Annotated in this window: 111 protein-coding genes (1 of these 111 running past the window's edge); 45 read left to right on the top strand and 66 right to left on the bottom strand. The window is 51.2% G+C overall.

The features are described from left to right. The 4 genes in view from argH to argC are tightly spaced (at most 55 nt apart) and all read right to left on the bottom strand, a layout consistent with a single transcriptional unit that may run on beyond the window. Positions 1-1,812 carry the 5' portion of an argininosuccinate lyase gene (gene argH, locus BZG76_RS12050; RefSeq protein ID WP_077461544.1) on the bottom strand. Its footprint begins 75 nt before the window's first position, so the window shows 1,812 of its 1,887 coding nt (coding positions 1-1,812); it begins with the start codon at positions 1,810-1,812; its stop codon lies off the left edge, out of view. Positions 1,813-1,847: 35 nt separating this feature from the next. Further along, positions 1,848-3,059 carry an argininosuccinate synthase gene (locus BZG76_RS12045; protein ID WP_077461543.1) on the bottom strand — a complete coding sequence of 404 codons (1,212 nt, stop codon included), beginning with the start codon at positions 3,057-3,059 and terminating at the stop codon, positions 1,848-1,850. 55 nt (positions 3,060-3,114) lie between these two features. After that, the gene (argB, locus tag BZG76_RS12040; RefSeq protein ID WP_077461542.1) at positions 3,115-3,894 is read right to left on the bottom strand and encodes an acetylglutamate kinase; all 780 of its coding nucleotides are present in this window, start codon (positions 3,892-3,894) and stop codon (positions 3,115-3,117) included. A gap of 9 nt (positions 3,895-3,903) precedes the next feature. Then, positions 3,904-4,914, bottom strand: coding sequence for an N-acetyl-gamma-glutamyl-phosphate reductase (gene argC / locus BZG76_RS12035; RefSeq protein WP_077461541.1), 1,011 nt, complete (start codon positions 4,912-4,914; stop codon positions 3,904-3,906). 532 nt (positions 4,915-5,446) lie between these two features. Here argC and ppc point away from each other — a divergent pair. From ppc to BZG76_RS12020, 3 genes are all read left to right on the top strand, one after another. Then, the gene (gene ppc, locus BZG76_RS12030) at positions 5,447-8,080 is read left to right on the top strand and encodes a phosphoenolpyruvate carboxylase (protein WP_077461540.1); all 2,634 of its coding nucleotides are present in this window, start codon (positions 5,447-5,449) and stop codon (positions 8,078-8,080) included. Between the two features lie 187 nt (positions 8,081-8,267). After that, on the top strand, positions 8,268-9,545 hold the full coding sequence (locus tag BZG76_RS12025; RefSeq protein ID WP_077461539.1) for an O-acetylhomoserine aminocarboxypropyltransferase/cysteine synthase family protein: 1,278 nt from the start codon (positions 8,268-8,270) through the stop codon (positions 9,543-9,545). Between the two features lie 58 nt (positions 9,546-9,603). After that, complete coding sequence (locus BZG76_RS12020; protein ID WP_077461538.1) at positions 9,604-10,152, top strand: PadR family transcriptional regulator; 549 nt, start codon at positions 9,604-9,606, stop codon at positions 10,150-10,152. 120 nt (positions 10,153-10,272) lie between these two features. Here BZG76_RS12020 and metF read toward each other — a convergent pair whose 3' ends face one another. The 3 genes from metF to metB all read right to left on the bottom strand — a co-directional run bounded on the left by metF (position 10,273) and on the right by metB (position 15,130). Beyond that, a complete protein-coding gene (gene metF / locus BZG76_RS12015; RefSeq protein WP_025744244.1) occupies positions 10,273-11,172 on the bottom strand; it encodes a methylenetetrahydrofolate reductase in 900 nt (299 codons plus the stop codon). Between the two features lie 280 nt (positions 11,173-11,452). Further along, positions 11,453-13,894: a bifunctional aspartate kinase/homoserine dehydrogenase II gene (locus BZG76_RS12010; RefSeq protein WP_077461537.1), complete on the bottom strand. Its 2,442-nt coding sequence runs from the start codon at positions 13,892-13,894 to the stop codon at positions 11,453-11,455. Between the two features lie 75 nt (positions 13,895-13,969). Then, positions 13,970-15,130, bottom strand: coding sequence for a cystathionine gamma-synthase (gene metB / locus BZG76_RS12005; protein WP_077461536.1), 1,161 nt, complete (start codon positions 15,128-15,130; stop codon positions 13,970-13,972). A 186-nt stretch (positions 15,131-15,316) separates the two neighbouring features. Between metB and metJ the strand changes: the two genes are divergently transcribed. Further along, positions 15,317-15,634: a met regulon transcriptional regulator MetJ gene (gene metJ, locus BZG76_RS12000; protein ID WP_025673335.1), complete on the top strand. Its 318-nt coding sequence runs from the start codon at positions 15,317-15,319 to the stop codon at positions 15,632-15,634. Positions 15,635-15,733: 99 nt separating this feature from the next. Here the strand turns inward: metJ and BZG76_RS11995 are convergent, their stop codons facing one another. Together BZG76_RS11995 and rpmE are read right to left on the bottom strand one after the other, a co-directional pair. Next, positions 15,734-16,978 (bottom strand): malic enzyme-like NAD(P)-binding protein, encoded by a 1,245-nt coding sequence (locus tag BZG76_RS11995; RefSeq protein WP_077461535.1) that lies wholly within the window; start codon positions 16,976-16,978, stop codon positions 15,734-15,736. Positions 16,979-17,233: 255 nt separating this feature from the next. Then, positions 17,234-17,449: a 50S ribosomal protein L31 gene (gene rpmE, locus BZG76_RS11990; RefSeq protein ID WP_077461534.1), complete on the bottom strand. Its 216-nt coding sequence runs from the start codon at positions 17,447-17,449 to the stop codon at positions 17,234-17,236. A gap of 220 nt (positions 17,450-17,669) precedes the next feature. Here rpmE and priA point away from each other — a divergent pair, with 220 nt between their 5' ends. The 7 genes from priA to rraA all read left to right on the top strand — a co-directional run bounded on the left by priA (position 17,670) and on the right by rraA (position 25,364). Continuing rightward, positions 17,670-19,868 (top strand): primosomal protein N', encoded by a 2,199-nt coding sequence (gene priA / locus BZG76_RS11985; protein ID WP_108743678.1) that lies wholly within the window; start codon positions 17,670-17,672, stop codon positions 19,866-19,868. 151 nt (positions 19,869-20,019) lie between these two features. After that, a complete protein-coding gene (gene cytR / locus BZG76_RS11980; RefSeq protein ID WP_269087430.1) occupies positions 20,020-21,048 on the top strand; it encodes a DNA-binding transcriptional regulator CytR in 1,029 nt (342 codons plus the stop codon). A gap of 71 nt (positions 21,049-21,119) precedes the next feature. Continuing rightward, positions 21,120-21,677, top strand: a complete 558-nt coding sequence (locus tag BZG76_RS11975) for an SPOR domain-containing protein (protein ID WP_077461532.1) — start codon at positions 21,120-21,122, stop codon at positions 21,675-21,677. 106 nt (positions 21,678-21,783) lie between these two features. Next, positions 21,784-22,320: an ATP-dependent protease subunit HslV gene (gene hslV, locus BZG76_RS11970; RefSeq protein WP_077461531.1), complete on the top strand. Its 537-nt coding sequence runs from the start codon at positions 21,784-21,786 to the stop codon at positions 22,318-22,320. A gap of 2 nt (positions 22,321-22,322) precedes the next feature. Then, positions 22,323-23,654, top strand: coding sequence for an HslU--HslV peptidase ATPase subunit (gene hslU, locus BZG76_RS11965; RefSeq protein ID WP_025744240.1), 1,332 nt, complete (start codon positions 22,323-22,325; stop codon positions 23,652-23,654). Positions 23,655-23,817: 163 nt separating this feature from the next. Continuing rightward, the gene (locus BZG76_RS11960; protein WP_077461530.1) at positions 23,818-24,723 is read left to right on the top strand and encodes a 1,4-dihydroxy-2-naphthoate polyprenyltransferase; all 906 of its coding nucleotides are present in this window, start codon (positions 23,818-23,820) and stop codon (positions 24,721-24,723) included. Positions 24,724-24,842: 119 nt separating this feature from the next. Then, complete coding sequence (gene rraA, locus BZG76_RS11955; RefSeq protein ID WP_077461529.1) at positions 24,843-25,364, top strand: ribonuclease E activity regulator RraA; 522 nt, start codon at positions 24,843-24,845, stop codon at positions 25,362-25,364. A 50-nt stretch (positions 25,365-25,414) separates the two neighbouring features. Here the strand turns inward: rraA and zapB are convergent, their stop codons facing one another. Continuing rightward, positions 25,415-25,657, bottom strand: a complete 243-nt coding sequence (gene zapB / locus BZG76_RS11950) for a cell division protein ZapB (protein WP_025744238.1) — start codon at positions 25,655-25,657, stop codon at positions 25,415-25,417. Between the two features lie 288 nt (positions 25,658-25,945). On the opposite strand from zapB, the gene glpX reads away from it, so the two are divergent. The 4 genes from glpX to BZG76_RS11930 all read left to right on the top strand — a co-directional run bounded on the left by glpX (position 25,946) and on the right by BZG76_RS11930 (position 29,046). Continuing rightward, entirely contained in the window at positions 25,946-26,953 is a 1,008-nt protein-coding gene (glpX, locus tag BZG76_RS11945) for a class II fructose-bisphosphatase (RefSeq protein ID WP_077461528.1), read from the top strand. Positions 26,954-27,087: 134 nt separating this feature from the next. Beyond that, the gene (locus BZG76_RS11940; RefSeq protein ID WP_077461527.1) at positions 27,088-27,708 is read left to right on the top strand and encodes a helix-turn-helix transcriptional regulator; all 621 of its coding nucleotides are present in this window, start codon (positions 27,088-27,090) and stop codon (positions 27,706-27,708) included. A 9-nt stretch (positions 27,709-27,717) separates the two neighbouring features. After that, positions 27,718-28,461: a ferredoxin--NADP reductase gene (locus BZG76_RS11935; protein ID WP_025744235.1), complete on the top strand. Its 744-nt coding sequence runs from the start codon at positions 27,718-27,720 to the stop codon at positions 28,459-28,461. 237 nt (positions 28,462-28,698) lie between these two features. Beyond that, a complete protein-coding gene (locus BZG76_RS11930) occupies positions 28,699-29,046 on the top strand; it encodes a DUF3135 domain-containing protein (RefSeq protein ID WP_025744234.1) in 348 nt (115 codons plus the stop codon). A 14-nt stretch (positions 29,047-29,060) separates the two neighbouring features. Here BZG76_RS11930 and BZG76_RS11925 read toward each other — a convergent pair whose 3' ends face one another. Beyond that, a complete protein-coding gene (locus BZG76_RS11925; RefSeq protein WP_241824089.1) occupies positions 29,061-29,495 on the bottom strand; it encodes a 5-carboxymethyl-2-hydroxymuconate Delta-isomerase in 435 nt (144 codons plus the stop codon). A gap of 190 nt (positions 29,496-29,685) precedes the next feature. On the opposite strand from BZG76_RS11925, the gene tpiA reads away from it, so the two are divergent. Next, positions 29,686-30,453, top strand: coding sequence for a triose-phosphate isomerase (tpiA, locus tag BZG76_RS11920; RefSeq protein ID WP_077461526.1), 768 nt, complete (start codon positions 29,686-29,688; stop codon positions 30,451-30,453). A 93-nt stretch (positions 30,454-30,546) separates the two neighbouring features. Here tpiA and trmL read toward each other — a convergent pair whose 3' ends face one another. The 3 genes from trmL to BZG76_RS11905 all read right to left on the bottom strand — a co-directional run bounded on the left by trmL (position 30,547) and on the right by BZG76_RS11905 (position 33,148). Further along, on the bottom strand, positions 30,547-31,008 hold the full coding sequence (gene trmL, locus BZG76_RS11915) for a tRNA (uridine(34)/cytosine(34)/5-carboxymethylaminomethyluridine(34)-2'-O)-methyltransferase TrmL (protein WP_077461525.1): 462 nt from the start codon (positions 31,006-31,008) through the stop codon (positions 30,547-30,549). A gap of 62 nt (positions 31,009-31,070) precedes the next feature. Then, complete coding sequence (gene cpxA / locus BZG76_RS11910) at positions 31,071-32,465, bottom strand: envelope stress sensor histidine kinase CpxA (RefSeq protein WP_077461524.1); 1,395 nt, start codon at positions 32,463-32,465, stop codon at positions 31,071-31,073. Then, positions 32,453-33,148 (bottom strand): response regulator, encoded by a 696-nt coding sequence (locus BZG76_RS11905; RefSeq protein WP_077461523.1) that lies wholly within the window; start codon positions 33,146-33,148, stop codon positions 32,453-32,455. The genes cpxA and BZG76_RS11905 overlap by 13 nt, the downstream gene beginning before the upstream one ends. 161 nt (positions 33,149-33,309) lie before the next feature. Between BZG76_RS11905 and BZG76_RS11900 the strand changes: the two genes are divergently transcribed. The 3 genes from BZG76_RS11900 (at position 33,310) to pfkA (ending at position 35,908) form a co-directional block, all read left to right on the top strand. After that, a complete protein-coding gene (locus BZG76_RS11900) occupies positions 33,310-33,774 on the top strand; it encodes a Spy/CpxP family protein refolding chaperone (protein ID WP_077461522.1) in 465 nt (154 codons plus the stop codon). A gap of 75 nt (positions 33,775-33,849) precedes the next feature. Continuing rightward, complete coding sequence (fieF, locus tag BZG76_RS11895) at positions 33,850-34,791, top strand: CDF family cation-efflux transporter FieF (RefSeq protein ID WP_077461521.1); 942 nt, start codon at positions 33,850-33,852, stop codon at positions 34,789-34,791. Between the two features lie 154 nt (positions 34,792-34,945). Continuing rightward, entirely contained in the window at positions 34,946-35,908 is a 963-nt protein-coding gene (gene pfkA / locus BZG76_RS11890) for a 6-phosphofructokinase (protein ID WP_025744227.1), read from the top strand. 91 nt (positions 35,909-35,999) lie between these two features. Here the strand turns inward: pfkA and cysE are convergent, their stop codons facing one another. The 4 genes from cysE to BZG76_RS11870 form a co-directional block, all read right to left on the bottom strand. Next, positions 36,000-36,833 (bottom strand): serine O-acetyltransferase, encoded by an 834-nt coding sequence (gene cysE, locus BZG76_RS11885; protein WP_236719494.1) that lies wholly within the window; start codon positions 36,831-36,833, stop codon positions 36,000-36,002. 119 nt (positions 36,834-36,952) lie between these two features. Beyond that, entirely contained in the window at positions 36,953-37,972 is a 1,020-nt protein-coding gene (gene gpsA / locus BZG76_RS11880) for an NAD(P)H-dependent glycerol-3-phosphate dehydrogenase (protein WP_025744225.1), read from the bottom strand. A 9-nt stretch (positions 37,973-37,981) separates the two neighbouring features. Then, positions 37,982-38,464: a protein-export chaperone SecB gene (secB, locus tag BZG76_RS11875; protein ID WP_077461519.1), complete on the bottom strand. Its 483-nt coding sequence runs from the start codon at positions 38,462-38,464 to the stop codon at positions 37,982-37,984. Positions 38,465-38,560: 96 nt separating this feature from the next. Next, the gene (locus tag BZG76_RS11870; RefSeq protein ID WP_077461518.1) at positions 38,561-39,022 is read right to left on the bottom strand and encodes a rhodanese-like domain-containing protein; all 462 of its coding nucleotides are present in this window, start codon (positions 39,020-39,022) and stop codon (positions 38,561-38,563) included. A gap of 482 nt (positions 39,023-39,504) precedes the next feature. Here BZG76_RS11870 and gpmM point away from each other — a divergent pair, with 482 nt between their 5' ends. Together gpmM and BZG76_RS11860 are read left to right on the top strand one after the other, a co-directional pair. Continuing rightward, on the top strand, positions 39,505-41,043 hold the full coding sequence (gene gpmM / locus BZG76_RS11865; protein ID WP_025744222.1) for a 2,3-bisphosphoglycerate-independent phosphoglycerate mutase: 1,539 nt from the start codon (positions 39,505-39,507) through the stop codon (positions 41,041-41,043). A gap of 121 nt (positions 41,044-41,164) precedes the next feature. Continuing rightward, positions 41,165-42,184, top strand: coding sequence for a murein hydrolase activator EnvC family protein (locus BZG76_RS11860; protein ID WP_241824088.1), 1,020 nt, complete (start codon positions 41,165-41,167; stop codon positions 42,182-42,184). Positions 42,185-42,277: 93 nt separating this feature from the next. Here BZG76_RS11860 and tdh read toward each other — a convergent pair whose 3' ends face one another. The 3 genes from tdh to BZG76_RS11845 form a co-directional block, all read right to left on the bottom strand. Then, the gene (gene tdh, locus BZG76_RS11855) at positions 42,278-43,306 is read right to left on the bottom strand and encodes an L-threonine 3-dehydrogenase (protein WP_077461581.1); all 1,029 of its coding nucleotides are present in this window, start codon (positions 43,304-43,306) and stop codon (positions 42,278-42,280) included. 19 nt (positions 43,307-43,325) lie between these two features. Further along, positions 43,326-44,522: a glycine C-acetyltransferase gene (locus BZG76_RS11850; RefSeq protein WP_077461516.1), complete on the bottom strand. Its 1,197-nt coding sequence runs from the start codon at positions 44,520-44,522 to the stop codon at positions 43,326-43,328. 194 nt (positions 44,523-44,716) lie between these two features. After that, positions 44,717-45,385 (bottom strand): TetR/AcrR family transcriptional regulator, encoded by a 669-nt coding sequence (locus BZG76_RS11845; RefSeq protein WP_077461515.1) that lies wholly within the window; start codon positions 45,383-45,385, stop codon positions 44,717-44,719. 102 nt (positions 45,386-45,487) lie between these two features. Here BZG76_RS11845 and rfaD point away from each other — a divergent pair, with 102 nt between their 5' ends. The 6 genes from rfaD to waaA all read left to right on the top strand — a co-directional run bounded on the left by rfaD (position 45,488) and on the right by waaA (position 51,674). Continuing rightward, the gene (gene rfaD, locus BZG76_RS11840) at positions 45,488-46,432 is read left to right on the top strand and encodes an ADP-glyceromanno-heptose 6-epimerase (RefSeq protein ID WP_077461580.1); all 945 of its coding nucleotides are present in this window, start codon (positions 45,488-45,490) and stop codon (positions 46,430-46,432) included. A 53-nt stretch (positions 46,433-46,485) separates the two neighbouring features. Continuing rightward, positions 46,486-47,466 carry a lauroyl-Kdo(2)-lipid IV(A) myristoyltransferase gene (gene lpxM / locus BZG76_RS11835; RefSeq protein ID WP_077461514.1) on the top strand — a complete coding sequence of 327 codons (981 nt, stop codon included), beginning with the start codon at positions 46,486-46,488 and terminating at the stop codon, positions 47,464-47,466. After that, the gene (gene waaF / locus BZG76_RS11830) at positions 47,463-48,500 is read left to right on the top strand and encodes a lipopolysaccharide heptosyltransferase II (protein WP_077461513.1); all 1,038 of its coding nucleotides are present in this window, start codon (positions 47,463-47,465) and stop codon (positions 48,498-48,500) included. The genes lpxM and waaF overlap by 4 nt, the downstream gene beginning before the upstream one ends. Next, positions 48,497-49,276 carry a glycosyltransferase family 2 protein gene (locus BZG76_RS11825; RefSeq protein ID WP_077461512.1) on the top strand — a complete coding sequence of 260 codons (780 nt, stop codon included), beginning with the start codon at positions 48,497-48,499 and terminating at the stop codon, positions 49,274-49,276. The genes waaF and BZG76_RS11825 overlap by 4 nt, the downstream gene beginning before the upstream one ends. A gap of 1 nt (position 49,277) precedes the next feature. Then, a complete protein-coding gene (locus BZG76_RS11820; protein WP_077461579.1) occupies positions 49,278-50,327 on the top strand; it encodes a glycosyltransferase family 4 protein in 1,050 nt (349 codons plus the stop codon). Between the two features lie 87 nt (positions 50,328-50,414). Beyond that, positions 50,415-51,674, top strand: a complete 1,260-nt coding sequence (gene waaA, locus BZG76_RS11815) for a lipid IV(A) 3-deoxy-D-manno-octulosonic acid transferase (protein WP_077461511.1) — start codon at positions 50,415-50,417, stop codon at positions 51,672-51,674. A 7-nt stretch (positions 51,675-51,681) separates the two neighbouring features. Here the strand turns inward: waaA and BZG76_RS11810 are convergent, their stop codons facing one another. Next, on the bottom strand, positions 51,682-52,392 hold the full coding sequence (locus tag BZG76_RS11810; RefSeq protein WP_077461578.1) for a 3-deoxy-D-manno-octulosonic acid kinase: 711 nt from the start codon (positions 52,390-52,392) through the stop codon (positions 51,682-51,684). 160 nt (positions 52,393-52,552) lie between these two features. Between BZG76_RS11810 and coaD the strand changes: the two genes are divergently transcribed. After that, a complete protein-coding gene (gene coaD, locus BZG76_RS11805; protein ID WP_025744211.1) occupies positions 52,553-53,059 on the top strand; it encodes a pantetheine-phosphate adenylyltransferase in 507 nt (168 codons plus the stop codon). Here the strand turns inward: coaD and mutM are convergent. From mutM to radC, 5 genes are all read right to left on the bottom strand, one after another. Further along, the gene (gene mutM, locus BZG76_RS11800; protein ID WP_077461509.1) at positions 53,051-53,866 is read right to left on the bottom strand and encodes a bifunctional DNA-formamidopyrimidine glycosylase/DNA-(apurinic or apyrimidinic site) lyase; all 816 of its coding nucleotides are present in this window, start codon (positions 53,864-53,866) and stop codon (positions 53,051-53,053) included. The two genes, coaD and mutM, sit on opposite strands and share 9 nt — an antisense overlap. 18 nt (positions 53,867-53,884) lie before the next feature. After that, complete coding sequence (locus tag BZG76_RS11795; protein ID WP_077461508.1) at positions 53,885-54,364, bottom strand: hypothetical protein; 480 nt, start codon at positions 54,362-54,364, stop codon at positions 53,885-53,887. Positions 54,365-54,481: 117 nt separating this feature from the next. Then, positions 54,482-54,652 carry a 50S ribosomal protein L33 gene (rpmG, locus tag BZG76_RS11790; protein WP_025673846.1) on the bottom strand — a complete coding sequence of 57 codons (171 nt, stop codon included), beginning with the start codon at positions 54,650-54,652 and terminating at the stop codon, positions 54,482-54,484. A gap of 13 nt (positions 54,653-54,665) precedes the next feature. Further along, the gene (gene rpmB, locus BZG76_RS11785) at positions 54,666-54,902 is read right to left on the bottom strand and encodes a 50S ribosomal protein L28 (protein WP_025673845.1); all 237 of its coding nucleotides are present in this window, start codon (positions 54,900-54,902) and stop codon (positions 54,666-54,668) included. 185 nt (positions 54,903-55,087) lie between these two features. Beyond that, on the bottom strand, positions 55,088-55,771 hold the full coding sequence (gene radC, locus BZG76_RS11780) for a RadC family protein (RefSeq protein WP_077461507.1): 684 nt from the start codon (positions 55,769-55,771) through the stop codon (positions 55,088-55,090). Between the two features lie 245 nt (positions 55,772-56,016). Between radC and coaBC the strand changes: the two genes are divergently transcribed. Continuing rightward, positions 56,017-57,261, top strand: a complete 1,245-nt coding sequence (coaBC, locus tag BZG76_RS11775) for a bifunctional phosphopantothenoylcysteine decarboxylase/phosphopantothenate--cysteine ligase CoaBC (protein ID WP_077461506.1) — start codon at positions 56,017-56,019, stop codon at positions 57,259-57,261. A 204-nt stretch (positions 57,262-57,465) separates the two neighbouring features. Then, the gene (slmA, locus tag BZG76_RS11770; protein WP_025744387.1) at positions 57,466-58,056 is read left to right on the top strand and encodes a nucleoid occlusion factor SlmA; all 591 of its coding nucleotides are present in this window, start codon (positions 57,466-57,468) and stop codon (positions 58,054-58,056) included. Between the two features lie 119 nt (positions 58,057-58,175). Here the strand turns inward: slmA and pyrE are convergent, their stop codons facing one another. Then, positions 58,176-58,817, bottom strand: coding sequence for an orotate phosphoribosyltransferase (gene pyrE / locus BZG76_RS11765; RefSeq protein WP_077461505.1), 642 nt, complete (start codon positions 58,815-58,817; stop codon positions 58,176-58,178). A gap of 109 nt (positions 58,818-58,926) precedes the next feature. After that, positions 58,927-59,643, bottom strand: a complete 717-nt coding sequence (gene rph, locus BZG76_RS11760) for a ribonuclease PH (RefSeq protein WP_025744385.1) — start codon at positions 59,641-59,643, stop codon at positions 58,927-58,929. A 160-nt stretch (positions 59,644-59,803) separates the two neighbouring features. Between rph and BZG76_RS11755 the strand changes: the two genes are divergently transcribed. After that, a complete protein-coding gene (locus BZG76_RS11755) occupies positions 59,804-60,667 on the top strand; it encodes a YicC/YloC family endoribonuclease (RefSeq protein ID WP_077461504.1) in 864 nt (287 codons plus the stop codon). 151 nt (positions 60,668-60,818) lie between these two features. On the opposite strand, the gene BZG76_RS11750 is transcribed toward BZG76_RS11755, so the two are convergent. The 10 genes from BZG76_RS11750 to BZG76_RS11705 all read right to left on the bottom strand — a co-directional run bounded on the left by BZG76_RS11750 (position 60,819) and on the right by BZG76_RS11705 (position 73,868). Next, complete coding sequence (locus BZG76_RS11750; RefSeq protein WP_077461503.1) at positions 60,819-63,959, bottom strand: DUF3427 domain-containing protein; 3,141 nt, start codon at positions 63,957-63,959, stop codon at positions 60,819-60,821. A 251-nt stretch (positions 63,960-64,210) separates the two neighbouring features. Then, positions 64,211-65,332 carry a hypothetical protein gene (locus BZG76_RS11745; protein ID WP_077461502.1) on the bottom strand — a complete coding sequence of 374 codons (1,122 nt, stop codon included), beginning with the start codon at positions 65,330-65,332 and terminating at the stop codon, positions 64,211-64,213. 9 nt (positions 65,333-65,341) lie between these two features. Continuing rightward, the gene (locus BZG76_RS11740) at positions 65,342-66,346 is read right to left on the bottom strand and encodes a YecA family protein (protein ID WP_077461501.1); all 1,005 of its coding nucleotides are present in this window, start codon (positions 66,344-66,346) and stop codon (positions 65,342-65,344) included. 18 nt (positions 66,347-66,364) lie between these two features. Next, positions 66,365-67,714, bottom strand: a complete 1,350-nt coding sequence (locus BZG76_RS11735) for a type II toxin-antitoxin system HipA family toxin (protein ID WP_077461500.1) — start codon at positions 67,712-67,714, stop codon at positions 66,365-66,367. After that, the gene (locus BZG76_RS11730) at positions 67,704-67,994 is read right to left on the bottom strand and encodes a helix-turn-helix domain-containing protein (RefSeq protein WP_077461499.1); all 291 of its coding nucleotides are present in this window, start codon (positions 67,992-67,994) and stop codon (positions 67,704-67,706) included. The genes BZG76_RS11735 and BZG76_RS11730 overlap by 11 nt, the downstream gene beginning before the upstream one ends. A gap of 182 nt (positions 67,995-68,176) precedes the next feature. Further along, entirely contained in the window at positions 68,177-69,034 is an 858-nt protein-coding gene (locus tag BZG76_RS11725; RefSeq protein WP_077461498.1) for an ABC transporter ATP-binding protein, read from the bottom strand. Between the two features lie 15 nt (positions 69,035-69,049). After that, positions 69,050-69,916, bottom strand: coding sequence for an ABC transporter ATP-binding protein (locus tag BZG76_RS11720; RefSeq protein WP_077461497.1), 867 nt, complete (start codon positions 69,914-69,916; stop codon positions 69,050-69,052). Between the two features lie 8 nt (positions 69,917-69,924). Next, complete coding sequence (locus tag BZG76_RS11715; RefSeq protein WP_077461496.1) at positions 69,925-71,751, bottom strand: extracellular solute-binding protein; 1,827 nt, start codon at positions 71,749-71,751, stop codon at positions 69,925-69,927. A gap of 46 nt (positions 71,752-71,797) precedes the next feature. After that, entirely contained in the window at positions 71,798-72,841 is a 1,044-nt protein-coding gene (locus BZG76_RS11710) for an ABC transporter permease (RefSeq protein ID WP_077461495.1), read from the bottom strand. 1 nt (position 72,842) lies between these two features. After that, positions 72,843-73,868, bottom strand: coding sequence for an ABC transporter permease (locus tag BZG76_RS11705; protein ID WP_077461494.1), 1,026 nt, complete (start codon positions 73,866-73,868; stop codon positions 72,843-72,845). Between the two features lie 680 nt (positions 73,869-74,548). Here BZG76_RS11705 and BZG76_RS11700 point away from each other — a divergent pair. Further along, positions 74,549-75,859, top strand: a complete 1,311-nt coding sequence (locus tag BZG76_RS11700; RefSeq protein WP_077461493.1) for an MATE family efflux transporter — start codon at positions 74,549-74,551, stop codon at positions 75,857-75,859. 210 nt (positions 75,860-76,069) lie between these two features. On the opposite strand, the gene BZG76_RS11695 is transcribed toward BZG76_RS11700, so the two are convergent. Continuing rightward, entirely contained in the window at positions 76,070-77,149 is a 1,080-nt protein-coding gene (locus tag BZG76_RS11695; RefSeq protein ID WP_077461492.1) for a glycerophosphodiester phosphodiesterase, read from the bottom strand. Positions 77,150-77,305: 156 nt separating this feature from the next. Beyond that, on the bottom strand, positions 77,306-78,223 hold the full coding sequence (locus BZG76_RS11690) for a phytanoyl-CoA dioxygenase family protein (protein WP_077461491.1): 918 nt from the start codon (positions 78,221-78,223) through the stop codon (positions 77,306-77,308). Positions 78,224-78,604: 381 nt separating this feature from the next. Here BZG76_RS11690 and gmk point away from each other — a divergent pair, with 381 nt between their 5' ends. The 5 genes from gmk (at position 78,605) to recG (ending at position 84,644) form a co-directional block, all read left to right on the top strand. After that, positions 78,605-79,228 (top strand): guanylate kinase, encoded by a 624-nt coding sequence (gene gmk / locus BZG76_RS11685; protein WP_025744374.1) that lies wholly within the window; start codon positions 78,605-78,607, stop codon positions 79,226-79,228. Positions 79,229-79,342: 114 nt separating this feature from the next. Further along, positions 79,343-79,615: a DNA-directed RNA polymerase subunit omega gene (gene rpoZ, locus BZG76_RS11680; protein ID WP_077461490.1), complete on the top strand. Its 273-nt coding sequence runs from the start codon at positions 79,343-79,345 to the stop codon at positions 79,613-79,615. A gap of 27 nt (positions 79,616-79,642) precedes the next feature. Further along, on the top strand, positions 79,643-81,742 hold the full coding sequence (gene spoT / locus BZG76_RS11675) for a bifunctional GTP diphosphokinase/guanosine-3',5'-bis pyrophosphate 3'-pyrophosphohydrolase (RefSeq protein ID WP_077461489.1): 2,100 nt from the start codon (positions 79,643-79,645) through the stop codon (positions 81,740-81,742). Positions 81,743-81,826: 84 nt separating this feature from the next. Beyond that, positions 81,827-82,528, top strand: a complete 702-nt coding sequence (gene trmH / locus BZG76_RS11670; protein ID WP_025744372.1) for a tRNA (guanosine(18)-2'-O)-methyltransferase TrmH — start codon at positions 81,827-81,829, stop codon at positions 82,526-82,528. Between the two features lie 37 nt (positions 82,529-82,565). After that, positions 82,566-84,644: an ATP-dependent DNA helicase RecG gene (recG, locus tag BZG76_RS11665; protein ID WP_077461488.1), complete on the top strand. Its 2,079-nt coding sequence runs from the start codon at positions 82,566-82,568 to the stop codon at positions 84,642-84,644. A gap of 17 nt (positions 84,645-84,661) precedes the next feature. On the opposite strand, the gene envZ is transcribed toward recG, so the two are convergent. Continuing rightward, positions 84,662-85,981 (bottom strand): two-component system sensor histidine kinase EnvZ, encoded by a 1,320-nt coding sequence (gene envZ / locus BZG76_RS11660; RefSeq protein WP_077461487.1) that lies wholly within the window; start codon positions 85,979-85,981, stop codon positions 84,662-84,664. A gap of 2 nt (positions 85,982-85,983) precedes the next feature. Beyond that, on the bottom strand, positions 85,984-86,700 hold the full coding sequence (ompR, locus tag BZG76_RS11655; RefSeq protein WP_077461486.1) for an osmolarity response regulator transcription factor OmpR: 717 nt from the start codon (positions 86,698-86,700) through the stop codon (positions 85,984-85,986). A gap of 221 nt (positions 86,701-86,921) precedes the next feature. Here ompR and greB point away from each other — a divergent pair, with 221 nt between their 5' ends. Together greB and BZG76_RS11645 are read left to right on the top strand one after the other, a co-directional pair. Beyond that, a complete protein-coding gene (greB, locus tag BZG76_RS11650; protein ID WP_077461485.1) occupies positions 86,922-87,413 on the top strand; it encodes a transcription elongation factor GreB in 492 nt (163 codons plus the stop codon). A gap of 45 nt (positions 87,414-87,458) precedes the next feature. After that, positions 87,459-89,762, top strand: a complete 2,304-nt coding sequence (locus BZG76_RS11645; RefSeq protein ID WP_077461484.1) for a Tex family protein — start codon at positions 87,459-87,461, stop codon at positions 89,760-89,762. A gap of 164 nt (positions 89,763-89,926) precedes the next feature. On the opposite strand, the gene BZG76_RS11640 is transcribed toward BZG76_RS11645, so the two are convergent. From BZG76_RS11640 to bioH, 3 genes are all read right to left on the bottom strand, one after another. Further along, complete coding sequence (locus tag BZG76_RS11640) at positions 89,927-90,400, bottom strand: hypothetical protein (RefSeq protein WP_025744367.1); 474 nt, start codon at positions 90,398-90,400, stop codon at positions 89,927-89,929. Positions 90,401-90,467: 67 nt separating this feature from the next. After that, the gene (locus BZG76_RS11635; protein ID WP_077461483.1) at positions 90,468-90,917 is read right to left on the bottom strand and encodes a hypothetical protein; all 450 of its coding nucleotides are present in this window, start codon (positions 90,915-90,917) and stop codon (positions 90,468-90,470) included. Positions 90,918-91,016: 99 nt separating this feature from the next. Continuing rightward, positions 91,017-91,796 carry a pimeloyl-ACP methyl ester esterase BioH gene (gene bioH / locus BZG76_RS11630; RefSeq protein ID WP_077461482.1) on the bottom strand — a complete coding sequence of 260 codons (780 nt, stop codon included), beginning with the start codon at positions 91,794-91,796 and terminating at the stop codon, positions 91,017-91,019. Between the two features lie 38 nt (positions 91,797-91,834). Here bioH and BZG76_RS11625 point away from each other — a divergent pair, with 38 nt between their 5' ends. The 3 genes from BZG76_RS11625 (at position 91,835) to BZG76_RS11615 (ending at position 93,571) form a co-directional block, all read left to right on the top strand. Next, a complete protein-coding gene (locus BZG76_RS11625; RefSeq protein ID WP_077461481.1) occupies positions 91,835-92,551 on the top strand; it encodes a phosphoribosyltransferase family protein in 717 nt (238 codons plus the stop codon). Between the two features lie 36 nt (positions 92,552-92,587). Further along, complete coding sequence (gene nfuA, locus BZG76_RS11620; protein ID WP_174566351.1) at positions 92,588-93,247, top strand: Fe-S biogenesis protein NfuA; 660 nt, start codon at positions 92,588-92,590, stop codon at positions 93,245-93,247. 75 nt (positions 93,248-93,322) lie between these two features. Further along, complete coding sequence (locus tag BZG76_RS11615) at positions 93,323-93,571, top strand: DUF3862 domain-containing protein (RefSeq protein ID WP_077461480.1); 249 nt, start codon at positions 93,323-93,325, stop codon at positions 93,569-93,571. A gap of 18 nt (positions 93,572-93,589) precedes the next feature. Here BZG76_RS11615 and cyoE read toward each other — a convergent pair whose 3' ends face one another. Genes cyoE through BZG76_RS11595 form a run of 4 tightly spaced genes read right to left on the bottom strand, consistent with a single transcriptional unit; the run spans position 93,590 to position 96,717 of the window. Further along, positions 93,590-94,492 carry a heme o synthase gene (gene cyoE, locus BZG76_RS11610; protein ID WP_077461479.1) on the bottom strand — a complete coding sequence of 301 codons (903 nt, stop codon included), beginning with the start codon at positions 94,490-94,492 and terminating at the stop codon, positions 93,590-93,592. Then, a complete protein-coding gene (locus BZG76_RS11605) occupies positions 94,467-95,489 on the bottom strand; it encodes a COX15/CtaA family protein (protein ID WP_077461478.1) in 1,023 nt (340 codons plus the stop codon). The genes cyoE and BZG76_RS11605 overlap by 26 nt, the downstream gene beginning before the upstream one ends. 2 nt (positions 95,490-95,491) lie before the next feature. Continuing rightward, positions 95,492-96,013 carry a hypothetical protein gene (locus tag BZG76_RS11600; RefSeq protein ID WP_077461477.1) on the bottom strand — a complete coding sequence of 174 codons (522 nt, stop codon included), beginning with the start codon at positions 96,011-96,013 and terminating at the stop codon, positions 95,492-95,494. Further along, positions 96,010-96,717: an SURF1 family protein gene (locus BZG76_RS11595; RefSeq protein ID WP_158011343.1), complete on the bottom strand. Its 708-nt coding sequence runs from the start codon at positions 96,715-96,717 to the stop codon at positions 96,010-96,012. Before BZG76_RS11595 ends, BZG76_RS11600 begins: the two co-directional genes overlap by 4 nt. 45 nt (positions 96,718-96,762) lie before the next feature. On the opposite strand from BZG76_RS11595, the gene BZG76_RS11590 reads away from it, so the two are divergent. Next, on the top strand, positions 96,763-96,969 hold the full coding sequence (locus tag BZG76_RS11590) for a DUF2909 domain-containing protein (RefSeq protein ID WP_077461475.1): 207 nt from the start codon (positions 96,763-96,765) through the stop codon (positions 96,967-96,969). A gap of 1 nt (position 96,970) precedes the next feature. Here BZG76_RS11590 and BZG76_RS11585 read toward each other — a convergent pair whose 3' ends face one another. From BZG76_RS11585 to lexA, 6 genes are all read right to left on the bottom strand, one after another. Then, positions 96,971-97,837 carry a cytochrome c oxidase subunit 3 gene (locus tag BZG76_RS11585; protein WP_236719577.1) on the bottom strand — a complete coding sequence of 289 codons (867 nt, stop codon included), beginning with the start codon at positions 97,835-97,837 and terminating at the stop codon, positions 96,971-96,973. A gap of 10 nt (positions 97,838-97,847) precedes the next feature. Then, positions 97,848-98,375 (bottom strand): cytochrome c oxidase assembly protein, encoded by a 528-nt coding sequence (locus BZG76_RS11580; protein WP_077461473.1) that lies wholly within the window; start codon positions 98,373-98,375, stop codon positions 97,848-97,850. Further along, complete coding sequence (gene ctaD, locus BZG76_RS11575) at positions 98,365-99,966, bottom strand: cytochrome c oxidase subunit I (protein WP_077461472.1); 1,602 nt, start codon at positions 99,964-99,966, stop codon at positions 98,365-98,367. Before ctaD ends, BZG76_RS11580 begins: the two co-directional genes overlap by 11 nt. Positions 99,967-99,975: 9 nt before the next feature. Further along, positions 99,976-101,091 carry a cytochrome c oxidase subunit II gene (coxB, locus tag BZG76_RS11570; RefSeq protein ID WP_077461471.1) on the bottom strand — a complete coding sequence of 372 codons (1,116 nt, stop codon included), beginning with the start codon at positions 101,089-101,091 and terminating at the stop codon, positions 99,976-99,978. 256 nt (positions 101,092-101,347) lie between these two features. Next, positions 101,348-102,142, bottom strand: coding sequence for a class I SAM-dependent methyltransferase (locus tag BZG76_RS11565; protein ID WP_025744362.1), 795 nt, complete (start codon positions 102,140-102,142; stop codon positions 101,348-101,350). Between the two features lie 121 nt (positions 102,143-102,263). Beyond that, positions 102,264-102,890 (bottom strand): transcriptional repressor LexA, encoded by a 627-nt coding sequence (gene lexA, locus BZG76_RS11560; protein ID WP_077461470.1) that lies wholly within the window; start codon positions 102,888-102,890, stop codon positions 102,264-102,266. 213 nt (positions 102,891-103,103) lie between these two features. Here lexA and plsB point away from each other — a divergent pair, with 213 nt between their 5' ends. After that, the gene (gene plsB / locus BZG76_RS11555; RefSeq protein ID WP_077461469.1) at positions 103,104-105,554 is read left to right on the top strand and encodes a glycerol-3-phosphate 1-O-acyltransferase PlsB; all 2,451 of its coding nucleotides are present in this window, start codon (positions 103,104-103,106) and stop codon (positions 105,552-105,554) included. A 175-nt stretch (positions 105,555-105,729) separates the two neighbouring features. Here the strand turns inward: plsB and ubiA are convergent, their stop codons facing one another. After that, complete coding sequence (ubiA, locus tag BZG76_RS11550; protein WP_077461468.1) at positions 105,730-106,584, bottom strand: 4-hydroxybenzoate octaprenyltransferase; 855 nt, start codon at positions 106,582-106,584, stop codon at positions 105,730-105,732. Continuing rightward, positions 106,581-107,123 (bottom strand): chorismate lyase, encoded by a 543-nt coding sequence (locus BZG76_RS11545; protein ID WP_077461467.1) that lies wholly within the window; start codon positions 107,121-107,123, stop codon positions 106,581-106,583. The genes ubiA and BZG76_RS11545 overlap by 4 nt, the downstream gene beginning before the upstream one ends. 157 nt (positions 107,124-107,280) lie before the next feature. Here BZG76_RS11545 and BZG76_RS11540 point away from each other — a divergent pair, with 157 nt between their 5' ends. After that, a complete protein-coding gene (locus BZG76_RS11540) occupies positions 107,281-107,703 on the top strand; it encodes a flagellar basal body-associated protein FliL (RefSeq protein ID WP_077461466.1) in 423 nt (140 codons plus the stop codon). Here the strand turns inward: BZG76_RS11540 and BZG76_RS11535 are convergent, their stop codons facing one another. The 8 genes from BZG76_RS11535 to ftsY form a co-directional block, all read right to left on the bottom strand. Then, positions 107,704-108,498 (bottom strand): DeoR/GlpR family transcriptional regulator, encoded by a 795-nt coding sequence (locus tag BZG76_RS11535; RefSeq protein ID WP_077461465.1) that lies wholly within the window; start codon positions 108,496-108,498, stop codon positions 107,704-107,706. Positions 108,499-108,584: 86 nt separating this feature from the next. Continuing rightward, a complete protein-coding gene (gene glpT, locus BZG76_RS11530) occupies positions 108,585-109,946 on the bottom strand; it encodes a glycerol-3-phosphate transporter (RefSeq protein WP_077461464.1) in 1,362 nt (453 codons plus the stop codon). A gap of 253 nt (positions 109,947-110,199) precedes the next feature. Continuing rightward, positions 110,200-111,030, bottom strand: a complete 831-nt coding sequence (gene glpG / locus BZG76_RS11525; RefSeq protein WP_077461463.1) for a rhomboid family intramembrane serine protease GlpG — start codon at positions 111,028-111,030, stop codon at positions 110,200-110,202. Positions 111,031-111,038: 8 nt separating this feature from the next. Continuing rightward, positions 111,039-111,377, bottom strand: a complete 339-nt coding sequence (glpE, locus tag BZG76_RS11520; RefSeq protein ID WP_077461462.1) for a thiosulfate sulfurtransferase GlpE — start codon at positions 111,375-111,377, stop codon at positions 111,039-111,041. Between the two features lie 333 nt (positions 111,378-111,710). Beyond that, on the bottom strand, positions 111,711-112,562 hold the full coding sequence (gene rpoH, locus BZG76_RS11515) for an RNA polymerase sigma factor RpoH (protein ID WP_394329765.1): 852 nt from the start codon (positions 112,560-112,562) through the stop codon (positions 111,711-111,713). A 132-nt stretch (positions 112,563-112,694) separates the two neighbouring features. Continuing rightward, positions 112,695-113,630, bottom strand: a complete 936-nt coding sequence (gene ftsX / locus BZG76_RS11510) for a permease-like cell division protein FtsX (RefSeq protein ID WP_077461461.1) — start codon at positions 113,628-113,630, stop codon at positions 112,695-112,697. Then, entirely contained in the window at positions 113,623-114,291 is a 669-nt protein-coding gene (ftsE, locus tag BZG76_RS11505; RefSeq protein ID WP_077461460.1) for a cell division ATP-binding protein FtsE, read from the bottom strand. Before ftsE ends, ftsX begins: the two co-directional genes overlap by 8 nt. A 2-nt stretch (positions 114,292-114,293) precedes the next feature. Then, positions 114,294-115,343 (bottom strand): signal recognition particle-docking protein FtsY (gene ftsY, locus BZG76_RS11500; protein WP_077461459.1); only part of this gene is annotated, 1,050 nt, incomplete at its 5' end.

The following is a 115,343-nucleotide window of genomic DNA, read 5'->3' as shown; positions in this document are numbered from 1 at the left end:
ACAGGCGTGGAAGCGCGGACAGATTTCACAATCTTTCATCACTTTCTCTGGCAATTGCGATTTCGACACTGAGGTAAAGCCCAACTGGGTGAAAAACTCGGGCACCCGGGTGAGGACAAAGACTTGCTCAATCGCCATTTGCTTGGCTTTTTTAATCAAGTGCATCATCAACGCCGTGCCGTGTCCTTGGCGCTGCCAGCCCGCTTCAACCCCTAAGGAGCGAATTTCTGCCAGCCCTGAGTCGTAAATATACAGCGATCCGCAGCCGGTCAAATCCCCTTGATGCTCAGATACTGCAAACAGGCCAATATTACGCACTAATTCATGACGGTCGCGCGGTAAGTTCTCCCCCAATTTCGCCCAATACACCACCATGCCTTCAATGGTATCCAAATCGGTGAGCCGCGCCGAGCGCACCGTGACTTTGGGGGTAAAGCGCTTATCCAAGCGCTTTTGCGCTTCTTGAATAGCAAAGCTGACCTGCTCAGGTGCCACCCCTCCCAGTGCCCGACGTTGGGCCAGGCAGGATTCAATCGTGAGCATGGCATACACATCATCTTCAATCACCGGTGAGAATTGCTGCAAGGTTTCTAGCGGCAGCGCTTCCAGCGCACACCCTTGCTCAATGGCTGACACCACCGCCACGCCAACAATATGGTGGGCTTCACGGAACGGGATCCCTTTGCTCACCAAATAATCGGCCAGCTCGGTCGCATTGGCATGACCTTGCTGCGCCGCTTGCAAGGTTTTGTCTTTATGGATGGTGATGCCTTCAAAGCACAGGGCCGCCATGTCTAAGCAGTCATGCCAGGTGTCCATGGCATCGAATAGCCCTTCTTTGTCTTCTTGCATGTCCTTGTTGTAAGCCAGCGGCAAGGCTTTCACCGTCATCATCATTGCCGACAAGGAACCATACACCCGACCCGTTCGACCACGTATCAGTTCTAACGCATCGGGGTTTTTCTTTTGTGGCATCAGCGACGAGCCTGAGGTGACAGTATCCGCCAGCTCGATAAACCCGGACTCGCCCGAGTTATAGAAGATCATGTCTTCGGCCATCCGTGACAGATGCAACATCGACATGGATGCAGCAGACATCATCTCCATCACATGATCGCGGTCCGAGACCGAATCCAAACTATTACGGGTAGCCCGTTTAAATCCCAGGTTTTGTGCCAAGGCATCGCGATCAATCGGGTACGCGGTGCCTGCCAGCGCCCCCGATCCGAGTGGGCAGGTGTCCAAGCGACTAAGCGCATCTTGCAAACGCGTGGTATCACGCTCAAACATCTCCAGATAGGCCAGACACCAATGGGCAAAGGTCACCGGTTGTGCACGCTGCAAGTGGGTGTAGCCAGGCAGCACGGTACCATGGTGCTGACCCGCCACATCCACCAGCTGCTGCTGAAGCTTATCGAGAGACAGCAAGATTTGCTGGCCTTGCTGGCGACACCACAGCTTGAGATCCGTGGCCACCTGATCGTTGCGCGAGCGTCCGGTATGCAGCTTTTTGCCCAAATCCCCGACTTTATCGATCAGTTGCTGCTCAACCCAGCTGTGAATATCTTCGGCCTCTGAGTTTAAGATCTGCTCAGGGTTTTCCATCACCGACAGCTTGAGCTCATTGAGCGCGAGCTCCAATTGCTGTTGCTCGTCATCACTCAGCACGCCCACTGAACGCAAGGCTTTCGACCAAGCAATGGAGCCCACAATGTCTTGCTCTGCTAAGCGATAGTCAAAGCGCAGCGAATCATTAAACGCTTGAAACCGTTTGTCTGCTGCTTGACTAAAGCGTCCGCCCCATAATGCCATGCTGTCTCTCCTTACTGCTCACGATGCTTTTTTAATTAGGATTGTTTTTGTTTGTTCAGTGTCCGAATCCGGCTCGACAGCGAATACAAACGGATAAAGCCTTCGGCGTGGCTGTGATCGTAGACGTCATCATCACCAAAAGTGGCAAAGTCTTCCGAGTACAAGCTATTGGTCGAGCGCTTTTGTACCACCGTCGCTTGCCCTTTATAGAGTTTGATCACCACCTCGCCCGTTACCGGCGCGGCAAGGGAATTGGCCGCGGCAACAATCGACTGACAAAGTGGCGTAAACCAACGCCCATCATAAATCAGGTGAGAGGCTTTTAAACCGAGCTCCTCACGGAACTGATAACTCTCTTTATCTAGCACCAATTGTTCAACGCCGCGCAGCGCTTCCATGATGATGGTGCCACCCGGGGTTTCGTAGCAGCCGCGGGATTTCATCCCCACCAAACGGTTCTCAACGATATCAATCCGTCCCACGCCATGTTCGGCACCTTTGTCATTCAATAGCGTTAGCACGTCATAAGGCGACATGGATTCACCATCGACCGAGACCACTTCCCCGCTTTGTACTCCCAAGATGACAAACTCGGGCGTATTGGGCGCCTCTTCCGGCGCGACAGTCCATACCCAGCAATCTTGGTTGGCCGCCGTCCAGGTATCTTCTAACACGCCGCCTTCGGTTGAGACGTGCCAAGCATTGGCATCACGTGAATAGATTTTCTCAAGGCTCGCCGTGCACGGAATATCACGGGCGGCCAAGTAATCGAGCAGGGCTTCACGACTGGTGAGATCCCACTCACGCCAAGGCGCAATCACTTTCAGCTGCGGCGCCAGCGCGGAGAAGGTGCTCTCAAAACGGACTTGATCGTTCCCCTTTCCGGTACAGCCGTGGCAAAGCGCATCCGCGCCGACCTCGAGGGCGCACGCGACCTGCGCTTTGGCAATGATAGGACGCGCCATCGAGGTGCCAAGTAGGTACTTGCCTTCATACACCGCACCGGTTTTCAGGCTGGGATAAATATAATCCGCTACCATTTCGTGTTTTAGATCGGCGATAAAACACTGTGATGCCCCCGAAGCGAGCGCTTTTTGCTCAATGCCTTCGAGCTCTTGTTCGCCTTGACCGACGTCGGCGACAAAGGCGACGACTTCACAGTCATAGTTTTCTTTTAGCCAGGGAATGATGGCCGAGGTATCCAATCCACCCGAATAGGCCAGTACCACTTTGTTGACTTTGCTCATCTTGCTCTCCTTAAATCATGATGCGACGGTTTGAGTAGCGTCGTTATACGTCTTATTAACTGGCGCTAAACCGGGTGCCGATTTGCTGGCCATCGAATAATTGGGTGAGTTTTTCTGGGTAACGCCAAGTGGCAATCTCCACCGGTTTACCCAGTTCGCGGGCGGCGGCAAACGCCGCGTTGACCTTGACCACCATGCCATCGGTGATCACGCCTTTTTCTATCAGGTGTTGCGCATCCAGCTCGGTCAAACAGGGCAGTAGATGGCCTTTGCCATCCAATACACCACTGACATCCGACAGCAGCACTAGCTCCGCCCCGAGGGTAGTAGCCACCGCGACCGCTGCTTGATCGGCATTAACGTTCATCAGCTCACCTTGGTCACTGATGCCAATCGAGCTAATAATGGGGACACAATCTGCGGCCAGTACCGCCTGCAGCAGGCTGGGATCGCCGGCGCTGGCTTCTCCCACCGCACCCAGCTCAGGGTCCAGCTGGCTGACCTGACACAGGCCACCGTCGGCCAAGCTCAAGCCACAGCTTTTAATGTTTGCTTTACGTGCTTGGGCTAACAGCAACTTGTTTGCTGTCCCTGCCAACGCACCGGTGACATAATCAATCTGGTCGGCGGGCGTGACCCGTAAGCCTTGGTTTTTGACACTGGTGAGGTTGAGCTTTTTGAGCAGATCATCGACCAAGTAACCGCCACCATGCACCAGCACTAACGGGCGCTCCGCCTCACTGCGATAGGTATTGATCGCGCCGAAAACCTTGGCGAGGGTCTCGCTGCAGCTCAGTGCCGCGCCGCCTAATTTAATCACTAATGGCGTTTTCATCCGTTTCTCCTAGACAATCGCGGTAGTTTCGGCAAAGCCAAACTTCAGGTTTAAACACTGCACGGCTTGGCTGGCCGCGCCTTTAAGTAAATTATCAATCGCACTGGAGAGGATCAGATGCCCATGCGCGGCCTGATAGCCAATATCGCAAAAGCCGGTGTATTGCACCGCTTGTAGCTTGGCCACCTCGCCGGCTGGGAGCACCCGTACCAGCGGCGCCTCTTGGTAGGCGTGAGTGAGTGCCTGCCCCACCTCCGCCTCACTAACATCTGGTGCTAATTTGGCGGTAATRGTGGCAAGAATGCCGCGTTTGTAGCTGCCAAGGTGCGGGGTGAAAATCACCGGCGTATCAAGGTGTGTGGCAATCTCTGGCTGATGACGATGAGAAAACACCCCGTAGGCATGCAGGCTCACTTCGCAAAAACTGTTGGTCAGACTCGCTTTGCGCCCCGCGCCCGTCACGCCGCTGGTAGCATTAATCACCGGCCACATTTGTTTATCCAACAAGCCTGCATCCAGCACAGGTTTGAGCGCTAATTGACTAGCGGTGGGGTAACACCCAGGTACGGCGACCAGCTGCGCTGCTTGCAATGCCTCACCCTGCCACTCGGCCAAGCCATACACGGCTTGCTCAAGCCATGTCGGCGATTGGTGCGCAAAACCGTAGTGTTCGGGATAAAAATCGGCTTGATTGACCCGATACGCCCCCGACAAATCAAACACCACGCAACCTTGAGCCAGAAAAACCGGCGCCAATTCATGACTGACCGCATGCGCGGTGGCTAAAAACACCACATCGGCTTGTTTAGCCACCGCCTGTGGCGACGTCAACGGAGAGAGTGGCATATCCACCACGCCACGCAGTTGCCCGTGCAACGCGCTCACAGGACGATTAGCGTCTTCACTGCCTGCCGAGACATATAAACCGGCCAAGTGCAATTGCGGATGGCGATGGACAAGGGCGACAAGCTCGGCTCCTGTGTAGCCACTGGCACCGACAATAATGGTGTTAAGTGTCATGGGTGTCTCTCTTTATGGATATTTAAGGCGTGCTGCGGCGCAGCAGAGTATCGAGGGCGTAGCGGATAGCCACGCAAAGCAGGCTAGCGTCGTCGAAGGGCAAGGATATTGTGTTTGGCGGTACCTAGTATCATGGTCGACTCATCTTAGAAAATATTTTTATTCATAAATAGTGAATGGTTATTTTTTATCGCATTCCCGTTTACCCGTCAACCCCAAAAAGCGTAAAAAATCACTTTTAATCTCTATTTATTCATATTAAAGCAATAATTCTATTTAACCATGCAAATAACACGGTCGTCATTTACGACAAAATCCCACGATGACGAGCGCGGAGAGACCCTCTAGAAGCTAGCAAACATGAAAGCTGAAACTTTTTTTCATCTTTTGAGGTGGCTCTATGATAAGCATCAAATCCGGTAGCCAGTTTTCGCGCTAACTTGCGGTTAAGTTGACCCGATCACGCAACATTCGCTAGATTGGGTCTTTACAGTCACAGTAGGATGTAACTTTGTTACAGAATGGATACGCTATGAACGAAAAGTACTCTGCCTTAAAAAGTAACGTCAGTATGCTTGGCCATCTGCTGGGCAACACCATTGAAGATGCCCATGGCCCCGCACTTTTAGAAAAAGTTGAGGAAATTCGTCAGCTCTCAAAATCGGCTGCAGCAGGTAATCAGGATGATCATGCTAAGCTGAAAACCGTGCTGCAAAACTTACCCGCAGACCAACTGCTTCCGGTCGCCCGCGCCTTTAGCCAATTTTTGAATCTGACTAATATTGCTGAGCAATACCATACGGTGTCGCGCCAATCTGACACCCATGAGTGTAGCCCCGATGCGATTGATAACCTGCTCCGACGCGTCAGCCAAGGTGAGATTGATGCCAATGACGCGCAGAAGGCGATCGCCGATTTAAAAATTGAGTTAGTCCTGACCGCGCACCCCACTGAAATTGCGCGCCGCACCACCATTCATAACTTGGTGCAAATCAATAAATGCTTATCCAAACTCGAGCTGAGCGACTATTTAGGCGCCGACGAGCGAGCCAAAACCGAGAAACGCCTTGAACAGTTGATTGCGCAAGCCTGGCATACCGATGTGATTCGCCAAGAGCGCCCGACACCGCTCGACGAGGCCAAGTGGGGCTTCGCGGTGATTGAAAATTCATTATGGCAAGCAGTGCCCGCATTTTTACGCCAATTCGATCAGCAGCTTGAGAGCCATTTAGACATCAACTTGCCCATTGATGCCAAGCCAGTACAAATTTCCTCTTGGATGGGCGGTGACCGCGACGGCAACCCGTATGTCACCAGCGAGGTCACCCGTGAAGTGATGCTGCTTTCACGCTGGAAAGCCGCCGACCTGTATTTGCGTGATGTGCAAGATCTGATCAGCGAACTGTCGATGACTCAGTGTGATGACACCGTGCGCGAGATGGCCGGAGAGGCGCACGAACCGTATCGCGCGATCTTGAAAACGCTGCGCAGTCAGCTCAATCACACATTAAGTTATTTAGATGCCAAGCTGAAAGGCGAGCGCACGTCATCACAGGGCATTCTGACCGACACCCAGCAGCTGTGGCAGCCATTACTGGCGTGTTATCAGTCACTCCACCAATGCGGCATGGGCATTATTGCCGACGGTAAGTTGCTTGATTTGCTTCGCTGCGTGCAATGTTTTGGTGTTCACTTAATCAAGCTCGATATTCGCCAAGAAAGCACTCGTCATGCCGATGTGCTCTCAGAAGTGACCCGCTATTTGGGGATGGGCGATTACGCGCAATGGAGCGAGCAAGACAAACAAGCGTTCTTGATCCGTGAATTGTCCTCGAAACGGCCGCTATTACCCCGTGATTGGACCCCGTCGGATGACGTCAAAGAAGTGATCGACACCTGCCGGGTGATTGCCCAGCAGCCGCGTGAAGCGCTTGGTGCCTATGTGATTTCAATGGCGAGGACCGCCTCGGACGTGCTGGCGGTACATTTGATACTCCAAGAAGCCGGCTGCCCATTCCGCATGGATGTGTGCCCGTTATTCGAAACCTTGGACGACCTGAACAACGCGGAATCAGTCATTGGCGAGCTCATGGCGATTGATTGGTACCGTGGTTTTACTCAGAACTTCCAAATGGTGATGATAGGCTATTCGGACTCAGCTAAAGATGCCGGGGTGATGGCAGCCGGTTGGGCGCAATATCGCGCCATGGAAGCGCTGGTCAACTTATGCGATGACCAAGGGGTTGATCTAACTCTCTTCCATGGCCGTGGCGGCACCGTAGGCCGTGGCGGTGCGCCCGCCCATGCCGCCTTGTTGTCACAGCCCCCTCGTAGTTTAAAAGGTGGCCTCCGTGTGACCGAACAAGGCGAGATGATCCGCTTTAAACTGGGGCTGCCCGATGTCGCGGTCAACAGTTTGAACCTCTACACCAGTGCGATATTAGAAGCGAACTTACTGCCACCACCAGAGCCCAAACAAGAGTGGCGTGCGCTGATGGATACCTTGAGTGACATTTCTTGCCAAGCCTATCGCGATGTGGTTCGCGGCCATGAGCAATTTGTGCCTTACTTCCGCTCCACCACACCAGAGCTTGAGTTAGGCAAGTTGCCACTGGGATCGCGCCCTTCCAAACGTAACCCCAATGGCGGTGTCGAGAGCTTACGGGCAATTCCTTGGATTTTCGCCTGGAGTCAAAATCGCCTCTTACTTCCAGCTTGGCTGGGCGCTGGACAAGCGATCGATCATGCCATTTCCAAAGGCCATAAAGCCCAGCTAGAAGAAATGTGTCGTGAGTGGCCATTCTTCTCCACCCGGCTTGGCATGCTGGAAATGGTGTTTACCAAAACCAACCTCGATATTGCCAAATACTATGATCAGCGTTTGGTCGATGAAAGCCTCTGGCCTTTGGGTGAATCACTCCGCGATCAATTACGCCAAGACATTCAAGTGATTTTGGCGGTGGAAAACAGCGATAACCTGATGGAGCAAAACCCATGGGGCGCTGAGGCGATTCGCTTACGTAATATTTACGTCGAGCCACTGAATATGCTGCAAGCTGAGCTGTTATACCGTACACGGCAATGTGAAGAGGACGATCAGTCGCTTGACGATGCCTTGATGATCTCCATCGCGGGCATTGCCGCAGGCCTGCGTAACACCGGCTAATCGGCCCAAGCCGTACCCTCGGGTGCGGCTTTTTTTGTATCAAGCGAGCGAATAGAAACCGACGCACACGCGAGATTTTTTATCCATAGCCACGTCTAAGGCTTGCTGTTACATTGATAGTATTATTACTATGGAAGGTCGCGGTGACGCGATTTAACAACGCAAAGGAAAACGCAAAGGAATTGCCATGAAAGACGAAACCCTCTCGATTCATCACGGTTATCAGACCGATCCGACCACCAAATCAGTCGCTACCCCCATCTATCAAACCGTCGCCTATGAGTTTGATAACGCCCAACATGGTGCTGATCTGTTTAACCTCGATGTGCCGGGCAATATCTATTCGCGGATCATGAACCCCACCAACGATGTATTAGAACAACGTGTGGCGGCATTAGAGGGCGGTATCGCAGGCCTATGCGTCAGTGCTGGCGCCGCGGCAATTACCTATGCAATCCAAACCCTGGCCAAGGCCGGTGATAACATCGTCGCCACACCACAGCTTTACGGCGGCACCTATACCTTGTTTGCTCATATGCTCCCCGAACAAGGCATTGAAGTACGTTTTGCCCAAAGTGACGACGCCAGTGCGATTGAAGCGCTGATTGATGCCAATACCAAAGCGGTGTATTGCGAATCAGTTGGTAATCCGGCCGGCAATATTGCCGATATCCCCGGTCTTGCCAAGGTTGCCCACGCGCACGGTGTCCCTTTGGTGGTCGACAATACCGTGGCCACGCCCGTGCTATGCAAACCGATTGAACATGGCGCCGATATCGTGGTGCACTCGCTAACCAAATACATTGGCGGCCATGGCACCACCCTAGGCGGTATGATCGTTGATGGCGGCACTTTTGATTGGGTGGCACATCAAGCCCGCTTCCCGCAATTTTCACAGCCCGAGCCGGCGTATCACGGCGTGGTCTATAGCGATACCTTTGGCCCGGCGGCATTTATTGCCCGCGCGCGTACCGTGCCTTTACGTAACAGCGGCGCCGCCTTATCGCCGATGAACGCCTTTATGTTGATGCAAGGTCTCGAAACCTTGAGCCTGCGTATGGAGCGTCACTGCGAGAATGCCAAAGCGGTGGCGGATTACCTTGCCAGTCATCCAGCGGTGGCATGGGTGAACTATGCCGGTCAACAAACTCATCCTCATTACCAACGTGCCCAGTCGCTTATCCGCGGTGGACTGCCCGCATCACTGCTGTCTTTCGGCTTAAAAGGTGGCTTTGATGAGGGGGTACAGTTTTATGATGCGCTGAATGTATTTAAACGCCTGGTCAATATTGGTGATGCTAAGTCACTTGCTTGCCATCCCGCCTCTACCACCCATCGTCAACTGAATGCGCAAGAGCAAGCGAAGGCCGGGGTGACCCCAGAAATGATCCGTCTTTGTGTCGGCATTGAGCATATTGATGACATCATTGCCGACCTTGAACAAGCATTGAGTGCAGTAAAATAGCCCGAGATAGGCGACTCATGCGAACCGATTGTTATACCAATAAATGTGGATATAAAAGATGTCACTTCCCCATGTCATACTGACGGTACTCAGCAACTGCGAAGCCACGGGTTATGATATTACCAAGGCGTTTTCTACCACTATCAGTAATGTGTGGAAAGCCAGCCATCAACAGGTATATCGTGAACTGACTAAGCTCGCCGAGCGAGGTGCTGTGACCTATCGACTTGAGCCGCAAGTCGGCAAACCAGATAGAAAAGTCTATGCCATCACCCCTGTCGGCACCGAGGTGTTAGAGGCGTGGTTTATCCAAGCGCCTAAGCTGGCCCCGCCTCGCGACGAGTACGTCGCACGCCTACTCAGCTGTGAGGTCTTGGATCCCGCGCCGATGCTCGAGCATATCAATAACTTGATTGCGGAATCACAACAACTACTTAATCATTATGCTCTGCTTGAGCAGCGTGATTACGGTCAATCCACATCATTAACGCAACAACAACGCCTCATGCGATTAGCATTACGACGCAGCATTCATCAACGTCGCGCTTGGATGGCCTGGGCGCAAGAAGTGCGCGATGAGCTTACTATACTGGCCGCCAGCGCCTAATCAGAACAATAAACACAACTCGCAACCTAGGCGCCCCACGAAACGGGGCGCTTTTTTTGGCTAAAGGTAAACCGGTTTGGCGGTTTGGCGGTTTAGCGGTTTAGCGGTTTAACGGTTTAGCTAAGGTGCGACAGCCAATGGGCGAACCCCCAAAGTATGGCAAAGTGCATAGGTCAATTCGGCCCGGTTGAGGGTATAAAAATGAAAATCTTTTACCCCTTCACGGCTGAGTACGCGCACCATATCGATAGCAATCGAGGCACCGACCATCTGCCGGGTCACAGGGTCATCCTCAAGACCTTGATACTGTTTGTGCATCCACTGTGGGACACGCACATGCGTCATTTGCGCAAACCGAGAAGCTTGCTTAAAGTTGGAGACGGGCAAAATCCCCGGCACAATCTCGACATCAATCCCCGCCGCCACACAGCGGTCACGAAAACGTAGGTAGCTTTCCACATCAAAGAAAAACTGGGTAATGGCACGACTGGCACCGGCATCGACTTTCCGTTTCAGATTAATGAGATCCGCTTGCGCACTTTTCGCTTCCGGGTGCACTTCAGGATAAGCGGCGACAGAAATATCAAAGTCATGTTCTTCTTTGAGCAACCGCACCAAGTCAGCCGCATACATAGTCGGCTTTTTCTCCGGCGACGGTAAGTCTCCGCGCAAAGCCACAATGTCACGAATACCATTTTGCCAGTAGTCACGGGCAATATGGCGCAGCTCATCTTCAGTGGCATCGATACAGGTTAGATGGGGCGCCGCCGCGACCCCCGTTTGATCATGAATACTTTTCACGATGTCATGGGTGCGATCACGCTCACCAGAATTGGCGCCATAAGTCACTGACATAAACTTAGGTTTAAGCCCTTTGAGGCGGTGCACGGAATTCCAGAGGGTTTCTTCCATACTGGGCGTGCTGGGCGGAAAAAACTCAAATGAGACGTTAATATCACCGTCTAAGTCGGCAATATTCTGATTAAGTGCATCAATGTGGCCTGCGTGCGTATAGCTCATACCCTCTCCCTGCAACCGGTTTTATTCGCGATGATGTGCGTTTTTGGTTTATACGTTTAGACGTCCATATGTCTAAAGGTTGTCGTTATCTGGGTGAAATGTCAACGATCTCAGCCATGAAAAGAACTCATAGTATTATGAAGATAGTCAACATGCAGGAAGCCACCGAGAGCAGCAGCCAAAAGCGCGTCATATAACGTGATCTTCAGATAAAAAAAGCTGTCTTATGTGGAGTAAGACAGCTTTCACGTTTGCGAAGATCACGTTTACTAAAAGGACATTAGTGAAGACGCCCAATTAAGCGATTCAGATCAGATTGTATCGCCCCAGCGGTGACATCCCGCCCCGCCCCCGGTCCGCGGATCACTAATGGATTTTCACGATACCATTGGCTTTCAATCGCAAACACATTATCACAGGGCAGTAGATGCGCCAGCGGATGCTCACTCGGTAAGGTTTCTAAGCTCACCTGCGCATTACCATTGGCTTCTAGACGCGCCACATAGCGCAACACGGCGCGATCTTGCTGCGCTATTTCCAATCGATCCTGTAAACACGCATCCATTTGATGGGCGTTATCGAGAAACGCATCTAACGACAAAGATTGCAGCGCTGGCGGTATCAGTGACTCAACCTTGACCTGCTCGGGCTCCAATGACAGGCCCGCCTCCCTTGCGAGAATCACTAATTTACGCACCACGTCGGCACCCGACAGATCGTCACGCGGATCAGGTTCAGTTAGCCCTTGCTGCCATGCCTGTTCAAGTAAAGCACTGAACGGGACCTCGCCGGTGAATTGCAAAAAAAGCCAGGATAACGTACCGGAAAAGATCCCTGAGAGTGCGAGGATATGATCACCGCTTTCACGTAAGTCTTGAACCGCATAGTTAATCGGCAGCCCAGCGCCTACCGTGGCGTTATATAACCAATGGCGCCCCGTTTTCGCAAACGCATGTTGAATCGCATGGTATTGTTCGGCCGGTGCCGCGCCGGCTTCTTTGTTGGCGGAGATTAAATGAAAACCATGCTCGGCGAGACGCGGATAGAGAGCTGCCAGTGAGGTATTGGCCGTGACATCCAAAATCACCACATCATCATAAGGATGATTCAATAAGCGTGTTAACCATTCATCATCAAAGTATGGCGTGCCATTGTCATCAAAGTCATCCCTGATCTGCATTGGATCGATGCCAGCAAAATCTAACCATTGATTACGACTATCTACCACCGAAATCAGCGACACCTCCTTGCCATGACGCTTTTCGAGGTGCGATTTTTGCTCGGCAAACAAGCTGAGCCAACGCGCGCCAATATTTCCTTTCCCTACCAACACCAAGCCAATGCGACGTTGGGCTTGGAACAGCGCATCATGTAAGCTGGCCACAAGGGCAGGCGTATGCACCTGACGCAAAATCGCCACCATGCTCAGTCCAGATGCAGATTCACTGATAAACTCTACAGGCTGTGACTTCAGCTGCTGATAAAAACCATGACAGTGCACGGGATTATTGACCACGCCGGCTCCGACGGCAGCAACCATATTAAACCCTTCGCGCAGCTTCAACTCCGCGGATAGCCCGGCATCCTGGATCTGGGCCATGACCGAGGCCACGACCTCCGCCGTAAAGGCCAGTAAGATACGATACTGATCATCTTGATAATCCGTCGCCAGTGGTTGCACTTTCAGCTGAGAGAGGATACGGCTCAACTCTTGTTTAATTGCCTGAAAATCTTGCCCGCGGGCGACATCAAACTGCAATAGGCACACATCATCCAAAGATGTAATGATTTTTGCCCCGCGTCCGGTAGCCAGTACACGCTCTATATGGGTCGAGCCACTGTCGGGGGCCTGGGTACAACGTAAGGTCAGATCGGTCGCACTTTGCGCCACAGGCTGTAAAGTACGGCTATGAAGCACGGGCGCCGCCAAGCGTGCCAATTCGCCTGCTTCATCCAATCGGATTAAGGGTAACAAGCAAGCATTATCGACATGGCGTGGATCCGCGCTGTATACACCGGCAACATCACTCCATATAGTCACGCGGCGGACCCCCGCTAACGCACCGAGCACCGTGGCCGAATAATCTGACCCGTTACGCCCCAAAAGTACGGTTTCCCCAGCTTGATTTTGCGCCATAAACCCCGTAATAACGACGTGAGATTGCGTGTGCTGAGAAAGTTGCTGCCGTAACAGTGGCCATGATGCGCCGCGATCGACCTCAGGTTGAGCCGCACGTTCCGCGCGTAAACAGTGGCGCGAGTCCAACATCACCGCCTGACGACACTGCTGATTAAGCAGCGCAGCTAATAAACGCGCCGACCAAACCTCTCCGAACCCTTGCACATCGGCTTGTACGCTGTCGCTCAGCGCTGTCTCCCCGAGCGACGCGATCGTCGCGATGTCAGCAGATAAGGCATCAACCAACTGTTGTTTGTGATCACCGTTGATCAGATTTTCAATCAAGTCTTGCTGAAAGGCACGGACGCCTTGCAAGGTCTCATGCGCCAACCGGCCATCTTTGCCCAGTTGAGCGAGCCAAGCAATGAGCTGATTGGTCGTTTTCCCCGCCGCAGAGACCACAATTAAGTCGTGCGCCTTTGCATGCGCCGTCAGCACATCGACCACACGGCGATAACAATCTGGGCTCGCTAAACTGCTGCCACCAAATTTATGCAATTGGCGTTGTGATTCGGGGGCGGTGTCCATCGGTTGCGCGTGCATGGCGAGGTCTCTCTTGGTCTCAATAAATATCAATAAAGCGGCGTGCTATGACAGCAACACCTATAGCAATCGGTTTTACTGGTTAGCTAAATGGGCGAAGGCATGCGCCAAATCGGCCACTAAGTCTTCTGCGTCTTCTAGTCCAATAGAAAAACGCAACAACGTCCGGGTAATGCCAGCCTCGGCTTGCGCGTCATCACTCATCGCACGATGGGTCATTGACCCTGGATGCGTGACCAGACTTTCTACCCCGCCCAGCGACTCGGCAAGCGCAAATAAAGATAAGCCTTCAATAAAACGTGCGATCCCAGCGGAGTCCGTGTCCAGCTCGAGGCTGAGCATACTACCAAATCCAAACTGCTGACGGGCGGCAATCTCATGGCCTGGATGTGTCGCCAAACCGGGATAGTAGAGTTGCCGCACCGCAGGGACTGTTTGCAAATAGGTTAATACCGCTTGCGTATTTTGCTGATGTTGTTTAACCCGAGCGCCCAAGGTACGCAACCCTCGCAATGTCATATAACTGTCAAAGGCGTTGCCTGTCGCGCCCAAGCAGTTGCCCCACCACGCTAATGTTGCAGCCAATTCAGGCGTCTTCGCCACTACAGCGCCACCGACAATATCAGAGTGACCATTAATAAATTTAGTAGTGGAATGCACGATGATGTCCGCACCCAGTGAAAAAGGCTGTTGGAGTGCTGGCGATAAAAAGGTGTTATCGACCACCACCCATGCCCCCACTTGGTGGGCCTGTTGGCAGATTTTAGCAATATCGACCACACGCAATAGCGGATTAGAGGGTGTTTCAACTAACACCAGTTTCGGCTGTTTTGCCAGCGCAGCGGTTAACGCCTGGTGATCAGATTGATCGACAAAACTGACCTGCCAAATCCCTTGCTTGGCGCGTGACTCTAACAAGCGATAGGTACCACCATAACAGTCGTGCGGTGCAACAATATGATCCCCTGCATCCAGTAAAGACAACACCAAGTTAATGGCTGCCATCCCACAGTTGGTCACCACGGCACCGGCTCCGCCTTCCAGTTCCGTTAACGCTTGCTCTAACTGAGCTCGAGTTGGATTGCCCCCACGGGCATAATCATAAGTGGGAACGTCGCCAAAAGCAGGAAAACGATAGTTGGTTGATAAATACAAAGGCGGCACAACCGCATGATGTTGCGTGTCAGTGCCAATTCCTGTTCGAACGGCAATGGTGTCGGTTTTTTTACCTGTCATGGTTCATCCTTGCTCTTGTTGCGCTGGCACGGTTTACGTGATCCAGTCGTCATCATACTACTTTACCTCGGCGCTTTTGGGACGTCAACACTTCTAGACGTCTAAACACCTTTGCATGTGGCGGTTAATATAGCTAAAATCTCCGCAGCATCATTCTGGGTATTCCATAATCAAGATAGGTGAGACATGGCGCAGTGGAACGGCGATTACATTAATCCGTATGCCGAACATGGTAAAAAGAAAGAGCAGGTAAAGAAGATCACCGTCTCTATCCCACTTAAAGTATTAAAAATTCTTACTGATGAGCGCACTCGCCGTCAGGTTCATAACCTGCGTCATGCGACCAACAGTGAGCTATTGTGTGAGGCATTTTTACATGCCTATACCGGGCAGCCTCTGCCAACCGATGACGACATCCGTAAGGATAAACCCGATAGCATTCCTGCCGAGGCACGTCGGATCATGGAAGAGTTGGGTATTGAGTTTGACGACAGTGAATACTAAACAAAAAAACCGCCATCGGCGGTTTTTTTATGGTAAGACACTGTTTTCGACTTATAACATGTTCTACTTACAACATATTTTCTTTACAACATGTTTTCTTTACAACATATAGTTGTCTGGCATCTCAATACGGGCTACGCCGGTTTCGACGGCCGCAAGCGCCACGGCACGTGCTACCTTGGGCAGTAAACGGGCATCCATCGGCTTGGGAATGATGTAATCCGGGCCAAAACTGAGTGAAGACAAGCCCGCGGCATCTAAGACCGATTGTGGTACAGGCTCTTTCGCCAAACCACGAATCGCTTCAACGGCGGCCAACTTCATCGCATCATTAATCTCACTGGCACGCACATCTAATGCTCCCCGGAAAATAAACGGGAAACACAAGACGTTATTCACCTGATTCGGGTAATCCGAACGCCCCGTTCCAATGATCAGATCATCCCGGACTTGGTGCGCAACCTCTGGGTTAATTTCAGGATCTGGGTTTGAGCAGGCAAACACGACAGGCTTATCCGCCATCAGTTTTAATGCCTCAGGCGAGAGCAAATCCGGGCCTGATACGCCAACAAAGAGATCCGCACCTTCAATCACATCTTCGAGGGTACGCTTATCCGTGTTATTGGCAAACAGCTGCTTATACTTGTTAATGTCATCACGACGGGTGTGAATCACCCCTTTGCGATCCAGCATGTAAATCTTTTCGCGCTGGGCGCCACATTTAATCAATAGCTCCATACAGGCCACCGCAGCGGCACCCGCACCGAGACACACGATGGTGGCTTCACCAATATCTTTGCCTTGCAACTCGAGCGCGTTAAGCATCCCCGCAGCAGTGACAATCGCGGTACCATGTTGATCATCATGGAAGACAGGCACTTCACAGCGTTCAATCAGCTGCTTTTCGATCTCAAAACAATCTGGGGCTTTGATATCTTCAAGGTTGATACCGCCAAAGGTGTCAGCAATATTGGCTACGGTATCAACAAACTCATCGATGGTGCGGTGTTTAACTTCAATGTCGATCGAGTCCAAGCCGGCAAAACGCTTGAACAATAACGCTTTGCCTTCCATGACAGGCTTTGACGCCATCGGCCCTAAATTCCCTAACCCCAAAATCGCGGTGCCGTTTGAGATCACCGCAACCATATTGCCTTTACCGGTATAGCGATATACGGCATCCGCATCTTGGGCTATTTCACGCACAGGTTCAGCAACGCCTGGGCTGTAGGCGAGAGCAAGATCCGCCGCTGAATCAGCAGGCTTACTGAGTTCGACAGAGATTTTTCCGGGTGTAGGGTATGCATGATAATCCAGCGCTTGCTGGCGTTTATCGTCCGACATGTCGTTTTCCTAGTTATTATCGTGAAGGGGTAACCAATACCGGCAGGGAAGGATGACCGATATTAGCCAGACACTCTACAAACCACACAGGAAAGGTTTGTATAAGGGTAAAGATGGTAACGCAGCGGGGAAACGTCCACCAGTACTAACGCCGTATTCGCGATGATGCTCGGACCTGTTGTCCGAATACTAGGACGATACGATCAAAAAAAGGGACGCTGATGCGTCCCTTCTCTATATTCGGTCAATAGCTGCTTATTTTTTGCTGCTAAGGGCACCGAAACGTTTCTTAAAGCGATCAACACGGCCACCAGCATCAAGGATACGCTGCTTACCGGTGTAGAATGGGTGACATTTGTCACACACGTCTAGGTTGATGTTTTTACCTAGGGTTGTGCTGAACGCAAATTCGTTACCGCAAGAGCATTTTGCTGTGACGGCTTTGTACTCTGGATGGATACCAGCTTTCATAGGGATAACCTCATTTTAAAGGCCGTGTCGCTCTCCCGATCCTAAGCCGGGCACCACACGTCGTTAACAAATATTTTCTAAGGCGCGCAATTCTAATCAAGCCCCCTCGGTTTCGCAACTTTTTTGTGCAATCACCACGCCGCGTCACCGTACAACAAGGCTTTGCCAACCGAAGGCGAACCGTTACACTGAGCCCCCTTCTGGTCAATAAGATGTTGTGATGGAACAGTTTGCTCAGGTGGCCCTACCGGTCCCGTTAGCGAAAACTTTTGATTACCGAATCGGTGAGAATCAACATCCCATCATCGGTGGGCGGGTAAAAGTGCCCTTTGGCCGCCAGCACAAGGTTGGCATTGTCACCGGCTTATCCGCAACCGCCAGTGTGGACGCGAGCCAACTCAAGGTGCTCGATGCCGTATTGGATACCCAACCGGTTTGGACGCCCGGCGTCTATCATTTACTCCACTGGGCAAGCCGCTTTTATCATCATCCGCTAGGGGATGCGATGGGCGCTGTGATGCCAACCCTGCTTCGAAAAGGACGCCCTGCGGCATTACAACAGCAAAAATGGTGGCAAATTACCGAGTCAGGACAAAACCAACTCCTCTCGGGCCTGAGCCGTGCCCCTAAACAAGCTCGGGTGTTGCAGTTGCTCACACACGGCCCTGCCACCCATGCCGACTTGATCGAACAAGACATCGGCGCACCGGTGCTAAAAACCCTGGCCAAAAAAGGTTGGATAGCCCCCTACACACCACCGCTAAACGCTCAAGCCTGGCAACCGCATTTTGCCGTCACCGAAGACAAACCGGCACTCAACCATGAACAGGCGATGGCGGTTGCCACCATCAATGCCAATGACGGTTTTGCTTGTGCTTTACTCGAGGGGATCACCGGTTCAGGGAAGACAGAGGTCTACCTAAACGTGCTCGAACCTGTGCTTGCTCGCGGTGAACAAGCCTTAATTTTGGTACCAGAAATCGGCCTCACCCCACAAACCATTCGCCGGTTTGAGCGCCGCTTTCATGTCCCGGTAACCGTGATGCATTCAGGCTTAAATGATAACGATCGACTAAAAGCCTGGTTAGCCGCGCGCGAGAATCAAGCAGCAATCGTCATTGGTACACGGTCTGCCCTGTTCACGCCGATGGCTAATTTAGGCATTATCATTATTGACGAAGAGCATGACCCCTCGTATAAACAGCAAGATAGCTTTCGTTATCATGCCCGAGACTTAGCGGTTATGCGTGGTCATGAAGAAAAAGTGCCGGTGATACTCGGTTCTGCCACCCCCTCTTTGGAAAGCTTGCATAACGCAAAAACCGGTAAATATCAGTACCTCAAGCTGACTCAGCGTCCAGGTAATGCGGTGACCGCACGTCAGGGAATACTCGATATTAAGGGCCATTACCTCGACGCTGGATTATCCGCGCCGTTGATCGCCGAAATGCGCCAGCACCTACAACAAGGCAATCAGGTCATGTTGTTTTTAAATCGCCGTGGCTATGCGCCCGCCATGATGTGCCACGAGTGTGGCTGGCTCGCGAATTGTCAACGTTGTGATGCTTACTATACCCTTCACCAGCAACAGCAAGAATTGCGTTGTCATCATTGTGGCCACCAAAAACCCGTTCCGCACCAGTGTCACGATTGTGGCTCCACCCAGTTAATCAGTGTCGGCGTGGGCACCGAGCAGCTTGAAAGCCAGTTGGGCGAGCTCTTTCCTGAATATAAAACCGTGCGTATTGATCGCGACAATACCCGCCGTAAGGGCAGCTTGGAAACCTACCTTAATGGCATAGAAAAGGGCGAATATCAGATCCTACTGGGCACACAAATGCTCGCTAAGGGCCATCATTTTCCCAATGTCACCCTAGTGGCGTTAGTTGATGTCGACGGTGCCTTGTTTAGTAATGACTTTCGCGCGCCTGAACGGTTGGCGCAACTGATGGTGCAAGTCGCCGGCCGCGCCGGTCGCGCCAGCAAGCCAGGGACGGTGCTATTACAAACGCACCATCCCGAGCACAGCCTGATCCAATCGCTGGTACACAAAGGCTATCAAGCCTTTGCGGAGTCGGCGCTCACTGAACGCCGCCAAGCTTGGCTTCCGCCCTATACGTTCTTAAGTTTATTTCGCGCCGAAGGCCATGAAGAAAACAGTGTGCAGCAGTTTTTACAACAAGTACGTCAAACGCTCGCTGCCTCCCCCATTCAACACGATGAAAGCCATGTCATGGGCCCTATGCCCGCAGCGATGGCCAAACGCGCGGGCCGTTATCGCTGGCAATTATTAATCCAAGCCCCAAGTCGAAAAGTGATGCAGCAGTGGCTAACGGTGGCTCTTCCTGCAATCCATCAATTACCCCTTTCGCGCAAAGTACGTTGGTCTTTAGATGTCGAGCCGCAAGACCTTTCTTAATACTCCCTTGCCGTAAGTCGACACAAGTCACACTTTCATTGCAATAAGTGTTAGCTTGTCCGTATTTAAATTGGACAAGCATAGGTAAAATAGGGCCGCAATTGGCTAAGAAAACAGGTCAGATGAGCTAATAACTGTTTGATCTCACAATATAGATAACAAGAGGACTGTCATTATGGCGACAATGAAGGACGTTGCCCACATTGCCGGTGTATCCACAGCAACGGTATCGCGCGCGCTGATGAACCCAGAGAAGGTGTCAGCCAGCACGCGTAAAAAAGTTGAACATGCTGTGGTTGAAGCTGGTTATTCCCCTAATTCACTTGCGCGTAACTTGCGTCGCAATGAATCAAAAACCATCGTCGCTATTGTACCGGACATTTGTGATCCCTACTTCAGTGAGATTATTCGCGGCATTGAAGAAGCCGCCATGGAACATGGCTACCTAGTTCTACTGGGTGACAGTGCCCAGCAACACCACCGTGAAAATTCATTCGTCAATCTGGTGTTTACTAAACAAGCGGATGGCATGCTGCTGCTTGGCTCCGACGTCCCTTTTGATGTCAGCAAGCCTGAGCAAAAAAACTTACCGCCACTGGTCATGGCCTGTGAATATGCGCCCGATCTGGAATTACCGACGGTTCATATCGATAACCTTACCGCTGCCTTTGAAGCGGTTAATTATCTCACCCAAGTCGGCCATACTCGGATTGCTAACATTACCGGCGTACCGGAGACAGCATTAACGCAGTTCCGCTCACAAGGGTATCAGCAAGCGTTACATCGAGCGGGGATCACCATCAATCCAGCGTATAGCGTCGTCGGTGACTTTAGTTTTGCCTCCGGAGCGCGTGCCATCACCAACTTGCTCTCACTGCCTGAGCCACCCACTGCGGTATTCTGTCACTGCGATGTCATGGCCGTTGGCGCGATGCAACAAGCGAAACGTTTAGGCATGCGGGTCCCGCAAGATATCTCCATTGTTGGTTTTGATGATATCCAATTCGCCGAGTATTGCGATCCACCACTCACGACCGTTTCGCAGCCTCGCTATGACATTGGCCGCCAAGCCATGTTGATGCTGCTAAACACGTTACAAGGACGAGAAGTGACCCCTGGCTCCCGGCTTTTGGACGCCAAGCTGGTGATCCGTGAGAGTGTCGCCCCTCCGTCTCGGTAGTAAGACTAGTCAGCACGGGCTCAAGCCAGTAATATGAGCCCTTTACTGGCTTCTTAATTTGATTATTTGCTGTGGCAACTCGTGATTACGTTAAACGTGGCAAAGCGCCGCGTAAAAAAAATACTCGCCGCCAACCGACCAAGACGCGGGCTGGATTCCCATTTAAATGGGCGCTGCTTGCTGTTGTCTTAGTGGGTGCGTTTGCTTATGGCCTGTATTGGTTGAGCAAAACCGATGCACCGACACCCCCTTCTCCCCCCGTGTCTCACACGCAACCGGCCACGCAAAGCCAGGTAGAAAGTCTACCGAAAAAGCCCAAAGAAAAATGGAGCTACATCGAAGAGCTGGAAGGCAAGGAAGTAGAAGTGAAAGCAAAAGCGCTGCCACAATCGACCCGTCCTTACCTCATGCAATGCGGTGCTTACCGTAGCCAAGGGCAGGCTAATGAGCGTAAAGCGATCATTGCGTTTCAAGGGCTAGAAAGCCAAATCAAGGTAAGCCCTGGTGAGAAAGGCACTTGGTATCGTGTGGTGCTTGGCCCTTACCCGCGCAAGCGCCAAGCAGAGAAAGATCGCAATATGCTGCGTCGCGCCGGTGTCGAACCTTGTGCTATTTGGTATTGGGAATAGCGAACGGGGAAAGTATTGCGCTCTCCCCTTGAAAAGTCAGCGTCAAAACCCAACCATCTAGATTAATCACCCATCTGGTGCACCAGACACAAACAAAGAGGTTCCCGTGACTACAATCGTCTCCGTCCGTCGCGAAGGTAAAGTGGTTATTGCTGGCGATGGTCAAGTATCGCTCGGCAATACCGTCATGAAAGGTAATGCGCGAAAAGTTCGTCGCTTGTATAACGGCCAAGTGCTCGCTGGTTTTGCTGGCGGTACCGCAGATGCCTTTACCTTATTTGAGCGCTTTGAGCGTAAGCTTGAGCTCCACCAAGGGCACCTAACCAAAGCAGCCGTTGAGCTTGCCAAAGAATGGCGAACCGATCGCGCGCTGCGTCGCCTTGAAGCCCTACTGGCTGTCGCGGATGAAACCGCTTCCTTAATCATTACCGGTAATGGTGATGTGGTTGAGCCCGAGCGCGATCTGATTRCTATTGGCTCAGGCGGTAACTATGCGCAAGCCGCCGCCGTTGCCATGTTAGAAAACACCGAGTTAGACGCCCGCGAGATTGCAGAGAAAGCGCTAACCATCGCCGGTGATATATGTGTGTTTACAAACCAACAACACACGGTTGAAGAACTCGAGAGTAATAAACAGGATTAGTGATGTCTGAAATGACTCCACGCGAAATCGTGCACGAACTTGACCGCCATATTATTGGTCAAGACAATGCCAAACGTGCGGTGGCGATCGCACTGCGAAACCGCTGGCGCCGTATGCAACTGCCAGAAGACTTGCGTGCGGAAGTGACCCCGAAAAACATCTTGATGATTGGCCCCACCGGTGTCGGTAAAACCGAAATTGCACGTCGTCTTGCGCGATTAGCGAATGCGCCTTTTATCAAAGTAGAAGCGACCAAATTCACCGAAGTCGGCTATGTGGGTAAAGAAGTCGAAACCATTATTCGTGATCTTGCGGATGTGGCGATGAATCTGACCCAGCAGCAGGCGATGGAAAAAGTCAAATTCCGCGCCGAAGAACAAGCGGAAGATCGTATCCTCGACATCTTACTGCCTCCAGCGCGTGATGCATGGGGCCAAAACGAAGCGACCCAAGAAGATTCGTCAACACGCCAAAGCTTCCGTAAAAAATTACGCGAAGGTAAACTTGACGACAAAGAAGTGGAAGTCGATGTTGCGGCGCCGCAAATGGGCGTAGAAATCATGTCACCACCGGGCATGGAAGAAATGACCAATCAGCTGCAAGGGATGTTCCAAAACCTTGCCGGCAACAGCACTAAAAAGCGTAAGATGAAAATCAAAGACGCAATGAAGGCGCTGACCGAAGAAGAAGCGGCTAAGCTGGTCAATCAAGAAGAAATCAAAGAGCAAGCCATCCACATGGTGGAAAACAATGGCATCGTGTTCGTGGATGAAATCGATAAGATTTGTAAGTCGGGTAACACCAGTGGTGGCGATGTATCACGTGAAGGTGTACAGCGTGATCTCTTACCGTTAGTTGAAGGCAGTACGGTCTCAACCAAGCATGGCATGATCAAAACCGATCATATCCTGTTTATTGCCTCTGGTGCATTTCAGGTCTCACGTCCGTCAGACTTGATCCCGGAACTACAAGGCCGTCTCCCGATCCGCGTCGAGCTAGAAGCATTGTCAACCAATGACTTCAAACGGATTCTTACCGAGCCGAACGCCTCACTGACCCAGCAATACTCGGCACTACTCAAAACCGAGGAGATTGACTTGAGCTTTGAGCCAAGCGGTATTGATGAGCTAGCTTCCGCGGCGTGGCGAGTCAATGAGAAAACCGAAAACATCGGTGCGCGTCGTCTGCATACCTTGATGGAGCGACTGATGGAAGATGTCTCATACGAAGCCAGTGAACGCGCCGGTCAACAGGTTGTGGTTGACGCAGAATACGTCCGTAGCCACCTCGAAGAGCTGGTGGATGACGAAGACTTAAGTCGGTTTATCCTGTAGTCACGACACGTCAACTATCGAACTTAGGGCAGCAAACGCTGCCCTTTTTTGCATCAAAACTTGAGCTGGCGCAATAGGAAGCAGGATTTCGGTCGCGAACTCGTTACTCCTTGTGCTGCTTGCGTAATAATAGTGACATCGTTTTTTCGTCTCGAGGATCGCTATGCTGCACCCTACGCTCGCTATTTGGCTTGATGCTGCGCGACCCAAAACGCTGCCTTTGGCCGTGACATCTATTTTATCAGGGAGTGCGGTCGCCGCAGCGCAAGGCAACCTCTCTTGGTCTATCAGTGTTATGGCGCTGATCACCGCTTTATTCTTACAAATCCTCTCTAATCTTGCTAATGACTACGGGGATGCGATAAAAGGCACGGACAACATGACCCGTTTAGGTCCGATGCGTGCCATCCAATCGGGCAAAGTGAGCCTCGCCACCATGCGCCGCGCCCTGACCTTCAATATTGCCCTCACCGTGTTAAGTGGCGGCGGACTGATCGCGATTGCCTGTCAGCAGCCCACCGATATTATTAGCTTTTTATTGCTCGGCCTGATGGCCATCGTCGCTTCGATCACCTATACCGTCGGCAATAAACCTTACGGCTATCGAGGCCTCGGTGATTTATCGGTGCTGATGTTTTTTGGTTGGCTAGGCGTCGCCGGGACCTACTATTTGCAAGTTGGACAGATTGACTCGCTGGTGATCTTGCCTGCGACAGCATGCGGATTGCTGGCTGTCGGCGTGCTCAACATCAACAACTTACGAGACATTGATAATGATCGTGCTTGTGGCAAACACACCCTGGTCGTGCGCTTGGGTCCCGAGCGAGGCCGGCAGTACCATGTCATCCTACTTGCCGGTGCGATTGTTTGTTACTCATTATTTGCCGCGTTGACCTTACAAGCTTGGCTGGGATGGTTGTTCTTGGCGAGTGTGCCCTTATTGGTTCGCCACGGACGCGAAGTGTATCAAACGGCGAATGCGAACGCGCTTCGGCCAATGATGGGCAACATGGTGCGCTGCGCCTTAGTGACTAATGGGCTATTTATGACTGGGATGCTGTTAGTCTAATAAAGACACAGATTAGCCGCTTTGTCATTGCAAACCCTTATTGCCCCGTTATACTTGGACTTGCCATGTTGGCAGCGCAAGCTTGCCAGCCTTTTTCTGCCTCAACAAGAAGTTAGACTATGGAATACAATACCTCGGAACTATGCGACATGTACCCCGACCAAGTGGATGTCGTGGAGCCAATGTTTAGCTCTTATGGGGGCCGCAGCTCGTTTGGTGGCCAAATTACCACGGTAAAATGCTTCGAAGATACAGGCTTAATTCGCGAGATGGCCGAGCAAGACGGCGAGCAGCGGATTATGTTGATCGATGGCGGTGGCTCGTTACGTCGCGCCTTAATTGATGGCGAGATTGCACAGCTCGCGGCAGATAACGACTGGGCTGGCATGATTGTCTATGGCTGCGTGCGCGACGTGGATACCATCGATGAAATCGACATAGGTATCCAGGCCTTGGCCTCTATCCCAGTGGGCGCTGATGAACAAGGTACCGGTGAAACCGACGTCCCCGTGAACTTTGGCGGCGTCACCTTTTTGCCGGATGACCATGTCTATGCGGACACCACTGGCGTCATCTTATCGCCGGATCCGCTCAGCATCACTGAAGTCGACGAAGAAGACGATGATCTCGACGAGGATTAGTAGCGTCAGTTGACCGATAAAAAACAGAGCCCATCGGCTCTGTTTTTGGTTTATTCAACGCTCTCGATCTTACCGAGTAAGCTACGGATACGATTCTGCCAAGCTTCTTGCTCTTCTTTTAACTTGGCGTTTTCTTGCGCTAATTGCTCACGGCTTTCTTTTTCAGCCACTGCATCTTGCTCCAGCGACCCGTTCTTTTCTTTGAGCTCTTCGATTTCCATTTGTAGCAGCGAAATCGTATCCACCGCCATTTGTACTTTAGCTTCGAGTTGTTCTAATACTTCCAATGACATCAAGGCCACCTTATTTCTGACGATTGATCCCGTTACTGCTTATCCGGCAGTAACCCGTGCAACAGGTGTGCACCCCGACTTTATTGTACTCAGGTGGTGTCAGACTGCCACTATTCTCACTACCTATGCATGGACAAGTGCGCAAAAATGCAGCGACTTCGCCAACTATCGCACTGCGAAGATAAAAATCATCGCCGCACTCGTCACGCAAACGTTTTCTATTTCTGGTAAACTGCGCGGAAATTAGGCTAACGCCTGTCTTAATGTGGCTGACATTCCGGAGTACTCATGAAACGTGATCTCGCATTGGCTTTTTCTCGCGTCACCGAAGGCGCCGCTCTCGCGGGTTATAAGTGGTTGGGAAGAGGGGACAAAAACGCAGCCGATGGCGCAGCGGTTGAGGTAATGCGTACCTTGCTAAATCTGACCGAGATTGACGGTGAAGTCGTCATCGGTGAAGGGGAAATCGACGATGCCCCCATGCTATATATTGGCGAGCAAGTCGGCTTGGGCGGTGAAGCGGTTGATATTGCCGTTGATCCGATTGAAGGCACACGCATGACAGCAATGGGTCAGGCCAATGCCTTGGCAGTGCTGGCCGCTGGAGAAAAGGGCAGCTTTTTAAAAGCGCCAGATATGTACATGGAAAAATTAGTGGTGGGGCCTGGCGCCAAAGGTGTGATTGGCCTCAATAAGCCCCTGCTTGAAAACCTCAAGAATGTCGCCATTGCGCTCGGAAAAACCCTCGACACCCTCGTCGTCGCCACCTTAGCAAAACCTCGTCATGATGCCATTATTGCCAGTATGCAAGCGCAAGGGATCCGAGTATTCGCCTTTCCAGATGGTGATGTAGCTGCTTCTATTCTAACCTGCATGCCAGAAAGTGAAGTGGATGTCATGGTTGGGATCGGCGGAGCGCCAGAGGGGGTCGTCTCTGCGGCCGTGATCCGTGCACTAGGCGGGGACATGCAAGGCCGCTTGCTCCCTCGACACGATGTGAAAGGTGACACCCCAGAGAACCGTGTTTACGGAGAGCAAGAGCTGGCCCGGTGTCAACAAATGGGGATTCAAGCCCGCCAAGTCCTCACGCTGTCACAGATGGCCAGTAGCGATAATGTTGTCTTCGCCGCAACCGGCATCACCAAAGGCGACCTACTTGATGGGATCAGCCGACAGGGCGATCTAGCCACGACAGAAACCCTGGTGGTACGTGGCCAATGTCGGACCATTCGCCGTATTCGCTCCACCCACTATTTAAGCCGCAAAGATGAAGCGATCAAACCGCACATCTTATAATCTTCACATTGATGAGTGTAGCCTCTGACTGGTCAAATCCATTGATTTCGATTACCCTTTTATAAATACTTTACTTTATTTAATTGTGAGTATGCGTTCGCACATTTGCAATTGGGGTAATCGAGGTCCGGACGATGAAATCCACTGACCGCATTTTAGACACCATAAAGCGCGAAGGCCGTGTCAGTGCAAAAGTCTTAGCGGATAATCTGAATATGACCACCATGGGCGTGCGTCAGCATTTACAAAGCCTTGAGCGTGATGGCTTGGTGGATTTTGAAGATATCCGCGCCAAAGTTGGCCGGCCTACACGCCACTGGTCTTTAACCGCCACCGGACACCGACGGTTTGCGGATAGTCATCATGATTTATCCGTCACCTTGATCGATTCGGTGCAAGAGGTTTTTGGCGACCAAGGGGTCGCAAAAGTGATCGCCCAACGTGAAGCTGCCACCTTCGCCCAATACCAAGATGCGCTCAAAGATTGCGATAATTTAGAGGCTAAATTGCAAACCTTGGCGTATCTTAGAGAGAGCGAGGGGTATATGGCCGAGCTCCATCGAGACGGCGCTGACTATATGTTGATTGAACATCACTGCCCTATCTGTCAAGCAGCGAAAACCTGTCCTGCGCTATGTCGCTCAGAAATCCAGTTATTTCGACACTTACTGGGCGACCGCTATCGGGTGGAACGTGAAGAACACATTGTTTCAGGACAGCATCGCTGCACTTATCGCATTGGAGATAAAACGTGAGGAGGTAATATGGCCACTTGGATCAAGGCTGATGTCGTGGAGAACCAACATTGGACGAAGGATCTCTTCAGCCTGGTGTTATCCGCCCCTGTCGCGCCCTTTACGGCAGGCCAATTCACAAAGCTAGGGATGGAGATCGATGGCAAACTGATCCAGCGCGCCTATTCGTTTGTGAATCCTCCACAAAGTAAATACTTAGAAGTGTATGCGACACGTGTGGCTGACGGCCTGATGTCACCACGCCTTCACGCGCTCGAGCCGGGTGATAACGTGATGATTACCCAAGATCCAGCCGGCTACTTTACCCTAGATGAAGTACCACAAGGTCAACACCTCTGGATGTTTGCCACGGGGACAGCCATCGGCCCTTATATTTCGCTGATGGAGCAAGGCGATGTCTGGTCACGTTTTCGCAAAATTATCTTGGTCCATGCGGTACGTTTTGCTGCCGATTTAACCTATCAAGCACGCATTAACGCACTGGCAGAAAAATACCCTGACCAACTGGTGGTTCAGCCTTTTGTTAGTCGCGAGCCTATAGCTGGCGCCTTATCAGGTAGGGTAACACACGCTCTCGAAGACGGATTGCTCGAACGCGTGGTTGGTCTGCCTCTGACCTCCGAGCACAGCCAGGTGATGTTATGTGGCAACCCAGCCATGGTAAAAGAAGTGAAAACACTGCTGGAAGGAAAAGGCCTCAGTAAAAACTTACGCCGCAAGCCCGGGAATGTGACCACTGAGCATTACTGGTAATTCCTCCCCCTGCTTTGCTGATACGCATACGGTAAAGCGGGGCATTTTTATCCACAAAAATAACCCCAGAAAAACGACGTTGATTCAATTAATTACTCAATACGTCGTCCATCTCTCTATCCACGGCGCCAGCTTGGCCAGACAGCGCAAGTTTGATCCCTGGCAAACCTCGACTCATAGTTACTTTAACGCTTTGGTAACATGGCCACGCGGCCGACGACGCGTAAGGAGTATGCGATGAAGACCCTTCCTTCTTTTGATGAGTTAGCGGCGTTGGCCCAGACCGACCCTCGTGCATTAGAAACATTACGGCTTAAGATGAGCGAAGAGGTGATCGCCAATGCGTCCCACGCCACTCAGCCACAGCTCCATGCCATGTTAAGCCATATTAATCGCATGATTGATCATGGTAAAAATCCATTACACGTCAACATGATGCTCTTCCAAGCACTGACTCGTCAGTATTCGCGCTTTTCGACTGCGTTTACCAACCCAGACGCCTTGCGCAGCCACCAAGCGGACATCATGGAATTTAAAGTGGGACAAACAGCCAACGCCCCCACACCACCAACTCAATCGAGATAAACCGATTGAGCCACTCATAGTGCATGATTGGGTCCGACCCACTTGCGATAACTGGTGGTATCCATGTCACGGACTTCCACCGTTAGGCTGGTGACATGGCCTGCATGGTCACGCAGCGGCCCGGTTAATGCGTCACTGATTTGCTGTTTTTGTTGATCACTGCGTCCAGCCAGTAGGCGAAACTCGACATGCACAAACTCGCCGCGATCGGCTTGCGCACCGACACGCCAAACGGCGCATGGAACAGCGCGAGATTTGAGCGCGTCAGGGTCAAAACAATCGGTGGCGATCGCCGCTTGGTGCAGATCATCCACCAGCTGATCAATGTTCACACGCTCTGCTAACGCGTCGGTGTATTCCATCACCAAATGAGGCATCATTTCACTCCGTTGAAAACACAAACCTGCATCATGCCGCAAGATAGGCGCCATCACGAGCACCTCTGTCACACTTTGGCCGCCCCATTGGCGCAATAATGATGAAATTTTACTACCTGAAGGTTCCCTTTTGCGCGCAAAACGGGTAAAAACGAGGACATTCTCGCCATTCTATGATTTTAAACAGAGAAGGCCGCGCTACAATAGACTACCTTCTTTACATCTTTTGACTTCAAATCAACTAAACCGCGGAGGAACTCCTATGCGCCGTCCATTGGTAATGGGTAACTGGAAACTCAATGGCAGCAAAGCCATGGTCACTGAACTGCTTAACGGCCTTAATGCTGAACTCAAAGACGTTGAAGGCGTTGACGTTGCCGTCGCACCACCGGTGATGTATCTGGCACAAGCCGAACAACTGCTGGCTGACAGCGCCATTAAGTTGGGTGCGCAAAACGTTGATACCAACAATAGCGGTGCATTCACCGGTGATATCTCTGCCGACATGCTGAAAGATTTTGGTGCAACCCATATTATTATCGGCCACTCAGAGCGCCGTGAATATCACCAAGAATCTGACGAGTTTGTGGCGAAAAAATTCGCTTTCTTGAAAGAAAATGGCCTCACACCAGTACTTTGCATCGGTGAATCTGACGCACAAAACGAAGCGGGCGAAACCCTGGCGGTGTGTTCTCGCCAGCTTGACGCTGTGATCCAATCTCAAGGCGTTGAAGCGCTAAACGGTGCGATCATTGCTTATGAGCCAATCTGGGCAATCGGCACCGGTAAAGCGGCAACCGCTCAGCAAGCGCAAGACATTCATGCTGCCATCCGTAAGCACATTGCGTCTTACAGCGAAGACGTCGCAAGCAAAGTGGTCATCCAGTACGGCGGTTCGGTCAAAGCTGGAAATGCCGCAGAGCTGTTCGCGATGCCGGATATCGACGGCGCCTTGGTTGGCGGTGCCGCGCTTGACGCTGCAGGCTTTGCTGCAATCGCGAAAGCCGCCGGTGAAGCGAAAAAAGCGTAATTCGTTGTGCGGTTAAATAGCCAATAGTAACGCGCTCGCGAATAAAAACGCCCCCTATTGGTAGGGGGCGTTTTTTGTCTGTCAGTCTGTTCGCTATGCGCCTTCAAAACCTAACTGACGCCAGGCTTCGTAGCCAATAATTGCCACTGCATTGGATAAGTTGAGGCTGCGTGCATCTGGCTGCATCGGGATACGCAAACGCTGCGTGTCCGGCAGTGCCTGAATAAGATCCTGCGGTAGCCCCCGTGTTTCAGGGCCAAACAACAGCACGTCGCCAGGCGCAAATGTTGCCTGAGTATGATATTGCGTCGCTTTGGTTGTACAAGCAAAGATCCGACGTCCCGCCATGGCATCAATGAAGGCGGCATAATTCGCATGTCGCGTCACCCGCGCCAAGTCATGATAATCCAACCCCGCACGGCGTACCTTCTTTTCTTCCAAATCGAAGCCTAACGGCTCAATCAAGTGCAAGTTAGCGCCACAGTTAGCACATAATCGAATAATATTGCCCGTATTAGGCGCAATTTCTGGCTCATAAAGCGCAATGTCAAACATGGTCAGTTACCACAGTGAGAAATAAGCCGTTATTGTCGCAACCGCGGGAAACCAGCGCAATATTAATGCACCGGCCAGCGAAGTGTGACGACCAACCCGCCTTGCGGTCGATTGTGAGCCAAGACCTGCCCGCCATGCTGTTGTACCGCTTGCGCGGTGATCGCAAGCCCTAGCCCAGAGCCGCCAGATTGCCGCTCTCGGGCGGCAGAGACACGATAAAAAGGCCGAAAGATATCGGTCAACATGCTCTCTGGCACTCCCGGACCATCATCGGCAACCTGAATGACCAGCATGGTATCATCAATGAATGTGGTGATATCGATACCTAGGTGCGCATAACGGATCGCGTTTCTTAGTACGTTTTCCAACGCGCTACAAGCTAGGCGCGAATTAACACTCAATGTGACCGACGGCCATGGCGTTATCGTGATCGATTTGCCTTGTTGATTCGCTTCGAAACTCGCATCGTCCACCACCGACTGCCACAACACATCCGCACTGACTGACGCGCGCTCAAGCTGCCCTTGCGCTTGCAGTTTTGACAACGTAAGCAGCTCCGCAATTAAGGCTTCAAGCTGCCCCGCTTCCCGCTCAATCCTGGCCAAGCTATCACTGTGTCCTAATTCACGCTCCGCCAAGGCGCGTGCCATTTGTAAGCGCGTCAGCGGCGACCGTAACTCATGAGAAATATCCGACACCAGTTGCTGTTGTCCGGTCACCATTTGATTGAGCGCCGTAACCATATGATTAAATCCCTTCCCAGCCTCACTGAATTCTCTCGGGCCGCACTCTAACGCAGGATCCGGCACTAAATCGCCGTTGGCGACACGACGACTTGCCGCCTCAAACCGCCGCGCCGGACGCGTCAGTGTATAGGCCAACCAAAGCAACAAGGGAGTACTGACCAACATAGTGACCAGCAACAAATGCTGCGGCGTTTCCAGTATTTTCAACACGAAAGGAAGACGAGGCTGCCAACGACGGGCATGATAAAGATTGCCTTGCGCGTTATCCGTACTCACAGAAAAAGGACCGGCGAGCATGGCGCGACGCACCAAGCGTTGCATCGGCTGCTCTGTCTCATTGGTTTGAGCCATAAAGCGACGTAACTCGGTCGGTAAATCGTCAATCCGGGCCGATTTAGGGACCCAGTAAAGGGTGTTCGCTGCCCGACTGTGGCGATGACCACGACGCTGATTATGTCTGGCAACGAGCGTGGCTATCGGTATGTCGCGTGTCGTCGCGATGTTCACTAACTGATTTATTTGAGCAGCAATACGTGCTTGCTCCGCGGCCGGCACTGGGTGCAGCGATCGCGGATCGCCACGCTGGGCCCAAATGACCGCCGCTAATACCAGTAATAGTGTGAGCCAAAAAATCACGAAAATCCGACCATACAAACTAGAGAAAAAAGGAACACGCGACAGGGTTTGGCGCACGCTGGCTAGTCGACCCATAAATACCCCTTTCCTCGCAGCGTTTTGATTCTTGGTTTAGCATCAGCACGTTCAGGTAACTTTTTGCGCAAATTGGAAATGTGCACATCCACGGCACGGTCAAAGGGCATCAAACGCTTACCTAACACCTGCTCACTCAAGTGGGCTTTACTTACCACTTCACCCGGGTGCGCCAGCAAGCACGCCAACATTTCTGTCTCCATGCCGGTCAGATCGACCGTCTCGCCTTGGCATACTGTTTCCAACCGATGCGGGTAAACGCACACATCGTCATGGGCTAAAACAGGCTCTTGCGCTTGGGTCGGCGGCTCGGGGTCCGGTAACCGAGTGCGTCGTAAAATCGCCCGCATTCTTGCTAGAAGCTCTCGATCACTAAACGGTTTGGCCAGGTAATCATCCGCCCCAAGCTCTAAGCCCATCACGCGGTCTACTTCTTCACCTCGTGCGGTCAACATCAAAATCGCAACATGTGACGTGGCGCGGAGTTGCCGTAACGTTTCCATACCATTTAAGACCGGCATCATGACATCGAGCAAAATAATATCTGGCGGTAATTCACTCGCCATTGCTAAGCCCATTTGTCCATTGTCCGCGCAGCGAACCGAAAACCCTTCCAATGACAGCAACTCACCAAGCAGTGCGGTCAATTCGGTGTCATCGTCAATAATTAGAACCTGCTGCATCGCCCGTGACCCTCTCCTCAATTCAGTGACGCTGAATACAATCTTTTTATCATAGCGACATCGGCACAGGCATGACTTTACCCATCTTTACATCGCATAACGTGACTTTACATCCCAAGGGTTAATCTAAACGTGTACCTACTCAATGATGGAGAGACAGGATGAAACGTTTAACCCTTGGCTTAGCCGCCGCGCTCATTGCGATTCCCACCCTTGCTGCACCGCAGTTCGGTAACGACACCAACCGCGGGATCTGGCAGGATCTTGACTTAACGGAAGCACAACAATCACAACTCGACACCCTTCGCGACACTTACCGAGATCAACGTCTCCAGGCGCGTGACGGATTCCGGCAGCAAATGGGGGCACTGCTAACTCAACCTGAATTTGATGAAGCGGCGGCCACCGAGCTATTCAATGCCATGCCACAACATGGCCGACAAATGCACGGCCAAGGGATCGAGCGCGCTCGCCACATGCATGCCATGATGCAAGTGTTGACGCCGGAGCAGCAAGAAACCTTCTTAGATAAGATGCATGACCAACGCCGACACGGCGGTTGGGATAAAGAAAAAGGCAAGCGCGGCCAAGGCCACCATGATCGTCGAGGCAATTGTTCACGATAAATCTGCGTCGTGTCATACGCATCGGGTCAACAGTCTATATACTAAGGGTTGCGTTTCATTACACAGCCCTTTTTTATGAAAAAACAGTATGCTTTCTGGGTCGAGGCCGCCGCGTGGGCAGCCACCGCGGTAGCGACCACCTTACTTCTGGCCAAATTGATTGCATGGTGGTTGACAGGATCGGTCAGTGTGCTGGCCTCATTTGTCGATTCACTGCTCGATCTACTGGCCTCGTTGACCAATTTAATTGTGGTGCGGTACGCCGTTCAACCTGCTGATAGTGAGCATAGTTTCGGCCACGGCAAAGCCGAATCCCTCGCCGCACTCGCGCAATCAACCTTTATCGTCGGATCGGCCTCCTTTTTGCTCCTCAGTGGCCTTGAACGTTTGTTCAAGCCAGTGCCGATTGCATCGCCAGAGCTTGGCGTTGCTGTCAGTGCCGGTGCCACCGTGATTACGCTAGGGTTAGTCTTATTCCAAAAATGGGTGATTCGCAAAACGGCCAGTCCAGCCATTGCTGCCGATGCACTTCACTATCAATCCGATTTATTAATGAATATTGCGATCATTGTCGCCTTGGCACTGAGTTGGTACGGCTGGACGCAAGCTGACGCTTGGTTTGCCATCGGCATCAGTGTTTTTATCCTATCTCAAGCTGTCAAAATGGCGTACGAGGCGGTCCAATCACTGCTTGATAGGCAGTTACCGCTTGAAGAGCAAGAGAAAATCGCGGTACTTTCCAGTTCTGTCGTCGGCGTTCATGGCATTCACCAACTGCGTACGCGCCAAGCCGGTATGACAAAATTTATCCAACTACACATAGAGCTTGATGACGAGCTACCCTTAGTGGATGCACATACCCTTGCAGATGTCGTAGAAGATAGGCTACTGGTCGCCTTTCCCGGCGCGGATGTCATGATTCATCAAGACCCAAAATCGGTGGTGGCAAGGGAAACAGGTGGTGGCAAGGAAAACAAAAGCCTTGATGAGAGGCTGAACAAAAGCTCATCGGGCTGACATGTATCAACTTTTTTTCTACAGTAATTGTAATACTATTACAGAAGTAGGAAAATTACAGTTTAAGCAAGCGTCATTGCGGGTTCACTGGGGCAAGCAGGTTGCCATTTCCGCAATCGGCACGAAATAAGTGACGAACAGTCAGAGGGTAACCATGGTTAGAAAAATTGGTGTTTTGACCAGTGGCGGTGATGCGCCAGGTATGAACGCAGCGATTCGCGGTGTGGTTCGCAGCGCATTGAGCGAAGGATTAGAAGTTTACGGTATTTATGACGGGTTTCTTGGCTTGCATCAAAACCGCATCGAACGCCTAAACCGAACAAGCGTATCTGACGTGATTAACCGCGGCGGAACCTTTTTAGGTTCAGCTCGCTTCCCCGAGTTTGCTGACGAAAAAGTACGTGAGCAAGCCATTCAAAATCTAAAAATGCACGGCATTGATGCGCTGGTGGTTATCGGTGGTGACGGGTCGTTCATGGGCGCGAAAAAACTGACTGAGATGGGCTATCCTTGTATTGGCCTGCCAGGCACCATTGATAACGACGTCGCCGGTACCGATTATACCATTGGCTATATGACCGCGATGAACACAGTGATCGACGCTATCGACCGTTTGCGTGACACCTCCTCGTCGCATCAGCGGATCTCTATTGTCGAAGTCATGGGGCGCCACTGTGGTGACTTGACCTTAATGGCGTCGATCGCTGGCGGCTGTGAATACATCATCACACCGGAAATTGGTCTTGATAAAGACAAGCTGCTTGCCAAAGTGAAAGAAGGCATTTACAAGGGTAAAAAGCACGCGATCATCGCGATTACAGAGCTAATGACCGATGCTAATGAACTGGCGAAGTTCATCGAAACCGAAACTGGCCGCGAAACACGTGCGACCATTTTGGGCCACATTCAGCGTGGCGGTCAGCCCGGTGCATTTGACCGTATCCTTGCTTCGCGCATGGGTGCCTATGCGGTCGACCTGCTGCAAAACGGCGAAGGCGGACGCTGTGTCGGGATTCAAAATGACAAAATGGTTCACCATGACATCATTGATGCCATTGAAAACATGAAGCGCCCATTCCGTGATGATCTTTACGAAGTGGCAGAAAAACTGTTCTAAGCCGCTCGCGATATTGCGCTGATTAGCGCATGGCGATCAAAAAAACGGAACTGTGCGGTTCCGTTTTTTTTGTGGAATGGCGTCAAAGCAGTTATATGCCGTCCCCCGAAATAAACGTTTTGTGTGAGCCGTTAAACTCTTGATCCATATCCAGTGAGGGCATGTGTGAACTCGGGCGCCCAACGATTTTAGCCGGCACGCCCGCCACCGTGGTGTGCGGCGGTACAGGGTTGAGCACCACAGAGCATGATCCAATTTTCGCGCCCTCGCCAATATCGATATTGCCAAGGATTTTCGCACCGGCGCCGATCATCACACCGGTCCGAATTTTCGGATGGCGATCACCGCCTTCTTTTCCGGTCCCGCCGAGAGTAACATCTTGCAAGATCGAAACATTATCTTCGATCACCGCCGTCTCACCGATCACGATCCCCGTGGCGTGGTCAAACATGATCCCACGTCCGATAGTGGCCGCCGGATGAACATCCACCTGACTGGTCACTGAAATTTGGTTTTGTAGGTACGTCGCTAACTCTTTGCGACCTTGGTGCCACAGCCAATTTGCCACACGGAAGCCTTGCAAGGCATGAAACCCTTTTAGGTACAGTAAGGGCGTGGAGTACAGTTCCACCGCAGGATCCCGCTCTACCGTGGCACAAATATCGCAGGCAGCCGATTCAGCCACCGACGCATCATTGGCATACACTTCTTCAATCACTTCTCGCACCGCCATCGACGGCATCGACGGCGTCGACAATTTATTGGCCAAAATATAGCTCAGGGCACTGGCGAGATTATCGTGCTTGATAATTGTGGCATGGTAAAAGCTGGCCAACATGGGCTCGCGCTCTGAGTGTTCGCGTGCTTCTGTTTTTACCGCTTGCCACACACGGTTCTGTTGGCATTCTTTTTTAGCCTGATTCACTGCCTTCATCCTTATCAAAAATCACCGGCAACTGGGACTTTCCCCTACCGTGCCAGTGTATAAAAAAAACGCGCGGTTCTCACCCCGCGCGCCTATTTATATGCTGATACACGTTGCCGTTATTCGGATTTTTTATCGCGGGCCAGCAAGTCTCGAGCAGCGTGATGCGCCAATTTACCCTGATATAAAACTTGATAAATTTGCTCCACAATCGGCATTTCAACCCCAGCGCGCTGCGCCAGTGCCCACACCTCTTTGGTATTGCGAAAGCCCTCAACCACTTGACCGATATTATCCTGCGCCGCTTGCACGCCTTCACCTTGGCCAAGCGCCAGCCCAAAGCGGCGATTACGCGATTGATTATCGGTGCAGGTTAAAACCAGATCACCTAAACCGGCCATGCCCATAAAGGTCTCTCGCGATGCGCCTAGCGCTTCACCCAAGCGCGTCATTTCCGCCAAGCCACGCGTAATCAGAGCCGTGCGCGCATTGGCGCCAAACCCGATACCATCAGAAATCCCAGCCCCAATCGCAATCACGTTTTTTACCGCGCCACCTAATTGCATGCCGATAAAATCATGATTGCCGTAAACGCGGAAACTCTGCTGGCAATGAATCGTCTCTTGCAAATCACGCACAAACTCAGGGTCAGGCGAGGAAACAGAAATCGCCGTCGGCATGCCAGCCGCCAGCTCTTTAGCGAAAGTGGGACCCGAGAGTACCGCCAGCGAGCGCGAATCACCCAGTTGTTCACGCGCGACTTCTTGCAACAGGCGTCCGGTTTCCGGTTCTAGCCCTTTTGTGGCCCAGCAAACGCGAGAATCCGCGCGTAAGTAGGGCCGGATTTGGCCGAGCACTTGACCAAAGACGTGGCTGGGCACCACCACCAATAAATCACGACTGGCATTCACCGCCACGGACAAATCGGCACAAAGCACCAGCGAGTCTGGAAAGGCGACGCCTGGTAAAAAAGCCTGGTTAGCACGGTCAATTTCCAACTGCGCAAGATGACGTGGATCGTGCCCCCATAACACAACGTTGGCACCATTTCTCGCCAGTGAGATCGCTAAGGCAGTGCCGTACGAGCCAGCGCCCAATACAACAATCGCGGCGTCTTGAGTGGGAGCAAGATCTGTCATAATGACCCCTTAGGCTTGCGCGTCTTCTTCTTTGCCAGATTTCGCGTCCGCCTGCTGTTGCAGGTAGTTCATGAACAAGGCATCAAAGTTTACCGGTGCAAGGTTAAGCTGTGGGAACGTCCCTTTAACGACCAAGCTAGAAATCGTCTCACGCGCGTAAGGGAAAAGAATATTCGGGCAAAAAGCGCCGAGGCAATGCGCTAATTGCGGCGCATCCATGCCGGTAACCGAGAAGATGCCGCCTTGTTGTACTTCGCACAAGAACGCACTGCTCTCTTGGTTTTTCACGGTCACGGTTAGACGCAGAACAACCTCGTAAATGCCTTCACCCAGCTCGCGGCTTTGCGTGTCTAAATCTAAGTTAACGTCAGGTGCCCAGTCTTGCTGAAAAACGTCAGGTGAATTTGGCGCCTCAAAAGACACGTCTTTAAGAAAAACGCGTTGGATGGCAAAGTTTTGCTCGGCTTGTTGGTTGTTTTCTGCTTCAGCCATGGTGGTTCGTCCTTTCTAACTAGTTGCTTATGTGCCGGGCACATTAAAAAATGCGAGCCACTGCGTCATGCAGTCGCTCGAGATTTGAGTGAGGGATCACTTTTTCTTTTTGCTTTTGCCTTTGCCGCTTTTGGCGCGGACCAGTGGCATTTTGGCATCGTTCCACGAGGTCAAGCCATCTTTGAGCACATACACAGACTCAAAACCCGCTTTGGCGAGTTGATTCGCACTGTCAGCCGCGGTTTGACCGGTCTTGCATACTACGATGATGGGGTCAGTTTTATGTTTTTCAAGTTCGCCAAATGAGTGCGATTTAATTTCACTGGGCAATACGTTGATTGCACCCGTGATATGGCCCGCACGAAACTCGTCATGACTGCGAATATCCACAAACACCCCATTTTCACGGTTGTTCAGGATCGCGGCATCGTTCGGAGCCACCACTTTGTAAGCGGCGGTTTTCTGTTTGATCAGCGACATCGACAGGGTGGCAGCTAAGCCAACCCAGACCAGTGTCAGAATCATGTTGTTGGAGACAAAATCGATATATTCCTGCATAACCTTTGCTCTATACTGCTTGTTTGTCCCGCGAGGCGAGAGTCCATCAAGGGGTGAAAATGGTGTCGAGTATAACCTGCTCGTCAGGGTTTTACAGCCTACCAAGACGAAATCGCGCGCTTGCTCACTCACGGTGATCGAATGATAAATTTTCGTTCCCCTCAATATGTTAAAAAGAAAGAAGGTTTCATCAATCGCAGACATCGAGTGAAGCCATTCGCGTATACCGACAATCTTCGCCATAATGAGGGGAGTCAAGGGTAGAAGGCAAGCCATGCAACCCTTGCTGGTTAACTTATCAGCTGGAATAATTGATCTTAGCCTACGTATCCTTGCGTAAAATGTTGTAAAATTACGCACACTGCACCACTGAGGCCTGATGCTAGCCTCAAATCTGGCATCAAGCCTCAGTGGCTGCTCCATGACATTCAATGTCAGTGGCATCCAATGTCAGTCTTTAGCTTGAATTAAGAGGACGTAATATGTCTGCGAAAAAACCACTTGCACTGGTGATTCTCGATGGCTGGGGCTATCGTGACCCACAAAGCGATAATGCCATCACCAATGCTAACACGCCGATTATCGACAGCCTGATGGCCGACAATAGCACCTTGATTTCAGCATCCGGTTTTGACGTTGGCCTGCCTGATGGGCAAATGGGTAACTCAGAAGTCGGTCACGTGAATATCGGTGCTGGCCGCGTGGTGTATCAAGAACTCACCCGTATCACCAAATCCATCGCCGATGGCGACTTTAACCAGACCCCCGCACTCACTGCCGCGGTCGATAAAGCCGTGGATAAAGGCAAAGCCGTTCATATCATGGGTCTGATGTCACCAGGTGGCGTTCATAGCCATGAAGACCACATTGCGGCCATGGTTGAGTTGGCCGCTGAGCGTGGTGCGGATCAAATCTATCTGCACGCCTTCTTGGATGGTCGTGATACGCCACCACGTAGCGCAAAAGCCTCACTTGAGCGTTTTGACGCCCTTTTTGCCAAGCTAGGCAAAGGACGTACGGCCTCACTGGTGGGTCGCTACTACGCGATGGACCGCGACAACAACTGGGATCGTGTAGAGCGAGCTTACGATTTGTTGACCTTGGCGCAAGGCGAGCATAGCGCAACGAGCGCGGTTGAAGGCCTCGAAGCGGCGTATGCGCGTGAAGAAAATGACGAGTTTGTCGCCCCAACGGAAATCTTCCGTGAGGGTGACAACAAAGCGACCATCAACGACGGCGACGCAGTTATTTTCATGAACTTCCGTGCCGACCGGGCGCGCGAAATGACTCGTGCCTTTATGCCTGAGTTTGATGGGTTTGCGCGTAAGAAGTATGCCGAACTGTCCGACTTTGTCATGCTGACCGAATACGCAGCCGATATCGATACGACGGTGGCTTTCCCACCGACAAGCCTGTCAAACACCTTGGGTGAATGGCTATCGAAAACCGGTAAAACCCAGCTACGTATTTCAGAAACTGAGAAATACGCGCACGTCACTTTCTTCTTCAACGGTGGTATGGAAACCGTATTTGAAGGCGAAGAGCGCTCTTTGGTGGCGTCACCCAAAGTGGCCACTTACGATCTACAACCCGAAATGAGCTCTGAAGAGCTAACGGATAAACTGGTTGATGCGATTAAGTCCGGCAAGTTCGATATGATCATCTGTAACTACCCGAACGGTGATATGGTAGGTCATACGGGCGTCTACGAGGCTGCTGTCCAAGCGTGTGAAGCTGTCGATGGCTGTATCGGTCGCGTGCTAGAAGCGATTAAAGAAGTGGACGGTCAAATGCTGATCACCGCCGACCACGGTAACGCTGAAATGATGGTTAACGAGGAAACGGGCGGTGCATATACCGCACACACCAACTTACCAGTCCCACTGATGTATGTCGGTAGCAAACCAGTGACCTTGAAAGAAGGCGGTAAGCTGTCTGATCTGGCACCGACCATGTTGGCATTGTCCGATATGCCGATTCCTGAAGAGATGACTGGCAAGCCTCTGTTCGATCTGAAATAATCTCCCCATGCGGGAGAAACGAACACGCCTAGGTCAAACCCTCCGCGCCAGTGCATTATGCACTGGCGTTTTTCTGTGTCTATTCACAGGGTCTGTGCACGCTAACTCACAACTTGAGGGCGTGAGCGATGAGATTGCCCGCCAACAATCACAGCTGGCCGCGCACAATAAAAAACTCAATGCACTTCAGCGCGACTTAAAAGCGCAATCTAAACGGATTGACACCTTGTCCAGGCGCATCCGCCAAGCGCAAGCTAGCCTGCAAGAAACAGATACCGACATTACCCAGCTGACGCAACAACAAGCGCGATTAAAGCAGGAAATGATCGCCCAACAAGCCCAACTGGGCGAGCTTATCGATGCGCAATATCGTCAAGGCAAACACGATCAACTCAAACGACTGCTCAGCCAAGAATCACCAGCCACCCTTGACCGGTTAACGCGCTACGCCGAAATCGTTGCAGGCACAATGCAGCAGACGATTGAGTCACTCGCCGCTACCCGTACCGATTATCAGCTCACCGCTCACCAGCTCAAACAGCAGCGGGACAAACAAACGCAGCTCGTGGCTGAGTTAACCGATAAAAAGCGTGAGCTTGAGACTGAGCAAAACGCACAAAGCCAAACGGCGAAACAAATTCGTGCCAAGATTGCCAGTGACAGCGCATATTTAGCCGAGCTCAAAGCTAATAAGCAGCGCTTGCAAGAACAAATCGCCGAGGCGGCACGACGCGCGCAGGTCAATATGGCAGGCATTAGTGACGCCAAAGGAAAACTCACTTGGCCGGCCCAAGGTAAACTCCTTCACCGCTTTGGCGAGCGCCAATCCGGCGAAGTGACTTGGAATGGCATCGTGATTGATGCCAAGCGTGGCACGGAAGTGAAAGCGGCGCATGCAGGAAAAGTGGTGCTATCCAGTTGGCTACGTGGCTACGGGCTATTGATTGCCGTCGATCATGGCAAGGGGGATATGAGCTTGTACGGCTATAATCAAGCATTACTCAAAGACGTCGGCGACACAGTGACCGCCGGTGAACCGATTGCCTTAGTTGGCGACAGTGGCGGACAATCAACACCATCGCTATATTTCGAGATTCGTCGTAAAGGCAATACTACTAACCCAGTTCCTTGGTTGGATTAAAAACGCCCACCCCATGGGTGAGCGCTGTCAATATTGCCAAGCGCCTGGTGAGCCTTCAATCACCCGGTCATATGGCGTTATGGGTCTCTTACATTAGCCCTGCCAGTCGAGGATCACCTTGCCAGACTGCCCTGAGCACATCATCTCAAAGCCTTCTTGAAAGTCATCCACGTGGTAATGGTGGGTAATGATGGGGGTTAAATCCAACCCTGATTGAATCAAGGAGGCCATCTTGTACCAAGTCTCAAACATTTCGCGACCATAGATACCTTTGATTACCAAGCCTTTAAAGATCACTTGGTTCCAATCAATGCCCATATCGCTCGGTGGGATCCCGAGTAAAGCAATATTGCCGCCATGGTTCATGGCTGACAGCATGCTATTAAAAGCGGCAGGGACGCCCGACATTTCCATGCCAACGTCAAAGCCTTCCGTCATTCCAAGCTCTTCCATCACCGATTCTATCGAGGTCTCGGCGACGTTTACCGCCCGAGTCACGCCCATTTTGCGGGCAAGCTCAAGGCGATACTCGTTCACATCAGTGATCACCACATGTCTTGCGCCCACATGACGCGCAACCGCCGCAGCCATAATACCAATCGGGCCGGCTCCTGTGATTAGCACGTCTTCGCCGACCAGATCAAACGATAACGCGGTGTGCACCGCATTGCCAAATGGGTCAAAGATCGAGGCTAAATCGTCCGAAATTTCCGCTGGAATTTTGAAGGCATTAAACGCTGGGATCACTAAATATTCCGCAAATGCGCCAGGACGATTGACCCCGACCCCTTCGGTATTACGGCAAAGGTGGGTGCGTCCGCCGCGGCAATTACGGCAGTGACCACAAGTAATGTGGCCTTCTCCGGAGACGCGATCACCGATGGCGAAACCTTTGACTTCTTGTCCAATCCCAACCACTTCACCCACATATTCGTGACCGACTACCATGGGAACCGGAATGGTGTTTTGCGACCACTCATCCCACTTGTAAATATGAACGTCGGTACCGCAGATGGCGGTTTTGCGGATTTTGATCAGTAGATCGTTATGCCCAAGCTCAGGCAGCGCCGCCTCCGTCATCCAAATACCGGGCTCGGCTTTTAGCTTCGCCAGGGCTTTCATGCTTGTTTGTGTCATACGATTACCCAATCAGTTGCATTTCTTTACCGACTTTGATGAAAGCATCAATCGCGCGGTCCAGTTGCTCACGCGTGTGTGCGGCTGACATTTGAGTGCGAATACGTGCTTGCCCTTTCGGCACCACAGGATAAGAGAAGCCCACCACATAGACGCCTTCTTGCATCATACGTTCGGCAAACTCACTCGCGACTTTGGCATCTCCCAGCATCACCGGAATAATGGCATGATCCGCGCCTGCTAGCGTGAAACCTGCCTCAGTCATGCGAGCTCGGAAATGTGCGCTGTTATCCCATAGCTGTGCGCGCAAATGGTCACTTTCCGCCAGCATATCGAGCACGCGAATAGAGGCCGACACAATCGCCGGTGCCAGTGAATTCGAGAACAGATAAGGGCGTGAACGTTGACGCAGCCAATCGATCACTTCTTTTTTACCCGATGTATAGCCACCCGAGGCTCCCCCCATGGCTTTACCCAAGGTCCCAGTGATGATATCAACGCGGTCCATGACTTGGTGGTATTCGTGGGTACCACGGCCATGATCGCCCATAAAGCCCACAGCGTGGGAGTCATCCACCATCACCAGCGCGCCATACTGCTCAGCCAGATCGCACACCGCGGGCAAGTTAGCGACCACGCCATCCATCGAGAAAACGCCGTCGGTGACAATCAAGATATTCGCCACATTGGCTGCTTTCGCGGCTTTAAGTTGGGCTTCCAGCTCGTCCATATCGTTGTTGGCGTAACGGAACCGCTTCGCTTTACATAAACGCACCCCATCAATGATCGATGCATGGTTCAACGCATCTGAGACAATGGCATCATCAGGCCCCAGGATAGTTTCAAACAAGCCGGTATTCGCATCAAAGCATGACGAATACAAAATCGTATCTTCCATGCCCAAAAAGTCAGAGAGTTTGGCCTCAAGGGTTTTATGGGCGTCTTGCGTGCCACAAATAAAGCGCACTGACGCCATACCAAAGCCGTGCTCATCCATCCCCGCTTTGGCAGCCTCAACCAAGGCAGGATGATTGGCTAACCCTAGATAGTTATTCGCGCAGAAATTGAGCACCTGTTGCTCATGATTAACGGCCACACTGGCCGATTGCGGGGAAGTAATAAGGCGTTCACTTTTGTACAAGCCATCAGCTTTTACTTGCTCAAGCTGATGACGCATTTGCTGATAGAAGGCAGCCGTCATCGCAATCTCCATGCTGGTGATGATTACTTTTGGAAGGCCGCCGCACAGTTTCTGTACGGCGAATGATTGGCTGCTATCATGGCACGTTCATTAGGTTTGTGCCAATAACCCGCACGAGACAGTGATTCATATCGTGTATTCCGCTTTAGGCTGGCGGAATATCGCGCAAAACACAATAAACGACGTTGGACCGGTTAGTTTAAGGTATCCAGTGCGCGTATATCTTGGCGAACCAATTGCTGCTGATAGTGGTCCATTAATGCAGCGATAGCGGTTTGCCCTTGCGAGGAAGTCAGCGGATGTAGCAACGCCAACATCTGTAAAACGCCTTTGTAGATCACACCGGCATGAATATGTGTTTGTGGCGCTTGCGCACTTTGGTAGAAAATCCAGCTTGACGCGACCTGCTTCAAGGTTTCGCCCACGGCAGCCAACCCACTCTCACTCAGATTCAACCACCCCGCATGGCTGTAATGCTGCAAAATAGTCATCAGGTTGGTTTGAAGCTGTTGTTGTGCATCGAGGTACTTATGCTGTAGCGCTTCATCGCGACGCAGAATATCGGGCAGATTGGCGTAAAAAAAGCGGTAGCGCCACATCAAACTGAACGTTGCATCGAGATAATGTTGCAACAGCGCTTGGGTATCTTCTTGAGGCTGACTAGGATCAAACGCAAGGGCGAGATCTTGCGCGTATTGATCAAAAATGCTGTGTATAATCGCCTCTTTATTACGAAAGTGGTAATAAAGGTTTCCCGGGCTTATCCCAAGATCAGCCGCAATATGATTCGTGGTAATATTTGGCTCACCGTGTTGATTGAATAAAGCCAGTGCAGCATGGATAATTCGGTCTTGGGTTTTCATGTATGGTTCAGTCCTCTGCCCGGTTGATGCGTAACCATACTATCACAGTCAACAATAATGGCGACGGCGTCTGTCGCCTGCAACGATGAATTAGGTAACGATATGATTTTTGTGACTGGTGGTGCCGGCATGATCGGTAGCAACTTAGTAAAAGCACTTAACGAGCAAGGCTATCGTGACATCGTTGTCGTCGATAACCTTAAAGACGGCACCAAATTCGTTAACCTGGTTGATTTGGATATTGCTGATTACATGGATAAGGAAGACTTTCTTACCCAAATCATGGCCGGTGAGAACTTCGGGCCTATCGAAGCGATTTTCCACCAAGGTGCTTGCTCAGCGACCACCGAGTGGGACGGCAAGTACATGATGCTCAATAACTATGAATATTCTAAAGAGCTATTGCATTACTGCATTGACCGTGACATTCCGTTTTTATACGCCTCGTCAGCGGCTACTTATGGCGGCCGCGACAGTGACTTCATTGAAGCGCCAGAGTATGAAGGCGCGCTGAATGTTTACGGCTACTCGAAGCAGCAGTTTGATAATTATGTCCGTCGCGTGCAAGACGATGCCAAGGCACACGGTGAAACACTGCCACCGATCACCGGTTTTCGTTACTTCAACGTTTACGGCCCTCGTGAGCAGCACAAAGGCAGCATGGCGTCCGTTGCTTACCACCTGAACCAACAAATCTTAAACGGTGAAAACCCGAAGCTGTTTGAAGGCAGTGACACCTTTAAGCGTGATTTCGTCTATGTTGGCGACGTGTGTCAAATGAATATCTGGTTCTGGCAGCAACAAATCTCCGGCATTTTTAACTGTGGTACTGGCCGTGCCGAACCGTTTAGCGCCGTCGCCAACGCCGTCATCGCGTTTCACGGTCAAGGGGAAATTGAAGAGGTGCCGTTCCCCGATCACTTAAAAGGCCGCTATCAAGCTTACACGCAGGCCGATTTGACCAAGGTTCGTGAAGCCGGATATACCGCTTCCTTTAAGACTGTGGCTGAAGGTGTTGCCGCCTATCTGGCTGAAATCAATCGCTAATATAATGATGTTTACGCCAAGCCGTGACGCTTGGCGTATGAGAAAATCGAATAATGACAAAACAGCGACCCGATTACGATCCAAATGCCTATAACCCCGAATTTTCGCGTGCCTTCCTCGCACCGAAATATTGGGGCACCTGGCTGATGTTATTGGCTGCCTTGCCAATCTGTTTGTTGGTGCCTGCGCGAGCAAAGTATCGCTTTGCCCAATGGGTGGCACGCAAGCTGGTGAAAAAGAAAAAAGGCACGATTTTGAATGCATGGCTCAACCTTGAAGCCTGCTTTCCAGAGCAATCAAAGCAAGCACGCGAAGCGATCTTGGTCGAGACGCTAACAACCGCAGGAGCGTTTTTACTCAGTTTTCCACTGATTACGTTACGTGGTCGTCAGTGGTTTCAACAGCACTGTGATGTCATTGGCATGGAGCATATTACCCGCCACACAGATCATGGTGAGCCGGTGATCTTGTTTGTCCCCCATACCTGGGCGATTGATGCGGCGGCGATTTTATTTGCCTCACAGGGCTTACCTGTCGCTGCCTTCTCAAAACGACAAAAAAACGGTCTCCTCGACTGGCTGATGCACCGCCAACGAGTACAATATGGTGGTAACTGCTACGAACGAGAAGCAGGGATTAAACCTTTTATTCGTGCGGTTAAACGAGGCTTCTTGGGCTATTACCTGCCCGATGAAGATATGCGTGATGAGAGCAGTGAGTTTGTTCCTTTTTTCTCAACAACCAAGGCGACACTGCCAAGTCTCGGCAAGTTGAGCAAAGTCACGCGTTCGCATATCGTGCCTGTGCTATCTGGCTTTGATGCCAAAACCGGCCGGTTTGTCATTACCATCCATCCAGCATTTAGCGAGTTTCCAACCGGTGATAGCAAAACGGACGCCCACATGATGAACCAACACATCGAAACCATGCTCGAGGGTCAATACGATCAATACATGTGGATCCTACAGCTGCTCCGCACACGCGAAGACGGCCGCAATATCTACCAAGAGGCAAAAAGGAAACGGGCATCATGACACGAGTACTCGTCATTGGCCCGTCTTGGGTCGGCGATATGGTGATGTCGCAATCACTGTATAAAGCCATCAAACAACAACACCCTGACGCCACCATTGACGTGATGGCGCCTGGATGGTGCGCCCCTATTTTGGCGCGTATGCCAGAAGTTAATCGCAGTATCGACATGCCACTGGGCCATGGAGAATTTGCACTCGGTAAGCGCTACCAATTGGGTAAACGCTTAGCAAAACACGGCTATGACCATGCTTATGTATTGCCTAATTCAGCCAAATCGGCGCTGATCCCTTGGTTTGCTGGGATCCCAACACGTACCGGTTGGAAAGGTGAAATGCGTTATGGTTTGCTCAACGACCTGCGCCCCAATAAAAAAGCGTTTCAATATATGGTTGAGCGCTATGTTGCCCTGGCACACCCGCGCGCCACGATGCAAAGTTCGGTCTCACTCGGCGGCCTTGAAGGCCTACCAAAACCTGAATTAACCATTGATCCTGACGCACAAGCGGCTGTGATCACTAAGCTGGGCTTAAACCAAGATAGACCCATCGTGGGTCTTTGCCCGGGTGCCGAGTTCGGCCCAGCCAAAAAGTGGCCTGAGCAACACTATGCCGAGGTCGCTCGCCAGATGCATGCTAAGGGGTTTCAAGTTTGGCTGTTTGGCTCAGCCAAAGATATCGACACCTGTGAAAAAATTGCCGCCCTTGCCGACAACGCACCGAATATTCATGTGTTAGCGGGTAAAACCAATTTAATTGAGGCTGTTGATCTATTAGGCGCTTGCCAAACCGTCGTCAGTAATGACTCCGGCTTGATGCACATCGCCGCGGCGGTCAACTGCCAGGTCATTGCCATTTATGGCTCAACGTCCCCCGATTACACGCCGCCTTTAACCAGTAAGGTCGACATTGTGCATACAGATATTGAATGTCGCCCCTGCTTTCAACGCGAATGTCCACTTGGGCATTTGAAGTGTTTAAAGGATTTGGACCCTAGCCGCGTTATTTCTTTAATAAAAATGGATAAAGCGTCATGAGTGAAGGGAATACAACCGTTGCCGTTGCACTTATCGTTAAAAACGAAGCGCATAACATTGATCTATGTTTGCAGTCTGTATGCAATTGGGTGGATGAAATCGTTGTACTGGACGCGGGAAGCTCAGATAACACAACTGAAATAGCTAAACAGTATACGGATAAAGTCTACGTAGCTTCAGACTGGCGGGGGTTTGGAAAACAACGCCAGCGCGCTCAATCATATGTAGAAAGTGACTTTGTGTTTTGGCTAGACGCAGATGAAAGAGTCACACCTGAATTAAAGAAAAACATCTTAGGCGTTATCAATGACCACCAACCTAACTGTGTTTATTACATAAATAGGCTTTCTAACGCCTTTGGGAAAGAAATCAAGCACTCTGGTTGGCACCCAGATTGGATTTGCCGACTTTATAAAACATCAGAAACTCATTATTCTGACTCTCTCGTGCATGAACATGTTGTTGTTCCTAATACACATAAGAAAATTTATTTAAATGGTGTTCTACTGCATAACACGTTTAATTACCTCTATGAATATACCGCTAAAACCAACCAATATATAAAATTATGGAGCGATCAGCGCGAGGGCAAGAAGAGCTCAAGTGTCTCCAAAGCTTTAGGGCATGCTCTTTTTAGATTTATTAAGATGTATTTCTTGAAAAAAGGATTTTTAGATGGTCGACATGGCTTTATCCTCGCACTTCTCAGCGCCAACGTCGTTTTTACGCGTTATGCCGACTTATGGCTAAGAGACTATGTTAAAAAACAACGTTAAGATGCACATTTGCCACGTTAATCTCGCTTCTGGTTTTAGCGGCGGTGAGCGACAAACGCTCACACTGATTAAACAACAGCTCGCAATGGGTTATCGACTCACCGTAGTGGTAAACCCCAAAAGCCCGCTCGCTGATAAAATTCGCGCGTTAGAACAATGCCAATTAGTGCTTTGTCCGCACTATACTCGACGACATGAGCGCTCAATCACCGCAACATGTGATCTGGTCCATGTCCACGAAGGCCGAGCGATTTATTGGGCATTGCTCCAGCGCTTATTACATAATGTGCCCTATATCGTGACACGCCGCATTGATAATCCTTTAAAGAAAAAGTGGTTATCTCAACTTGCATACCGCAAAGCGAGTGCCCTGGTCGGTTTGAGTTCGGAGATTATCCATCAACTAGAAAAACATTACCCTGATGCCAAGTTAGTCAAAATTCCTAGCTCTCCTGTCACCTACCCTGTATCGCAAGATAAGGTTGAGAAAATCAAAGCGCAATTTCATAGGAAGTTCTTAGTGATTCATGCCGCCAATATGTATGCGCATAAAGGCTTTAATGTCACGATAGAAGCGGCACGGTTACTTGCTAACACATCGCCCAACATCCAGTTTTGTTTGCTTGGTGATGGTAAAGAGCGTGAAGCGTTAGCGCTTCAAGCGAAAGGACTCAGCAACGTTCACTTTGCTGGCAAACAAACGAATATGGGCGATTGGTTCGCAGCGGCCGATTTACTCGTCCATCCTTCCTATTCAGAAGGCTTAGGCTCGGTCATTTTAGAAGCAATGGCATCCGGGCTCCCTGTTGTTGCAACGCGTGCTGGCGGGATCCCTGATATAATCACACATAGTGTATCTGGACGGCTTATCGAGGTGGGAGAGGCTGATCAACTAGCGAGTTCTATCACAGATATAGCCAATGATACGACTCTTAGAAACCGCCTTATTGTCGGTAGTCTCGAACAAGCTAAAGCCTGTGATATCAATCAAACCGTCCTAACCTATCAATCCCTATACCAAACGATAAAAGACGGATCCAAGATTGTATGACTAGTGTCTGATAAACCTTAGAGACTGGAGCTCGGTTGGAGAGAATGCCACTATTTATCGTACCCAAACGTCCATAGGAGTTTCCCTGTGCGCTGGTTATACACATTATTACTCACACTTGCTGCCCCTTTTTTGCTTGTCGGGCTTTATCGTAAACGGCCCGGTAAGCCGGCGGTGGGGGAGCGCTGGCAAGAGCACTTTGGTCGCACACCCAACATTGAGGGGGCGCCGATTTGGTTGCATGCGGTTTCCGTAGGGGAAGTCCTCGCCGCCAAACCGGTGATCAGCGCGCTGCAACAAGCTTATCCCGATGTTCCTATCCTCATCACCACCACTACAGCCACTGGGGCCGAGCAGGCAATGCGCATCAAAGGTGTGAACCATCGCTATATGCCTGTCGATTTTCCGTTTGCGATTCGTGGTTTTTTACGTGCAGTCTCTCCAAGGCTATGCGTGATCATGGAGACCGAGCTTTGGCCCAATACTTTGCATCATGTCGGTCGTGCCGGTGTTCCCATTACGATCATTAATGCGAGGCTTTCTGAAAAGGCATGTCACCATTATCAAAAAATTGCGCCGCTCTTTCGTGCCATGAGTCAGCATATCGATCTCATACTGTGTCAGCATACCACTGATAAAGCACGTTTTGCCGCACTGGGGGTTCCCGCAGAAAAACTAAGCGCAGTTGGGTCGGTGAAGTTTGATATCAAGGCGGTAAATCCTGATTTAGGCGCTGCGCTTCGTGACGCTCGCGGTGAACGCCCTTGCTGGATAGCGGCCAGCACCCATGCAGGCGAAGATGCCATCATGTTAGCCGCCCACAGTATTTTGCTACGTGATTATCCGGATGCTTTATTGATTATGGTCCCTCGCCACCCTGAGCGCTTTGATGATGTCTCGCAACAAGTCGCGGCTCAGGGCCTCAGTATACAAAGACATACTCAGGGCGAGACGCTTACCACGAGCACGCAAGTGTACCTTGGCGATACCATGGGTGAGATGATGATGTATCTAGCCAGTGCAGATGTGGTTGTCATGGCAGGGAGTTTTTTAGGCGCCAAAGTTGGCGGTCATAATCTGTTAGAGCCCGCTGCGCTCAGCAAACCCTTATTAACCGGACCCAGTTACTATAACTTCCAAGTCATTGGTGATGCTTTAATAGACGCAGGCGCACTGCAAGTATGTAACGATAGCCAAGATCTCGCGGCAAAGATTGGCGCTTTCTTTAATGCACCGCCACTGGCAGCGCAAGCAGGAAAAGCCGGTTTGGCGGTGGTCGAAGAAAACCGTGGCGCCGTTGAGCGAACCTTACAAGCACTCACCCCTTGGCTTCGACACTCGCACTGAGTGGCGACTACTTTCGAATATGATTGTAACCTTTTAAGACCGCAGCCCAATCCTCGGGCTGCCAGCGGATTTGGCGCTTCTCTTTTTCTTTTTTAAAAGAGCGATGCAAGCGTGCTAAGTTGTCTTCTTTCCATTGCTCACCTTCACGCTGTTGGCACTTATCAAAATCAATCAGCCACAGTTTGCCTTTTCTATCACGAAGAATATTATGGATATTCAGATCAGAATGGCACACGCCGGCATCATGTAAACGACGCACCAAGCGGCCAATGGCGTGATAATCGTGAGCTAGCAAGCTGTTTTCGCTTAATATCGCCACCAAGTCACGGGCTCCTGGGACTTTTTCTACCAAGATATCGGCACGATAGGTACGGCCTGTCTTTACCGCACGAGCAGCGACGGGGCGCGGTACAGGGAGCTTTTTCTCGCGCAAATAAGCCAATAAGCGCAACTCCGCACCGCAGCGCGTTTCCTCCCAGCCCGTAAACCAGTATTGGTCTTTCACCAATTTGCCGAACAGGCCGCCGCGATAATAATGCCGCAGTGCCATCTCCATTTTCGGGCCACGGACAAAAAAGGTTATCCCTCGCCCTTTGGCCGAGCCGGTGACGGCAGCCTGTTGGTGCCAAAAATGAATATCAAAATACTGGCGCGGCTCCCCGACCACCAAGGTAGGATCGTACCAGATGCACTCGTTTTCGCGTTGCTCGACTTCTATACTCACGGTTTTTCCTGTTTACGCACTGACGCTGGCGCACATCAGTGTACCTTGCTCGCGGTTAGAATCACAGGCAAGGGCACGCAAGAGAGTCAGAACAATGCGCGCAGAACAAGGATTTGATAACCTCTTCCCAATACACGTTTTTAAGGATAAGCCAGTGACACAAAAACAACATACCCGCGTGATTTACCCGGGCACATTTGATCCGATCACCAACGGTCACTTGGATCTGATTGAGCGCGCGGCACGAATGTTTGACGATGTGATTGTGGGCATTGCCGCCAGTCCAAGCAAACAACCGCTTTTTGATCTGAATGAACGCGTCGCCCTGACGCAAACGGTCACCGCGCACTTATCCAATGTCTCCGTGGTTGGGTTCTCAGGATTACTGGTCAACTTTGCCAAACAGTACCAAGCCAACATTTTGGTCCGTGGTTTGCGTGCCGTATCAGACTTTGAGTATGAGTTTCAGTTGGCCAACATGAACCGGCGTTTAATGCCCGAGCTAGAGAGTGTCTTTTTAACCCCGTCGGAGGAACACTCTTTTATCTCTTCCACACTCGTCAAAGAAGTGGCTTTGCACGGGGGAGACACGCGAGAATTTGTGCACCACGAGGTACTCAACGCTCTGAAAGACAAGCTGCAGGCAACGCCTTCATCCTAAAGGCTGGCATTGCGGGCAAAATACCGTTGCCCGCTGTCCAATTACGATACGCTCAAGCACAGCGTCACAAGCCGGACAAGGCTGACCGGATTTACCATAAACACGCAGCGCTTGGGCGAAATAACCGGCTTTACCATCCGCTTGCGTAAAATCTTTAAGCGTGGTTCCTCCTTGAGTGATGGCGGCTGCTAGAACGGTTTTAATTTCGTTCACCAAGCACGCCGCCTCAGTCGCCGTGAGACTGCCCGCGGGTCGCTTAGGATGAATCCCCGCACAAAATAACGATTCGTTGGCGTAAATATTCCCCACCCCAACCACTACCGCGTTATCCATAATAAAGCTCTTCATCGCCATTTTTTTCCCTGTTGCTTTGGCTAACAGGTAGTCAGGGTCGAAGGCATCGGTTAATGGCTCGGGGCCCAATTTACCCAAAACGGTATGGGGCGTCTCACCGTCTTGCCACAGCCAGGCGCCAAAGCGGCGTGGATCATGATAACGCAGTAAGCGCCCATTACTGAGTGTCACATCGACATGATCGTGCTTCTCGGGCGCCAGTGACGTCGGTAGCACCCGCAAACTGCCTGACATCCCCAAATGGATAATCGCCGCCCCGACATCGGTTTCTAACAACAGATACTTGGCCCGACGGGTAACCCGGCGGATCACCTGCCCTTTAAGTTGTTGTAGCGCATCGGGAATCGGCCAACGTAACTTTGGCTGACGAATGGTAATATCGGTCACCGTTTGCCCTTCGACATACGGTATGATGCCTAAACGGCTCACTTCTACTTCCGGTAATTCTGGCATAGAGATGGCTCTGGATTATCACGATTTAGTTAGCGGGAAAAGATACCGACGATCAACAGACACCGCCAGCCATTGCCCCTGCTCATTTTGCATCAACCAAAATTGGGGCTGCTGATAATAAGTAATACGGATCGGCTCTTTGTCTGGACTCCGGGTCAACTCGAGCGTACGGGGAGCGGTAAGTTGTGGGCGCAGTGACTGTAAGGTTGCTTCATCAACTTGGGTGCCTGCCAACCCTAGCCACCGCTGAGCCAGCTCGGTTGGGCTGATCACTAACGGCTTATCCGTTTGCCAGCCATCCAAGGTACGGGTGAGCGTTAAATGCGCAAAGCGCAGTGATAACACCTCACTGCGTGAGTCCACCAGCGCAATGACGCCTTCAGGCATGGCATTTGATTGGCGCTGATGACGTAAATAATCGGGCAATAGCATTAAGCCAAAAAAAATCACGACTGAAAAAATCAGGATGTTGTTCCACGTCTGCCGTTTTAGCTTCATGTTTTCTCACCCAAGGCCGCTGTACGTATTTATCGCAGTATATACCCAAACACTGACGGATTTTAGTTATAAAAAAACCCAGCCGAAGCTGGGTCTTTTATCAAAGCATCGATCAAATTACTTGATTTTGGCTTCTTTATACATAACGTGCTTGCGAACTACAGGATCAAATTTCTTGATCTCGAATTTGCTAGGCATGTTACGTTTGTTCTTGTCTGTGGTGTAGAAGTGACCAGTACCCGCTGAGGATACTAGACGAATCTTCTCACGAACGCCGCTTTTAGCCATTCTCTAATTCCTCTTATACTTTCTCACCGCGGGCACGCATATCTGTCAATACAGACTCGATGCCTTTTTTGTCGATGATGCGCATACCTTTAGTGGATAGGCGCAGTTTAACGAAGCGTTTTTCGCCTTCTACCCAGAAACGATGAGTTTGCAGGTTCGGCAGAAAACGACGCTTGGTGGCGTTCTTAGCGTGAGAGCGGTTGTTACCAACTACAGGACGCTTGCCAGTTACTTGGCATACTCGTGACATGAAAGTCTCTCCAAAATCGTTTCGGCTCGATATCAACCTTGTCCGCCAGTCCTGCAACGTTAAGGTCAGGTCGAAGGTCAAGGCTATCAAAGGTGGCGCATTATACTAACTGAATTCACATTGCTCAAGTCCCGAGCAGATCCTTTTATGCGCTTTTTGATCGTTTTTTTCGCCAAAGGCGATCCTTAGGAGGATAACAACCAACCTCGTTCAGCGAACGATACCACATCTCCGTCCCCGACCACCAGATGATCTAACACGCGTACATCCACTAATGACAAGGCATTGGCGATTTTATCAGTGATATGTCGGTCCGCTTGGCTCGGTTCAGCGACCCCAGAAGGATGATTATGTGCCAAAATTAACGCAGCGGCATGAAGCTCTAATGCACGGCGAACAATTTCTCGCGGATAAACACTGGCGGCATTGTGGGTCCCTTCAAATAATTGCTCATCGGCAATCACTCGGTGTTGGTTATCGAGAAATAACACATAGAAGGCTTCACGTGGCCGATCGCGCAGTAACGTCGAGAGGTAACGCCGAGTATGATCGGGGCTGGTCAGGGCATCCGTTTTACTTAACGTCTCTTTTAAATAACGACGGCTGAGCTCCAGTACCGCTTGCAGTTGCGCGTATTTCGCACTGCCTAACCCCTTACGCTGACAAAACGCCGTTTGATCGGCTCCCATCAGCGCGCGCAACGAACCAAAGTCCGTTAATAGATGATCAGCCAGCGCAACCGCACTCATCCCTGTGACACCGGTGCGTAAAAATATCGCCAGTAACTCAGCATCCGATAAACTGTCCGCCCCACGTGCTAATAGACGCTCCCTTGGACGACAATCCAAGGGCAAAGTTTTTAAGCTCATTATTATCCCTCTTTGATTTTGTCGCCAGTTAAGACACGCGAGGGATCTCGCACAATCCTTTTCGAGCGGAACTGCGGCTCGCTCGCGATTTTCCCTTGATAAGCACTCAAGGGTTTCAACCGCTCAGTGCTTAGATCGCATTCTACTTGGCTCACATCCCACGCGCTTTCCTTTGCGCTAACACACTTTTTGCGCGGCGGATTATGGTATGGTTTCGCCATTCAAGCACAAACACACAGAGCATTATGGCCAATTCTTCAACACAGCCAGCCCAAACGCTGGCAGGTAAACGTATTCTGCTTGGCATGGGCGGTGGAATTGCCGCCTATAAGTGTGCCGATTTGACTCGTCGCCTGATCGAGCGTGGTGCCACTGTCAAAGTGGTAATGACACGCGCCGCTAAAGAATTTATCACACCGTTAACCCTGCAAGCGGTCTCAGGCCATCCGGTATCTGATAGCTTGCTCGATCCAGCTGCTGAGGCTTCAATGGGGCATATCGAGTTAGCGAAATGGGCAGATTTAGTATTGATTGCCCCCGCTACCGCCGATTTAATCGCCCGTATTCACGCTGGGATGGGGAATGACTTGCTCACCACGGTGTGCTTAGCCACCGATGCACCGATTGCGATTGCCCCGGCGATGAACCAGCAAATGTATCGCGCTCACGCTACCCAAGCGAATATACAGGCCCTACGCACGCGCGGTTGCCTTATTTGGGGGCCGGATAGCGGTGCCCAAGCCTGTGGCGATGTGGGGCCAGGCCGTATGCTTGAGCCACTGGCCTTAGTGGCAGAGTGTGAACACTGGGCCGGCCCAAAACCGCTCACCAATAAACGGGTAATGATTACCGCCGGACCAACCCGAGAAGCCCTGGATCCGGTTCGCTATTTGTCGAATCACAGCTCTGGAAAAATGGGCTATGCTTTGGCCGAGGCCGCCGCCAGTTTGGGTGCCGAAGTGACCTTGATTTCCGGTCCGGTTGCATTAAGCACGCCCGCCGGTGTCACGCGCGTGGATGTCACCACAGCCCAACAAATGCATGATGCTGTGCATGCCTCTATCACCGAGCACGATGTCTTTATCGGCTGTGCCGCGGTCGCTGACTACCGTCCACAAACGATGGCCGAGCAGAAGATGAAAAAGCAGGCAGATAAAGACACGATGACCGTTACCATGGTGAAAAACCCCGATATTATTGCCTCGGTCGCCAACTTAACCCAGCACCGTCCATTTACGGTCGGTTTTGCCGCCGAAACCCAGGATGTTGCAGCCTACGCACGTGATAAACTCACCCGCAAAAAGCTCGATATGATTTGCGCAAATGATGTGTCTCACGCCGATCAAGGCTTTAACAGTGATCATAATGCCCTGCACCTATTCTGGTCTGACGGTGACAAAGCGCTCCCCCTTGCGGATAAACCGACGTTAGCGCGTAGCGTAATAGCACACATTCACACGCGCTATTTGCAACGATCGATAAAAGAATAAGGGAGAAGCCCAGCACACCGGAGGCCTTAGCTCCGGTGTGAAAAACAAGTTCAAAAGCGTGCGCCATGGCCACGCTTTTTGCTTTTAATACAGAGACCTCGTCGCTAAGATAAGAGGAAAGCGTCACACTCGGCGGCACCTCTCCATGATGCCTCCTTTAAACGTCGCCAGTGTGATAGATAAAAAGACAAAGGAATCGCATCCATGGCAGCCCCAAAAAAAAGTAATCGCCGCGAAGAGATCCTCCAAGCGCTCGCGCAGATGCTGGAGTCAACCCAAGGCAGCCAGCGCATCACCACCGCCAAGCTCGCCGAGCAAGTCGGGGTGTCAGAGGCCGCGCTTTATCGTCATTTTCCCAGTAAAGCACGTATGTTTGAGGGCTTGATTGAATTTATCGAAGACTCGCTCTTATCCCGCATCAACCTCATTATTGAAGAAGAAAAGGACACCTTGGTTCGTCTCAAGTTGATTCTGCAATTATTGCTGGTGTTTGGTGAACGTAACCCAGGGCTGACACGCATCATGACAGGCCATGCGCTGATGTTTGAGCAAGACAGGCTACAAGCGCGCATCAACCAGCTTTTCGAGCGCGTTGAAGCACAGCTCAAGCAAGTATTACGTGAGCGTCGCTTGCGCGAAGGAAAGGGCTTTCCTTTAGATGAAGCCGTGCTTGCCAGTCAGCTTATTAGCCAAGTGGAAGGCGGCTTTTGTCGTTACGTACGCTCATCGTTTAAGCAGCTGCCAACCGCGAATTTTGAACAATACTGGCAACTGCTGACCAATCAATTGCAATGAGCGGTGTTGGCTGCAACGCAAATGGGCGCAATGCAATTGGCGCAATGCAATCGGCGTCGTTCAACGAGCGCAATGCAACTGGCTACATCTATAACGCTAGCCAGCTGCATGCACGTTGCTTAAATGCCGTAGTTCGCTTGGTACCCTTTCACCGCGGCTAACTGCGCCGGATCCGCTTGGCTTTGTTCTAAGTAAGCGACTAAATCAGACAAACTAATGATAGAGACGACTTGGCAACCAAAGTCACGCTCCACTTCTTGGATCGCCGATAACTCACCTTGGCCGCGCTCTTGGCGATCAATTGCCACCAAGACACCCGCCAGTTGTGCGCCTTGCGCCTGAATCAGTGTCATGGACTCGCGAATCGCGGTGCCGGCGGTAATCACATCGTCCACTAACATTACTCGACCTGCGAGTGCACTGCCTACCAAGTTGCCACCTTCGCCGTGGTCTTTAGCCTCTTTGCGGTTAAAACAATATGGCGTATCCACATCATGATGCGCCGCGAGCGCCACCGCTGTGGTGGTCGCAATGGGGATCCCTTTATACGCCGGGCCAAACAGCACATCATAATCTATGCCTGCATCCATCAACGCCGCGGCATAAAATTCACCCAGTTTTGCCAAATCGCGCCCGGTATTAAACAACCCCGCATTAAAAAAGTACGGGCTCTTACGCCCCGACTTCAGGGTAAATTCGCCAAACTTCAAAACCTGCCGCTCAAGGGCAAACTCAATAAACTGGCGCTGATAGGCTTTCATGCAGTCCTCTCTTGCTGTCTGTGATTATTATCGGGCGTTCGCGACGCGCGCCCATCTCAGGTTAATAGATAAAAAAATAGCCCCCGAGATGGGAGCCATTGCAATAGGATTATTCGGCCAGGGCCGATTTTTGCGCGACGACAATGTCATCAATGCCCTTACTGGCCAGTGCCAACATGGCATTGAGCTCATCGGGAGTAAACGGCTCAGCTTCTGCCGTGCCTTGCACCTCAATCATGCGCCCATCTTCGAGCATCACCACATTCATGTCGGTATCTGCCGCTGAGTCTTCCACATACTCGAGATCGCAAATCGGCGTTTGTTGATAAATGCCCACCGACACCGCAGCCACGTGGCCACGCATCGGATTCGCAGCAAGCTTGCCGTTACGCACTAACGCATTAAGCGCGTCCGCCAGTGCCACACTCGCCCCCGAAATGGACGCCGTACGTGTGCCGCCGTCGGCTTGAATCACATCACAGTCAACCGTAATGGTGCGCTCACCCAATGCTTTTAAATCGACCGCGGCGCGCAAACTGCGGCCAATCAAACGTTGGATTTCTACCGTGCGGCCGCCCTGCTTACCGTTTGACGCTTCACGACGGTTACGGGTGTGGGTCGCACGTGGCAACATGCCATACTCGGCGGTCACCCAACCTTGGCCTTTGCCTTTCAAAAAGCGTGGCACGCCCTCTTCGATCGTGGCATTACAAATCACCTTGGTATCACCAAAGCATACCAACACAGAGCCTTCTGCGTGGGCCGTAAAACCGCGGGTAAAGCTAACGGGACGAATTTGGTCGAGTGCTCTTCCACTTGGGCGCATGCAAGTTACCTTCATTGGCTGAAAAATGTGATGGCGATTATACGTGTTTATCTGCTCGCTTGCGATCCCTGTCCGCCTTGCCGTTCAAGACAGCTGACGCAAGAAGAGCAGATGCGTATACTCTTAATTATTCACTCTTAGCACACAAAAGCAGGTACACATGATCCACAGTATGACCGCCTACGCGCGACAAGAACTCAAGGGCGATTGGGGCAACGCGGTTTGGGAAATCCGCTCCGTCAACCAGCGCTACCTTGAAACCTATATCCGCATGCCTGAGCAGTTACGTAGCCTCGAGCCTGTGGTGCGCGAGCGTTTCCGTAAGCGCCTCGCCCGCGGCAAAGTGGAATGTAACCTGCGTTTTGACACCTCCCAGGCAAGCCAAGACAAACTCACCATCAACGAAGGCTTGGCCAAACAAGTCATTGACGCCGCACAGTGGGTCAAGGATACCGCGGGCGAAGGCAACATTAACCCGTTTCAGGTATTAAACTGGCCGGGCGTGATGGAAGCGCCGGAGCAAGATACCGATGAGTTGCACCGTGTATTACTCGCCGGTTTAGATGAAGGGCTAGAGGCTTTTGTGGCGGCTCGGGCCAGCGAAGGCGACAACATGAAAGTGCTGATTGAGCAGCGATTGGATGCGATTAGCGCTGAAGTGATCAAAGTGCGCGAAAAAATGCCCACCGTGATTGAGTGGCAGCGTGAACGTTTGACCACGCGTTTGGAAGAAGCCAAAGTGGAGCTCGATCCGGCCCGCGTTGAGCAAGAAATGGTGATGCTGGCACAAAAAGTCGATGTGGCCGAAGAGTTAGACCGCCTCGACTCACACGTTTCAGAAGCGCGCAAAATCCTCAAAAAAGGCGGCGCCTGCGGCCGACGCTTGGACTTCATGATGCAAGAGTTCAACCGCGAAGCCAACACCCTGGCCTCCAAATCAATCAGCACCGAAATCACCGCCTCCGGCGTCGAGCTCAAAGTGCTTATCGAACAAATGCGCGAACAGATCCAGAATATTGAGTAATCACTAGCGATTCTCAGCACTGACGTTCAGACAGATAGAGATAGCTCGAGCGCTATACATTAAGCTGCCTCTATCTGCTTACCCTATATTCGCTCAGCCATTATTTGCCCTACATTTGAGGCTCGTGGCGACAAAAGACACGCATCGGTCTCTAGCCTACCGCCAGCTTCGCCGCTTGCTGCCACATAAAGTTTGGCATCGGAGTGGCTAGCTCCCACGTAATATCCATCGGCTGAGATCCGGTGTGCGAGATATAATTCACTTCGCCAAAATTCACAAATCCCATGGTACGCCCGAATTCATCTTTAGTTTGCTCACGTACAAACAAAAACAGGCGCTTCCCTATCTTTTGATGTTGAATGTAATCTTTGCCGCGGCCTTTATCAGGGCGCGAGCTGTTTTGCGACTGCCAGTGAAAGCGTGACGCGTTAATCGCATAATCGTGATACATGGTCGTCGGGGAAAATTGCTTTTCATTTTTATCCAAGGTGACAAATAACAGTTCGATGTTTTGATCTTTAAGCGCATAGAGCCCCTCTCGTGCAGGCGGCTGCCGCTCCAACGTGGTAGCGCCAAACCCAACTAGAATTTGCTCACGCGCATATCGAGCATGAAGTCGCAATGGCACATCAGGCAAATCGTCCATCCTTAACTGCTCGTGCTTGGTTTGTGACAGTTTCCAGTCCAACACATCCATTAATTCTGCTTTGATGCCCAGCCGCCTTAACGCGGCAAAGCTTTGCGTAATGGATGAAAAGCCAAGGGCTGGCCCTGTTTGTTGCCAAACATCATAATGACACATGAGTCGATGCCGTTCGCTATCCGTATCAGGCGCAAAGTCTGTTTGGCAAAGCTGCTTTAAGAACTGTAGATACGCATGATCATCAGTGGTTAAAATCCGCTGAAAAATCGCCTTCTTGATTGTTTTAAGTGCACTTTCATCAACAGGAGAATCATTGACCTGTAGATCTGCTTTGAACACCAGTTCTGACCAACAGCCTCGCTTGTATAGTTCGTTCAAATCAATATGCGGATACAAGGTTAGGAAGTTCGCTAGCGTCAGCGGCAGATGGGTGTGCTGAGGATATTGACGAACCATTGCCACTAAACGCCTTAGCGTTAGCGACGCTTTGCGGATGTTATCCAAGACCATTTCTTGGGTTCGCTTAGTAAGCTCAATTCGACAGCCCAAAGGCGCATGGGGGAAGCCTTGTTCAATCTCATGGTTAATCGCTCGAGCGCTCTTGCCCACCAGCGCCCGAAACTTGTTTGCAAAGTCATACTCGGGACGCGAATGACCGACAAAGTCGAGGACGGTGCAGCACTCTTTGCCCTCGGCTAACCGTAAACCGCGGCCTAGCTGCTGAAGGAAAATGGTTAAACTCTCGGTGGGACGCAGAAATAATAAGGTATCGACTTCAGGTATATCGACCCCCTCGTTGAAAATATCAACCACACAAAGCACATTGATCTCACCGGCGCGCAGCGATTGCTGCTTTCGCTGGCGTTCATGCCGATTGTCGCTGGTCAACACATCCGCCTTAAGCCCTTGCAGTGAAAACTGTTGAGCCATGTATTGAGCGTGTTCTTTACTCACACAAAAAGCGAGTGATTTCATACGGCTAAGATCCGTGATGATCTCGTTCATGCTGAGTAATATCTTATCCACCCGGGCTTGGTTGGAGGTATAGAGGTTAGTCAGCTGTGCAATATCATAGCGGCCACGCTGCCAAGGAATGGTCCTCAGATCGGTATCATCATCAATACCAAAATATTGGAATGGGCAAAGATGACGACGATTAATCGCCTCTGGTAACCGAATCTCAGCCGCAATAACGCCACCAAAATCCGCGAGAATATCGCCGCCATCATGACGCTCGGGCGTCGCCGTCAGGCCCAGTAGTATTGACGGTGAAAAGTGGTGCAAAACCGCTCGATAACTGCTCGCGGCAATATGATGCACCTCATCAATCACAATGTAGTCATAGTAATCGGCCGTCAAGTTGAGCGTATCGAGCTGGTTGTTCAATGTTTGAATCGAGACAAACAGCTGACGGTAATGATCTGGCGTGTGACCACCGACCCAAAGCTCGCCAAAGGTGCTGTTACGTAATACCCCTCGATAGGCCGCACGCGCTTGCTTAAGGATTTCTTCACGATGGGCCACAAATAAAAAGTTGGCATCAGGGTGTTTTTTCAAAAAACGGGCAAAATCAAACGCAGAGATCAGTGTCTTACCAGTGCCTGTTGCCGCCACCACTAAATTGCGAAAACGTTGATGCGTCTGGCGCTCAACCGTCAGCTGCTCCAAAATCTCCTTCTGGTGAGGGAAAGGAGAGAGGTCGAAGAAAAACGTAACACCATCTTCTTCGCCACCCCGCTGCTGCCGAAGGGCTTGATTCAGTTTTTCGGTACTTTTTACATCTCCGTCAAATCGCTCAAATTCATTCGAAGCCCAATATGTTTCAAAGGTGCTGAGTGATTTATTGATAATATGGGGAATTTCTTGCGAGGTAATTTTGAGGTTCCACTCCAAGCCATTCGTCAGTGCAGAATGTGAAAGGTTTGACGATCCAATATAACCGGTGTGATAGCCGGTCCCGCGCAGAAACAAATAGCTTTTTGCGTGAAGACGCTCGCGCTCAGTGTTATAGCTTAACTTCACCTCGGTATTAGGTAGGCTGGCTAAATACTCCACCGCTTTCGCGTCTGTCGCGCCCATGTATGATGTGGTGATGACCTTTAACTCGCGACCACTGCGGGTAAAGGCTTCCAGCTCTTTTCGAAAAATTCTTATCCCCGCCCATTTGATGAATGACACCAACCAATAAATTCGGTCTGCGGATAAAATCTCTCTTTTCAGCTCTGACTCCAGTGAAAGACCCGCATTACTGCCACAAAAAAGCTCACTTTGCGTTAAGCCAGTGAGTGGGAAAACATCTTGCACATAGCGCGCTAAATCAGATGCTATCGGGTTTTCAAACTCATAAAGGGCCGTCAGGATTTTCCCCTGACTCGCGAGCAAATTATCGTCGATAATGTCTTTATCGTGGATCTGGGTTTTCAGCCACAGCAAGAATTGGTTGGATAGTGTGATTTGCTGCTCTAGACGATCATCACTGGCAGGCACGGCGTCGAGCACATGGTGCAAAACATGCGATAAAAAGCGAGACAACCAAACTGACGCCTCGTTGTTGGTAAGCGCTCGCTCGCCAACATAGAATCGCTCTCGATCAATACGGCTCTCAATAAGCTGCGTTACCAGCTGCTCATAAATTCCGACCTGCTGCATTTTTTCCTTCCACGCTATGAGCCAGTTTCATCTTACAAACCACGGATTGTAGGCGTTATGAAAGGATCACTTTTCTATACTTTTCAAACAATAGCAACAAAGAGTTAAGTCACACTCTCGTCTGAGGTCTACACAAAGTGACTTCACAGGTAACAATGTGTAGACCTAAGGCGGGCATAAAGGCTTTCAGCTAATCAAAACTTAACGATATTTTTTGCTAACAACACTGGGTCTGCCTGAGGTGGACCTGATCATTTAGGCAAATCACTCAAGCGATTTAACAATGCTTTACGACGGCTATTAGCTGTTATAAAGCGCTTAAACCGCTGTTCAAAGGACGCAGAATTATCGTGAAGCTGATAGGCCTCAAAGAGCTGATGCAAATAGCGTGATGCCGCATCATAGCCAGTGGGGCAAGTGCGATCCGCTTGCTCGTGCGCTTGCTGCCAGTAGTGGTCACGCTGGTTGTAGAGATCTATTAAAGCTTGTTCTTTTTCTGCTTTTTCAATGGCTAGTTTTTTTGCAAGTGCCTCGGCTTGTTGTTGCTCAAACTGTCTTTGTGCGGTTGCAATATAGGGAGCCACGAGGTCGGGGTTTAACCAATACTGATAAGTTTCGTCTTTGTTGGCTGGTTCTTTTCGCGTCAGCGCTACGGCTTGGTGACGAGTTAACTGGCCTCGCTCAAACAACGTGCGTAATAGTGTGTTTTTCTCAGCTTCCGTGAGCGTTTTGAGCCAATCTTCAAACTGCAACTGGGTGTGTTTGGCTGGGTGACTGGGTAGTTCATTCAGCACCATCGCGAGTGCTTTAACCCAAGGTAAGGGAATCGCATACAGCGCAGCAAAAGCCTGTAATCCTTCGCTGAGGCGCTCAAAATCGAATTGGATTAACGGTATCGCGTCAAGCTCATCATCGTCATCTACCGCTTTGAGCCACGCTAAGTACATAAGCCGCCAGTCACCTTGAATTAACTGATTGCGTAAACCGGGTAAATGCTGGAAAAAATCGTCCGCATCTTCATCATCAAAATACGCACCATACTCTTCGATAGAGAAAGTGAGCAATTGCCACTCATCGGTTTGACGAACCTTAAAACCATCGTTCGATAACCTAAGCATGGCATCGGGTATGGTCCCGGCAGGTAGTTTGATGTAGGCATCCATCGAGCCCCAGTTGGCATAGTAAAAACCGATATCGAAGTGCTTTAGCATGATCTCATATGCCTTAGCCTTTAGATCGCTAAAGTTGTAAACCACCTGGAAAGACGTTGCCGTGATATCGGCTCGGCGTGAAATGGCTCTGAGTGCTTGGCGCGCGGTGCTGTCTAAATGCCCATCTAAACGCTCGAATTTATAGTATTGATATTCGCTCACAATGTCCTGCTATCCGTTAAGGTGGAATTGAAAGGTTTGTTCTAACAGCGGCTGAGCCTGAGCGGTGAGCGCAATGGGTTCGCCGTTTATACAACGCCTTGGATCCATCGTCACAAATCCCCAAAACTGCAAAAAGCGCTCAATAAATCGCGTTTCGATGAGTCCGCTTAACAACGCTTCCGGCGGGGCGTAATCGTTCGTTGGGAACGCCTTTAACACATCAGGAAAAGCAACCATCACTTCTTGAGTAAGCTGATCGACGCTGTGATGCGCTTGTATGCGCCACAACATGAATACCCAAAAGGTGCGCAAATCAACATCGTATTCAAAGCTATCTAAATACGCCCAGTTATATTTGCCGGTTGCAGCCGCCAGCATCGGCTTAAAAAAGGCTTGCACGCCCATGTCTTGATACTGTTTTTGCGCCGCTTTTTTCACATGATAACGGCCGCTGCGTCGGTAGATAATACCGCTAATTTCGGCCAGCACACGGGTATAGTGCAAGGCATTGAATTTGTCTTCGTTAAACCCAGCAAACTCGCTGATACTAATGTGGCGTTGGAATTGAGAAACTGAAAACTCAGGCAATAATTCACTGGCTTGTTTGACCAACTTAGCCGGTAAGTTGCCTTTGTTGGTTGCTTTAAAAGCACCGCCTTGCGCCATCGCATGTTCAAGCATCAGATCCAAATATCGCATCATTGGGCTGGCGGAAAGATCGGCGGGTGTCGTGATCGTCACCCACTGTAATTGATCAAACGGCGCATAAAGCCAATTGGTCATTTGCGTGGGTGTCACACCACAAAAATCGGGATGAGGTTGATTATTGCGATCCTGCACTTGGCGCTGTAACACAGCATTGAGTTCATCGATACTCATACCTGGGTTATTCGCCAGCATGGTTTCAGCGTCATCAACGACTTGCGCATGTTGCTTAGACACACCGTCCATACAACACCGTTTGAATTTTTTACCACTGCCACAATGGCAAGGATCGTTGCGACCGAGCTTCATTACTGTCCCCTCGCATTTTTATTGAAGCAGCGCGGCATTTTCCTGTTTACGCTGACCCAGCGTCTTAGCAATTGCAGATACTGTGGTTTTTCTAACCCCTTGCTGCTTTGCGAGATGCGTACATTGGCTGATAGCTTCTGCCACTTCTTCAATAACTTGCCTTGCATCATGCCAACTCCCATAGCCAGCACTTGCTGCAAGTTTTTGCATTACCTTAAGCGGTGGCGCTTTGCCATACCCACCAAATGCAGTGGCATGCTCGTTAAATGGATGCGGGCTGTAGGTGACATCGTAAAAAGGCGCAAGGTTCCATTGACCGTCGTCCGCTTGTAAAAACGCCCAGTTTTTACTGTGATCATCTTGGTTAGACGACAGTAGATTAAAAACGGCACGGCGAAATTGCAGCTGTCCCGCAGCTGGAGATTGACATAATTGACGGCTGGCTTTGATCAAGTCAATGTAATCTAAACTTGGCGTTCGAAAATCTGCATCCAGCAATCCGCAGGCACTGTGCATATGCAAGCGGCCCGTGCTATGTCCACTCACTAAATCGGCTTGTCCAGCGACATAATCAAAACGCTTGAGCGCCAACCATGCAACCGCACCACTTTTTGTTGGTGCCTCAATAAGTTGCCAGCGTGGGGGTTGGCATTTAGCTTGCTCAGCCATTTGCAAATATACCGCCTCACACAAACCTTCTTCATGCCCGAGTGCTAGATTTTTCGAGGTAAACTTAACCAGCCACGCTTCATCACCTCGCTGTGCAAAGGTGCGACATTGCTCAATTTCCCCCGTCGGCATATAAATCTGTGCTTTTGGTCTTGCTCCACCCGAACTACCACCAGCGACTAGTGCTGCCAATACCTGTTGAGTATGCCCATCTAACTTCTCATGGTTATTATCCATATAGTCTGACATTGAAGCATCGAAAAGCGTTTGAGCCTCTAAGCCCAAGGTTGCTAGATTAATATCAGCGTGCGTCGAGGCTGAAAACTCAGACACCGGAGAAAAAGACAACGCCCCGATGCCTTTATCACCGACAAAGGCCAATCTGTCCATCGCCGTTAATTGATTCGGCAGGATGCCTTTTTGCCGGAAAACACGATCTTGTAACATCATGCCCCAACCATCAGGCAAACAATCCCCAAATACGCCATGCACCCCTTGATGAGGCTGTTTAGGTGCGGCTTGTACTTGCATGCTCGACTGTAAAGTAAACGGTGATAAATTGCCAAACTGCTGCAAATAGCCGTCTGTATACTGAAAAAAAACACCTTGCCGATTCTGAGCCAAGATCCCTACAGCAACCTGCTCTCCTGAACTTAACGTACGGGTGACAGTAAGCTTTTGAATCGGTCTAAAACTCATCTTTTAGTACCTCATCAATACTCGAGGGCGCAGTGACGCGCTCTTTATGCGGCTGGGTGAGCTGATAAAGCCTATCCAATGAGTCTAGGGTCTGCCAAAGCAACAGCAATTGGCGAAAGGAAATTTGCCCAGTCAGCTCAAACTTTTTAATCGTTGAGGCAGGCACGCAGCTTCGCTTTGCCAGTGCCGCTCGTGAGAGCTTTGCGCGCTGACGCAACGCCCGTAAATAAGCAGCATAGGCTTGGCTTACATCGGTATCATCCAGTAAGGTGAAATTCATCTTCAATGGCCATTGGATATTATTATATCTAATATAGCGGAAAATAAACCAAATTGGCTACTATTGTAGCCAAAAACCCCCCATGTCTTCCATCAAGCTTTTGCTGATGAAGCACCCCCCGATGTTGGATATCCAACTACTGGGGGTTACCTCATTTTTACCAGAGGGGCCTGGGCGTGTACTTAACTCACCGCTTCAGGCTTTTTTTCGGCCACCAGTTGCTCAGCGCGGCGTTTGTGTTTGCGGTATTTAGGATGGGTGATCGGAATGGCAGAGAGCAGCGTTTGGGTGTACTCGTGCTGCGGCTGATGGTAGACGGTTTCGGTCGGCCCTTCTTCCACCACATGACCAAAGTACATCACTGCCACCTTATCGGAGATATGACGGACCACCGATAAATCGTGCGAGATAAAAATCATCGCCAAGTTCATCTCTTGCTGGAGCTTCAACAACAGATTAAGAATTTGTGCCTGCACCGATACATCCAAAGCGGAGACGGACTCGTCACAAATCAGCAGTTTCGGTTTGAGGGCAATCGCCCGGGCAATACCAATCCGCTGCCGCTGACCGCCCGAAAACTCATGCGGGTAGCGGTTTACCGCATCGTGGGGCAAGCCGACTTTATCCAACAGCTCAAGCACCCATTGGCGACGCTCTTTCGCGGTACCAACATTGTGAATAATAAAGGGCTCTTCTAAGATCCCGCCGATGGTATGACGCTGGTTGAGCGACTCGAGCGGGTCTTGAAAGACAATCTGCATGTCTTTACGCAGTGGCCGCATCTGACGTGGCGACAACGGGGTGATGTCTTTACCTTCAAAGAAGATCTTACCCTCGGTGGGTTCAAACAACTTGAGAATGGTACGACCCAGGGTACTTTTGCCACACCCCGACTCCCCCACCAGCCCAAGTGTTTCACCTTGTGACACCGACAGCGATACGCCATCGACGGCTTTAATGGTGTAGCCTTGACGAAGCAGGCCTTTGCCAGAGACAAAATACTGCTTCAGATTTTCTACTCTGAGGACTTCCTTGCTCATCGCGTTCTCCTGCAACTATGTCGATGATGGCGCTGCATCAAAGTCTTCCAACGGGCGAATATCAATCATCTGCTTGGGTTGGTGAGTACGCCCCGGCATTAACCCCAGCAAACGCTTGGTATACGGATGGGCGGGGTTGTCAAATAAAGTAAAAATATCGGCCCGTTCGCGAATTTGGCCATCGTACATCACCGCCACGTCGTCACACACTTCGGCAACCACGCCCAGATCGTGGGTGATAAAAATCACCGCCATGCCGGTTTCTTCTTGCAGCTCGTTAATCAAGTCCAAAATCGAGGCCTGCACCGTCACATCTAGGGCGGTAGTTGGCTCATCACATATCAAGATATCGGGCTTACAGGCCAGTGCCATGGCAATCATGACCCGTTGGCGCATCCCACCAGACAGGTTGTGCGGATACTCATTGAGACGCTTTTCTGGCAGTGGGATTTTTACCTTGTTCATCATATCCAATGCGCAGGCATACCGGGCTTTTTTATCCAGCTCCGGGCGGTGCAACATCAAGACTTCATTGATTTGCCGACCAATGGTATGCACAGGGTTCAGCGCCGTCATTGGGTCTTGAAAGATAATCGAGATCCGATTACCGCGCATTGCATAGCGCTCTTTGGCGGGCAAGGTCACCAAGTCTGTCCCGCGATACAGAATCTCGCCGCCGGTCACCTGTCCGTAAGGCTTAGGGAGCAAGCCCATGATCGACATTGCCGTGACACTTTTGCCACTGCCCGACTCGCCCACCAAGCCGAGCGTGCGCCCGGCTTTTACGTCAAAGCTCACCCCGTGAAGTACCTCACGGGGGCCATCGTCAGTGGTAAAATTAACGGTCAAATCCTTAACCGAAAGAATGACATCCTGGGTCATAAGCGCCTCTACAGCTTGTATCTGTCATCAATGATGGTCACCGGCTCAAAGGCTTTATCGTCGTCCATCGCCTCTTCGGTGGCGTCTTTCATCGCTTCATCAATCCAGAAGGTGCCAAAGCCCATCACGCGGCCACTGGTGACCATGTTTTCGGTGCGCTTGGTCATCGCGTTATCTGGGATTTGTACATAACGCCAAAAACCTTGACGCACATACGGCACCATGTACCCCGGTACAATCACACTGGCCTCTGAGATTTTGGTGCGGATTTGATGCGACAGCTGATACTTTTTCGCCGTATCAAACTCGCTTTTATAGGCCATGATCAGCTTATCCAATGCCGGTGAGCTGTAGTTAGAGTGATTGTTTGTTTGCGTTTTATTGGCGTTATCCGAGTGGAAGTACTCCCAATAGGCCGGAATTTCCGAGGTACCCRTATTAAGAAAGGCCAACTGATGCTTTTTCTCGAGTACGTATTTAAACGCCGATGAGCCATCGACCAAGTTAATAGTAAATTCCAATCCCGCTCGCTTGGCCTGCTCTTTTAAGTAAGCAATGCGTGGTGTGTGCTGCTGATACCCATAAGTAATCGCGAAGCTTAAACGCTCGCCTTTGTCATTGACGCGAATACCATCGGCGCCAACCTGGTCAAAGCCGGCTTGTTCGAAATGGCTGATCGCTTTTTTAGGATCAAACGCTGGCGGTGTTGCACCATCATTGTCGTATTCACCATGACCAAAGCCCATTGCATGCGGTTTACGCGAGTAATCGCCACGGGTGATTTTTTCAATCATGCCGTCAAAATCGGTGGCATAGAGAATCCCTTTGCGTACATTGATATCATCCAGCATTGGCATGGCCGAGTTCATCCACAAACCGCCCGCGCCAACCGGCACTTCGTTATACCCCCAGAACTTGGTGATATAGCCTTTTTTATAAGGTTCAGATTGGGTTTTTTCATGCCAGATATCTGGAAGCACCAAATCGAACACATCCAAATTGCCCTTTTCAAAATGCTTCATGGCAATGTCGTTATCGCGGATCACGCGCATTCGAATACGCTCAACATTGTAGCGATTTTGGTAATAGGGGTTGGTATAACCCCACCAATCGTCGACATGATTAAAGGTAAGTCGGCGTCCTTTTTGCACACGGCCCAGCTCATAGGGCCCCATGGTGGGCTCGGCTTTAAAGTTATAGCGGCGCACATAGTCGTCAGCAATGCCGTCTTGGTTTTCATCTTTGCGCGGATTAGCGTAAAAATGCGCAGGGCGCGGAATTAAGCTTCCTAAGGTATACATTAATTCTTCTTGGTTTTTCTCTACTGCACTCGATATGGCCACAGTATGCGCGTCGATTTTCTCCACGCTACCAATGGTGTTGGTGTAATAGTCGTTATACCAAGGGGCAACAATGTCTTTAGATCGATAAAACTGCATCATAAACACAAAATCATCGGCGGTCAGTGGTTCGCCATCTGACCAAGTCGCTTCTGGGTTAAGCTTAAAATAGATGGTTTTGTTGTCGTCACTAAATGCCCACTCGTTGGCCAAATCCGGGATCCATTCCAGTGTATCTGGGTGGCGCTTTACCAGTGAGGGCATTTCATCAAGAAAGTAACTGCGCAGGCCTGAGTTTGAATCCGGCCCCACAGTGCGTAATGTCTGCGGAAAACTCTGCAAATGGGTACGCAGTGTACCGCCGCGCTTGGCGTCGGGAGACCCGATTTTGGGGGCATCCCAGTTGGTTTGCCAATTAAGATTTTCAGGCAATTCCGCCGCCCAGCCGCTGAGGCTAAACAGGGAAACGGAGGTAGCAAGGATCAGTTTTTTCATCGTGATGTCCTTATCTTGATGCACACATTGCTTGTTGTATTTAAAATCAGTCATAACGGGTGAACTTTTTCGGATCAAACGCGGCTCGGACCGCTTCCCCAATAAAGGTCACCATCACCAACACCAACACCAGAGACGACACCACAGAGGCAACAATCCATGGCGCATCCAGATTTGATTTACCTTGCTGTAACAGCTCGCCCCAACTTGGCGTCGGTGGCATCAGCCCCAAACCGAGGTAATCCAGCGCCGTTAACGCAGTAATATTGAGCGCGATGGTAAAGGGCGCCAAGGTCACAATCATCACCATGGTGTTGGGCAAAATATGGCGAAACAGGATCCGGCTAGTAGAGGCACCCAATGCACGCGCCGCCATCACATAATCACGCGACGATTCTTTGTACGTCATGGTGCGCATATACCAGGTAATCGCCATCCAGCCGAATAGCACATTAATCGCGACGAACAGGGCAAACGTGGGTTGGAGAATCGAGACTAGAATCATGATCACGTACAAAAACGGCACCATCGACCAAACCTCGATAAAGCGTTGGAAAAACAAATCAAACTTACCGCCCCAAAACCCCATCGCACAGCCCACGGCGGTGCCAATCGCATAAGACGCCGCCATGGTCAGTAACGCAAAGCCCATGGCAATACGAAAGCCGTATACCAGGCGGGCGAGAATGTCGCGGCCGATATCATCAGTACCGAGATAATGCTTGTCTGCGGCACTTGGCGCCGTGGGCGGAAAGTCGCCACTAAAGTCTTGCTCAAGCGGGTTCCACGGCACCAGAGGCATGACTACATAATTGTCGCCACTTTGTGCCTCGAAAGCTTTATCGAGCTGACGATAATTGACTTCGCTGGTGCCTACTTGGCCAAAGTCGCGCGCTAAATACACATCGCTCATCACAGGGAAGTAATAGTTGCCGTCGTATTTGACCATTAACGCTTTACTGTTGATCAACAGCTCGGCAAATAGCGACAGCACCAACATGGTGGTCAAGATCATAAACGACCAGTAACCACGTTTAATTTGCTTAAAACTGCGGATTTTCTTTTGAGTTAAAGGGCTAATCGTCAACATATCAAGATCCAAACTTCACGCGAGGGTCAATCAAGGCAACACAGATATCAGAGATGATATTGCCCGCCAGCAGTAATAGCGCATTGATGGCAACAATCCCCATCACCACCGGATAGTCACGCTCCATAATCGATTCATAGCCGAGCAAACCAATGCCGTTGATGTTAAAAATCACCTCAATCAAAAATGCACCGGTCATAAAGAACAATAAAGAGTTACCAAAATGGCTGGCTATCGGAATCAAGCTGTTGCGCAGCGCATGCTTGCGTACCGCCGAACGAAACGGTAACCCTTTGGCAATGGCGGTGCGAATATAGTCCGCGGAGAGGTTTTCCATCAGGTTGTTTTTCATCGTCATGGTCAAAGTGGCAAAATCACCAATCAGATAACAAATCAGCGGCAGTACCGCATGCCACATCACATCTTTGGCGCGTTCCCAAAAACTGGTCGCGTCATAGTAGGCATCGCCAACAAAGCCGCCCATCGGGAACCATTCGAGGTGATAACTAAATAGGGTGATCAGCAAGACCCCCACCACGTAACCCGGCAGGGCAAAACCAATAAAGATAAGTACTGAGGAGGATGAATCAAACACCGAACCGTGCTTGAGGGCTTTGTAATAGCCAAGCGGAAGGGAGATAAAATAACTGATAAAGAAGGTCATCCCGCCATAAAACAGCGACACCGGCAGGCGCTCGGCGATCATGTCAGTAACTGGCTCGTAGTAGCGCGTCGACTCGCCCAAGTCGAAATTGGCAAGTTTACCGAGCCAATCTACATAGGCTTCCAGCACCGGCTTATCGAGCCCGTAAAAGGCGCGTAACTCGTCCATTTGCGCTTCAGACAAGGCCGAGCTATCTCCTGCACGTTGCAAGCTCGAGCCGCCATCACCTTGTGCTTGCATTTGGGTCATCATTCGCTCAACCGGCCCGCCAGGCACAAGGCGCGTGATACCGAAAATCAAAATGGTGATCCCAAGAAACGTCGGTATCACTAAAAGAAACCGACGTATAAAGTACGACAGCATAGTCCACTACTCCCTGTTAACTGTCTGATATTTTTTCAGGTCATTGATCCTGCCGTTGTGCTCTCTTAGCCATCCTAAGCACTGAAAGCAACAATACGTATTACGCACTTACATAATGTGGTCTATATTTATCTCGAATATTGGTCACGATCAACGATAACAGCCTGTCAGAAGTGATTTTTTTGCTACAAAACAGCGAAAGCCATGCTATTTTTATACTGCGTTGTGCTAGCTTTCTTATCACTAAAAGCAATAAATATTTCAATCAATAGTCAAAAAGGTTTGGTTTAAAATGCAATAAAACTGACATTTCACCGAAACCTTGTGTCTTCTCGTGATCGCACGCACCGATAACCCACCACAGCGCCTGCATTGATAAGCAGACAGCCATCCTCCCGCTCCCCCTCAATCTCATATTCATTCATCAGGATCAGTGCAATAGAGATAGTGACTTGTTTCACTAAAAACCACAGCTACCAGCATGAATCACTAACTCCAATGATTGTGTGCAGTCGCCCCCCCCTGAACGTCCATCGCATCGCTAGGGTCAGGCTCGCTGACACTGAATAACCGTATTTATTAGGGGTTGGTAATTTTTAGCATTCCTCTACAATTGGTGCGACTATGCCGAGCATGCCAATGCTCGGCTTTTTTCACCCTATTAATGTAAAGAGTGCCTGATGGAATCCGTTTCTCGCGCCAAGCGCCTCTTCTCTACCACCCTACCGATGCTGTTTGGTGTGCTGTCGCTGATGAGCTTTCAGTTGGTCGATAGTGCCTTCATTGGTCAATTGGGTGTACTCCCGCTCGCCGCACAAGGTTTCACCTTGCCGATTCAGATGATCATTATCGGGTTGCAAGTTGGCCTCGGCATTGCGACCACAGCGGTGATCTCGCGCGCGCTCGGCGCCGATCAGTGTCGCTATGCCAAGCAATTAGGCGGTCTGATTTTATTTATTGGCACCACAGGCGTGGCATTGTTTGCCGGCTTGCTCTATGCCTTGCGCCATCCGATCTTGATGTTGCTTGATGCGCCGGACAACGTATTTCCGGTAATTGATAGCTATTGGCAAATTTGGTTGGTCAGTGCTTGGACAGGCGCAGTGCTTTACTTCTTTTATAGCCTAGCACGCGCCAACGGGAACACCATGTTGCCCGGCTCCATGATGGTGGTCACCAGCTTATTAAATCTTGCGCTCGACCCGGTATTTATCTTTTGGTTCGATTGGGGCATTAATGGCGCGGCCGTGGCAACCTTGATTGCGTTTGGCGCTGGCATTGCCATTGTCGCGCCTCGCGTGTTCGGCAAAGGCTGGGTTTCGTTTGACTGGCAGGACTTAAACATCAAACAAAGTGTGGGTTCGATTGGGCATATTATGGGGCCGGCGATGATAAGCCAGCTGCTGCCGCCTGTGTCATCCATGCTGGCGACCAAGCTGCTCGCCAGCTTTGGCTCAACGGCAGTGGCCGCCTGGGCGCTAGGTTCACGCTTTGAGTTCTTTGCCATTGTCTCGGTACTGGCGCTGACCATGTCAATGCCCCCCATGGTGGGTCGTTTGCTGGGCAAAGGCAATCTGACCGAAGTGCGGCATCTGGTCAAGTTAGCGTGTCAGTTTATTCTCGGCTTTCAATTGCTGATTGCCGTGGTGACCTGGCTTGCTGCCGCTCCCCTCGCCGATTTGATGACCAGCGATCAACAAGTTACCGATATCTTGCACACTCACCTTACGCTAGTACCCTTTAGCCTGGGCGCGCTGGGGGTGTGCATGTTGATGGTGTCAATTACCAATGCGCTAGGCCGCTCATACACCGCCCTAACCATTTCTGCGCTCCGCCTATTTGCGTTTTTCCTGCCCTGCCTTTGGTTAGGGGCACAAATTGGCGAGCTGTTTGGCCTATTTGCCGGTGCCTTAATCGGTAACCTACTTGCGGGCGCGGTGGCTTATGCCATGTACCGACGTACGCTGGCTAAACTCATGGCGAGCGAGTAGATAGCCAAAACGTTAACCTTGGGGCACCGGCTCAGTTCGCACACAGACACGCCGTCAATCCATCCCTGGAGGCTCCGCCGCGCCATCCATGGCGCGGAGGGTCTGTTTAGCGAAATAAGCCGAACCGAACCCTATCTAGCGTTTGCCCCCAACGAAAAAGCCCGCTAATAACAGACGGGCTCAAAGGGTAAATACAATTAACGCGCGGGGTTAATAACCCAGTTGCATTAAGGTTGCTTCAATGTCTTTACCGTCGCTATCCGTTAACGTTTTCACCGCCATATTCGGACGATTGGTAAAGAAGCCATCCACACCGCGATCACGGTAGCGAATCATATCCTCGCGATCATCCAGAGTGTACATGTGCATCAGCAAGCCTTTTTCATGGCTCATGTCCACCATCCAGGTCTTCGCTAGGTCCATATAGCTAAATTGGCTTGACCAGGCATCATCGAAGTTGGCTTGGGTACCTGAAGGCCCTACACCGATGGCACCGTTTTGTTTGGCGTAATCGAGCCACTCTGCGTAGTCCGCTTTCGAGGCTACTTCCTGACGCGCGTAGTACTGGGCGTAAGATTCGTCATCCGCTTTCGGTGCGCTATCTTTGGTCGGAATGTAGCCATCACCTGCCCATAGCAGCAAGATTTTTGGCACATTCGGCATCACATCTTGCAGTGCTTCAAGGCTCGATTTATTGAAGGTTTGCAGGATCACTTTGCCCTTGGCGTCCTTATCTAGCCAACCGTGTTGGGTTAAATCTTGTTTCAAATCCTCTTCAATGCCAGGGAAGAATTCAGGCACCTTGGTCTCGATGTAAAGTCCTGGCTGATGGGCGCAGCCTTCGGCGATTTCTCGGACCTGGTCAAGTGTCACCAACTTCAAGCCACGAAAGCTTTCGCGTGCGCGCTCGGGATAGGCTTGGTTATACCAGCTACCGGCATCCAGTTTTTCCAGCTCTGCCCACGTAAAGGTGTTAACCGGATCACCGGCACGCTCAGGATAGACTGTCTCAATATTGGTGTTGCGCTTGAGGTTGTCGTCATGCACGGCGATCAGTTTGCCGTCTTTTGTGCGCTGCAGGTCCAGCTCGAGGTAATCCGCGCCCACTTCACACGCAAGCTGATAGGCTGGCAACGTGGATTCTGGCGCGTTGTAGGAATCACCACGATGGGCAATGACCGCATGATCAGCAATGCCAAGTTGTTCGCTCAGCGCAGTGTCACTGGCTTGGGCAACAGAGGAAAAAGAAAAGGCACTGGCGACACTGAGCGCGGCAACGGTCACGCTCATATTTTTTTTCGATGAGGTATTCAACGGGTACTCCTTACTGTCGTTGAAAAAATAGGCGATAATTAAACATGTGTTCAATTACCAAGACAGCATAGCAAAACCCTGATTTAAAGCGAAAAAATAAAAACGCCCACAAAGAGGTGGGCGTCAACACGGTTAGGAAGCCAGCGGCCAGAGTGACTCTACTGCCTGCAGGGGGCGTTGATCGGGGTTAGATAAATAGTGGGGGCGCGGTGGCAACCCACTAAAGGGCTTCACCGTTTTGTTTTCCACACTATTGTAGACGAACATTAAAATCGAACGTGGGTCGTTGGCGATATTATCGGGTGAGCCATGCATCAAGTTACAATCATGGAACACCAAGGTACCGGCTTGTCCCGTTACAGAGGCAATGCCATTGTCTTCTAACAATGCCTCCATGGTCTCTGGCTTGGGCACCCCCAGCATTTGTTTTTTCAGCGATTGCTGATAGTTCTTCTCGCCGGTGTTGCCTTCACAAGACGCATAGTGATGGTGCGAGCCGGGGATTACATACAAAGGCCCATTGTGCTCGGTGTTGTCGGTTAACATCAGCCATACGGTCACGGCTCGCATCCGTGGCATTCCATCCTCAACGTGCCAAGTCTCGAAGTCAGAATGCCAAGGAAACGACTTGCCTTTAAACGCAGGCTTAATATTGACGCGCGATTGCATCAAATATGCGTCCGAACCCAAAATTTGCCGCACTTTATTGAGAATGCGCGGATCGCGTGAGAAGCGATCAATCAAATCACTGTAGGCAAAAGGTTTAAAAATAGTACGCAGCTCATCACTATCCGGCTCGGTATATAGCTCTTCATAGCCGGCCATATCATCGCGCAAACGGGTTATTTCACGCTTAAGCGGTGCCACCATTTCCGGCATGTAATCCTTCATAACCAGAAAGCCCTGGCGCTCGAACGTATCCAGCTCGTGCTGGCTTAAGCTATGCGGTACCTCTGGCTGCGCACTGCCGTACACAACAGGGTCTAGACGTGGGGAGAGGGTTTCTTTTCCATTGACGCGTGAGGGATACAAATCGGGAGTACCTTCCATTATTGACACCTCCTTCATGTCGTTCGTTTTTTAGTGATATCTTCTCGCTGTTTGAGGCCCTAAAGGGCGTGAATTGCACACAACACAGTTGCGGGCGGCTAATCAAAAATCAACCCCCAGCGCGTGCTATGCATCTTCTTGGATAACTGCGCGCTACCCTACCAGCTCCACATCGAACAGTGAACCTTTGTAAACCCACAACCGCTATGCGTCATAGTAAGCCATCCTAATGATCGCTTTCACCGCGATCCCGTTCAAATCCAAATGAGTTCGTGCTACCCTGCGCGCCTCCCACGGGAGACAAACATCTATTCGTCGATCGACTCCCATACGTATACGCTATACTGCGGATGGGCATCAGCCAGTGAAAGTGATCAATCCATGAGCCAAGGTACGCTTTACATTGTTTCCGCCCCGAGTGGCGCGGGCAAATCTAGCCTGATTTCAGCGCTACTGAATGATAATCCTCGCTATGACATGAAAGTGTCGGTATCGCACACCACCCGCGCCATGCGCCCGGGAGAAGAAGATGGCGTGCATTATCACTTTGTTGAGGTAGAAGCATTTAAGGCCTTAATCGACCAAGGTGCTTTTTTAGAGCATGCAGAGGTATTCGGCAATTATTACGGCACGTCCAGGGTCTGGATTGAAAAAATGCTTAACAATGGCGTCGATATTTTTCTTGATATCGATTGGCAAGGTGCCGAGCAAATTCGTCAGCAAATGCCCGCAAGTAAGAGTATTTTTATTTTGCCGCCAAGCCGTGAAGAGCTGGAACGACGCTTGACAACGCGTGGCCAAGACAGTGATGAGGTCATTGCCACACGCATGCAAGAGGCACGTTCGGAAATCTCTCACTATGCTGATTATGATTACCTGATTATTAATGATGACTTTGACGTCGCATTAATGGATATTAAGGCCATCGTCCGCGCAGAGCGGATGGGGCAAACCAAGCAAGCCAGCAAATATCATACAATGATCGACGACCTGCTGGCCGACTAACCCAAATATTGAGACGTGGCCGCATTGCAGCACAAAGCTAGCAATAGGTCGCGGCCTTTTGTATACTTTTCGGTCATTTTTAATGACCTGTTTATTACATAGCTGGAGTCCTTCATGGCACGCGTAACTGTTCAAGACGCCGTTGAAAAAATTGGTAACCGTTTCGATCTCGTTCTGGTTGCGGCTCGCCGCGCCCGCCAAATGCAAACCGGTGGTAAAGACGCCTTAGTCGCAGAAGAAAACGACAAGTACACTGTGCTCTCTCTACGCGAAGTAGAAGAAGGACTGATTAACAAAGAAGTACTCGACGCCCGCGAGCGTCAAGAGAAGCAAGAGCAAGAAGCCGCCGAAATGGCAGCGGTTAGCACCATTTCTGGTCAACGTTAAACGCGTCATTTATCAGGGACAGGCCGTTTGTATCTATTTGATAGCCTGAAAGAAGTTGCTAGTCAATATTTGCCGGAGTCACAGCTTGAAGCGCTCCGGCAAGCTTACCTAGTAGCACGGGATGCCCATGACGGGCAGACTCGTTCAACGGGCGAACCTTACATCATTCACCCCATTGCGGTAGCACGGATCCTGGCAGAAATGCGTTTGGATTGGGAAACCCTCATGGCGGCGTTATTGCACGATGTCATTGAAGACACCGAGGTGACCAAAGACGATCTGCAGCAGCGCTTTGGTGATGTGGTGGCTGAGCTGGTTGACGGCGTGTCTAAGCTCGACAAGCTCAAATTCCGTGATCGCAAAGAAGCCCAAGCCGAGAACTTTCGCAAAATGGTCATGGCCATGGCGCATGACATTCGCGTTATTTTGATCAAACTCGGCGATCGTACTCATAACATGCGCACACTGGGCGCCCTACGTCCGGATAAAAAGCGTCGTATTGCCCGCGAAACCCTAGAGATTTTTGCCCCACTCGCTCATCGTTTAGGTATCCATAATATAAAAGTCGAGCTCGAAGAGCTGGGCTTTGAAGCCCTCTACCCCAATCGCTATCGCGTGCTCAAAAAAGTGATTGCGCAAGCTCGGGGAAACCGCAAAGAGATGATTCAAAAAATCCATGCGGAAATCGAAGGGCGACTTGAAGATGCTGGCATTGAGGCCCGTGTACTGGGCCGAGAAAAAAATCTCTATTCCATCTACAACAAGATGAGAAACAAAGAGCAGCGTTTCCATACCATCATGGATTTGTATGCATTTCGGGTGATCGTGCGCGATCTCGATACCTGTTATCGGGTGCTGGGGCAAATGCACAGCCTGTATAAGCCTCGCCCTAGCCGCGTCAAAGATTATATAGCCGTTCCCAAAGCGAACGGCTATCAATCACTGCATACGTCGATGATCGGCCCTCACGGTGTCCCGGTTGAAGTGCAGATTCGTACCGAAGATATGGATCAAATGGCGGATAAAGGGGTCGCGGCGCACTGGGCTTATAAAAACGGCTCCGATCGTCCATCGGGAACCACCGCACAAAAACGGGCGCAACGATGGATGCAAAACATTATCGAGCTGCAACAAAGTGCCGGGAGCTCCTTTGAGTTCATCGAAAGCGTTAAGTCAGACCTTTTCCCCGATGAGCTTTACGTCTTTACGCCGAAAGGGCGAATTGTCGAGCTGCCGGTCGATGCGACCGCGGTCGATTTTGCCTATGCAGTGCATACGGATGTCGGCAATACCTGTGTCGGTGCGCGAGTTAATCGTCAGCCCTATCCGCTCAGTCAGCCGTTAAAAAACGGCCAGACCGTCGAGATCATCACTGCGCCAGGCGCGCGCCCCAATGCCGCTTGGCTTAACTATGTGGTCACGGCACGGGCGCGTACCAAGATTCGTCAGGTACTGAAAACCATGCGTCGGGAAGAGTCGGTGACTTTAGGCCGCCGCTTGCTCAATCATGCGCTTGGAGAACAAAACTTGCCGGACATCGACGCTGCGCGAGTCGATACCGTGTTAAGCGATCTTAAGCTCAAAACCAGCGACGACTTACTCGCCTCGATTGGTTTGGGTGAACTCATGAGCGTGGTGATAGCACGTCGCTTACTGAATCAAGACCCGGCCGCGCCTACCGAAGGTAAAATGCCGATTCGCGGTGCCGATGGCATTCTAGTGACCTATGCCAACTGTTGTCGCCCCATTCCAGGCGATCCTATCATTGCCCATGTTAGTCCCGGCAAGGGGTTGGTAATTCACCGTGAAACCTGTGCCAATATTCGCGGTCACCGCCAAGAGCCGGATAAGTATATGCCGGTGGAATGGGCGGATGATTTTGAGCAAGAGTTCAGTACCCGCGTCAGAGTCGATATGCAAAACCATCAAGGCGCGTTGGCAGATTTAACCAACACCATTGCCTCAACGGGCTCCAATATCCAAGGGCTCTCCACTGAAGAGCGTGATGGTCGCTTGTACACTATCTTTGTTCGATTAACGACCAAAGATCGGGTGCACCTCGCCAACATTATGCGCCGCCTGCGGGTGATGCCCAATGTGGTGAAGGTCAGCCGCCAAAAGAACTGATCGTCGCGATACATTATTATTATCTGTCGCCCACCCTTTTGGTGGGCGCGTTTGTCTTTCGTCTGTCATTTACGGAATTGAATCATGACACCTGAACGCTTTGAACGCATTCATCAGGTGCTGGCAAAGCGCCAGCCTGATCTCACTGTGTGTATGGAGCAAGTCCACAAGCCCAATAACATTTCTGCCATCATTCGTACTGCCGATGCGGTGGGCATTCATCGTATGCATGCGGTATGGCCAGAAGGCACCAAAATGCGGACCTTAGGCGGTACATCTGCCGGTTCACGCAATTGGATTGACGTGGTCACCCATAACACGACCGCGGATGCTTTTGAGGCCATGCAAGCGCAAGGCATGCAAGTATTGGTCACTAACCTATCGGAAACGGCCATCGACTTTCGTGAGGTTGATTACACCCGACCAACCGCCATTATCCTCGGCCAAGAAAAACATGGCATCAGTCGCGAAGCGCTCGATAAAGCCGATCAAGACATCCTCATTCCAATGGTGGGTATGGTACAGTCGCTGAACGTGTCAGTGGCTAGCGCCTTGATTTTGTACGAAGCGCAACGCCAACGCCAAGCGGCAGGCATGTACCAGTTGGCGAAGACACGCTTGCCCGACGATGAAGTGCATCACATCCTGTTTGAGCGCGGTCATCCGGTGCTCGCCCGCGTGGCCAAGCAAAAGGGGCTGCCTTATCCGCCACTCGATGACAATGGGCAAATTATTGCTGACGAAACATGGTGGGCGAGCATGCAGGCGGCAAAACACGCGCGTTAATCGCTTAGCAAGCTCAACCTGACGGATAAAGAAACGGATGCAATCTTCCATGCTTAGCGCAGTAACCGTCGATACCTTTAAGGGTGTCGGCAGTAAAATGGCTGAAAAGCTGGCTAAAATCGGCCTGCATACGGTGCAGGACGTGTTGTTTCATCTGCCGTATCGCTATGAAGATCGCACCCGAGTGTGGCCGGTTGCCAGTCTATTGCCTGGCCAGCATGCCACCATCGAAGGTGAAATCACCCATAATGACACCGTGTTTGGCCGCCGCCGGATGCTCACGGTTCGGGTGCAAGATGGCAGCGGCGCGTTAACGCTACGCTTTTTCAATTTTAATGCCGCGATGAAAAATAGCTTGGCGGTTGGCAAACAGGTGAAAGCCTATGGCGAGCTCAAACGGGGCAAACACGGGCTAGAAATCATTCACCCCGAGTATCAAGTCTTTTCCGAGCCCACCGAGTTGGTGATGGAAGAAACGCTGACGCCGGTCTACCCGACCACCGAGGGGCTGCGCCAAGCGACGCTACGTCAGCTCACCGACCAAGCGCTGGCTTTATTAGATAAAAGCGGTGTCGAAGAATTACTCCCTGAAGGCTTGTACGATCGACAGCTGTCTCTGCGTGACGCCTTACACCTATTGCACCGCCCTCCGCCAGAGACGGTACTGGATGATTTATTAACGGGCCAACATCCCGCCCAGCGACGCTTAATCATTGAAGAGCTCCTTGCCCAGCACCTGTCGATGCTGTCAGTTCGCCATCACGCACAGCAAGTGAAAGGGGTCGCCCTCGCCCCGAGTCACTCGCTCGGACAACGCCTGTTAGACAATTTGCCCTTCTCTCCCACAGGGGCACAATCACGAGTGGTTAGCGAGATCAGTGCCGATTTAGCCAAACCATTCCCGATGATGCGCTTAGTCCAAGGTGATGTCGGCGCCGGTAAAACCTTGGTCGCCGTACTCGCCGCCTTACAAGCTATCGAACAAGGCCATCAGGTTGCGTTAATGGCACCGACCGAGCTATTGGCCGAGCAACACGCCACCAATTTTGCCCAATGGCTAGAGCCGCTAGGTATCCAAGTCGGCTGGCTTGCCGGTAAATTAAAAGGCAAGGCACGGACACAAACCTTGGCACACATCGCCGACGGCGAGGCGCAAATGGTGGTCGGTACTCATGCGTTATTTCAAGCCAGTGTCCAATTTAAAAGCTTGGCGCTGGTGATCATCGACGAGCAACACCGGTTTGGTGTCCACCAACGGCTTGCCTTGCGTGAAAAAGGCGAGCAACAGGGCGCGCATCCACATCAGTTGATCATGACCGCTACGCCTATTCCACGCACCTTGGCGATGACCGCCTATGCCGACTTAGAAACCTCGGTGWTTGATGAATTGCCACCAGGACGCACGCCGATTCAAACCGTTGCGGTGCCGGACACGCGCCGTGATGACATTATTGCCCGGGTCAACGCCGCCTGCAGTGATGGTCGGCAAGCCTATTGGGTATGCACATTAATTGAAGAGTCTGACGCTTTAGAGGCGCAAGCCGCTGAAGATACGACTACGGCACTCAAAGAAGCGTTACCGAATCTGACCATTGGCCTGGTTCATGGCCGAATGAAAGCGGCGGAAAAACACGCAGTGATGAATGCCTTTAAGCAAGGCGAGGTGCAGTTATTGGTGGCAACCACTGTCATTGAAGTGGGCGTCGATGTCCCTAACGCCAGCCTAATGATTATCGAAAACCCTGAACGACTCGGGCTGGCACAACTCCACCAGCTACGTGGCCGTGTCGGTCGTGGATCCGTCGCCAGCCATTGTGTGCTGCTTTATCATGCCCCTTTGTCGACAACAGCTACTCAGCGGTTGGGCGTACTGCGAGACAGCAATGACGGCTTTGTCATTGCTCAACGCGATCTCGATATCCGTGGGCCAGGCGAGTTATTGGGCACCCGCCAGACCGGTTTGGCTGAGTTTAAAATTGCCGATTTAGTCCGCGACCAAGCGCTGATCCCCGAGGTACAAAAGCTGGCCAGTCATTTGCACCAGCACTACCCCAAACATGCACAGGCCATCATTCGCCGCTGGTTGGGACATAAAACCCACTATTCCAACGCCTAATGGCCGCTTAGCGCGGCCTATTTACCGACCGGGAACGTCATTTGGATCCGCAGCCCGCCTTCGGTCCGTGATGATAAACGAATATCGCCATGAAGCTGTTCAACAATCCGTTTCACTATCGCAAGCCCTAGCCCTGTTCCTTCGCTACCCCGCGCCGTATCGCCGCGAGTAAACGGCTGGAACAAGGTATTTTCGAGACTCGCATCAATGCCCGGACCATTATCTTCCACCTCCACCCATTGATACGTATGGTCCGCATTGCTACCACACCGCAGCCTTACCCAGCCATTGCCATAACGCACCGCATTAACCACGAGGTTGGTAACCGCCCGTTTTAGCGCCACCGAGTTGGCATATAAATCACCGTGCAGCGATTCTAAGTCCAAGACAATATCAACGCCCATTGACTGCTGATGGTTGGCTACATCGCGACAGATGGTGGATAAATCAACGGGATCCGGGTCTTGCTGTTGCACCGCGCGTAAATAATCCATGAATTGATTAATGATCTCATTACACTCTTCCGTGTCTTCGGTGATGCTATCGGCCAAATACGCATCGTCGGATGACATCATTTCAGTCGCCAGTCGAATGCGCGTGAGTGGTGTGCGTAAATCATGGCTGACGCCCGCCATTAACAAGGCACGATCTTCTTCGAGTTTACGTATCCCTGCTGACATTTTATTAAAGGCCACGGTCACCGCCTGAATTTCTGACGCTCCCCGGGGTGGGACGGGATCAGGAAAGCGACCATCAGCGACATCGAGCGCAGCCCGCTCCAACGCAACCAGGGGTCGGTTTTGCATCTTAATAAACAACCAGCCGCCGGCAATCACCAACAACGCAATCACCAAGCTATATTGAAACAGCGGCGCAAAGTCATCTTGATGCAGCTCCGATAAGGGGATCCGCATTAAAAAATCATCAATGGCCTCAAACTTCAGCCATAACACATAGCTTTCTTCGCCACTGACCAGGCGCACTTGGGTCTTTGTTCCGAGCTCTTCGCTAATATGTTCGCTTAAGTAGTCAATCTCCATCGCATCTTGGAACGCGCTTGCGCGCTCACTGCTTGGCGCATGGAGGGTTACCCCAATTTGTTCCAGCAATTGTCGACGCACCGGCTCACCCAGATGAAGGACTTCACCATCTTTCAGATACCAGTCTTCTTCCAGCATCAAGCGGACTTCAAAGGCTAAAATCTTATTGAACTGCTGCAAGCTAGGCAGCAACGCATAATTAACAATGGTCAGGTAAGAAAAAACTTGGCTGGCAATTAATAAGCCAGCCAAAATCAATAAGGTTCGCGCGAAGCTCGTCCGCGGTGACATCCGCATCGCTACACCTCACCATCAGGCACAAACACGTAGCCGAGTCCCCACACCGTTTGGATATAACGCGGTTTGCTTGGATCCTCCTCGACCATACGGCGTAAACGGGAGATTTGTACATCAATCGAGCGCTCCATCGCTGAGTACTCGCGGCCACGCGCCATGTTCATGAGTTTGTCCCGAGAAAGCGGCTCACGCGCATTGGTCACTAAGGCTTTGAGCACTGCAAATTCCCCCGAGGTGAGTGTCATCGGTTCGTCATTACGAAACATCTCACGCGTGCCCAAATTAAGACGAAACTCACCAAAGGTGACCGTGGTGGAGTCAGCACTCGGCGCGCCAGGCGCTTCTATTGTTTGACGGCGTAAAACCGCACGCACCCGAGCCAGTAATTCTCGTGGGTTAAACGGCTTAGGTAAGTAATCGTCGGCTCCGACCTCCAAACCGACAATTCGGTCAATTTCATCCCCTTTCGCCGTCAGCATTAAAATGGGCAATTGATTATTGGCTTGTCGCAAGCGGCGGCATATCGACAGGCCATCTTCCCCAGGGAGCATTAAATCAAGCACCATAAGATTAAAGGCTTCACGCGCCAATAACCGATCCATTTGTTCGGCATTGGCGACACTTCGCACCTGAAACCCTTGCTCGGTCAGGTAGCGCTCTAGCAGTGAACGCAGACGCATATCATCATCCACGACTAGAATTTTATAGTTCTCTTGCATGCTTCGCCCTCAATGCTGTTCGCTGCCTAATCATCAAGCAGCTATTACCGTCATCTGATTGAATTTTGCCACAGTTGTGCGCCAGGCCGCGTGTTTGTCCGCACAGAACTGTACGGTAAATTGTTACCGAGTGTTGCCTCGACAAGCTCACTCGCTTCTTGTACTTTCCTGAACAAGGTTATATCGCACGACGCCAGTTGGCTAGTGAAAGGAGAGGTAACGTGAAAACCAAATTGGTGACCCGTGAAGGGTTTAATGCGCTCAAAACCGAGCACGATTACCTGTGGCACGAGCGACGTCCAGAAGTGACCAAAATTGTCAGCTGGGCCGCCAGTTTAGGGGATCGTTCAGAAAACGCGGACTACACCTATAATAAACGGCTGTTGCGGCAAATCGACCGCCGTGTCCGCTACCTGCGCAAGCGGCTGAACGACTTAACCATTGTCGATTATGCGCCCGAGCAAGAGGGCCGAGTGTTTTTTGGCGCCTGGGTCGAGATTGAAAACGAGGCCGGCGACACCAAGCAATTTCGCATTGTCGGTCCCGATGAAATTTATGAGCGCAAAGACTACATTTCGATTGATGCCCCCATGGCGCGCGCGTTATTGAAAAAAGCGGTCGACGATGACGTCGTGGTGTCAACGCCAGAAGACGAAAAACAGTGGTTTATCAATACTATCACCTATCCCAAGCCAGGCAATGATTCAGTCTGAGCATCACTCATCTTGATGACCTTGATGGGAACGAAAAGGAAACACATGCACACATCGATTATCCAAACCCTGGCCCAAGAGCTTAATGTCGCGCCTGGCCAGGTCAACACCGCGGTGACACTGCTGGACGACGGAAACACTGTCCCTTTTATCGCCCGCTACCGTAAAGAAGCCACGCAAGGTTTAGACGATTCGCAGTTACGGACCCTAGAAACGCGATTAGTCTATTTGCGAGAATTAGACGCCCGTCGTGACACCATCCTCAAATCGATTGACGAACAAGGCAAGCTGACCGAGGGGCTGCGCCGCGATATTGTCGCCGCAGAGAGCAAAAACCGACTGGAAGATTTATACCTTCCCTACAAACCGAAACGCCGGACTAAAGGGCAGATTGCCATCGAAGCAGGGCTGGAGCCTCTTGCTGATACGCTATGGCACGATCCATCCCAAACACCTGAGACCACCGCCGCACCATTTGTGGCCCCTGATAAAGGTGTGGCCGATACCAAAGCGGCGCTGGATGGTGCCCGAGCGATCATGATGGAGCGTCTTGCCGAAGATGCCAGCCTGCTTGAAACGCTACGCCAATACCTGAAGCAATATGCGGTGCTGCGCGCCACCGTGGTTGCTGGTCAGGAAGACGCCGGTGCCAAGTTTAAAGACTACTTTGATCACCAAGAGTCGATTGCCAAAGTGCCTTCTCACCGCGCGCTGGCCATGTTGCGCGGCCGCAACGAAGGCGTATTACAGCTGGCATTGATTGCCGATCCGGATCAAGATCCAGCAAGCAAGCAAAGCGTGTGCGAGACCATGATCGCTCAGCATTATCAGCTTTCTTTGGGCAGCGCCCCAGCTGACCGCTGGCGCCAACAAGTGATAGCCTTTGCCTGGCGGGTCAAAATCTTGATGCACCTAGAAACTGAGTTTATGGCTAACCTCAAAGAGCGGGCGGAAAACGATGCCATTGATGTGTTTGCCGCCAACCTCAAAGATGTATTGATGGCCGCGCCAGCAGGCCCTCGCTGCACCTTAGGTATTGATCCTGGCCTGCGTACCGGCTGCAAGGTCGCCGTGGTTGACGGCACGGGCAAACTGCTCGATACCGCCACCATTTATCCTACCGCACCTCGACATGATATAGACGGCGCAAGCAAAGTGCTGCACCGCTTTATTAAAAGCCATAACGTGAGTTTGATTGCCGTGGGCAATGGCACTGCCTCTCGCGAGACAGAAAGCTTTGTGACCACCTTGCTCAAGCAGGCTGATTTAAGCATTCAAACGGTGATGGTCAGCGAAGCCGGTGCCTCGGTTTACTCAGCCTCTGAGCTAGCGGCTAACGAGTTTCCAGACTTAGATGTGTCGCTCCGTGGCGCCGTCTCAATCGCTCGTCGCCTGCAAGATCCTTTGGCGGAGCTGGTAAAGATTGATCCTAAGTCGATTGGGGTGGGCCAATACCAGCATGATGTCTCTCAGCACCAACTGGCCAAAAAGCTTGATGCGGTGGTGGAAGATTGTGTCAACGCCGTGGGCGTAGATTTGAATATTGCCTCTGCACCGTTGCTCACGCGCGTGGCGGGCTTAAGCCAAACGATGGCACAAAACATTGTTGCGTTTCGCGACCAAAACGGCCGCTTTAATGAGCGCAAGACACTGCTGAAAGTACCTCGTTTGGGCCCCAAAGCCTATGAACAGTGCGCGGGATTTTTACGCGTCATGGACGGTACCAATCCGCTCGACCGCTCCGGCGTTCACCCAGAAACCTACCCACTGGTCAAACACATCGCCCAAAAGACGGGTAAAGCGGTCGATGCATTAATCGGCAACGGGGGCGTACTGCAAAGTTTAAACGCCAATGATTATGCCAATGACACCTTTGGGGCGATCACTGTCGCCGATGTGCTGAGTGAGCTTGCGAAACCCGGTCGCGATCCGCGTCCAGAGTTCAAAACGGCGACCTTTGCCGATGGCATTAATCAAATCAGTGATTTGAAGCCTGGGATGCAGCTCGAAGGTGTGGTGACCAATGTCACTCACTTTGGCGCCTTCGTCGACGTGGGTGTTCATCAAGACGGTTTAGTCCATATCTCTGCGCTGTCGACGCGCTTTGTCAGCGACCCACGTGAGGTGGTCAAAGCCGGTGATGTAGTAAAAGTTAAAGTCATGGAAGTGGACGTGGCGCGCAAACGGATTGGCTTATCAATGCGTCTTGATGATACGCCCGAGGCATCGGAAGCGAACGCGAAAGCGAGGCCGACTAAGCAGCGCGAAAGCAAAGCGCCCAAACAGCAATCATCATCTTCCCTAGGAGGGAGCATGGCCGATGCCTTTGCGCGCGCCAAGCGCTCTTAAAGTCAAAGGCTTCTGGAGTCAAACGCTCTTAAAGTCAAAGGTATATAGAGCTAACCTAATAGTGCCTAACAAATGGCATATTTAGACACTAATGGCCCCGCCAATACTGGCGGGGCTTTTTATATGTTGTCTTAATCAGGACATGGCTTAAGGTCTGGATCGCATTAAATCACAATCAATACTTCGGAGGGCATGTTCGCCACGCTTGCCTGCTGGTAGCGCATCGCCACTACCGCACGCGTTTGCTCAAACCGTTTTAGCTGCTCAATTTTTTCTAACACTTCTTCGGGCATTTTTAAGCCCATCGTGTAGCCATTATCTTGGCGAGCTTGCTCACTGGGATCCGTGCGTGCTATGGCATCGATACGGCCTGCGATATTGGCGCCATCGTAGTCGGCATGCGTTAATGAGTCACGCTGATAGTCCAGCGAGTAGTTGGGGTGTTGGGCAGGATCCCAGGATGAACGTCCCAGCTGCTTATCTTGATCAGAAGGGGCTTTACCATTGTCGGGCTCGGGAGATGACTTAGCAGGGACGATTTTTTCGCGCAAGCGATTATCCCGCGCAACTTGCTCCGTTGGCGGGTTCACCGATGGCGCGACAGTTGGAATACTGACGCTGGCTGGCGATATGTTCATCTGATGCTACCTCCCACACCAGCTGAAGGCCTAATTGTCAGTGCGGCCTTGTCGTCTTTCTATCAGTTTAGACGATAACCGCGAGTATTGTACCTATTGTACCTAAGGCCGACACAAATTTACCCGCAGTGTACGATGAATCATCGCTTTCTTGGACTTTCTCCGGATGATCCATCCCCAATGCGCCGTAGGTAAACGACTTTACGGCGGACGTTTCTTCCGGCTCTTTTCCCTCTTGGGCTTTAGCGACCGCACCAGCGTTGGCGCCGTCTTTCACGTCAGCGCCGCCTTTCGCGTCAATACCGCCTTTCACGTCAACATGGTGTTTTGCGGCTTGAGGCGAAGCCGGTTTATCACCTTCTTTGACCCCATTCGCTTTTGCGACGTGATCCTTAAAAGTATTGGCTTTGGACACCTGTTCAGCTTGTTTGTCCGCATTTTGCTGCGGCTGTGCCGGCGTTTTGGACTTCATCGCTTGATGATACGCCGGAGACTGCCCAACGTTACCTACGTTCATTATGGTCTCTCCTTATGCCAAAACAAGTGACATAGTTAACTTATCGGCAGAACCGTGACAGGATTGAGTCAATTCTACCAAAAAAATGATCCGCACTGGCTATGTTGCCGGCAACTTGTTGCCTAAAAAGGCTTTTAGCTTGTCTACCACCGCTTCAGGCTCGGTCACGAACGGCGCGTGAGCACTGTGTGTCAGGACCTCACTGTGTGAGTCCGGAGCCAATGTTGATACCGCATCAGCCACCGACACCGGCACTAAACCATCTAACCGCCCATACATTCTCAACCAAGGCACCTTGATAGCGCCACAGCCCTGACGCAAATCCGTGCCCGCTAACATGGCTAAGCCATCCGCAAGCGCACGAGGGTCCGGTGTTGGCCGCGAAAATACCGCTTGCTTAAGCGCTTTTACGTCTTTTCTCGCGGTTGGTGATCCCATCGCTTGCAGCGACATAAAGCGCTCTACTGTCAGCGAAAAGTCACGCTCAAGCTGACGAGCAAAGTCACTGAGCACCCCAGGTTTAATTCCTCGCCACCCAGGTTCGGCAACAAACTTGGGTGAGCTGGCGATGGTAACCAATCCAGTTACACGCTGTGGCGATAAAAGCGCGGCTTGTGTTGCCACTAACCCACCTAACGACCAGCCTATCCAAGTTGCATCTACTGGTGATTCTTTAAGCAACACTTGTGCCAGATCTTCGATAATAAGCCCCGGTTTTGCCGCGCTATAGCCAAAACCGGGTAAATCAACACAGTGCACCCGGAAGTGTGGTGTTAGGTACGGCAAGATTAATGACCACACTGCGCTGTTCATGCCCCAACCATGAATGAGAACCAGATCGGGTCCTTGCCCGTGCGACTGCCAATCACATTCCACCATGTTTACACTGCCTTGATTGCTTTTTACTCAGGACGCTTATGATATCAACAATCGTGCCACGGCGCTTTACACGTGTACTGACCCACTGGCGAGGCAAACTCTTGCCCTTACAGTGTCCCGTTTGCCACCTCGCCTTACGTGCCCATCACTCTCTGTGCTGTGATGCGTGTTGGGATGCCCATCATCAGTGTTTACTTTGTCAGTGTTGTGGACTGCCTGTTTCACAACCACAAGCGCGATGTGGCGCCTGCCTCAGCCAGCCGCCAGCTTGGGACCGCTTGGTTGCTATCAGTGGCTACCATGATCCTCTCCCGCAATTAATTCACGCGTTCAAATACCAAGGAGCCTTCGAGCTGGCATTGCCGTTTGCCCAGCAGCTCAGTGATCGTATTCTCACCCCCGCACCGGTGCTGTTGCCGGTGCCGCTGCATTGGCGACGTCGTTGGCAACGAGGGTTTAATCAAAGTCTGCACTTGGCTTGGGCACTTGCCGACAACCTTGATACTCGGGTGGTGGATACGTACTTATCTCGCGCCCGACATACCGCGCCACAACAAGGTCTCAGTCGGCAAGACAGGTTACATAATCTGCGTGGTGCTTTTGCTCTTCATGGCCCGCTCCCCGCTTCTCATGTCGCTGTCGTCGACGATGTCGTCACCACCGGACAAACGGTATCGCAATTATGTCGATTACTGCGCAAAGCCGGTGCAAAAACGATCGATGTTTACTGTTTGGCCCGTACCGATCTACCCTAGCGGTAAGCGTGCTACCCCTGCACATAAAGTAGCCACATGGTTCGAGGGGTGATAGCCAAAGCAAACCGGAGTACACTGTATAAAACACACTGGATTAGTCAGGTATTTGTCGTGTCAGAAGTCAATATTTCAGAAAATGCACAAAGCCACTTTGTGAAGTTGCTTGAGCAGCAGCCCGAGGGCACCCATATTCGCGTGTTTGTTGTCAATCCAGGCACGCCAAACGCAGAGTGCGGTGTCTCATACTGTCCGCCGGAAGCGGTAGAAAGCAGTGATACCGAGATAAAATTCAACGGTTTTTCTGCGTTTATCGACGAACTGAGTCTCCCTTTTCTCGACGAAGCAGAGATCGACTTTGTCACCGATAAAATGGGCTCGCAGCTCACGCTGAAAGCACCGAACGCCAAAATGCGTAAAGTCGCCGATGATGCACCTTTGATGGAGCGCGTCGATTATGTGATTCAAAGCCAGGTAAACCCACAACTTGCCAGCCATGGCGGCCATGTGAACCTGATTGAAATCACTGATGATTCGGTGGCTATCCTCCAATTTGGTGGCGGGTGTAACGGTTGCTCCATGGTGGATGTAACCTTGAAAGAAGGGATTGAAAAGCAGCTATTGGCTGAATTTAGTGGTGAGCTACACGGTGTGCGCGATGTGACCGAGCACGCCCGGGGCGATCACTCTTACTACTAATAGACACCACCACGTTAATAGCAAAACAGGCCATGAGGCCTGTTTTTTGATCACATCAGTGAGTGAGGTATTGTTATGCGGGTCTTTTTTGCCTGTGTCTTGGTCGTCTTTCTGGCCGGTTGCTCGAAAGTGACTAAGCAAAACTACGATCAGTTGGAGGTCGGCATGAGTTATGACGTGGTAGTTGCTCACGTTGGCAAGCCAAGCCAATGTGATGACACCATGGGATTAACCCATTGCGTGTGGGGCGGTGATGGCAAACACATTAAGGTCTCGTTTGTCGCCGACAAAGCCACGGTACTGTCGGCAAAAGGGCTTAAGTAGTCCCTCCAATAGCGCCACTTAATAGCGCAACGCGTGGTCGGCAAGCAACACCACAAAGGTCGCGAAGATATGCCATATCGAAAACTTAAAAGTCTGCCACGCGATGCCTTTTTGCGACTGGGTTTTCAGTCGCCAAGCATAGCCGACAAAAGCGAGGTTAAGGGCAGTCGCGCCCACCAGATATAGCCAACCACTCATCCCGGTCAGCCAAGGGAAAATCCCCACCACCACCAGTAATAAGGTGTAAAGCAAAACCATGGTCTGAGTAAAGCGAACCCCGTGGGTGACGGGCAGCATCGGCACATCGGCTTTGGCATAATCATGGCGCCGATGAATCGCCAGCGCCCAAAAGTGGGGCGGCGTCCACGTGAATATAATCATCACCAGCAGCAGCGCATGCGCGTGGACCTCGCCTGTCACCGCCGTCCAACCAAGTAGTGGCGGCATTGCACCGGCCAAACCGCCAATGACAATGTTTTGCGGTGTCGCGGGTTTAAGCCACTGGGTGTATACCAACGCATAGCCCACCAGGCTGGCAAAGGTCAGCCACGCGGTGAGCGGATTCAGCCACCAACAGGTAATAAAGCCGCTCACCATCAATGCCACCGCAAACACCAAAGCGGCGCCTTGACTGACACGGCCTTCAGCAACGGGACGATGGCGAGTGCGCTGCATTTTGGTATCAATTTTCCAATCGATCACGTGATTAAACACCGCCGCAGCACTGGCTTGTGCGCCAATGCCAAATAATCCCACCAGCACCGCCGACCAGGGCGGCCAGCCGGGCGTGGCTAAACACATCCCCACCAGCGCGGTGAGAAGCAGCATGGCAACCACGCGCGGTTTGGTGAGCTCGTAATAATCACGCCAATTAGCGCCAGCAGGCGTCGATACATTAGCGGTGCGTTGATACTGTGCCATCACGGGCTCCTTGTCGGGTCGACGGTGAAAGACATAAAAATCGGGTGAGGAGTAATGTGGCCAATAGCGACAATCCACCGAGGTTATGCGCCACCGCCACACTTAGCGGCAGCAACGCGACCACGTTGGTCACGCCCAACGTAATTTGAATCGCCAACACACCACTCACTGCCATTGCCAGCGCACTCGCCCCAGCACGCCACAGCATCCATGCCCAAGCGAGCACTAATGCGGTGACCACCATGGCGCCGAGACGGTGCGTGGCATGAATGGTCACCCGCTCGGCATGATTCAGTACGCCAAACTGGTAGGTCTCGCTGTGAGGGCTGATAGGATTAAACGCCGAGGGGGTGAAAAGCTGCCACCAAGGGCTTTCGCAGATGGGTAACTGCGTACAGACCGTGGCGGCATAATTTGCTGAGGTCCAACCGCCCAATCCTATCTGTATGATCACGGCGACCACTGCCACACTGCCCACGCGGCATGCGGGCGGCGATATTTGCATAACGGGCAGCTTGATTGCCCCTGCCAACACCGCAAGCCAAGCCAGCAAACACACCGTAGTGAAGCCACCGAGCAAATGTGCTATCACCACCACCGGCATTAAGCTTAAGGTGACCGTCCACATCCCGAGCGCCGCTTGCATGACTACCACCACACTCAGCAGCGTGGTCAGCGGCCGTAACGCCCGATAATCGGAGCGTCGCCAGCTTATCCAAGTCAACGCAAAAATAGCCAATGCTAAGGTGCCTGCGACATAGCGGTGCAGCATTTCATTCCACGCTTTCGTCACATCCAAGGGCGCGTCGGGGAACCGCAACATCGCCACCGATTGCGCAGTTCCACTGTCGGGCACGCCCAAGTGGCCATAACATCCGGGCCAATCAGGGCAGCCAAGTCCGGCTTCAGTTAAACGGGTAAACGCGCCCAGCCCAACCACACAAACGGCCAGCACGAGGGTTGATAATACCGCGAGTTGATAGCGACGCGTTGCCATAATTAGCCTACCTTAGACAATTTGAGGAGCCGCTTAAGATCGCGCAATAAGCCTTTGCCTTGCGCAATCCACTGGGTGTTATCATCACTGACTGGATAGGCCAGCACCACATTGTTCATCGGATCGCTAAGATAAATAGTATTTTTATCAAATGCTTGCTGCTGCCATGCCTGCGCCTGCTCGGTCGTCAAAGTTTGCCATGTCAGTACCTCCGGCGCTTTCGGTGCAGTACTTGTCAGGGCCACGCTAGTGACGCGATCGCGCTCTTTACCCACCGCAATAGGAATTTGCGTTAACTGAAAAAGGGCTTGCTCACACACCAAGTCACACTGTTCTGGCACCCGATAAATCAACCGCCACTGCCCTTGCTCGGGTAACCAAGTCAAGGTCGCTGGCTCAGCAAGAAACTGGCCGTAATTGGTGACGCCTTTTTGGTACCAACTTTGCTCGAGCACTAATTTGGCCACCACCACCGGCAGTATAAAGATCCCTATCAATGCCACGACAAGCATGCGTCCTTTCATTCGCACTCCTTCCTTTGTGTTTTGTGCCACCATATGCCCGCACCGATACCGACTGCGAGAGCCATCAGTGCCCATTGCAAGGCATAGCCATAGTGCTTCGTCGGCGGCATCACCACTGGCTGCCACACCGGCCTCACCCCTGCTTGCGCCAAAGCATCCCGGCTCGGCGCTGTCACATCCACCAGTTTTTCTGCCCGTATCAGCCACTGCACCTCTAGCGCGGGTAGTCGTGCCTGCAATGTGGGTAAATCAATGCGTTGTACCCGCACCGGCCAGATTTGCGTTTCCGTCTGTTGCTTAAGCACAACGCGCTTTGACGGTGTGTCAGCAAATCCGAACAGCTGATAGCGCGATGCTAACGTGGGAACGTCCGGCAATGCACGAAGCGCAGGCGCGGCCATCCAGCCCAATTCAACTAACCACCACTGCGATGGCTGCTGGCTTGGAATAAAAGGAAGAAAAAGGCGATAGCCTACGCGGCCTTGGTGGATCTGATTGTCGAGCCACACGGCGAACTCGGGGCGAAACTGGCCATCGATCACCAGGTATTGCCCTTTTTGCACCGAGCCTGTGAGTGATTGTGGTGTTTGGTTGGCGTCAAACCGTGCCAGATGTTGGGCTTTTTGCGCGCCACGCGTCCATTGCCAATGGCTTAACTTGACGAGCAGCAAGACCACAACCACAGTCAATATCAGAAATCCCATTCGTCGTCCTTGTTTCATACTTACCCATTGCGCGAAGGAGCGCTTATGTTGATCAAAGCCATTCTGATTTGTTTACTGGTTTTTATTTTGTTTAACCTCTTTCGTGCCTTGCCCGTGTTATTAAAAGGCGATAATTCAGTGCCTTTATCCCGTTATCTCGGTCGCCGGGTGCTGTTTTCCGTGATTGTCTTCGTGTTATTGCTGATTGCGCTCTCCATGGGCTGGGTTGCCCCCAATCCGCGCCCATACTGAGTTAAAGAATGTAAACCAACACAAACAAGCACAGCCACACCACATCGACAAAGTGCCAATACCACGCACTGGCTTGAAAGCCAAAGTGATGCTCAGGACTAAAATGTCCACGCATCACGCGCAACCAAATAACCAAGAGCATTACGGTTCCCAAGGTCACGTGTAAACCATGGAAGCCCGTCAGTAAGTAGAAGGTGTTGCCATACACGCCTGAATCGAGGCGCAAGTTCATTTCTTGATAGGCATGCACATACTCTTCGCCTTGAAAGAACATAAACACCGCCCCAAGTAAGACGGTCGCCAGTAAAAATCCCTTCAGCCGTCCGCGTTGGTTTTTTTCAATCGCAGTATGGGCAATATGGAGCGTGACCGACGAGGTCAGGAGGATCAGCGTGTTAAGCAAGGGCAGTCCCATCGCGGGCATTGCCGTGGTTTCTATCCCGCCCGGTGTGACAGTCAGTGGCCACTGGGCAACAAAATCCGGCCACAATACCGCCGCGGTCATCGCATTATTGCTGGCCCCGCCTAGCCAAGGTACGGCGATAAAGCGGGCGTAAAAGAGCGCACCAAAGAAGGCACCAAAAAACATCACCTCAGAGAAAATAAACCAGCTCATTCCTTGGCGAAAAGAACGGTCCATTTGAGCCGAGTAGAGGCCTTGCATGGATTCGCGGATCACATCGCGAAACCAGCCGGTCAGCATCACCACAATCAGTACGGTGCCCGCAAGCAACAACCAAGGGCCGTATCCCCCAAACAAGCCGCCTACCGTGGCACCGGCCCCTGCCGCAATTAAAAACAGCGCCAGCGCACCGACAATCGGCCATATACTGGCAGCTGGGACGTAGTAACGTTCAGGCGTCGCCATGATCGCCTCCTTATTCCTTGGCACTGGCGGTGACATCAAACAGCGTATAGGCCAGCGTTAAATGGTTAATGTCATCCGGCAGCTCAGGATCCACATAAAACACCAGGGGCCACGCCGCGTCCTCGCCACGTGGCAATGGCTGCCGGTTAAAACAAAAGCATTCAATCTTGTTAAAGTATTGCGCGGCTATCCCCGGTGAGACCGAGGGTACGGCTTGACCAATGGTGTCATAGCGTGCGTTATTCGTTGCGAGATAATTAATCGTGTGAGTCGCACCAGGGTGCACTTGCATCTGGTTGACTTGGGGCTCAAATGTCCAACGCATCCCCGGATTGGTGTAGGCAATAAATTCAATGGTCACCAAGCGATCTTGGTTAATGCCAGCACTGGATGCGGCCGCCTCGGTATCCGTTTTGCCATTAATGCCCGTCACGTCGCAAAACACGTCGTAGAGCGGAACTAAGGCAAAGGCAAAACCAAACATACCCACGGCGAGCAACAGTAGACGACGAGCGGAGCGCGTTGATTTAGTGACCATAGCGCGCCTCCTCCAGATCCGGCGGTGTCTCAAAGGTGTGGTAAGGCGCGGGCGATGGCACGGTCCACTCCAGACCTTCGGCCCCCTCCCAAGGTTTAGCGGCAGCAGGCTCGCCACCACGCGCGCATTTAATGACGACGGCTAAAAAGATGAGTTGCGACAGACCAAAGGCAAAGCCACCAATGCTGACAATGGCGTTCACGTCGGCAAACTGCAGGGCATAATCGGGGATCCGGCGTGGCATGCCTGCGAGGCCGAGAAAATGCATCGGAAAAAAAAGAATATTGACGGAAATCACTGAGCACCAAAAATGCCACTGTGCCAGGGTTTCATTAAACATATGCCCAGTCCATTTAGGCAGCCAGTAATAGGCGGCTGCCATGATCGAGAACACCGCCCCTGAGACTAAAACATAGTGAAAGTGCGCCACCACAAAGTAGGTGTCGTGGTACTGAAAATCAGCCGGTGTGATCGCCAACATTAGCCCAGAAAACCCGCCAATGGTAAATAAGACGATAAATGCAATCGCAAACAGCATCGGCACTTCAAACGTTAGCGAGCCTCGCCACATGGTCGCCACCCAGTTAAACACTTTGACCCCAGTCGGCACCGAGATCAGCATGGTACAGAACATGAAAAACAGCTCGGCAAACACCGGCATTCCGGTAGTGAACATATGATGTGCCCATACCAGAAAGCTTAATCCTGCAATCGAGGCGGTGGCATACACCATGGAGCTGTAACCAAATAGCCGTTTGCGTGAGAACGCCGGCACGATGGCCGAGATAATGCCAAAACTGGGCAAAATCATGATGTAAACTTCTGGGTGACCAAAGAACCAGAAAATGTGCTGGAACAAAACCGGATCACCGCCCCCCGCCGCATCAAAAAAGCTGGTGCCAAAGTATTTATCGGTCAGCACCATGGTCGCTGCTCCCGCTAATACCGGCATCACCGCAATCAGCAAAAAGGCGGTTATCAGCCAGGTCCAGACAAACAGCGGCATTTTCATATAGGTCATGCCAGGCGCGCGCATATTGATAATTGTCACAATCACATTGATCGCCCCCATAATGGAGCTGATCCCCATAATATGTAGGGCAAACACAAATAAGCCGGTGCTATCGGGGCTATAGGTAGTCGACAGTGGCGCGTAGAAGGTCCAGCCAAAGTTGGGGCCGCCACCTTCCATAAATAACGAGCCGATCAATAATAGAAACGCAAACGGCAGAATCCAAAAGCTCCAGTTATTCATCCGTGGTAGCGCCATATCCGGCGCCCCTATCATCATCGGCACCATCCAGTTAGCGAGCCCAGTAAAGGCAGGCATGACCGCGCCAAACACCATAATCAAACCATGAACCGTAGTCATTTGATTAAAAAAGTTGGGCTCTATCAGTTGCAGGCCGGGCTGGAATAATTCCGCACGGATCACCATTGCCATCGCGCCCCCCAGCAAAAACATGGTGAAGCTGAAAATCAGATACATGGAGCCGATGTCTTTGTGATTAGTGGTCAGCACCCAGCGCATGATGCCGCGCGGTTTATGGTGGTGGTCGTCATGAACGGATTCTGGCGTTGTATCTGTCATAGTGCGCTCCTAAAGCTCTTCGCCCGACATCACCGCGTTAACCTGAGCGGCTTGTACCGTCTCGCCGGTGTCATTGCCCCACGCATTGCGCTCGTACGTCACTACCGCTGCTAACTCTTTGAGTGACAATTGCGGTCCAAACGCTTGCATGGCGGTGCCGGCTTTGCCGCTGACGACAATATCGATATGATCGACCAATCGATTTGGTTGCGTCGCAATCTCAGCATCCGCTAACGCTGGGAATACGCCAGGCATGCCTTGCCCTTCACTTTGATGGCACATGCCGCAGCGGCTGTCATAGACTTGTTTGCCCAGCGCCATCAGTTCATCCATCGGCATTTCCATCCCCAATAAGCGTTGCTCTTCTTCGCGAGCTTGTTGCTGAGTGAGTGCGGTTTTTTGCACCCAAGCATCAAATTCTTCTTGCGGCTTGGCGATCACCACAATTGGCATAAAACCGTGGTCTTTACCGCACAGCTCGGCACACTGCCCACGATAAATGCCGGGTTTGTCGATTTTGGTCCAAGCCTCATTGATAAACCCAGGGTTGGCATCCTTTTTCACCGCGAAGGCCGGTACCCACCAAGAATGAATCACATCTTGCGACGTGATCAAAAAGCGCACCTTGCGTCCCACCGGTAACACCAAGGGTTGGTCGACTTCTAACAAATAGTTATCGCGTTTTTGTCTTTCGTTGCGGATCTGTTCAGGGCTAGAGGCAAGCAAGGAGAAAAAGGCAACATCGTGATCAAAGTAGCGGTAATGCCACTTCCATTGTGAGCCAGTCACTTGAACGGTTAAATCAGGCTTGGTGGTATCTTCCATATCGAGTAGCACTTGGGTGGCGGGGATCGCCATACCCACCAAAATGAGAAACGGTACGAGCGTCCACGCAATTTCTACCTTGGTACTTTCATGAAACGAAGCAGGCTTGGCGCCTTTGGATTTACGATGGCGGATAATGGCCCAAAACATTACGCCAAACACCAATACCCCTATCGCCACGCAAATGTAGAAAATCGTCATATGCAGGTCATACACCTGCTGACTGATGGCCGTGACCCCTTGAGTCAGGTTCCACCCTTCACGTTCGGCAGCCTGCACTTGCCCAGGCAGCAAAGCCATTCCCGATGCCAGTATTGGTTTATGGTAGCTCGACACGGCCCCCTCCTGCCCGCAGGCATGAATGCATTGCACCTTTGCTTAAACCCACGCAGCTTAAGCAAAGGTTAAGGAAACAACGCGATACATACGATCACAAAAATTAACGTTTTGTTTACATTCAATCTAGGAGAGGTTTGCCCAAAGGACAAAAAACAGACAAAGAAAGATCGTGAGGCTAAGCACAGACTGAAAAGCGAAAGGCGGCATCCGCGCCGCGCTAGATCTCAATATGCAACACCATCGGGGTAAAACGCAGACGATAACGCGGCATTGCCGCCAGTGCGCGCTGCCAAAAACGCCACCTTGGGCAAGGTTTATCAAGTGGGGAGTGTTCTTCAACCCGACAGGCCCAGGGCAAGGCTTGAATGATCGCCATACGCGGATCGGCAAAACCATGTTGATAAGATTCACACCCCAGTTTCTGGCCGATCCGGCTATGGCACTTATCTCCCGCTAAGACTAAACAGGCCTCAACTTGCGGAAAATAGCGACTAATATGCTGGCAAAATGCAGAAATTTCTTGGTTGGTGCACTCAAGTAAGGCTTGATCGCAAATTAACATGGTCGGATGACCCGCAGGGACCGCCAGTTGCGCCAGCCAATCAAGCTGTTTGACCGACCCTTGCACCATCCGGAAACGCTCACTGGTGTGGAATAAACGCTCTCGCCATAACAAGGTTTCGTCAACATCGACTTCTAACCAACGACAACGGCCGTTATCCAGTCGATAAAAGCGGGTATCTAACCCACCACCAACATTAATGATCCATGCCGTGGGATGCTGAGCAAGAAACTGTTTAACAATGGCATCACACTGGCTAGTGAGCGTGGCATAAAGAAGCTGGGTTTGATCGAGATTGTGCCAATCACATTCGGGCTGCATGACACACCCTTGACATGCGGCGGCCGCCATGGGGTCATAGATCACGCCATTGTCAGTCAGGCTCTCACGACTGCGCAGCCACATGGGCTTAAATAGCTTACTGGGAACAGAATGCTGTTGCGTACGCACGGACACCTCCACACACGATAATCAAGGATGATAATAATTATCGTTTAAATGTAGAGAAATGCAAAGATGTTTTTTTAACCGCATTCCATTGGCGGACATCAATGTCCGCCAACGTGGGAAATCACATCCAGTCGGTATTGCGAATCACACCAACAGCAACACCTTCAATCGTCAGTGATTGTGCAGTTAAATCCACCGAGATCGGCATAAATTCATCGTTTTCAGCATGAAGAACAACATTCGACCCTTTCTTCTCTAGCCGTTTGACGGTGACATCGTCATCCACTCGCGCGACGACCACTTGGCCATTATGTACGTCTTGTGTTTTGTGCACCGCCAGTAAGTCACCGTCAAGAATGCCAATATCTTTCATGCTCATACCGCTAACTCGCAGTAAAAAGTCGGCACTTGGCTTAAACAAGGCTGGATCGACCTGATAGAGGCTCTCAACATGCTCTTGTGCCAAGATGGGCTCACCCGCCGCGACACGGCCAATTAAAGGCAAGCCCTGGTCATCAGGCGTCACCACTTCCTCTTCGCTCATTAAGCGAATACCGCGTGATGCCCCGGGAATAATCTCGAGTACGCCTTTGCGCGCCAACGCTTTCAAATGCTCTTCGGCAGCGTTCGCGGAGCGAAACCCCAGCTGACGGGCGATTTCGGCACGTGTTGGGGGCATCCCTGTGTCTTCAATATGGGTTTTAATCAGCTCGAAGATTTGTTGCTGTCTCGCGGTTAACGGCTTCATGCTCTTACCTGTCTTTTTATACAGTTAACTGTGAGTATATCCAGTAACATACGGCTTGAAAAGGACTAATTATAGACACGAGAAGCGGATCTCATTGTCGATAGCCGATTCAAACGCGCGCAATCTCGCGTCAATTCTCTGCCTTTGGTTGCAAGTTCGCAGCCATTTTCTGCTATCCTTGGCGCGCATTTTGAATTTGAGGCACTGACAATCATGGCGCTCTGGCAAAAGATTTATTACAAGCTATTGAATTTGCCGCTTTCTGCCTGGGTAAAAACCCAATGTATCCCCTCTGAACCGGTCGAGCAGCTAAACCTGTCTCTCGCACGTCCTATTGTGTACGTGTTGCCGTTTCAGTCTCATTCGGATTTATTAACGCTACGGCGAACCTGTTTACGTCAAGGATTACCGGATCCATTAAAGCCCCTCATTATTGGCGATACCACACTGCCGCGCTATGTCTTTATTAGTCACGGTCGTAAGGTCTTTTCCGCGGATCAAGACTTGCCCAAACGCTCCTTAGCACATTTTCAAGATCTGCTGCGCTTACATCGTCAAGATAGTGAATTGGATCTCCAGCTGGTTCCCGCTTCCGTGTTGTGGCAACGCGATCCGGGTAACGAAACACAACGCCACCAAGCAACGCTGCACGCAATGAATGGGCCAGAAAAATTCTGGACCATCCTTACGCGTGGCCGTGATGGCATGGTGCGGTTAAGCCAAGCGGTATCCTTGCGCTATATGGCGGATAAACACGGCACCGATCAGGCGATCGCCCATAAACTGGCGCGAGTGGCAATGATCCACTTTTCGCGGCAAAAACTCGCGGCTTCAGGCCCACGCTTACCTAATCGTGCTTTGCTCTTCAAACGCCTACTGGCGTCAAAGGCCATCGACAAAGTCGTCCACGATGAAGCACAAAGCCGTGATGTGTCAGTTGAAAAAGTTCGTAAAGAAGCCGTCGACATGATGGAAGAGATTGCGGCAAACTTTTCGTATCGTTTGATTCGATACAGCGACCGCATTCTAACCTGGCTTTGGAATAAACTGTATCAAGGCCTTCATGTTAACAATGCCGAACGGGTTCGCCAGCTGGCGCAAGATGGTCACGAGATTGTCTATGTGCCTTGCCATCGCTCGCACATGGATTACTTGCTGCTCTCTTACGTACTGTATAAAGAAGGCTTAGTGCCGCCGCATATTGCCGCGGGCGTCAACCTCAACTTCTTCCCTGCCGGGCCGCTCTTCCGTCGCGGTGGCGCCTTTTTTATTCGCCGCAGTTTTAAAGGAAATCGCTTATATTCCACCGTTTTTCGTGAATACTTGGCCGAGTTGTTTGCCCGCGGTTATTCGGTCGAATATTTCGCTGAAGGCGGGCGCTCGCGCACTGGTCGCTTACTGTCGGCCAAAACGGGGATGTTATCGATGACCTTGCAAGCCATGCTGCGCGGGCAACAGCGTCCTATCACCTTAGTGCCTGTCTATATCGGCTACGAGCATGTGATGGAAGTGAACACTTATGCCAAAGAGCTACAGGGCCAGCGTAAAGAAAAAGAGAGCTTTGGTCAGGTACTCGGGATCGTGCGTAAGTTGCGCAATTATGGCCTTGGCTATGTCAACTTCGGTGAGCCGATTGCGCTCAATCAACACCTCAATGAGAAAGTGCCAGATTGGCATGATTATATTGATCCAATGGAGCCTCAAAAGCCGGCTTGGATGAACCCAGTGGTGAGTGAGTTAGCGACCAAGGTCATGACCCATATCAACGATGCCGCCGCGACCAATGCGCTGAACCTCTGTGCGACCGCGCTGCTCGCCTCGCGCCAACGAGCCCTGAGCCGAGAAGCCTTAGAAGCACAGCTTGCGGTATATCAAGGCCTACTGACTCAGGCCCCATATTCCACCAGTAGCAGTGTCCCACAAGCCTCGCCGGTAGAATTGGTCGAGCATGCGTTGTCGTTAAATAAACTGGTGGTCGAGAAAGACACCATGGGTGAAGTCATTTCGCTTGATCGCCAGCAAGCCATCTTAATGACTTACTATCGCAATAATGTGATCCACCTAGTGGCACTGCCATCACTGATTGCACAAATCCTGGTAACCCACCAAACCATCAGTCAATCCGGCTTGCGGGCTTGTGTGCAGCAGTTGTATCCCTTGCTCAAAGCAGAACTCTTTATGAGCTTTGATGATGCCGGACTCGACAGCTACTTTGATGCACTCTTACATGCCATGCATGCGCAGTCCTTGTTGTGCTGTGAGGGCGACAAAGTCACCATGAATAATGCCAAGCTCGGCGAGCTACAATTACTCGGCCGTACCATTGCCGAAACCCTGCAGCGCTATGCCATTACCTTGACCTTGTTCACCCATCAGCCACACATTGATAAGCGCGATTTGGAAAAACACAGCCAAATGTTAGCGCAACGACTCAGCCGTTTGCATGGTATCAATGCGCCTGAGTTTTTCGATAAACAAGTCTTTACCATCTTCATCGATACCCTGCGCGAGCAAGGCTATTTAGACGATGATGCCAAAGCCAATGCTGAGCGCATCCAGGCCTTAAATGACTTTGTCTGTGGTTTGATCTCACCAGAAGTGCAATTAACAATTCAAGCCGTGCTAAATCAACCGCTGAATGAAAGCCAGCGTGATGATAGCTAACAGGGTACCGTCAGCTTGTGGTGCCCACAAGCTCGTGGTTTTCATAAGCTCTTGGTTAACATAAGATATTGATTAAAAAGCTTTGATGGCCATAAACAGTTAGATACTTAAAAAAAGGCGCTTCATTCAGAAGCGCCTTTTTAGTGTCTCGTTGTTGATGATAAGAGCGACAACATTAACCGTAAATACCGGCCAAAACACCAATGAATACCACTAAACCGACATAGTTATTGTTTAAAAAAGCCTGAAAACATGCCATGCGTTCCCGTTCACGGGCAAGATAGTGTTGATAAACAAATAGTGCAAAGGCCGCTAATAGGCTCCATTGGTAACCGGCCGCCAGCTCTAGCCATTGCCCGGCGAGCATCAATAGCGCAAGCGTCAATAACTGCAATACACCAACCGCGGCTTTATCCCAACGTCCGAACAAGATGGCGGTCGATTTAATCCCAATCTTTAGATCATCATCGCGGTCCACCATGGCGTACAAGGTGTCGTAAGCAATAGTCCAGCAAATATTGGCCATAAATAGCAGCCAAATCACCGGAGGGAGTGCCCCTTGTGCCGCGGCAAACGCCATCGGGATCGCCCAGCTGAACGCCAGCCCCAACACCAGCTGGGGAAGATGGGTATAGCGCTTCATAAACGGGTAAATAAACGCCAGCGCCACCCCAACAAACGAGAGCTGAATGGTGAGCGTATTTTGGGTTAATACCAATAAAAATGCGCCTAACACTAGCGCAATAAAGAAACCAAGCGCTTCTTTCTCGCCAATCCGCCCTGAGGGCAAAGGGCGCGCTTTGGTGCGTTTGACGTGACCATCAAAGTGGCGATCCGCATAATCGTTAATCACGCAGCCGGCAGCACGCATCATATACACCCCGAGCACAAAGACGACCAGGGTCAGCAACGCCGGCATGCCATCGGCGGCTAAAAATAACGCCCATAATGTTGGCCAGAGTAATAATAAAGTGCCAATGGGACGGTCTAAACGTGCAAGCTGGCCATAAGCAGCCAATTTCGTGCTCATGCAGGCGCCTCCTTGCCATATAAGGGCGAGTGAGGCAAAAAGAGTTCGGCCACTAACATGGGTCGATTATGGAGCCAAAGACGTGAGCGACGGGCATAAAGCTGGTGTGACAAGCAAGAGACATGCGCGGTTTCAATCGCATCGCGGCGAGAGGCCCGCTGTTTAAACACATGCTGACCCAGTGGTTCGGTCCCCAGCGCATGTAAGTGACCACCCTGTCCCTCTAAGGTAGAAGCCGGCATTAGCGTTCGCGCACAGAGCCAAGCTTGTCCGTCACCTTTGAGGACGACTTCCCGTACCACACAGGCCTCTGGGCCAATCAAAGCGGTTTCATGATCGGTCAATTTGTCCGGCGTCAGTTGATAGACCTGGAGCACGTCGACATCGAAATCCTGACAGTGGCGTTTGAGTCGTGCCGTCATGGAGTGTGATTCTAACAACCAGCTGCCTTTTGCGGTGCGCTTTAACGCCGCAATATCGGGTCGCTCCCAGCGTGCCTGTTGCAGCGCCTCTAGATAGGTATGATTTAAGTCTGACATTATTTCCTGTGCCACATCGCGCAAAATTCGCCTGTCCGTCCCCCTATGAGGCGGACAATGTTGCTATACTCGGCGGGTAATTGTATCAGGCTGACCGCGATTGGAGAATGCGCACGGCCTACTCCTATCACATCATCAACCGAATTTTTGGGTGGCTATGAGTAAACGACAACCCCTATTGATGGTACTGCTGAGCCTGTTGTTATGGGTCAGTACCGCCGTCCAGGCACAAGAAGAAGGCAGTAACGGCAACCAAGCAAAGTACAGTTACTTTTCCTTAGAGCCTGAAATTACCACCAATTATGTCACCGAAGGCCCGCAGCTCGGTTTTATCAAGGTGAAAGTTGAATTGATGGTCGATGATCCTAAGTGGGTCAGCGAGCTGGAATACCACTCGCCGCTGATCCGCGATGTCATCATAGAAACCTTGGCGCAACAGACCGCGAGCAAAATTAAATCGCTGTCGGGACGCGAAGCGATTCGCAAAGCATGCCTAGAAAAGGTCAACGCGCTTCTTCTTGCCGAAACCAATCGCAGAATGCTGGCCGACCTTTTATTTACCAAGTACCTCTATCAGTAATCACCCAACTGATGGCATATCCTCAGAGACGGCATGGCTGATCACCTCTAGGTGGCTGCCTTGTGCCGCTAACATCTCCTGAATTTGCGCGGGCGGAGTGACATCGGTAAAGACCATATCCAGTTGGGTAATATTGCCCAAGTTCACCATCGCATTACGGCCAAATTTAGTATGGTCAGCGGCCAACATCACACAGCGGCTATTGTCTAAAATGGCTTTTTTAACCCGCACCTCATGATAGTCAAAGTCCAGTAATGACCCATCATCGTCAATACCACTGATCCCCAAGATGCCAAAGTCGAGTCGAAACTGAGAGACAAAATCGAGCGTGGCCTCTCCCACAATCCCACCATCACGATTGCGTACCTCGCCACCGGCAATAATCACCGTAAAATCCTGTTTCGGCATTAAGATCGCCGCCGCATTGAGGTTATTGGTGACTACCCGTAAGTTATGATGATCCAGCAATGCGCGCGCCACCGCCTCTGGGGTGGTCCCAATATCAATAAATAGCGTTGCGCCGTCGGGAATATGCTGCACCAGCGCCTGAGCGATGGTGTCTTTTTCCTGTTGTTGCAATACTTTGCGGGTCGCATACGCGGTGTTTTCAGAGCTGGAGGGCACGGTGGCACCACCGTGATGGCGGCGAATTTGATTTTCTGCTGCCAATTCATTGAGATCACGTCGAATCGTTTGTGGGCTGACATTGAAGCGCTCAACCAAGTCTTCCGTGCTCACGTATCCTTGTGATTTAACCAGATCAATGATTTGCTGATGACGTTTGTTTTGCTTCACTGCATCTCCCCTTACAAAAAAGCCCCCGCGATCACGAGGGCTTCCTAGTTTACGCATAGCCACTAGGCGATGCCAAGACAGATCATTTAGGCAGCGTGCACAACCGCGTCACGGCGCACACGATGCTCTCCCACCCACGCAAGGCACAAGAAGAAGATGGCCAAGCCACAGCCACCGGTGAGCAGCATAAAGCCACCGTCCCAGCCAAAGTGATCCACGGTATAACCCAGAGCAATGTTCGCGACAACCGCGCCACCTAGGTAACCAAATAGTCCGGTTAGTCCTGCCGCGGTACCCGCCGCTTTTTTCGGTGCAAGCTCCAAGGCATACAGACCAATGAGCATCACGGGGCCATAAATTAAGAAGCCAATCGCAACCAGTGCCACCATATCAATGCCTGGGTTGCCGGCGGGGTTAAACCAATACACCAACACAGCGACCGTCACCAGCACCATAAATAGCACCCCAGCTGGCGCACGAGCCCCTTTAAAGAACTTATCGGACATCCAACCGCACAACAGTGTGCCTGGGATACCGGCCCATTCATACAAGAAGTAGGCCCAAGACGATTTATCCACGGTAAAGCCTTTGGCTTCATCCAGGTAAACCGGCGCCCAATCGAGCACGCCATAGCGAATCAAGTAAACAAAGGCATTGGCAATCGCGATATACCACAACAGACGGTTTTTCATCACGTAGGTGACAAAGATGTCTTTGGCAGACATTTCTTTTTCAAATGCTTCTTCGTCGTAGTTATCCGGATAATCGTCTTTGTACTCTTCAATCGGCGGCAGGCCACACGATTGTGGGGTATCTCGCAAGGTAAACCAGATAAAGACAGCGACCAACGCAGCAAAGAATGCCGGCACATAGAAAGAAGCGCGCCAGTCGTCGTTAAACAGCCATAAACCCAGTAAGAACAAAGGACCAATCAGTCCGCCACCAATGTTATGGGCAACGTTCCAGACGGAGACTAGCTCACCACGCTCTTTCCGTGACCACCAGTGCACCATGGTGCGTCCACAAGCCGGCCAGCCCATACCTTGCACCCAGCCATTGATAAACAGCAGCACAAACATGATGGCAATACTGCTTGTCGTCCATGGCAAAAAGCCAAAGCTGAACATCACCAGTGATGACATTAACAGACCGGCACTTAAGAAATATCTTGGGTTTGAGCGATCAGACACGCTGCCCATGAGGAACTTGGATAAACCATAAGCGATGGATACCGCCGCCAATGCGACACCTAGATCGCCGCGACTAAAGCCATATTCATCAATCAGAAACGGCATCGCCAAGCTAAAGTTTTTACGCACCAGATAATAACCGGCATAGCCGATAAAAATACCAAAAAATAATTGCCAGCGCAGTCGGGTATAAGTGTCACCGATCTGTGACTCTGGCAATCTTTGCCGGTGAGCTGCCGGCCGGAAGATTCCAAACATGGGAGGGTCCTCAGTAAGATGTACGCGATGGATTAATTAAAAAGATAAAAATCAAACAAGTGAGCAACTAAAATTTCGATTTCGCTCAACAAATGGAATAATTACTCAAAATGAAAACCAAAACCGTGAAAGCGAACATAAAAACATAGATCTGACGCAAAAAAGGCATGCGTTCGAACAAAAAAAGAGCAATTCATTGCTCTTTTTTTAGGGCACAGTGGTATCTGTCGATGAACGAGGGGTTAGCGGATAGTCAAGCGTGGCGTTTTGCGTCCCATAAACCCAGGACACAACCGATGATTAAGCCAAATAAATGCGCCATATTGGCGATATTCATGCCCATAGGCTGGAAAAATCCAATCACAAGCCATGCCAGCATAAAGATCACATAGGGTTTTTCGATGGTTAATCCACGCTCAGGAGCCAACCAAGTTAGCCACCATAAATAGCCCAATAGCGCATAAACCACGCCGGAAAGCCCACCAAAATACGGGCCGTCTAACCAATATTGGCCTAAGCCTGAGAAAAGTGCGGCAAAGAGAAAGATCTGCACCAGCTTACTGCTACTATCGAGACGCTCAATTCGACCTCCAAGTACCCACCACCACAACAGATTAAAGGTGATGTGTAAGGCAGACAAATGCAGCAGCGCATGGCTGAATAAACGCCATAATTGCCATTGTTGGCTGCTGTCTGCAGGAAACAGCAGACGACGCACCACCATATCAAAGCCGCCGAGGGTCATCAGCGTAAACAAGGCCACACAGATAAACATGATACTCAAGGTAACCGGGCCAGATTTCTCTTTGACCGTTTGCCATAATCGGGCTGAGGGGTAGTGAAAGCGTGCTTGGCGCGTCTCGGCAACTTGCCAAGACGCCGCTTGATAACGACTATGTGTTGGATCGGCAATAAAACGTTCAAGCTCGTTGTCGACCCATGCTTTGTCGTCGTCATTAATCAACCAAACCGCAACGTGTGCGTCTGGCTCTGGCGCGAGCTCAAGGCTAACATCATGCGCGGCCGCGTAATCGATAAAAGCTTGTGCCAAGCGCGCATTGGGCAATACCGCGATTTTTTGCATGGGCTGTCCTATTTTATATCGATCCCTGATGCGGTCGGCAGTGACTGTCGATGCCAGGCTTCAAACCCACCATCGACACTATAAACCGTATCGAAGCCTTGATTGATCAAATACTGTGCCGCCCCTTGGCTACTGATCCCGTGATAACACATCACCAAGACGGGTTGATCAAAATCGACCTGATCCATAAACGCTACCAGCGTGTCGTTGGTAAGGTGATAGGCCTCTTGAGGATGCGCGACCTGAAAGGTTTGAGGATCACGAATATCCACTAATACTGCATTTTGCTGATCATCGTTCAGCATTTCCCACGCATCGGTCACAGAGATATGTGCGAACTGATCCATACCTTATACCTCTCCACTCACAAAGTTATTCCCAGCAGATGTTACACGAGGATCGCGTGCGCCTCGAGATGAACCCGCATTGTACCTGAGTTTGTCTCACCCCGCCTGCCTAGCAATACTCGCTTTGTTTGATTTTTGATCGTTTGTGGACAAAGGTGTGAATTGCGTTGATAAGCGATGATCGTAGCTAAGGATCCACTACATATAGTATGGATCCAGGATAAGCTGTGCATAACTTGCTATCGTGATGAGTACCGCCTGGTTTTCAGGCATAAAAAAACCGGCCAACGGGCCGGTTTTTCTTCACGAAACCAATACAAGGATCAGGAGGCGCTATAGCGCATCGCCAATGGCTTGCTTTAATTTCTTCATCGCATTTTTTTCTAGTTGTCGCACACGCTCTGCGGAGACTTGATAATGCGTTGCCAAGTCTTGCAACGTTGCCTTATTGTCCTCTAACCAACGAGCACGAACAATATGCTGACTACGTTCATCCAAGCCTGATAACGCATTCGCCAAGCGACGATTAGCGTGCGCTTCCCAGTTTTCTGCCTCTAGAGACTCGGCAATATCTGAGCTTTTGTCCTCTAGGTAGTAAACCGGCGCCATTGGGCCATTTTCACGCTCATCGTCTGCCGATGCGGGCGCTTCAAAGGTCGGATCTTGTGCCGCTAAACGGGCTTCCATCTCACGAACTTCTGACGCCTCAACGCCAAGTTGCTCCGCGACCATATTCACTTCGTCGTTATTAAACCAACCCAAGCGCTTCTTATTTTTACGTAAGTTGAAAAACAGCTTACGTTGCGCTTTGGTCGTTGCCACTTTAACGATACGCCAGTTACGTAATACGTACTCGTGAATTTCGGCTTTGATCCAATGGACAGCAAATGACACCAGACGTACGCCAACTTCAGGGTTGAAACGTTTGACCGCCTTCATCAAGCCAATGTTGCCTTCTTGAACCAAATCCGCGATGGGTAAGCCGTATCCGGTGTATCCACGGGCGATGTGAACAACAAAACGCAAGTGAGATAAGATCAGCGACTTTGCCGCCTCCAAATCACCATGATAATGGAGACGCTCGGCCAGCGAATGCTCCTCTTCCGCGCTGAGCATAGGGTGGCTGTTAACCGCTTGCAGATAACCATCGATGTTACCTTGTACAATCGGTGCCAATGCGTTCATCTCTTTTGTCATTCAAACCTCGTTTCCGAATCGTCGAAGACCGAATTGCTATTAAGCATGCAAAAATATACCCAAGCGGGGGAAAACTGCAAGCCCTGATGTCTCTCTCGTTGTTCTATGACCGTATTACCCCTATACAGGTTCAATCTCTTTTAAGTGACGGCGCGTCGCCAGCAAGGCAGCGCCTACGCCAAGCAAAACGGATCCCATCAATAATAGCAAAGACTCATCCCAACTCAGTCCGCTGAGGGTAAAGGGCTTGTCATATAGCTGTGCAAATTGGTGGACGGCACCATCCATCAGCCACGTATTCATGGCAGTGAGAATCCAGGCCACGACTGCGGCTAAACTCCCCAGCCAAGCCCCCATGTATAAATAGGGACGCAAAATAAAACTGTCCGTTGCGCCCACCATTTTCATCACCTGGATCCGGGGTTGATGATGCAGGACCTGTAAGCGCAGCGTATTCCCGACCAGCAAAACAACAGCCGCCAGCATTAAAATAGAAAATAACCACGCCATCGTCATCGCCAAGGTCTTTATGGCATCAAGACGCGCGAGCCAGTCGGTATCGAGCCGCACTTCAGCGACCTCATCCCGTTGCCTTAATTGCTCTGCTAATCCACTCGCGCGATCCGACAGTGTCCGAGTGCTGTCATTGTCAGCATCTCCCCTGGGAACCACCACGATCACGCTGGGAAGAGGATTGTCCTCCAATAAAGTGACCGCTTGATGAAAGCCACGCTGCTTTTTAAGCGCGGTCATGCCTTCAGACGGTGACACATAGGTGACGCTATCAATACCTGGCCACGTTTTCAGTGTGTCCGCCAGCGCCTGTCCCTGTTGCTCAGATTGTGTCGGCGACAAGAAAACATTGATCTCTGCTGGGCTTTGCCAATGCGCACTTACCGCGACCACATTTTTAGCTAGCAAATAGAAGGTCGCCGGCAAAGACAAGGCAACGGCCAACACCATCAGCGTGAGTAAATTACCCATCGGACGCTGAAAAAGATCACGCCAAGCCGTCAATGCGTGACGTTGCTGGGTCTGAATAAATGATTCAGCCATGCCCCACCTCCGCTAAGCTTCCGTGTTGAAGGTCAAAGCGCCGTAAATGGTTGTATTGTTCGRGCAGGCTGGTGTCATGAGTTGCCATCAAGATGGTCACCCCGACTTGATTGAATAAGCGGAATAATTCCATAATTTGCGCAGACAACGCCGCATCTAAATTTCCGGTCGGCTCATCAGCCAACAGCACTTGGGGACGATTGACCACCGCACGCGCAATCCCTACCCGCTGTTGCTCACCACCGGACAGTTGTATGGGGTTACAACGCGCTTTATCAAGCAAACCAACTTTATCGAGCGCGGCTGAAACCCGCTTTTTGATTTCATTGTCTGACTGCTGCTCAATCCGTAAGGGCAAGGCGACATTTTCGAACACGGTCGCGTCCATCAGCAGTTTATGATCTTGAAAGATAATCCCTAAATGACGACGCAAAAAGGGAATATCTTGACGCGGGAGGCGCGATATATCGTGGCCGTTGAAATAAATATGTCCATCACTGGGACGCTCAATGGCACAAATTAGTTTCAACAAGGTGCTCTTCCCTGCGCCTGAATGACCCGTGAGCAGGGCCATGTCGCCTTTAGGCAATTCAAAATTAACCTTTTGTAAGGCCTGACGTCCCCCGCGATAGGCTTTGCTGACTTGCTGAAACTGGATCACGGTTATTCCTCCCGGCTAAACAGCGCCTCGATAAAGTCATTGGCGTTAAAGGTGCGTAAATCTTCAATGCCTTCACCGACACCAATATAGCGAATCGGAATATTAAATTGTTCAGCCACCGCAAAAATCACCCCGCCTTTTGCGGTGCCATCTAATTTAGTGAGGGTAATACCGGTGATCGGTGCTATCTCATTAAATAACTTGGCCTGACTGATCGCATTTTGCCCGGTGCCTGCATCAAGGGTAAGCATCACTTCGTGCGGGGCACCTACGTCCAGTTTTTGCATCACACGGACAATTTTGCGTAGCTCTTCCATCAAGTTGGCTTTGTTTTGCAAGCGTCCGGCGGTATCGGCAATCACCACATCGACATTTCGTGCTTTGGCCGCTTCAATCGCATCATAAAGCACAGACGCGCTATCAGCGCCGGTATGCTGGGCAATCACGGGCACGTGGTTACGCTCACCCCAAGCTTGCAGTTGTTCAACGGCGGCAGCACGGAAGGTGTCACCGGCGGCTAACATGACCGATTTGCCTTGATCCTGAAATTGGCGTGCCATTTTGCCGATCGTGGTCGTTTTACCCACGCCATTAACGCCAACCATCAAGATCACATAAGGCTTTTGATCCGTCAGCACCAAGGGTTGCTCAACGCTTTCCAGCATGTGCGCCATTTCTTGTTTGAGAATGCCGTACAGGGCTTCACCATCTTTGAGATCGCGACGGCTGGCCTTATCGGTGAGGTTATCAATGATTTTGGTCGTGGCTTCCATCCCTACATCAGAGATCAGCAACTGTTCCTCAAGCTCTTCAAATAGCTCTTCATCGATTTTCTTGCCGCTAAACAAGCTAAAGAAGCCGGAGCCGAGGTTGGTTTTGGTTTTTTGCAGGCCACGTTTTAACCGCGCAAAGAAGCCTTCACGTTGCGGTTTTTCGCGCACCGCTGGCTCTGACTCTGGCTCTGGCTCTGGCTCTGGCTCTGGCTCTGGCTCTGGCTCTGGCTCTGGCTCTGGCTCTGGCTCTGGCTCTGGCTCTGGCTCTGGCTCTGGCTC

The organism is Salinivibrio sp. AR647, from assembly GCF_001995415.1.
Lineage (GTDB): Bacteria > Pseudomonadota > Gammaproteobacteria > Enterobacterales > Vibrionaceae > Salinivibrio > Salinivibrio costicola.
This window is presented reverse-complemented; position numbering and strand designations above follow the sequence as displayed.

What these genes read in the sequence shown, in the direction of transcription:
- BZG76_RS12045 (WP_077461543.1), bottom strand. Translation starts at nt 3,059, where the DNA reads ATGAGCAAAGTCAACAAAGTGGTACTGGCCTATTCGGGTGGATTGGAT.
- argB (WP_077461542.1), bottom strand. Translation starts at nt 3,894, where the DNA reads ATGAAAACGCCATTAGTGATTAAATTAGGCGGCGCGGCACTGAGCTGC.
- ppc (WP_077461540.1), top strand. Translation starts at nt 5,447, where the DNA reads ATGAACGAAAAGTACTCTGCCTTAAAAAGTAACGTCAGTATGCTTGGC.
- BZG76_RS12025 (WP_077461539.1), top strand. Translation starts at nt 8,268, where the DNA reads ATGAAAGACGAAACCCTCTCGATTCATCACGGTTATCAGACCGATCCG.
- BZG76_RS12020 (WP_077461538.1), top strand. Translation starts at nt 9,604, where the DNA reads ATGTCACTTCCCCATGTCATACTGACGGTACTCAGCAACTGCGAAGCC.
- metF (WP_025744244.1), bottom strand. Translation starts at nt 11,172, where the DNA reads ATGAGCTATACGCACGCAGGCCACATTGATGCACTTAATCAGAATATT.
- BZG76_RS12010 (WP_077461537.1), bottom strand. Translation starts at nt 13,894, where the DNA reads ATGCACGCGCAACCGATGGACACCGCCCCCGAATCACAACGCCAATTG.
- metB (WP_077461536.1), bottom strand. Translation starts at nt 15,130, where the DNA reads ATGACAGGTAAAAAAACCGACACCATTGCCGTTCGAACAGGAATTGGC.
- metJ (WP_025673335.1), top strand. Translation starts at nt 15,317, where the DNA reads ATGGCGCAGTGGAACGGCGATTACATTAATCCGTATGCCGAACATGGT.
- BZG76_RS11995 (WP_077461535.1), bottom strand. Translation starts at nt 16,978, where the DNA reads ATGTCGGACGATAAACGCCAGCAAGCGCTGGATTATCATGCATACCCT.
- rpmE (WP_077461534.1), bottom strand. Translation starts at nt 17,449, where the DNA reads ATGAAAGCTGGTATCCATCCAGAGTACAAAGCCGTCACAGCAAAATGC.
- priA (WP_108743678.1), top strand. Translation starts at nt 17,670, where the DNA reads ATGGAACAGTTTGCTCAGGTGGCCCTACCGGTCCCGTTAGCGAAAACT.
- hslU (WP_025744240.1), top strand. Translation starts at nt 22,323, where the DNA reads ATGTCTGAAATGACTCCACGCGAAATCGTGCACGAACTTGACCGCCAT.
- BZG76_RS11960 (WP_077461530.1), top strand. Translation starts at nt 23,818, where the DNA reads ATGCTGCACCCTACGCTCGCTATTTGGCTTGATGCTGCGCGACCCAAA.
- rraA (WP_077461529.1), top strand. Translation starts at nt 24,843, where the DNA reads ATGGAATACAATACCTCGGAACTATGCGACATGTACCCCGACCAAGTG.
- zapB (WP_025744238.1), bottom strand. Translation starts at nt 25,657, where the DNA reads ATGTCATTGGAAGTATTAGAACAACTCGAAGCTAAAGTACAAATGGCG.
- glpX (WP_077461528.1), top strand. Translation starts at nt 25,946, where the DNA reads ATGAAACGTGATCTCGCATTGGCTTTTTCTCGCGTCACCGAAGGCGCC.
- BZG76_RS11940 (WP_077461527.1), top strand. Translation starts at nt 27,088, where the DNA reads ATGAAATCCACTGACCGCATTTTAGACACCATAAAGCGCGAAGGCCGT.
- BZG76_RS11935 (WP_025744235.1), top strand. Translation starts at nt 27,718, where the DNA reads ATGGCCACTTGGATCAAGGCTGATGTCGTGGAGAACCAACATTGGACG.
- BZG76_RS11930 (WP_025744234.1), top strand. Translation starts at nt 28,699, where the DNA reads ATGAAGACCCTTCCTTCTTTTGATGAGTTAGCGGCGTTGGCCCAGACC.
- tpiA (WP_077461526.1), top strand. Translation starts at nt 29,686, where the DNA reads ATGCGCCGTCCATTGGTAATGGGTAACTGGAAACTCAATGGCAGCAAA.
- trmL (WP_077461525.1), bottom strand. Translation starts at nt 31,008, where the DNA reads ATGTTTGACATTGCGCTTTATGAGCCAGAAATTGCGCCTAATACGGGC.
- cpxA (WP_077461524.1), bottom strand. Translation starts at nt 32,465, where the DNA reads ATGGGTCGACTAGCCAGCGTGCGCCAAACCCTGTCGCGTGTTCCTTTT.
- BZG76_RS11905 (WP_077461523.1), bottom strand. Translation starts at nt 33,148, where the DNA reads ATGCAGCAGGTTCTAATTATTGACGATGACACCGAATTGACCGCACTG.
- BZG76_RS11900 (WP_077461522.1), top strand. Translation starts at nt 33,310, where the DNA reads ATGAAACGTTTAACCCTTGGCTTAGCCGCCGCGCTCATTGCGATTCCC.
- fieF (WP_077461521.1), top strand. Translation starts at nt 33,850, where the DNA reads ATGAAAAAACAGTATGCTTTCTGGGTCGAGGCCGCCGCGTGGGCAGCC.
- pfkA (WP_025744227.1), top strand. Translation starts at nt 34,946, where the DNA reads ATGGTTAGAAAAATTGGTGTTTTGACCAGTGGCGGTGATGCGCCAGGT.
- gpsA (WP_025744225.1), bottom strand. Translation starts at nt 37,972, where the DNA reads ATGACAGATCTTGCTCCCACTCAAGACGCCGCGATTGTTGTATTGGGC.
- secB (WP_077461519.1), bottom strand. Translation starts at nt 38,464, where the DNA reads ATGGCTGAAGCAGAAAACAACCAACAAGCCGAGCAAAACTTTGCCATC.
- BZG76_RS11870 (WP_077461518.1), bottom strand. Translation starts at nt 39,022, where the DNA reads ATGCAGGAATATATCGATTTTGTCTCCAACAACATGATTCTGACACTG.
- gpmM (WP_025744222.1), top strand. Translation starts at nt 39,505, where the DNA reads ATGTCTGCGAAAAAACCACTTGCACTGGTGATTCTCGATGGCTGGGGC.
- tdh (WP_077461581.1), bottom strand. Translation starts at nt 43,306, where the DNA reads ATGAAAGCCCTGGCGAAGCTAAAAGCCGAGCCCGGTATTTGGATGACG.
- BZG76_RS11850 (WP_077461516.1), bottom strand. Translation starts at nt 44,522, where the DNA reads ATGACGGCTGCCTTCTATCAGCAAATGCGTCATCAGCTTGAGCAAGTA.
- BZG76_RS11845 (WP_077461515.1), bottom strand. Translation starts at nt 45,385, where the DNA reads ATGAAAACCCAAGACCGAATTATCCATGCTGCACTGGCTTTATTCAAT.
- rfaD (WP_077461580.1), top strand. Translation starts at nt 45,488, where the DNA reads ATGATTTTTGTGACTGGTGGTGCCGGCATGATCGGTAGCAACTTAGTA.
- lpxM (WP_077461514.1), top strand. Translation starts at nt 46,486, where the DNA reads ATGACAAAACAGCGACCCGATTACGATCCAAATGCCTATAACCCCGAA.
- waaF (WP_077461513.1), top strand. Translation starts at nt 47,463, where the DNA reads ATGACACGAGTACTCGTCATTGGCCCGTCTTGGGTCGGCGATATGGTG.
- BZG76_RS11825 (WP_077461512.1), top strand. Translation starts at nt 48,497, where the DNA reads ATGAGTGAAGGGAATACAACCGTTGCCGTTGCACTTATCGTTAAAAAC.
- BZG76_RS11820 (WP_077461579.1), top strand. Translation starts at nt 49,278, where the DNA reads ATGCACATTTGCCACGTTAATCTCGCTTCTGGTTTTAGCGGCGGTGAG.
- mutM (WP_077461509.1), bottom strand. Translation starts at nt 53,866, where the DNA reads ATGCCAGAATTACCGGAAGTAGAAGTGAGCCGTTTAGGCATCATACCG.
- BZG76_RS11795 (WP_077461508.1), bottom strand. Translation starts at nt 54,364, where the DNA reads ATGAAGCTAAAACGGCAGACGTGGAACAACATCCTGATTTTTTCAGTC.
- rpmG (WP_025673846.1), bottom strand. Translation starts at nt 54,652, where the DNA reads ATGGCTAAAAGCGGCGTTCGTGAGAAGATTCGTCTAGTATCCTCAGCG.
- rpmB (WP_025673845.1), bottom strand. Translation starts at nt 54,902, where the DNA reads ATGTCACGAGTATGCCAAGTAACTGGCAAGCGTCCTGTAGTTGGTAAC.
- radC (WP_077461507.1), bottom strand. Translation starts at nt 55,771, where the DNA reads ATGAGCTTAAAAACTTTGCCCTTGGATTGTCGTCCAAGGGAGCGTCTA.
- coaBC (WP_077461506.1), top strand. Translation starts at nt 56,017, where the DNA reads ATGGCCAATTCTTCAACACAGCCAGCCCAAACGCTGGCAGGTAAACGT.
- slmA (WP_025744387.1), top strand. Translation starts at nt 57,466, where the DNA reads ATGGCAGCCCCAAAAAAAAGTAATCGCCGCGAAGAGATCCTCCAAGCG.
- pyrE (WP_077461505.1), bottom strand. Translation starts at nt 58,817, where the DNA reads ATGAAAGCCTATCAGCGCCAGTTTATTGAGTTTGCCCTTGAGCGGCAG.
- rph (WP_025744385.1), bottom strand. Translation starts at nt 59,643, where the DNA reads ATGCGCCCAAGTGGAAGAGCACTCGACCAAATTCGTCCCGTTAGCTTT.
- BZG76_RS11755 (WP_077461504.1), top strand. Translation starts at nt 59,804, where the DNA reads ATGATCCACAGTATGACCGCCTACGCGCGACAAGAACTCAAGGGCGAT.
- BZG76_RS11750 (WP_077461503.1), bottom strand. Translation starts at nt 63,959, where the DNA reads ATGCAGCAGGTCGGAATTTATGAGCAGCTGGTAACGCAGCTTATTGAG.
- BZG76_RS11740 (WP_077461501.1), bottom strand. Translation starts at nt 66,346, where the DNA reads ATGAAGCTCGGTCGCAACGATCCTTGCCATTGTGGCAGTGGTAAAAAA.
- BZG76_RS11735 (WP_077461500.1), bottom strand. Translation starts at nt 67,714, where the DNA reads ATGAGTTTTAGACCGATTCAAAAGCTTACTGTCACCCGTACGTTAAGT.
- BZG76_RS11730 (WP_077461499.1), bottom strand. Translation starts at nt 67,994, where the DNA reads ATGAATTTCACCTTACTGGATGATACCGATGTAAGCCAAGCCTATGCT.
- BZG76_RS11725 (WP_077461498.1), bottom strand. Translation starts at nt 69,034, where the DNA reads ATGAGCAAGGAAGTCCTCAGAGTAGAAAATCTGAAGCAGTATTTTGTC.
- BZG76_RS11720 (WP_077461497.1), bottom strand. Translation starts at nt 69,916, where the DNA reads ATGACCCAGGATGTCATTCTTTCGGTTAAGGATTTGACCGTTAATTTT.
- BZG76_RS11710 (WP_077461495.1), bottom strand. Translation starts at nt 72,841, where the DNA reads ATGTTGACGATTAGCCCTTTAACTCAAAAGAAAATCCGCAGTTTTAAG.
- BZG76_RS11705 (WP_077461494.1), bottom strand. Translation starts at nt 73,868, where the DNA reads ATGCTGTCGTACTTTATACGTCGGTTTCTTTTAGTGATACCGACGTTT.
- BZG76_RS11700 (WP_077461493.1), top strand. Translation starts at nt 74,549, where the DNA reads ATGGAATCCGTTTCTCGCGCCAAGCGCCTCTTCTCTACCACCCTACCG.
- BZG76_RS11695 (WP_077461492.1), bottom strand. Translation starts at nt 77,149, where the DNA reads ATGAGCGTGACCGTTGCCGCGCTCAGTGTCGCCAGTGCCTTTTCTTTT.
- BZG76_RS11690 (WP_077461491.1), bottom strand. Translation starts at nt 78,223, where the DNA reads ATGGAAGGTACTCCCGATTTGTATCCCTCACGCGTCAATGGAAAAGAA.
- gmk (WP_025744374.1), top strand. Translation starts at nt 78,605, where the DNA reads ATGAGCCAAGGTACGCTTTACATTGTTTCCGCCCCGAGTGGCGCGGGC.
- rpoZ (WP_077461490.1), top strand. Translation starts at nt 79,343, where the DNA reads ATGGCACGCGTAACTGTTCAAGACGCCGTTGAAAAAATTGGTAACCGT.
- trmH (WP_025744372.1), top strand. Translation starts at nt 81,827, where the DNA reads ATGACACCTGAACGCTTTGAACGCATTCATCAGGTGCTGGCAAAGCGC.
- envZ (WP_077461487.1), bottom strand. Translation starts at nt 85,981, where the DNA reads ATGCGGATGTCACCGCGGACGAGCTTCGCGCGAACCTTATTGATTTTG.
- ompR (WP_077461486.1), bottom strand. Translation starts at nt 86,700, where the DNA reads ATGCAAGAGAACTATAAAATTCTAGTCGTGGATGATGATATGCGTCTG.
- BZG76_RS11645 (WP_077461484.1), top strand. Translation starts at nt 87,459, where the DNA reads ATGCACACATCGATTATCCAAACCCTGGCCCAAGAGCTTAATGTCGCG.
- BZG76_RS11640 (WP_025744367.1), bottom strand. Translation starts at nt 90,400, where the DNA reads ATGAACATATCGCCAGCCAGCGTCAGTATTCCAACTGTCGCGCCATCG.
- BZG76_RS11635 (WP_077461483.1), bottom strand. Translation starts at nt 90,917, where the DNA reads ATGAACGTAGGTAACGTTGGGCAGTCTCCGGCGTATCATCAAGCGATG.
- bioH (WP_077461482.1), bottom strand. Translation starts at nt 91,796, where the DNA reads ATGGTGGAATGTGATTGGCAGTCGCACGGGCAAGGACCCGATCTGGTT.
- BZG76_RS11625 (WP_077461481.1), top strand. Translation starts at nt 91,835, where the DNA reads ATGATATCAACAATCGTGCCACGGCGCTTTACACGTGTACTGACCCAC.
- nfuA (WP_174566351.1), top strand. Translation starts at nt 92,588, where the DNA reads ATGGTTCGAGGGGTGATAGCCAAAGCAAACCGGAGTACACTGTATAAA.
- BZG76_RS11615 (WP_077461480.1), top strand. Translation starts at nt 93,323, where the DNA reads ATGCGGGTCTTTTTTGCCTGTGTCTTGGTCGTCTTTCTGGCCGGTTGC.
- cyoE (WP_077461479.1), bottom strand. Translation starts at nt 94,492, where the DNA reads ATGGCACAGTATCAACGCACCGCTAATGTATCGACGCCTGCTGGCGCT.
- BZG76_RS11605 (WP_077461478.1), bottom strand. Translation starts at nt 95,489, where the DNA reads ATGGCAACGCGTCGCTATCAACTCGCGGTATTATCAACCCTCGTGCTG.
- BZG76_RS11600 (WP_077461477.1), bottom strand. Translation starts at nt 96,013, where the DNA reads ATGAAAGGACGCATGCTTGTCGTGGCATTGATAGGGATCTTTATACTG.
- BZG76_RS11595 (WP_158011343.1), bottom strand. Translation starts at nt 96,717, where the DNA reads ATGGGATTTCTGATATTGACTGTGGTTGTGGTCTTGCTGCTCGTCAAG.
- BZG76_RS11590 (WP_077461475.1), top strand. Translation starts at nt 96,763, where the DNA reads ATGTTGATCAAAGCCATTCTGATTTGTTTACTGGTTTTTATTTTGTTT.
- BZG76_RS11585 (WP_236719577.1), bottom strand. Translation starts at nt 97,837, where the DNA reads ATGGCGACGCCTGAACGTTACTACGTCCCAGCTGCCAGTATATGGCCG.
- BZG76_RS11580 (WP_077461473.1), bottom strand. Translation starts at nt 98,375, where the DNA reads ATGGTCACTAAATCAACGCGCTCCGCTCGTCGTCTACTGTTGCTCGCC.
- ctaD (WP_077461472.1), bottom strand. Translation starts at nt 99,966, where the DNA reads ATGACAGATACAACGCCAGAATCCGTTCATGACGACCACCACCATAAA.
- coxB (WP_077461471.1), bottom strand. Translation starts at nt 101,091, where the DNA reads ATGGCTTTGCTGCCTGGGCAAGTGCAGGCTGCCGAACGTGAAGGGTGG.
- lexA (WP_077461470.1), bottom strand. Translation starts at nt 102,890, where the DNA reads ATGAAGCCGTTAACCGCGAGACAGCAACAAATCTTCGAGCTGATTAAA.
- plsB (WP_077461469.1), top strand. Translation starts at nt 103,104, where the DNA reads ATGGCGCTCTGGCAAAAGATTTATTACAAGCTATTGAATTTGCCGCTT.
- ubiA (WP_077461468.1), bottom strand. Translation starts at nt 106,584, where the DNA reads ATGAGCACGAAATTGGCTGCTTATGGCCAGCTTGCACGTTTAGACCGT.
- BZG76_RS11545 (WP_077461467.1), bottom strand. Translation starts at nt 107,123, where the DNA reads ATGTCAGACTTAAATCATACCTATCTAGAGGCGCTGCAACAGGCACGC.
- BZG76_RS11540 (WP_077461466.1), top strand. Translation starts at nt 107,281, where the DNA reads ATGAGTAAACGACAACCCCTATTGATGGTACTGCTGAGCCTGTTGTTA.
- glpT (WP_077461464.1), bottom strand. Translation starts at nt 109,946, where the DNA reads ATGTTTGGAATCTTCCGGCCGGCAGCTCACCGGCAAAGATTGCCAGAG.
- glpG (WP_077461463.1), bottom strand. Translation starts at nt 111,030, where the DNA reads ATGCAAAAAATCGCGGTATTGCCCAATGCGCGCTTGGCACAAGCTTTT.
- glpE (WP_077461462.1), bottom strand. Translation starts at nt 111,377, where the DNA reads ATGGATCAGTTCGCACATATCTCTGTGACCGATGCGTGGGAAATGCTG.
- rpoH (WP_394329765.1), bottom strand. Translation starts at nt 112,562, where the DNA reads ATGAACGCATTGGCACCGATTGTACAAGGTAACATCGATGGTTATCTG.
- ftsX (WP_077461461.1), bottom strand. Translation starts at nt 113,630, where the DNA reads ATGGCTGAATCATTTATTCAGACCCAGCAACGTCACGCATTGACGGCT.